This is a genomic window from Pseudomonas sp. Leaf15 (genome assembly GCF_001421425.1).
GTDB classification, from domain to species: domain Bacteria; phylum Pseudomonadota; class Gammaproteobacteria; order Pseudomonadales; family Pseudomonadaceae; genus Aquipseudomonas; species Aquipseudomonas salomonii.
Genome location: NZ_LMKI01000013.1, coordinates 1 through 115,343 on the forward strand (window position 1 = coordinate 1; position 115,343 = coordinate 115,343).

Sequence of the window (115,343 nt, forward strand, 5' to 3'; positions counted from 1 at the left end):
CTCGTGCTTCTAGCACCGCGGACTCACAGCTTGCCATCCACCCCTCTCACCACAGAGTTTATTCCCAGATCAAGACACAAGCGGGCTTGCTCGCGAAAGCCTCGTGCTTCTAGCACCGCGGACTCACAGCTTGCCATCCACCCCTCTCACCACAGAGTTTATTCCCAGATCAAGACACAAGCGGGCTTGCTCGCGAAAGCGGTAGATCAGTCAGCAACTATGTCGACTGATACTCCGCTTTCGCGAGCAAGCCCGCTCCCACATTGTGCTGTGTGTTCGGCTTAAGGTTTGGCTTCGTTGCTGAAGGCGTTCACGGTATTGACCAACCCCTTGGCCGCCAACGCTACCAACTCACCGCCTTTTTCCACCGTCGCCAGCGCCGGGTCCGAACCCATGCGCCCATCCGGGAAACGCGCGCGAAAATCCAGCGCTTCGCGGATCGGCCCGGTGTTGGCGATTTGCGGCGAATACTCAGCCGACTTGATCGACTCCGGATACGCCCACTGCGTCACCGCAATCTCCGACGGCGTGGCGTGGCTGCCGTGGCCCACCGGGAATTGGCGGTGAGCCAGCTCATTGACGCCTTCCAGGTCCCACCAGTTCACCAGCTTGAGCGCAAACCCGGCCGGGCGGCGAGCGTAGCTGGCTTCGGCGTACAGCTCGGAAAAGGCCGCTTCGATGGTGGCGATATTGCCGCCGTGACCATTCAAGAACAGGATTTTCTCGAAACCATGCCCGGCCAGCGAACGCACCCAGTCGCCAATCGCGGCGATAAAGGTGGAAGGGCGCAACGAAATGGTGCCGGGAAAGCCCAAGTGGTGCTGGGCCATGCCGATATTGAAGGTCGGGCCGATCAGAATGTCGGCGTTCTTCTGCGCCTCATGGGCGATGATTTCCGGGCACATCCAGTCAGTGCCCAGCAGGCCGGTGGGGCCGTGTTGTTCGTTGGAGCCGATGGGGATCACCACCGTGCGGCTGCGCTCCAGAAACTGCCCGATCTCGATCCAGGTGGATGTGTGTAGAAGCATGCGACGCTCTCTTTTATCTGTGGGGACAGGCTAACCACCACGGATTGTACGACTACTCGCCACTTGTTGGGGCTTGCAGTTCAAGTACGTCGAAGACTTCAGCCAGCGCTGGTCCGGGTACCAGGAGAACATGAACTGCCCATCCTTGAGTTTGTCTACCACCTGGCGCGCCACTTGCGGGCGCACGGCCGGGCAGCCCTGGCTGCGGCCGATACGGCCTTCACGCCTGCTCCAGGCCGGGTTGACGTAGTCGGCCGCATGAATCACCAGCGCGCGGTCGCGGGCCTGGTCATTGAAGCCCGGCTCCAGGCCGTCCATGCGCAACGAGTAGCCGTGGGTGCCCAGGTAACTCTCCTGGGTGCGGAACAAACCCAGGCTGGATTGGTGGCTGCCTTCTCGATTGGAAAATTGCGTGGCGAAGTTTTCCCCGGATTTGGCACCATGGGCCACCAGGTCGCGCAGTACCAGGGTCTTTTTGCGCAGGTCGAAGATCCACAGCCGACGGGCGGTCGAGGGCTGGGAGTAGTCAATGACGGCCAGGCGATCCGAGCGCTCTTCGCCGTTATTGACCGCGCATTGCACCGCGCTCAGGGCGCTTTTCAGTACAGTGGGATTGAGTTCTGGAGCCGAGCGCGCCAGGCTGCTATACAAAGTAGGAGGGTTGGCAGTGGCGGCGAGCGTAACATTGCTCAGCGAAGCCAGGGCCACGGCGATCAGGCCGGCGCGGCATATTAAAGTCAGCATGTACAGTACATCCCCCCCGCTGTGGATTGGAGTTGAGTCAATTGTTCAAAAAACACGCATGTTACTTGAGCATTTGCCTGCTCGTTGCACCATTGGTCGCGACAGCTGATGAGCTGCCGGTGGACGCCGTACCGGTGGTTTCGACCAGCCCGGTGCAGCTGGCCCTTTCTCAACTGCCCAGCGTCTGCCCCGACCTTGCCGCGCAGATAGACGCCACGGCCCAAGCGCGCTTGCAGGCGCTCTACCAGCAACAGGGCAATGTGACGCTGTGGTCCGATGAGCGCCGCCACGCACTGCAATCTCAGTTGTTGATGCTGGCCGATGATGGCCTGGAGCCCTCCCACTATAGCCTGCCTATCGTGGAGGCCACGGGTAACATGCTGTGCAGCGATATCGGCAGCAGCCGGCAGTACCTGCAAGCCCTGCAGGATTTGCATTACGGGCGCCTGCAACAATCGCGTTTCGAGCCGCTGTGGCATTCCCAGCCACCCACCCTCGACCCCAATATTCAAGTGCTGGCCTTCGCCGCCATCGGCCTGCAAGACATGGCCCAAGCCTTTGACCAGGCGCGCCCCAGCGCCGATCTGTACCGCAGTTTGCGCAATACCTATGCCACTGTGCGCCTGCAGCCGTTGCCCCATTGGGACCCGGTCGCCACCGGGCCGCTGCTCAAGCCAGGCATGGAGGACCCGCGCGTGCCCGAACTGGCGCGGCGCTTGTACAGCGGTGGTTACCTGGCCCAGGCACCGACGGGCAACAGCCGACAGTACCGCGATGACTTGGTCAAGGCGGTCAAGGCCTTCCAGCTCGGCCACTCGTTGCAGGCTGACGGTGTGATAGGCACGGGCACCGTGGCCGAACTCAATATCAGCCCGGCGATGCGCCGCGACCAGTTGCGCATCAACCTCGAACGCTTCCGCTGGCTGGCCCAGGACCTGGAGCCCGAAGGCGTGGTGGTCAATGTCGCGGGCGCGCAACTGAGCGTCTACCAGAGCGGCATCCCGGTGTGGCAAACCCGCCTGCAAGTCGGGCGTGCCGAGCGCCAGACGCCACTGCTCAAGTCGCGCATTACCCGGCTGACCCTCAACCCCACGTGGACCATTCCGCCGACCATCATGCGTGAGGACAAACTCCCGGCCATCCGCCTCAACCCCGAATACCTGCGCCAGCAGAACCTGCAAGTGCTCGACGCCCAGGGCCGCCCATTGACGGCCGACCAGGTGGATTGGTCGCACCCCGGCAACATTCTGCTGCGCCAGGAAGCCGGCCCGCGCAACCCCCTGGGCCGTATCGTGATGCGTTTTCCCAACCCCTATTCCGTTTACCTGCACGACACGCCGAGCCAGCCGCTGTTTACCAAGGGCCCACGGGCCTTCAGTTCAGGCTGTGTGCGGGTTGAGCAACCGATGATGCTGCGCGACCTGCTGGTAACCCCGGCCGAACGCACACGCACCGAAGAATTGCTCGCCACCGGCACAACCCATGAATTCAGGCTGGCCACGCCGGTGCCAGTGCTGTTGGGCTACTGGACAGTGGAAGTCGATCGCCAGGGCGGGTTGGTGTACTCGCCGGATATTTATGGGCGTGACCCGGTGTTGGTGAAGGCGATGGGGGCGGTGCTCTAAAAACTCACTGTGGCAGACGGGCTTGTTGTGGCGAGCAGGCTTGCCCTGCGCTGGGCTGCGAAGCAGCCCCAAAACCAGACGCTTATGTGTATCTGAGAAAGCGCGGTGACTGTGTCAGGGCCGCTTCGCAGCCCAGCGCAGGGCAAGCCTGCTCGCCACATCAAGCTTGCTCGCCACAGGGTTGATGTGCGCCAGGATCACGTCGACGGCCTCGGCAGCTGTCGCACCTGCAGTGTCGACAGTCAGTGGCGTTTCAGCCCACGCTTCATATTCATGGACTGAAACGGATTGCCAGGAAGGCGGCACCAACCCGGCAACATCACCGGTGCGGCTTTCCACACGGCGCCGATGTTCCCGCAGGTCAGAGCAAACCACTTCAATATCAAGCAGCTCGAAACCCGCTGTCGCCGCCACGGCCTGCCACGCCTCCCGGCTCTCCTTCACCGGGTTTACACAGTCGGCAATCACCGTCTGCCCCAGGCGCAGGTTACTCAACGCCAGCGCATTCGCCACGCCATAACCGCTGGCGCCCACATCACCCGTCAGTACGTTTGCATCCCGAAGCGCCTGCTCAATCACATCAATGCGCAGGTAAACCGCGTTTATCCGACGTGCCAGTTCGCTGGCAATCGTGGTCTTGCCGGTGCCGGGCAGGCCGCTGAATACAATAAGCATGGTCAATCCTTTGAGTAGGGCGCCTGGCCAGTCTAGCGTTGCTTACTTCAAATAGCAGGCGCTGATCCAGTCGGCGGGGCGGGCGGCCAATTGCGTGGCTACGGGCAGGTAGCGTTTATCCAGTTGCGCCGCCAGCCAGAACAACGTCGCGCTGCTTTTGGCATCCCAGGTGCCGCTGTAGCCGGCTTCGCCCACCCTGGCGCGGTCTTTGTCGAACTGAACGTGGGTGTGCACGAACTCCTGATGGCTGCGTTGCCCGTTGGCATAGGGCACCAGCCAATCCAGGGCGGCGCCCAGCGACGCGCCATTGCTCTTGAGGTTGAGCCAGTCGCCGCCGTAGGGCTTGGCCGCCAGTGCGGCTTGCACCAGCGGTTCAAGGTCGTAGACCACGTAATGCAGGGCGTCACGGTCCTGGAAGTCGGTGACCGAGCCGTCGGGCAGGATGTTATCGGCGACTTGCTGTTTAAACAGCTGATGAGCCTGCTCAAGCATGGCTCGGTCGTCGAGTGCGGCGGCGGCCAGGGTCACCAACTTGACGCGGTGACTCTGCCAGTTATTGGTCTGGGTGCCTTTTTTCTGCCCGTGGAATTGCTCGATATGCGCGATGTAGCCGTCGCCCAGGCTGCTGATCAAACGGCGGCTGGCGGCGCGGGTTTCCAGGCGCAAATGGTCGGCGGTCAGCGCATAGGCCGTGATCAGCATATCGAGGTTGGTTTCGTCGATGGGGTTGAAGTTCGGCTGGTAGACATCCGCCCACGCTGCGAGGTAGTCATCGACTTGCTTGAGGTAACGCGGGTCACCGCTGATGCGCCAGGCCAGCGCCGCCTGGCGCATCAGCGGCCAGTCCTTTTCGGCAACTATGCTTTGCTCGCGAATGCCGTGGTTTGGCATGGTGCCTTCAGTGTGCACATGCGGCAACGGCGCTGGCCGGTCTGCCAAATGCCGTTGGGCGGCGGCCAACAAGGCGTTGGCTGCAGGGTTTGCAGCCGCAGGCTGGCAGAGGCTTGCAGCCATCGTCACCGCGGGCGACGCGGCCAGCAGCAAGGTAAAGGCAAAAGTCGTTTTGTTCATGAGCGGTTCTGTTGGGCAAGGATGCGCCAACGCTAGCACGCGGCTGAAACGGCCTGGATGAAACTCCCGTATGCTTGCAGGCTGATCTCGACCGAGGACCGCCCATGACCTTGCCCTTTGTGAAGATGCATGCCCATGGCGACGATTTCATCATCATCGACCGCCGTGGCCAGGATGACCCGATCACTGCGCAGGTCGCTCGGCGCCTGGGCAACCGCCACACCGGTATTGGCTTCAACCAACTGGCCGTGGTGCTCGACTGCGAAGATGCCCTGGCCCGCATCAAGTTCTGGAACCCCAACGGTACGCCGCTGCAAACCTGCGGCAGCGCCACCCGCGGCGTGGCCGACCGCTTGATGCATGAAACCGGCCGCGACACCCTCGTACTGCGCACCGATCGAGGCTTGCTGACCTGTGTGCGGGCCGCCGGGCAGCAAGTGTCGGTGGACATGGGCGCGCCCTCGTTGGACTGGTCTGCGGTGCCGCTGGCCGAAGCGCTGGACACCCGCACCTTGCCCATCGATGGCGCGCCTGCCGCCTGCAGCATGGGCAACCCGCATTGCACCTATTTTGTCGACGACATCAGCACCATAGACGTGGCGGCCGTGGGCCCGGCGCTGGAAACCCATGCGCTGTTCCCGGCCAACACCAATGTGCATTTTGTGCAGGTGCTGGACCGCTCCCACATCCGCCTGCGGATCTGGGAGCGCGGCGGGGGCGTGCCGCTCGGTTCCGGCTCCTGCTGCTGCGGCGCGGTGGTCAATGGGATTCGGCGCGGGTTGCTGGACGCCACGGTTGAGGTGCAGTGCGACGGTGGCACGGTCACTGTGCAGTGGGACGGGCAGGGCGGTGTGGTGTTGACCGGCCGTGTCGAGCCGGTCATGCAGGGCACGGCGTACCTGGTCTAAAGCGTCACGGTAAAGGTCGTGCCCCTGGTGGCGCAGGAACTCACCACCACGTCGCCACCGTGGGCCTTGGCCAGCTCACGCACGATATACAGGCCCAGCCCCACACTGCGCACCTCGCTGCCCTGGTCGGTGCCGCGGGTCATGGGCTCGAACAGCCCGGCCAGCAGTGTTTGCTGGATTGCGGCACCGTGGTTATGCACGGCCACTTGGCAGCCACCTTCGCCCAGGCGTGAAGTGATGGTGATGGGCATCAACAAGTCGCCGTAGGCCACGCTGTTGGCCACCAGATTACCAATGATCTGCTGCACCCGGTCGGCATCCAGGCACGCCTCGCCCATACCTTCGGCCTGGTGCTTTAACGTGGCCTTGGGGAAGGCCACGCGCAGTTCATCCACGGCGTGCAGGATCACGCTGTGCAAGTCCAGGGGCGTGGTTTTGATGCTGATCCCGTGGCCGACCCGGGCCTGGGTGAAATCCAGCAGGTCGGCAATCATTCGCTGGGCGCGCTCCGAGGACTGGCCGATATGCCCCAGTAACTGGCGCTCCTTGGGCGTGCGCTCGCTGCGCGCGAGCATGTCCGTGGCCATGCGGATGGCGGTCAGTGGGTTTTTCAAGTCATGGCTGACGATCGCCACCATCTGCTCGGAAAACAACGCGCGGCGCTGGGCAATGGCGTAGGCTTCGCTCAGTTCGGCCTGGGCCTGTTTCAGCGCCAATTCGGTGCTGGTACGTTCCTGCAACAGGGCTTCGGCAAGCTTGCGTGCATTGAGCAGCTCGCGCTCGTACTTGTCGCGGTCGGTAGTGCCGAACAGTGCCAGGTCGTGTACCAACGCGCCGTCCTGTTCACGGGCGTTGGCGTTGAGCAGTACGGTCACTTTGTGCCCGTCGTGGTGCACCAGGTCGAGTTTGACTTCGCTCACGCTGCCGCGCATGCGCAGCATCGGCGCCAGGTGGGTCTGGTGGAATATTCGCCCGCCCATGGTCAGCAAGTCCTGGAAGCGTCGCCCGCACAGCTCGGCGCTGCGCAGCCCCAGCCATTCGCCGAACAGCGTGTTGGCGCGCAGGATCGTGCCGTCCTCAGTGGTGACGGCCAGCGCACAGGCGGCGCTGTCGAACAGGTCAGCCGACATTGGCCACGGCCCACGGCGCCAGGAAGTCGTCCATCGCCGCCGTGCAGGCCAGGGGCGCGCTCATATGTGGGCAATGGCCGACGTTATCGACCAGGCAATAGGTGCTGTTGGGCAGCACGCTGTGCAGGTATTCGCCCACTGCGACTGGCGCAATCACGTCGTCCCGTGATTGCAGGATCAGCACGGGCGTGGTCAGGCCGATCACGTCCTTACGGTTGTCCGACATAAAGGTCAGTCGCGCAAATTGCTTGGCGATGTCCGGTTCTGTGCGGCAGAAGCTGTCGCTCAGATCGGCACTCAACGCCGGTTGCTCGGGAGCGCCCATGATCACGGGGGCCATGGTGCTGGACCAGCCCAGGTAGTTGCTGTCGAGGGTGTCGAGCAGGTCATCGATATCGCTGCGCTTGAAACCGCCGACGTAACCCACGTCGTCGATATAACGCGGGGAAGGGCCGATCATCACATGGGCGGCGATACGGTCTGGTGCCAGGCGGTCAGCAAGGGTGGCGATCATCGCGCTGACCGAATGGCTGACCAGGATCACAGGGCCGCTGGTGAACGCGTCGATAATCTCGTTCAAGTCACGGGCGTAGCCCTCCAGCGCAGCATATTTGGTCTTGTCGAAGGCGCTGAGGTCCGACAGGCCGGCGCCCACCAGGTCATACATCACGACGCGAAAACGCTCGGTAAAGTGCGGCGCAAGATAATTCCACATGGCCTGGTTGCAGCCGAAACCGTGGGAGAACACCAAGGTCGCCGTGCCGTTGCCCATCACACTGACGTTGTTGCGGTGCTTTAGGTTCATGGGGTTCTCTGCTATGGCGCATTGCTATATTTGTGGGCAGTTTAGATAGTCGCGGGCGTGGGGTCACGCGTTATACGTCTATAAGGTAAAGTCGACGCCTCCTCGAAGAAACTTCAGGTAACAAAGCATGCGGCTGTATTTGCGCCAATCCGTCTTGAGCCTGCTGTCCCTGCTGTTGATGGGGCTGTTGAGCATGGCCCAGGCGGATACTTCGCCGATCAAGGTCGCCCTCAACCAGCGGGTGATCGACCTCACCCATTCGCTGGATAACGGCACAATCGAGCGCTTGAAGGCTCAACTCGCCGCCCTCGAACAACGCAAGGGCGCCCAGGTTGCCGTGCTGTTGGTGCCCACTACCGGCGGCGCTACCATCGAGGACTTTGCCAACCAGCTGTTCCGTGCCTGGAAACTGGGGCGCAAGGACGTCAATGACGGCATCCTGCTGGTGGTGGCCAAGAACGACCACACAGTACGTATCGAAGTGGGGTACGGTTTGGAAGGCACGGTCACCGACCTGCTGGCCCACCGCATCATCGAAGAACACATCACCCCGGCGTTTCGCCAGGGCGACTATGCGGGAGGGATTCAACAGGCCGTCGATGACCTGGGCGTGCTGGTAGACGGCGGCGACCTGCCCGAACCAGTGGGGCCTGAGGTCAACCCGCAGGCTATCGCAGTGTTGTTGGCGTTTATCCTGGGAGGCGTCGGCGGCGTGCTGATCGCCGCCGGCAAGCTGCCCTGGCGCCGGGCGTTAATCGCTACCGTGGCCGTTACGGTGCTGTTGACGCTGTATGGGGGCGGCCGCGATTGGCCGATGTACCTGCTGGTACTGCCCCTGACCCTGCTGATTGGCGGCGCGACTTTCGGCGCGTTGTGGCTGGCGCGCACCGTATTTTATTGCGTGATTGGCGTGTTGGCCTACGTTGCCGGGCTGCTGGTGGTGGACCACTTCGTGGCCGTCAACTTTGTCCATTGGCTGGTGTGGCCGCTTGGCAGTGCGTTGGTGCTGGGGATGTACGTGGGGTTGTTTTTCGTTATCCATCAATCCTGGAAGAACAGCCCGCGCTTCTTCCTCCTGCGGGTGCTGGCGGTGGCTGCCGTTTATGTGGCCGTCGGGTTGCTGCTGGGGCACGGCTACCAAGGCTGGATCATCGCCATACCCGCCGCTTCGGTAGTGGCGTTTATTGTGTTTTTGCAGAGCATTTCCGATGGCGGCTCGGGTTCAGGGGGCGGCTCCGGCTCAAGCTCCGGCAGCTCGGGTTCAAGCTCCAGTTCAAGCAGCAGTTCGTCCGGGGGTGGGGGGTCCAGTGGTGGCGGTGGGGCATCCGGTAGTTGGTAAGCGCTAGTGCGGTTTGTAGCTTACCCATCTTGACTATGCAGGTCATCGAAGCCCTGCACCAGGCGCACAGGCCCTTCGGCAGAGGCAATTACTGTCGCCTGTATTCGTGGTAAAACGTTAATCCTTGCACCCCTGGGTATGGAGACTCAATGTCTGCTTTCAACGCACCACCCATGACTGTTCGGGAGGCCACTGCCGAGGACGCCTTATGCATTGGCGTGCTCGGTATGCAGGTGTTTCTCGATACCTACGCCACCCAAGGCATCCGCGCCTCGATTGCCAATGAGGCGTTGCAAGCCTTTGCGCCGCAGACCATCGCCCAACTGCTGGCACAACCCGGTCTCTCGCTGGTGGTGGCTGAGTCGAATGGCCATCTTGTTGGCTTCGCCCAGATCAAACTCCATGCCACTCATTCGATGATCACAGCACCGGATGCCGCCGAGTTGCAGCGCCTCTACATCCAGGAGCGATTTACCGGGCAGGGCATTGGCTATCGGTTGCTGCAGGCGGCGGAACAGCGCGCGGCATTGGGCGCCGCGTCTTTATTATGGGCGACCGTGTGGGACGGCAATGAACGCGCGTTGGGTTTTTACCCTCGACATGGTTACGGGGTGCTGGGCTCGCCGACCTATACCTTTCAGGGAGAAACCCACGGTAATCGTTTATTTGGCAAAACCTTGGAGCCCTGCACTTAAGGGCTCAGGGCAGGGTGATGTAGTCGTTCTGCTGGATGACCGGCAGGTGTGCGCCTTGCACCAGGTGAACATAGCGCCCGTCCACCAGATCGATAGGCAGGCAGTCGTCAATGTCCATCACGCCATCGGTATGGGCCTGCGACCAGTGCTGCAATAGCTGCTGCTGGCCCTTGCGCTTGGCTTCCTGCTTGTCGCGGGCCACCACCAGCAAGTAATGGTGGGCCTCGCCGAACACCTTGGCTTCATAACCACCCAGGTTGATGAAGTACAGGTGATGGGCACCGGCAGGCGGCGCCATTTGGCTGAGTTCGACCTTCCAGCCGTCTACGCCATCGACCGCCATCCAGGCGTCGATGTGCATACCCTTGGGGCTGCCGAACCAGCCATCGCGCAATTGCGAGTAGGTGGCTTGCAGCGTGTCCGCCACTGCGAACACCACATCGTGAACTTCGATTTTTGCCCTGGGGTGCTTGCCCCCGAGCATGACCACAAACAACATTACAGTTCCTGCCTGGCGATTGGGTAAAGGCTAACCTTACTTCGATTGAACCCTTTTGTCCGGTCAGTGCCACACTGTTAATTCGCCAACTCATCAGGAGGTTGTTATGCGCACCATTGATCTGTCCGGTGTTCCCGTGCCTGTCATCGGCCAAGGCACCTGGCGCATGGGTGAAAACCCGGACCTGCGCAAAGCCGAAGTCACCGCGTTGCAATTGGGTATCGACGAAGGCATGAGCCTGATCGACACCGCTGAAATGTACGGCGAAGGCGGCGCCGAAGAGGTGGTGGGCGAGGCCATTCGCGGCAAGCGCGAGCAGGTGTTCCTGGTGAGTAAAATCTACCCTCACAATGCCAGCCACACGGGCGTGTCGCGTGCCTGTGACGCCAGCCTCAAACGGCTGGGCACCGACTATATCGACCTGTACCTGCTGCACTGGCGCGGCCAGTACCCGCTTGAGGAAACCGTCGAAGCGTTTGAGCGTCTGCGCGAGGCAGGCAAGATCGGTCGCTGGGGTGTTTCCAACTTCGACGTCGCCGACCTGCAGGAACTCGCATCTCCCAACTGTGCGACCAACCAGGTGCTCTACAACATCGAAGAGCGGGGTATCGAGTTCGACCTGTTGCCCTGGTGGCAACAGCACCATTTGCCACTGATGGCGTACTGCCCAATTGCCCAGGGCGGCGAACTGCTGTCCAGCCCGACCCTCAAGCAAATTGCCCATCGACATGAGGCCACACCCGCACAGATCGCCCTGGCCTGGGTACTGCGTCAGGACGGTGTGATTGCCATCCCCAAGGCGGTGAGCCCCGAGCATGTAAGGCTTAACGCGAACGCCGCGAAACTGGTGCTCGACGAGCACGATCTGGATGCGATTGATCGCGTGTTTGGTGCACCCAAGCGCAAGCATCCACTGTCAATGGTCTAGCAGACCCGCAGAAACGGTGCCGTCCATGGCCGCCGTTTCTGCGTCATCCAGGGTTAGCCGGCGACCGGGCTACGCCAGTCGTCCGAACCGGAAGTACCCGCCACTTCGTGCGTCCAGATGATCTTGCGATAGGTGAAATGCACGTCTTCCAGATGCGTGAAGTGCGCGTTTTCCGGTGCCTGGCAGTTGGGCATGCGTGACTGGATGTCCACGATGGTCGCCCCCTCAAGCTCGATGGTGAAATAGTGCTCCTGGGTGCCGGCCGAGGAGGTACGGAACCATTGCAGTTGGCATTTGACTTCCTCGCCACTGGTCAGCGCGCTGAACAGCAGGGGCGATGATTTATCGAAGACCTTGCTGATCATCAGCGGTTTGTGAACCCGCTGGCCGGTCGGCTGACCGGATTGCGGGTCACGGGGAATGATCACCTGATGCGAAAAAGCCTGGACCAGGATCTGGTCTTCATGGCCCTCCTGGTAAATGTTGCCTACCGAGTCCTGGGTGAACGTGCCTGCCGTAATCAGTCCTTGTTTGACACCGGTGATCGAGAGGTATGCGGGTGTTGGCATGACGGGTTTCCTTGCCTGATGGTTGAAGTAGTGCCCAGCCGTAGTTGTGCCGGCTGGGCAAGTTCCTATAACAAGAAGCGTGCCTGAAATTAACAAGCCCAGTAAAAGCAGGGGGTTTGCTCGTTATTGAACTTGATTTCATTAAGGAGGCGGATGTTTTAATCAGATTTAAATGAAATTGGTTGCGCAGAAGTGTGCATTAATTTGCTCGGCTAGCTTTTTCGCGTGCTTATTGGAGGAGAGGGTTAATTGAGCGTGGCGTGCTGGTTTTGCTGCGCAAAATGGTGCGCACACCAATGATTTAGGGGTTTGTAGGAAAATCCTTAAGTGCCGATTTGATACTTGCTGGATGTTATTTGTCCGGCTAGTGTTTGCGAACTTCGTGGAGGGCGTGGCGAGGTTTTTATAGTCGTGTATTTTTGCACCTGAGTGTGCTTCAGGTGCACGGAATTTAATTGTTTTAAATGGTGTGCGGCCCAAAATGGATTATTCAGGCACTTTGTGTGGTTATTATATTGAACTTGCCTTAGTGCCCTGTTCGCCAGGTAACTTCGCAGGCGCAGACATGCGCTTTTCAAGTGAATATGAGGCTTTGGAGGCCGAGCTTGGCAAGCTGCAATCGATGCATGTCAGCACCCAGCCGGACTGGCAGGCGGTCATGCAGATCAGCGAAGGCCTGCTGCGTCAGCACACCAAGGATCTGCGAGTGGCGGCCTGGTTGACCTGGGCGCTGTACCAACGCGAATCTTTTCCAGGGCTGTTGGCGGGCCTGGGGTTGATGCGTCATTTGTGTGAGCACCATTGGGCGGTTGTCTATCCGCAAAAAATGCGCACCCGTGGCGCCGCACTGGGCTGGTTGGCGCTGCGCCTGGAGCAGGTGTTTGCACACAGCGTTTCGCTCAAGGATCAACAGCCGCTATTTCGCTGCATGCTTGAGCACCTGGCGCACCTCGATCGGCTCTGGTCTGCGCACTTGAGTGATGAGGCGCCGCTGTTGTTGCCGCTGCGCAGGCAGCTGACGCAACGGCTGGAGCAGGCCGCACAAGCAGCACTGCCAGAAGCCGTTTCGGCGGGTGTGGTTGCTCAGGTCAAACAGGCGGCGACGCGGTTGCTGAGCCCCGAGCCGGCAACAGGTCAGGAAAAAACAGGCAACCCTGCGATAGCCAGCGAAAAAGAGGCCCACAAGTCACTGCGCACGTTGCAGGAGCATGGACGGCACTTATGCAACTGGTGGCTGCGCCAGGATGCGACCGACCTGCGCGCCTTGCGCCTTAATCGGGCACTGACCTGGCTGGCGCTCAACAGCTACCCCGACGCTGACAGCGACCGGCTCACGGTGCTGCGTGGCCCGACGCCCGACAAGCTCAAGCGCTACCGGGAGCGTTTTGCCCAAGGGCATTACGGCGAACTGTTGCTTGAGCTTGAGGCCAGCCTGGCGGGTGCGTTGTTCTGGTTTGACGGCTTGCGCATGGTCTGGGAATGCCTTGAGGCCTTGCAGGCCGATCTGGCCATGACCGAACTCGAAGTCAGCTTCGCGTTGTTACTGCAACGGCTGCCGGACCTGCCCGAATTCAGGTTTCACGAGGGTGCGCCGTTTGCCGATACCGCCACCCGGGACTGGATCACGCTTCAGGTCGCTCGGCACTTGCAGCCGCCTGCGCCGTCCGGCGTGGTGGTGGATGCCAGCGCCGAACCCTGGGAGGCGGCCTTGCAAGAGGTCATGCCCAGGTTGCGCAAGGACGGGCTCAAGGAGGCAATACACGAGCTCAAGCAGGGCATGCACAGCGCACGCAGCGAGCGCGCGCGTTTTCATTGGCGGCTGGCACTGGCGCGGTTGTGCGTATCGGCAGGCAAGCATGAGCTGGCGAAGGTGCAGCTGGAAGGCCTGGACCACGAGCTTCAGCGCGCTGGTCTGGATCGTTGGGAGCCGGAACTGGCACTGCAGGTTGCACAGCTTTTGTATCGCTGTTGCGAGCTGTTGCCGCAAAACCAGGCCATACGCGAGCGCAAGGAAACGACCCACCGAAGGCTCTGCCACTTCGATGTTGAAGCGGTACTTGAATAGGCTTTTGAACCCCCTCGAAAAAAGGAGATTTACCGTGGCCAAAGAAGGTTCGGTAGCACCCAAGGAACGTATCAACATCACCTTCAAGCCCGCCGTCGGGGGCGCCCAGGAAGAGGTCGAGCTACCGCTGAAGTTGCTGGTGCTGGGCGACTTCGCCCAGCACGAAGACCCACGCAAGCTCGAAGACCGCAAGCCGATCGGTATCGACAAGCACACCTTTGATGACGTGCTGGCCAAACAGGCACTGGCGTTGACCCTGAGCGTGCCTAATCGCCTGCAGGAACAGCCCGATATCGAAGCGCTGTCGATCCAGGTGCGGGTCAACTCGATGAAGGATTTCACCCCGGCGAACCTGGTCGAGCAGATCCCGGAGCTGCAAAAACTCATGGCGCTGCGTGAAGCGCTGATGGCCCTCAAGGGGCCGTTGGGTAACACGCCGAGCTTTCGCAAGGCGATCGAACAGGCGCTGGCGGATGACGACTCCCGCGCCCGGGTATTGGCCGAATTGGGGTTGAGTGACCCCGCAGCCTGACATTTTCAGTAAAGGACACTGATGCCATGACCATCCCACAGCATGCGCTACCCACCCGAATGGCTGACGAGCACAGCATTCTCGATACCATCATTGCCCAGACACTGCTGAGCGCGGATGACGAGGCCTACAGCATTGCCAAGCGCGGTGTCTCGGCGTTTATCGAAGAGCTTGTCAAACCGCACAACAGCGGCGAGCCGGTCAAGAAGCGTCTGGTCGATCGAATGATCGCCGAGATCGACCTGAAGCTCAGCGAGCAAATGGATGAAATTCTTCATCACCCGGATTTCCAGGCGCTGGAAGCTGCCTGGAGAGGGTTGCAACTGCTCGTCGATCGCACCAATTTTCGCGAGAACATCAAGATCGAACTGCTGAACGTCTCACGACAGGACCTGCTGGACGATTTCGAAGACTCCCCGGAAACCACGCAGTCCGGGCTCTACAAGCATATCTACAGTGCCGAATATGGCCAGTTCGGCGGCCAGCCCGTGGGTGCCATCATTGCCAACTACTTCCTTGGGCCAAGCGCGCCGGATGTGAAGCTGATGCAATACGTTTCCAGTGTTGCCTGCATGGCCCATGCACCGTTTATTGCCGCCGCAGGGCCGAGCTTTTTCGGTTTGGAAAGCTTTACCGGTTTGCCTGACATGAAGGACCTCAAGGATCATTTCGAGGGGCCTCAATTTGCCAAATGGCAAAGCTTTCGTCAGAGCGAAGACGCCCGTTACATTGGCCTGACCGTGCCGCGGTTCCTGTTGCGTACCCCTTACGATCCCCTTGAGTGCCCGGTCAAGACATTTGCCTACCAGGAAAACGTGGTCAACAGCCACGAACACTATTTGTGGGGCAATACCGCGTTCGCCTTTGCCACCCGGCTGACGGACAGTTTTGCCCGCTTTCGCTGGTGCCCGAACATTATCGGCCCGCAAAGCGGTGGCGCAGTCGAAGACCTGCCCCTGCATCACTTCCAGAGCATGGGAGAAATTGAAACCAAGATCCCGACCGAAGTGCTGGTCTCTGACCGTCGCGAGTACGAGCTTGCGCAGGAAGGCTTTATTGCCCTGACCATGCGCAAAGGCAGTGATAACGCGGCGTTTTTTTCCGCCAGCTCGGTACAGAAACCCAAGTATTTCGGTAACAGCGCCGAGGGCAAGGACGCTGAGTTGAACTACCGCCTGGGAACGCAGCTGCCCTACATGATGGTGGTCAACCGGCTGGCGCATTATCTCAAGGTGTTGCAGCGCGAGCAGTTGGGTTCATGGAAGGAGCGTACCGACCTGGAACTGGAACTCAACAAATGGATCCGCCAATACGTTGCCGACCAGGAAAACCCCAGCGCTGAAGTGCGTGGGCGACGCCCATTGCGGGCTGCTCGCATCGTGGTCAGTGATGTCGACGGCGAACCGGGCTGGTACCGCGTCAACCTCAGTGTACGGCCGCACTTCAAGTACATGGGCGCGGACTTCACCCTGTCCCTCGTCGGCAAACTCGACAAAGAATGAGAAAGGGGCAGGGGATACCCGAATATCGCAGCCTGTTTGAGCGTCTCGAAGGCCTGGCACCCGCCAGGGCCGGCAGTGTAGCGTCGATTGCCGCGCACTTGGCGAACATGCTCGGCACACGTGCAGGCAGTGTCTTGACGCTGCCGGACTACGGGCTGCCCGACCTCAATGACATGCGCTTGAGCCTGCATGAGTCATTGAGCCAGTCGCGGCTGTCGATTGAACGGTTCATCCAGGTATACGAACCACGTCTGTCGAATGTGCGTGTCAGGGGCTTGCCCGATACCGGCAACCCTTTGGTCCTGGCGTTTGTAATTGAGGCAACACTGCTCATCGACGGCGTTGTGCAACCGGTGGTTTTTAACGCGCAGTTGGCCGGTGGTGGCCAGGTTGAGGTGCAGCCTGATGTCCTTTAACCACTTTTACCAAAGTGAGCTCAGTGCCTTGCGCCAACTTGGGCGGCGTTTTGCTGAGCGTAATCCTGCCTTGGCACCTTTTCTCGCGGATTCAGGCCAGGACCCGGATGTAGAACGTCTGTTGGAAGGCTTTGCGTTCCTGACCGGGCGCTTGCGCCAGAAGCTTGCCGACGAGCTTCCAGAGCTGACTCATTCATTAATGCATCTGCTGTGGCCCAACTATATGCGGCCATTGCCGGCCTTCAGCATCTTGCAGTTTGACCCGTTGAAACATGCGTGCACCACGGTCAGCGTAGAACGGGACACGCCGGTTGAGAGCGTGCTGGTCAATGGGGAGCGCTGCCGCTTTCGTACCTGCTACGCCACCCAGGTGCTGGCGTTGCAACTGAGCCGCCTGGAATATGTGGCCCAGGGCGCACAAACGCTCCTCAACCTGCGCATGGAGATGAGCGTGGAGGGCAATTTGAGTCAGTTGCCATTCGATCAATTGCGCTTGCACCTGGCGGGTGATCGACAGGTGAGCCAAGGCTTGTACCTGAGCCTGCTGCGTCATCTGGAAGGCATCGAATTACGGCTCTTTGACCATGAAGGGCTGGTGATCAGTGATCGCGAGGGCCAGCCGTTGTCGCTTCGGCTTGCTGCAAACCAGGTAAAACCGGTGGGGTTCGATGAGGAACATGCACTGATTCCCTATCCGGCGAACACTTTTTGCGGTTATCGCCACCTGCAGGAATATTTTGCGTTTGCGGACAAGTATCTGTTTGTCGATGTACAGGGGCTGGATGCATTACAGGCGTTGCCCCATGAACTGCTCAAGCGCGCCAGGTGTGTAGAGCTGCGTTTCAAGTTAAGCCACCACGCGCATGCGACGTACCGTCCCACTCTGGACAACGTAAAGCTGTATTGCACGCCCATTGCCAACCTGTTCAAGCATGACGCAGTGCCCATTCGCCTGGATGGCAAGCAGGATGAGTACCTGCTGCTGCCGGGTGGTATAGCGCGGGGCAATGCCGCGGTCTTTTCCGTGGACCAGGTGACCGGATGGCGCCCGGGTGGGCTGGGCTACCAGGCGTATGTGCCGTTCGAATCCTTCGAGCATGGCAGTGGCAATGCCACTTCAACGCGCACGCCCAGCTACAGCATTCGTCAGCGCTCGTCGGTGCAAAGTGCCGAACTGGATACCTGGTTGAGTTTTGGCACTGGCCCAGGCCAGGAGCAGGAAACCCTCTCGATTGAGTTGACCTGTACCAACCACAACTTGCCAAAGCTGCTGCAAGTGGGAGAGATCAACCAGCCCTGCGAACAGACACCGGAATTCCTGACGTTTCGCAATATCTGCGCGCCGACGGCGAGCCTTGCTCCACCTCTGGACCAGGACTTCCTTTGGAAGCTGATCAGCAACATGTCGCTCAACTACCTCTCATTGACCGATACCCGTGCCTTGAAAGTCATCCTCCAGACCTACGACTTGCCGCGCTATCACGATCGACAGGCACACAACGTCAGCCAGCGAAGACTGGATGCGTTGAAGGCCATCCATCATCACGCCGTCGACCGAATGCACCGTGGGCTGCCCATACGCGGCCTGCAGGTCGACCTGAGTATTGACGCCAATGGCTTTGCCGGCCAGGGCGACCTGTTTGTCTTCGCCTCGGCACTCAATGAGTTTTTTGCCCTCTACGCCGGCCTCAATTCGTATCACGAACTGCGGGTCACCAGCACACAAGGAGACGTGTATCTATGGCCACCCCGGATGGGTCGGCAGGCCCTGCTTTGACCGCTCTAACACGCACAATTCGCGAATATTCGTTGTTCCAGGCGGTGCTGCAGGTGATCGAACGCCTGCGCGACAGCCATCCATCGCTGGATGACGACGCGCTCTATGACCTGCTCGAGTTCCAGGCCAACCCTAGCCTGGGGTTCCCTGGGCACGACATTGACCGAGTGGCTTTTTTTGTCGAACACGGACAGTTACGCGCTCGCCTGCGGCTTAACGTGCTCGGCCTGTTTGGCGCTGGTTCGCCATTGCCCGGGTTTTATCAAGAGCAGGCGAGTGGCAGCGTGAGCCGTGGCTTTCTTGACGTATTTCACCATCGCCTGCAGAGGTTGATGCTGCCGATCTGGCGCAAATATCGCTACCGAGCGAGTTTTCGCACCGACGCCAGTGATGCTTTTTCCGCGCAGATGTTCGCGCTGGTCGGGCTGGGTAGCCACCAGATTCGCGACGCGGCGCAATTGGACTGCAAGCGATTGTTGCCGTACCTGGGGCTGCTGAGCCTGCGAGTGCACTCGGCCACCTTGATCGAAACGGTGCTGCGTCATTACTTCAAGCACAGCCGTTTGTTCATAGAGCAATGGGTTGAACGCACGGTGGTTATCGCGCAACAGCAACGCAATCAACTCGGGGCGGCCAACAACGTGCTTGGCGAAGACCTGCTGCTCGGGCACCAGGTTGCCGATCGCAGCGGCAAGTTCCGGGTGCATGTCGAGGGCTTGAGCTGGCCGCGCTTTCACGCGTTTCTACCCGCTGGCAGCGCCTGCAAACCGTTGTGCTCGCTGGTTCGCCTGATGCTGCGCACGCCACTGGAGTATGACGTGCGCCTGGTACTGGCCGAGGGTGAAGTGCGGCCGCTGCATATTGGCGAGCGCAACGTGTGTCGTCTCGGTTGGACCAGTTGGTTGGGGTACGAGAGTGCCGACGGTGTGGTCACTCTGGCCAGCCACTCTGATTAGGGACTGATGATTATGATGAATGTAGACCTGCAACAACTGATCCGGACCTTGACGCCTCAGACGCGCGTTGACCTGGCGCGGTCCGCCGAGCGTTGTGTAACGCGTGGCGGCAAGGAAGTGTTGGTTGAGGACCTGCTGCTGACGCTGCTGGAACATGCCGAGGGGCTTTTGGTAAAGGCGCTGGCGGATGCCGAAATTGCTCCAGGTGAGCTTCAGGCCCTGTTACTGCTTAAAGGCGAACAAAGTGCATCGCGCAGCCCGGTGTTTGCCCCGGCACTCGTGCAATGGTTGCAACAAGCGTTAATGGTTGCCCACCTGGAGTTGGGGCAGGTTGAGGTCGGCGCCGGTGCTTTATTGCTGGCACTTCTGCGTCATCCGCTGCAACACGCGGGCAGTGCTTATCAGCAGCTCTTGAGCCGCTTGGACGCGCAACGCGTGCGTGATTTTTTGTTGAGCCGGGGCTGCGAAACCGCGCCGCTGCGACAAGGCGAATCACTGCTGGAGCGCTATACCCATGACCTCACGCATCAGGCTCGTGAAGGGCGGATCGACCCGGTCCTGTGTCGTGACCCGGAGATCCGTCAATTGATCGATATCCTTGTGCGGCGGCGCAAGAACAACCCGATTCTGGTGGGAGACGCGGGCGTGGGCAAGACCGCCATCGTTGAAGGGCTCGCATTGCGAGTAGTTGCCTCACAGGTGCCCGAGCCACTCAAGGGCGTACGCATACTGACCTTGGACATGGGTTTGTTGCAGGCTGGCGCCAGTATCAAGGGCGAGTTCGAACGGCGGCTCAAAGGTGTGATCGACGAGGTTAACGCCTCACCAGAGGCCGTGATCCTGTTTATTGACGAGGCGCATACCCTGGTGGGGTCCGGCGGGCAGGTGGGTGGAGGCGATGCCGCCAACTTGCTCAAGCCCGCCCTGGCGCGTGGTCAATTGCGCACCATCGCCGCCACGACCTGGTCCGAGTACAAAAAATACATCGAAAAAGACCCGGCGTTGGCACGGCGCTTCCAGCCGGTAAAAGTCGGCGAGCCGAGTGTGGCGGCGGCGGTCTCCATTTTACGCGGGTTGGTGCCGGTGTATGAAGCCAGCCATGGCGTCTATATACGTGACGATGCGGTGGTGGCGGCAGCGCAGCTGAGCGCTCGTTACCTGGCAGGGCGACAGTTGCCGGACAAAGCCGTCGACGTACTCGATACCGCCTGTGCGCAAGTGCGTATACGCCTGACGGCGGCGCCTGAGGCGTTGCAACAGCTGTGCGCTGAATGGGCTGAGGGCAATCGCCAGCGTGTGGCGCTTGAGCGCGATGTTGAAGCCGGCTTGCTCGTTGACCAACCGGCATTGCAGGCACTGGCCCGGCGGCTGGATGCTCTGGAGCTTGAGCGCCAGCAAACCGAGCAGCACTGGATGCAGCGTGAACAGCAGCAAGCCAGCCATGAAGTATGCCCACGGGTAGTCGCCCAGGTAATCAGCGGCTGGACCGGCATCCCGGTTGAGCAACTGGCCTTGGAGCACAGTGAGCGCGTCCTGGGTTTTGCCGACGCCCTGCGCGAGCGCATTATTGGGCAGGAACCGGCGGTGCAGGCGTTGGATCGTAACCTGCGAGCGGTGGCTGCGGGCCTCAATAATCCTGAGGCGCCGGTGGGCGTATTTTTGCTCGCCGGCCCAAGCGGGGTCGGCAAGACCGAGACGGCGCTGGCGCTGGCGGACTTGCTGTACGGCGGTGAGCGGTTTGTGATCACACTGAATATGTCGGAGTACCAGGAGCAACACTCGCTGTCCCGATTGATCGGAGCACCTCCCGGTTACATTGGGTACGGCGAGGGCGGGGTGCTGACGGAGGCCGTACGCCAGCGACCTTATTCGGTGGTGTTGCTCGATGAAATCGAGAAGGCCGACCCTGAGGTGCTGAACCTGTTCTACCAGGTCTTTGACAAGGGCCTGGCCAATGACGGTGAAGGCCGCGAAATTGACTTTCGTAATACGTTGATCCTGATGACGTCCAACCTGGGCAGCGACTGCATCAGCGCACTGTGCGCCGATGGTAGGCGCCCCGACGCAGCGGCCCTGGAGGAAGTGATTCGCCCGGTATTGCGCGCTCACTTCAAGCCGGCTCTGCTGGCCCGCATGCGTGTCGTGCCGTATTACCCGCTCGCAGGCGAACGCTTGCAGGACGTGGCAAGGCTCAAGCTGGCGCGCCTTGGCCAAAGGTTGCACGCGCGCGAACTGCTGTTCAGCTACAGCACCGAACTGGTCACGCACATGGTCGAGCGTTGTATGCACCAGGACAGTGGCGCGCGTTATATCGACCAGTGGATCGAGTCCCACCTGCTGCCGCCGATCGTTGATCGTCTGCTCGGTGCGATGGCCGTTGGCGAATCCCTCTTGGCCACCCACGCGACGCTGGATGGCAGCGGTGTGCCAGTGTGTGAGTTCAGCCTATGACGCACAGCCCATTCAAGCCATTGCCTGATTCGCTGGCCTACGCCGACCAACTGCTGGGCTGGTTTACCCGCCTGGGCTTCGAGCGCGAGGAATCGAAGTTGGCGGACCTTTGCGTCACGGCCGCTGCGCAGTTGAGCCAGTGCGACCTGTGCCAACTGTATGCGCGGGATGAAACCACCACCCAGCTGGGGCTGATCGCTCAGTATTTTCCCGACGGGGAACTCGCAGGCCAGCGGGCCGCAAGCATAGATGTTCAGCACCAGCAGTTATTGCACTACGTCCTTGATCAGGGGCGGGAACTGACCATTGATGAACTGTGCAACAGCGCCTATGACAGCGGTTTTCTGCCCTTGGCGGCGCTGCCTTGGCACTCGCTGACATGCCTGCCCTTGTTTAATCGGAGCAAGGCGGTGTGCGGCGTTCTGCTTTGCGCCAGCCTGCGCCCTGCGCAATTGCATGGCTACGCCGCTTCGTTGGGCCAATTGGGCAGCTTTGCCCTGGGCCAATCAAGCCTGTTGCGGCTTGCCCAGCCCAGGCAAGTCATGCTTGTTCCCCCGTGCAATACACCCGTGGCCAGTGCCTATGGCTTGATCGGCAACAGCACCGCGATGGAGGCCACTTGCCGCCTGATCGGCAAGGTTGTACAGGCCCCGTTTACCGTGCTGTTGCACGGTGAAACCGGCACGGGCAAGGAGGTGGTGGCGCGTGCGATTCACGCCGCCGGCCCGCGTAGCACGCGAGCGTTTGTGGTGCAAAACTGCGCAGCCTTCCCTGAGGGCTTGCTGGAGAGTGAGCTGTTCGGCTACCGCAAGGGCGCGTTCACCGGTGCGGAGCGTAACTATGCCGGGCTGTTTGACGCAGCCGATGGCGGCACACTGCTGCTGGATGAGATTGGTGATATGCCACTCTCCCTGCAGGCAAAGCTGCTGAGGGTGCTACAAGAAGGTGAAGTGCGCCCGCTGGGCGCCAATACCGCTCACAAGGTCGATGTGCGAATCATCGCCGCCACCCATCGCGACCTGCTGGCAATGGTCGGCCAGGGGACGTTTCGCGAAGACCTCTATTACCGATTGGCGCAGTTCCCTATCCAGTTACCGGCATTGCGTGAGCGCGACGGCGATGTGCTGCTGCTTGCCCGGCACTTTGCCGAAAAGGTCTGCGCGGCACTCGAAAAACCGCTGGTCAGCTGGTCCAGCGCAGCGCTTGATCAGCTCTCCGGCCGCGCCTTCCCAGGCAATGTGCGTGAGCTCAAATGCCTGGTCGAACGGGCGGTGCTGCTGTGTGATGACGGGGTGATTTTACCTGCGCACCTGTCGCTGTCAGCGGCGCCCGCAGGTGCGGCCGTCGAGGCAACCCTGCGTCAGCGCCTGGAGCGGGTGGAGCGGGTCTTTCTGATCGATTGCCTGCACAAGAACCGTGGCAATCGAACACGCACGGCGCGTGAGCTTGGGGTCGCGCGTCGCACGCTGTTGTACCGGCTTGCGCGGTTGAATATCCCCATGGGCGCGTCTCGAGGGGAATGTTGAATGGCATATTCACGCTGGCGTGCTCATGGGCGCTGCGCTCACCTGTTTGTCTTGTCTACCTGGGAGAACCCCGATGCCTGATCGTCCATGGCGAGCCGTGATGCTTGTGTTGTGTTTGCTGAGCGGCTGCAGCGCCAATTACGTGTTTGATGACGCTGACTATCGTCCTTTGGGTGACCCCCAAGCGACCCGTCGCGGCCAATGAAATGGAGCCTTTCATGCAATTAGTGCTTGAGGTGTGTGAGGGTGGGGGCGGTGAGCCGCCGCCGCGCAAGGTGTTCGATGGAATGGGCGGCGTGGTCGGTCGTGGAGCCGGTTGCGACTGGATTATTCCTGACCCCAGTCGCTTGCTTTCCAGTCACCACGGGTTGATCGCTTACCGTGACGCGCGTTACTTCCTGACGGATATCAGCAGTAACGGTATCCGTGAGGTGGGCAGTGGCAAGTCGCTGCAAAAGGGCCAGGCGCGGCTGATCGTGGAGGGTGATGTTTTCCAGTTGGGGCCATTTGCTGTCCGTGCGCGGTTGATTGAGCGCGTGGCATCGCATCGCCAGCCATTATCCACCGCGGGCGGGGTGATACCCGAGGATGCTTATCTGGGCCTGGACCCCGTGCATGAATGGGATCGCCAGTCGATGCACGAGGCGCCGCCGTGCGAGCTGGACGCCTTGAACGATGTACAAGAGGCACCGAGTGCCTGGATGTCGGGTGACTGTGTTGAGCGCGATTACCTGGCCTTACCTGTACAGGCAGACGCTCCGGGAGACAGGGTCGAGCCAGTATTGCCTGACTTGCAGGCGCCCGTGGCCGACGAAGGGTTCTGGGCCCAGTTCGCCACGGCGTTGGGGGTTAGTGTGCAGGCGCTCGATTGCGCTGGCCGCGAGGCGTTGGCGATTAAGGCTGCGGGTTTACTCAGGCACGCAATTGATGGGTTGCAACAGAACCTGCGCACTCACGACGAACTGCACAACGAATTGAGCCTGGACGCGAGCACCTTGATCAAACGTCCGAACGCGTTGAAAGACAACCTGGGCATGGATTCTGTGTTGGCGTCGCTGCTGGGCATGGGGGAGTTGGCGCAACCCAGCGCCGAAGCGGCCATTACGCAGGTGTACCGGCAAATGCAAGTGCATCAGGTCGCGCTGCTCGTTGCGTGCCGCACGGCGCTGCGCAACTCGCTGGCGACGTTTGCCCCCGGCCATTTGCAGGCCGGTTTTGCGCGCGATGACAAGGTGCCAAGGTTCTTTGCCGACAGGGCGCATTGGCGGGCCTACCAGCGCCACTATCACCGCTTGGTCGAAGCAGATGCATTGAACACGGGCCCGTTGCGCGGCGATTTTGCCAAGGCCTATGAGGAGCAGGTACGCCTGGCTTCAGCGCTGTTTGCCACACCGCCAGGAGGATGCCCATGACCCGTGTTGCCCTACCTCTTTTGGTCGTATTGATGCTGCTGGGCGGGTGCAGCAGCCTGTCACCCTTTTCCACAGTGACCAAGCTCGACCTGACGCTGGCCGCCAGTGACGAAGTGAACCCCGACCTGCATGGGCGCCCCTCTCCGGTGGTGGTGCAGCTGTTCGAGCTCAAGCATCCAGTGGCATTCGAAAACGCGGATTTTTTCACGCTGTATGGACATGCCGAGCAGGCACTGCCCAAAGACTGGGTGAGCAGCGAGGAACTGGAGTTGCGCCCCGGCGAGCAGGTGGCTCTCAAGCTCAGGAGTGAACCGCAAAGCCGCTACGTGGGCATCATCGCGGCGTACCGTGATTTGCCCCATGTGCAATGGCGTTGGGTGCTGCCGCTGGCACCACAGCAAGTGACGCGAGCGCACCTGGTGCTTGACCAGGCGGGCATCCGTGCTGGCGACCCGCTCGTCAGCGCCTTGGAGAATTGAGATGCAGGTTCATAAAGTCATCTGGCAGGAAGGGATGTTGCTGCGCCCCCAGCACTTGCAACACAACGACCGTTATTACCAGCAGCAGCTCAACCGAACCCGTTTGCTGGGCAGTGATGCCTGGGGTTTCCTGAACCTGGACATCGACCTGCAGTACCTGGGCCTGGGCAAGTTGGTGGTCAATCAAGCCAGTGGCGTATTGCCGGACGGCAGTCTGTTCGAGTTGACCACCGCCATGGCGCCACTGGTACTGGAGGTGCCGGCCAACGCGGGCAGGCAATCGGTGTACCTGGCGTTGCCGATGGCGACCGGCAATCAGGTTGAAACCCGCACGCAGGAGTCGCCGGATGTGTTGGCGCGCTACATCGCCTGTGACGTTGAAGTGGCGGACTCCAATGCGGGCCGGGACGCGCGTTGCCAGATCAGTTGCGCACGCCCGGATTTGCGCCTGTTGCTGGGTGAGCAGCCGGGTGATGAGGCCTACGTGAAGCTGAAGATTGCCCAGGTGCTGGAATGCTCTGCGCAAGAGGGGCTGCGGATGGAGCCTGATTTTGCCCCGACGTTTATTTATGTGCAGGGCTCGGGGTTTGTTTCGTCCTGCCTCAAAGAAGTGATCAGCCTGCTGGCCAGCCGGGGAGATGCGATTGCTGAGCGGATTGGCGGCAGTGGCGCCACGGCGGGGGCGCAGATTGCCGACTTTCTGATGCTGCAACTGATCAATCGGGCCGAGCCGGTGTTGCGTCATTACCTGGCTCAGCCGCAAGTGCGTTCTGAGGCGTTGTTCCGCGAGATGCTGTCGATACTGGGCGAACTGGCGACGTTTGCCAGCGACAGCAAACGTGCCACCCAGCAGGTGCGCTACCTCCATGGCGACCAGGGCGCGAGTTTTCGTGGGTTGATGGCGGGGTTGCGCACGCTGCTGTCGATGGTCTTTGAGCAGCATGCCCTGGAGCTGGTGCTGCAACAGCGCCAGTATGGGGTGATGGTTTGCCCGGTAGCCGATCTCAAGCTGCTGGGCAGCGCGACATTCATCCTGGCGGTCGCAGCTCAATGCGATTCGGAAGAACTGCGCCATCGTTTGCCGGCCCATCTCAAGGTCGGCCCCGTAGAGCGCATCCGTGAACTGGTCAACCTGCACCTGGCGGGCATCAAGGTCAAACCGCTGCCGGTAGCGCCACGCCAGATCCCGTTTCATGCCGGTAAAACCTATTTCATGCTCGAGCTCAGTGGCCGTGATATCGCGCAACTGGAGCAATCGGGTGGTTTTGCGTTCCATGTCGGCGGCGAGTTCAGCGAGTTGGAACTGACCTTCTGGGCTATCAGGAATTGAACAGCATGAACATGGACAGTGAATACCCGCTGGATGAGAAAACCGTCTTGCTGGACCGTAACGGCCACGGCCCGGCACAGGGGCCGGTGACGGACTTCGTCTCACCACCGCGTTTTGAGCAGTTGGAAGACCGCATGGTCTACGCCGCCGCTGTACAGGGCGCGCAACGTTTCAACGTGGGCCTTAACCCGCTGGTGACAGCGGCCTGGGAACTGATGTCCGAGGTGCTTGAACTCAAACTCAGCAGCGGCCGGGAGAACCTGCAGACGCTCAACGACCGCCTGGCCGCGAGCCTCACACGCTTTGAGGTCCGCGCCCAGCATGACGGCATGGAAAGCGCTCAGGTGATTGCTGCTCGCTATGTGCTGTGCAGCGTCGTTGATGAAGCGGTAGTGACCACCGCGTGGGGGAGCCGCAGCGACTGGTCGAAGATCAGTCTGCTCAGCCGTTTTCACAACGAAACCTTTGGCGGAGAAAAGTTTTTCCAGCTGTTGGAGCGACTGTCTCGCGACCCGGTAAAACACTTGGCCATGCTGGAGCTGATGTACCTGTGCCTGTCGATGGGGTTTGAAGGCAAATACAGGGTCATGGAGCGCGGTGTGACCGAGCTTGAGGGCGTACGTGACGCGCTGTATCGCCAGATAAGGCATGTGCGTGGCGCCCCGGTTTCTGTGTCTGCCTGTGCCTCCCGACCGCAGCAGGCACGCCGCAAGCGGCTGCGCACGCTTTCCGCAACCTGGTATGTGGCGTTGGGCTTGATCGCTTTGCTGGCGATGTATTCGGCAACTGCCTGGGTATTGGGGCAGGAGCGAGCCCATGCACTGCAACCCTTTCAATCTTCGGCGCCGGAACTGACTCCGACGCCCTTGTAACGCTGGGAACATTGAATGAACGCTTTCTTCAAGGGCGCGTGCACCCTGCTGCGCATCGTTTGGGTATGGAGCTTGTTGCTGGTGCTTTGCAGCGCCTGCCTGGTGTGGTTTTTCGGCCCTCTGCTGGCGGTGGATGACCATCGGTTCTGGCAGGGCGCTACGGCTCGCCTTGTGACCATCAGCACGCTGTTTCTGCTATGGGGCCTGGCGATGGCTGTTATGGGAACACGCCGCAGCGTGCGGTCCCGGATCGAGGAAGCCCAGGCCGGCCGTCAGCACCCTGGGCTGGTAGAGGATGAGCGCAAACAGGTGCGCGGACGTTTCAAGGAGGCGCTGCATACCTTGAAAACAACTCGCCAATATGTCGGGCGCAGCCTGCGCTCACGCAATGAGCTGCCCTGGTACTTGTTGATCGGACAGCGAGGCAGCGGCAAGAGCGCTTTACTGGCGGCCAACGGCTTGCAGCGCCCGCCGGATCACGTTCAAACCGCATCATCCGGGGCCAGCGCCTACTGTGACTGGTACTTCGCCGATCAGGGCGTCCTGATGGAGAGTGCCGGGCGCTACCTGGACCAACCCGACCGCGCGGTCGATGCCGCAGGTTGGTCGACGTTACTCGGGCTGCTCAAGTCCAGGCGCCGGGTCCGCCCGCTCAATGGCGTGGTGGTGACGTTGTCGATGGACACCTTGTTGGGCAGCAATGAGCATGATCTGGAGCGCCATGCACGGCATGTGCATTCCCGGTTACAAGATATCCAGCAAACGCTGCATATCGATATTCCGGTTTATCTGGTGCTGACCCACGCTGACCACATCCCGGGTTTTAGCGCGTTTTTTGATACACCGCACGACAGCGCCGCAGAGGGCGTACTCGGTGAGCTGATCACTGGCGGCCCCACGGGCGTGCCCATGGCGCAGGTACGCCAGGCGTTCGAGGCGTTGCTGCAGCGCGTGAGTGGTGAACTGGTGCAGCGCCTGCACCAGGAGCGCAATGTCGAGCGCCGTGGCCGGATGCTGGATTTCGTGCCCCAGGTGGCACGCATCGGTGAGCGTTTGTGCCTGTTTATCGAAGTGGCGTTCTGCGCCCATCGCAACCAGCGCATCCAGGGGTTGCGAGGTTTCTATCTGACCAGTGCGGGTGAGCGGCACGAACGCTTTGTGCAAGGTCTTTTCAACCAGGTGATTTTCGCCGAGGCCGATCTTGCGGGGTTGCACACCGAGGAGCATCGACGCATCCGTTGGCAGCAGGCGGGATGGGCGAGCGCCGTCGCGTTGGTCATCGGAGCGGCGGGCATGCTCTGGATGCACAGCTATGGGATCAACCACCAACGCCTGGAGCAGTTGGCGCAGTTAGGTCAGGTGGAGACGTCGGCCCCGGCCGATGCGGACCAGACTTTGGCGTTACTGACGTTGCTGGACAATCGCCTGGCGGCGACGCGGGTGTTTCCGCCGGTGTCAGAGGCCGGCGTGCTGGAGAGAGCCGGACTGTTTCAGGGCGAAGTGAGCCGACCGCCGTTAGTCAGTGCTTATAACGACGCCCTGCAGCAAATGGTTGCGCAAGTCGCTTCGCTGCTCGAAGAACAGGTGCGGTCGAGCCTTGGGGATCGCGAACGGTTACTGGATAACCTGCGCGCCTACCTGATGCTCAATCTGCGCGAGCGACGTGACGCCGGGTGGCTGGCGGAGCGCGTGGCCAACCGGTGGTCCGAGCGCTTTGCCGGTGAGGCTGCGACGCAGGCGCGCCTGAGTGAGCACTTTGCCCGGCTGCTTGAACAACCCTTTGCCGCGCCACTCAATGATGAGCTGGTCGCCCAGGCTCGCCAGGTGTTGCGCGGAGAGTCGCTGGCAGACGTGGTGTATCGCGTACTGCGCGAGCAATCGCACACGCTGGAACCCAGCCGCCTCACGGACGGCACTGTGTTCACGGCGCTGGATCAACCGATTGCGGGGTTTTACAGCAAGCGCTACGTGCAGTATTTCGACCAGCAAGGCCCGCGACTGGTTAACGCGATTGTCCTGGACAATTGGGTGCTGGGGCAGGCGACTGACCTCAGTGCGATGGAATTGCGCCGGTTGATCGTCGAGCTGCAACAGCGCTACTTCAGTGAGTACGCCGATGCGTGGAGCCAGGCCCTGGGCCAGGTCCGATTACGCGAAACCGACAACCTGCGTGAGGACGCCGAACAACTGGCGCGCCTGACCTCGGCGCAGTCACCGCTGGTGTTGCTGTTACAGCAGGTGCGTGAAAATACCCGTTTGCTATCCACCGATGACCCGATGGCAGCGGTGCCCCACGAGGCCGGCGACGTGGCGGCTATCGCTCAGTCGATGGCTGCCCGTGTACGCGCAGGTGTTTTGCCCAAGCCCACAGGCGATGATGCTGCAAGACGCGCCTTGCAACGCCGTTTCGAGCCTTTGCATCAACTGCTTGATGAGCAGCAAAACCCGGGCGAACAACTGACCCAGGCATTGCGCCAGCTTGATGCTGTGCACCTGCAACTGGCGGCGCTGAACCGCGAAGGGGCGCCGGAGCAGGCGGCTTTCCAGATGGTGAAACGGCGTATGGAAGGGCAACAACCCGGGTTGGGACAGTTACGTGACAGTGCCGCACGTTTGCCGCTGCCGCTCAAAGGCTGGGTCGAGGGCCTTGCCGACGACAGTTGGCGGCATTTGTTCGATGAGGCCTATACGCATGTGAACCAACGCTATCAGAGCGAGGTGTATAGCCTGTATGCCAGGGCTATCCGCCAGCGTTACCCGTTCAATGCCCATGCCGGCAGCGACGTGGCTTTGGGCGATTTCGAGGAGTTCTTCAAACCCCAGGGCGTGCTGGCAAGGTTCCATGACAATTACCTGCGCCCGTTTATCAGCGCCGACGGCGGGCGATATCGCTTGCGCGGCCTGGAAGGCCAGAGCCTGCCAATGTCGCGCGCGTTGCTGGAGCAGCTCGGCAAAGCGCAGACCATCCGCCGTGGTTTTTTCGGGGGCGACCCCGGCGAGTTGGCGGTTCGATTTACGTTGGCGCCTTATAGCCTGGACCAGGCGGTCAGCCGCGCGGTGTTGAGCTTTGGCGGTCAGCAACTGGAGTACCGCCATGGGCCGATCGTGCCTGTGACGTTCCAGTGGCCCAGCGAAGTGGAAAATGGTCGCAGCAGCCTGGTCTTGGAGCGCGGCGCACAGCGGCCATTGGGCATCGAGAAGAACAGCGGGGCCTGGTCGTTGTTTCGCTTTTTTGACCTGCTGCACAACGAGCCTGCCAGTGGGCGCGATGCGCAGCTACTCAAGGCCGATCTTGCCGGTTTGCGTGCCAATTACCTGTTGGTCAGCCAGCGCACACCCAGCCCGTTTCAGATGGACACGTGGCGCACGTTCCGTTTGCCGGAGCGACTGTGACCGCGCCGCAAGCCGCCGCAAACAGCGCGGCACGCAGCCAACGTGGCAAGGCCCGGCCGCGCAACGAAGATGCGTTCCTCGACTGCCCCCAACAAGGTTGCTGGGCGGTCGCCGATGGCATGGGCGGCCACCGCGCCGGACACAGGGCCAGCCAAGGGGTGGTCGACAGCCTTGCCGCGTTGCCGGCCCAGGGTACGTTCGATCAGCGCATCGATGCGGTGCGGCGATGCCTGCAACGGCTCAATCAAAGTTGGGGGGATAACGCCTCACCGCCGGCCAAAGGTCGCGACGACAGAATGGGCAGTACCGTGGTGGTCCTGCTGCTGGAGGGCCGGCGGGCAGCGTGTATCTGGGCGGGCGACAGTCGTTGTTACCTGTGGCGAGGCGGGCGGTTGTATCAGCTGTCGCGCGATCACTCACTGCTGCGCCAATTGATGGATGAGCAGCGATTGAGCCTGGCACAGGCCCAGGCGCATCCCGACGCCAGGGCGTTGACCCGCGCCGTAGGCGCGCGGCACCCGCTCAAACTCGAGGTGCTGGAGTTGGGCGCGCAGCCAGGCGATGTGTTTGTGCTGTGCAGTGACGGTGTGTACCAGGCGATGACACACGCCGAGCTGGGCAACGCCATGGACAGCGGTACACCGCAACAGGTGGTGGCACGGCTGTTCACGGCGGCGCTACGCGGCCCGGCGCGGGATGACCTGACGGCCGTGGCGGTGCGCGCATGACCACGGCACCTGGCATGCCCACCTTGCTGGCGGGGCGTTATCACCTTGAGCGCGTGTTGGGTTCGGGCGGCATGGGCGTGGTCTACCGGGCGCGCGACCTGCTGCATGAGCAGTTTGGCGAGCCCTGCTCGAGTGTGGCAATCAAGGTGCTTGGCGAGAATCTCCGCCTGGCGCCCGATGCACATGTGCTGCTCTACAGCGAGTTTGCCCTGACCCGCAGCCTGCAGCATGAGCGTGTGGTGCGCATGTTTGCGTTTGAGGTGGATATCAGCAGCCAGATAGCTTTTTTCACCATGGAGTTGATGCACGGCATGACCCTGGACCGGCTGCTGCTGGAGTGTCCCGATGGCTTGCCCTGGCGTGAGCTGCAGCCACTGGCCGTGCAGCTGCTGGATGCTGTGGCGCATGTGCATCGCCAGGGTGTACTGCATGGTGATGTAAAACCGGTGAACATCATGCTGGGTGACGACGGTATTCGTTTGTTCGATTTCGGCCTGGGGCAGGCGACGGCAGAGGCGATGGCGGGGCTGGCGAGTGTGAGTCGTGACCGGTTCAGCGCCTGGACACCGGCGTATGCGGCGCCGGAGTTGTTGGCGGGCGGTGTGCTGACGGCGAGTGCTGACCTGTATGCGGTGGCGTGTGTGATCTATGAGTTGGCCCATGGCAGGCGCTTGGGTGAGCGTGGCACCACTGACCGACTGCAGCGTCCCCGGCAGTTGCCGGCAGCGTGCTGGCCGGCGCTGCGCTTGGCGTTGGCGATGGATCCTGAGCGCCGAACGATCAGCGTGGAGGCGTTGGGCGAGGTGATGGCGCGTTGTCGATGGCGCTGGTTCAGGTAGCTAAGGTGCCTGCCAGGGTGTCGATTTGGCCGACGCAGGGTATCTGCCTTTCTGTGGGAGCTGGCGGCCTGAAAGCCGACCTGAGTGGTTGAAGCAAGAGCCAGATCAAGTGCAAAGCAAAAGCTTATCTACCTGATGCAACGCGGTCTAAATGTGGGAGCGGGCTTGCTCGCGAATGCGGTGGGTCAGTCAATTCATCTGTCACTGTTACACCGCATTCGCGAGCAAGCCCGCTCCCACAGTTGACCGCATGCAGTTTTGAATATGAGATCGGCTGCGGATTTGCATGCACTGAAGAGCTGCTTTTCTGTGGGAGCTGGCTACCCAGCCAAGTCATGCAGCCGGCAGTACTCTTCCCACCCCAACCCGGCCATCTGCGCGACTTCCTTGTGCACTTCCAGGCGCTGAGCCTCAAAGGCTTCGGCCGACTCGGCCGTCAACTTGAGCGTCAGCTCCCAGGCAAACAGATTCTGGCGCTCAGCCTCGGCCTCGAAAGCCTCATGCAAGCGCTCGGCGCGATACTGCGCGAGGGTTTCGCCTTTGGCTTGGGCGGCCAGAGGGTTGAGGGTGTCCAGTTGCGTCGCCACCTGGGGGTGTTCACTCAAGAAACGGTCCAGGGCGCGCTGGTGGTTATCACCGGGTTCTGACAAGGGCTTACTCCTGATTGGATGAAGTCAATAGATGGGGGCACGCACAAGGCTTTGCAATCAGCCAGCGGGCAATCGCCATGCAGGCGGGCAGGGTCGCTGGCCTGGCTTCGGCAAAACCGTTTTGAAGGCTAGCCCGACGGCCCCGACAAATCGCGCAAACTGACATTAATTCTGAATAATTAATCGTAGTGCGGCAAAAGCCTTTCGCTACCGGTAGGTGGCCGTGTAGCGTTACATGGGATTTATGGGCACTGCCAAGCATGGGCAGCGAGCGATACGGGCAGAGGGACGGGCATGGCGCAAACGCTGTTCAAACTTTTCCTCACCCAGCGCCTGGCGGCCTTGGCCAGCACCGAGTCATTACGCGCTATTCGCGAGGGCTTGTTGTGGATCCTGCCGTGCCTGCTGGTGTCCGCCGGTTTCCTGATCTTGTCCGAATGCGCCAACGCGCTGGGCTTCGATCCGCAGGTGGTGGCTTTTCTGTCGGGGTTGCATAACCAGATCAGCTCGGTGATTCCGCTGCTGGTGGCGGCCTCGATTGGCTACATGCTCGCCATCCAGCACCGCCTGCCACAATTGCCGGTGGCATTTTTGTGCCTGGCCCATGTGGTGGTCGCCACCTTTGTACTGCGTGACTACCCGCGCGCATCGGCGACGTTTGTGTTGTTTATCGCCATCGCATCGCCCCTGTTGAATGTGCCGGCAATCGCCTGGCTGCACCGCTTTCGCTGGACGCGCCTGGTCAACGAAGACCTGGTGGGCCACAACCTGCGCGGCACCATCAATATGGTGGTGCCGGGCGCCATTACGGCGTTGTTGCTGGTGCTGGTGTTGTCGTTGCTGGTGCAGATTCCCTCTGTGGCGCAGCTGCAGGGGCCGCAGGTACTGGATGCGCTGCAATCGCCGTATGGCAGCGGGTTGTTTGTCACCCTGATGAACTCATTGCTGTGGTTTTTCGGCATTCACGGTGTGTACGCCATGCAGCCGCTGTTCGACGTACTGGACCAGGCCGTGGTGCTCAATGGCGCCGCGCTGGCGGCGGGTGAGCCGATCAAGTACCTGCTCAACAGTGGCCTGCTCGGCTCTTTCGCGTTTATCGGCGGGTCGGGCGGGGCGTTGTGTTTGCTGTTGGCGATCCTGCTGTTTTCCAAAAGCCAGTCCATGCGTTTGCTGGCGATGGCCAGCCTGCCGCTGTCGTTGTTCAATGTCAGCGAAGTGCTGTTGTTCGGCTTGCCGATCATCCTTAACCCGCGTTTGTTTATCCCGTTTTTGCTGGTGCCGGCGTTCAATACCCTGCTGGCCTTGACGGTGGTGCAGTTGGGCTGGGTGTCGCCGGCAGTGGCCAGCGTGCCATTTACCGCGCCCGTGCTGCTCAATGCTTACCTCAGTACCCACGGCGACATCGCGGCAGTGGTGCTGCAAGTACTGCTATTGGGCCTGGGCACCCTGGTGTATGCGCCCTATGTGCGCGCGATTCATCGCCAGTCCAGTGATGGCAGCACGGTGTACCTCAAGTCGCTGGACATGACCTTCCGCGGCCTCGAAGAGAAAGGCCGCCTGCTGGAACTGGACCCGGTGTTGGCGTCCCACAAGGCTGCCGCCCGTCAGGCCGTCGAATTGAGCCGTATCCAGCAGATCAGCGATTACGAGTTCTACCTGGAATTTCAGCCCCAAGTCTCGACCCGCACCGGCCTGTGCACCGGCTGTGAGGCGCTGATGCGTGCGCGGGATAACCAGGGCACGGTGCATTCGCCCTGGGAATTCCTGCAATGGCTGGCCCAGGCGCGGTTGATGCCGGACGTGGATGTGTGGGTGGCCTCCCAGGCCGTGCGCCAGTATCAAAAGTGGCAAAAGATCGGCTTTGACTTGCCCATGACCATCAATATTTCCAGCGCCACGCTGACCCAGGCCGGCTATGGCGAGCGCCTGGTGGAGATCCTCGCCCAGGCCCATGGCCAGGTCTCGGTGGAAATCACCGAAGACGCATTGGTCGGTGATATCCAGGCCACCCGCCAGACCATCCAGAGGCTCCAGGCGATCGGCGCCAAGGTGTATATCGATGACTTCGGTACCGGGTTCTCGGCCTTGAGCTATCTGCACCAGTTCCCGGTGGACTTTATCAAGATCGACCGCAGTTTCGTGGTAGCTCAGCGCGACCCCAAAGGCGCCCAGGTATTGACCGGCATGCTGCGCTTTTGTGAGGCGCTGAACCTGGGCGTGGTGGTCGAAGGCGTGGAGACCGCCGAGCAGTTGGCCTTTTTGAACACTGGCACCGAGCTGTTTATCCAGGGCTGGTATTTCAGTAAGGCGCTGCCCGGCGACCTGCTGCCGGGCTTTGTCCGCAGGCGGGCGGCGGCTCAGCTGTAAGCGTGGGCGGACGCGTATTCACGCTGGGTCTGTTCGATCTCTTCGACCAGGGCGTCGATACCCGCCAGGCGTGCGCGGTTGTCATGGTCCCAGGGGTGAAAGCCCGGTTTGAAGTAGTGCAACCACGGCCGCAGCATGCGTGGGAACACGCCCTTGGGCCCGTATAGAAACTTGAGCATGCGCCAGAATCCTTTCAGGTGCCCACCGGCTTTGCGGTCGGCCAACAGCAGGCGCACGTGGAAATCAAACACCACCAGCCAGAACAGCAGCGTGGTGGTCAACATGGTGCCGGTGCGCAACAGATAGCGCATCGGCCCAGGCTTGATCACGGTGTTCCACACATCGAACGCCACGGCCTTGTGCTCGGTTTCTTCGAGGGCGTGCCAGTACCACATCTGCTGGTAGCCCTTGAGTGACTTGCCAAAACGCGACGGGTCGCTGAGCAGGATTTCCGCGAGCATCGCGGTGTAGTGTTCCAGGGCGATAGTCACCGCCAGGTTGAACGACGGTGGCAGGTGTTTCTTTTGCAGGTCGAGGAAGAACTTCAGGCGCTTGTCCAGGGTGTGCGCCGGTAGGCCGGCCGCTTGCAGGTGATCGTTGTAGGCCACGTGTTCGCGGCTGTGCATGGCCTCCTGGCCGATAAACCCCTGGATTTCTTTCTTCAGCGCCGGGTCGTCGATGCGCTGACGGTAGTGGCGCACGCTGTCCATGAAAAACAGCTCGCCCTGGGGAAACAGCAGCGACAAGGCGTTGAAAAAGTGCGTGATGAACGGGCCTTGTTCGTGCCAGTCCTTGATGCGCTCGGCAGGTAAGGCAAAACGGATATCGCGACGGATCGGCAACATGGTGCGTCCTCCTGTTCAGAGACGGGTTTCGTCGTTGGTTTCGAACACCGGCGTGCGCGGTTTGGGCGCCATACGCTTGCTGGCGAACACCACAAGGGCTTGATAGGCCGCCGGCAGGCACCGGGCGAGCAGGTCGAGAAAATACGCGTCGCGACCGATCAGCACGCGGCGCTTGTTCTTGCGCACGGCGTGCAGAATCACCCTGGCGGCCTGGTCGGCGTCGGTGATGAAGAGTTTTTCGAAGTCGGCGCGGGCCTGTTCCTCGCTGTGGATCAGAAAGCCGGTCATGTTCGCGTCGATGCGGCTGCTGCGGCAGATATCAGTGCGAATGCCGCCGGGGTGCACGCAGGTGGCGGACACACCGCAGCCTTGCAGGTCGAGCTCCTGGCGCAGGGATTCGGTAAAGCCGCGCACGGCAAACTTGGTCGCGTTGTAGCCGCTCATGCCCGGCTGGGCAAACAGGCCGAACACGCTGGAAGTATTGACCACATGCCCTTCGCCGCTGGCTTTGAGGTGTGGCAGAAACGCCTTGGTGCCATGCACCACGCCCCAGAAGTTGATGCCGACGATCCACTCAAGGTCGGCATAGTCCACGCCCTCGACTGTACTCGACAGCGCCACGCCGGCATTGTTGAAAATCAGGTTGACCTGGCCATGCTCCGCCGCGCAGCGTGCGGCCCAGTCTTGCATGGCCTGGCGGTCGGCCACATCGACGACGTGGGTGGTGATCATGACCGGCGACAAGGTTGATGACTTGATCAGCGCCAGGGTGTGCTCCAGGCCTTGGCTGTTCTTGTCCGAAAGCGCCAGGTGGCAGCCTTCGCGCGCCAATGCGAGTGCCAGGGCGCGGCCCATGCCGGAGGCTGCGCCGGTGATTGCCGCCACGCGGCCCTTGAATGACTTCATGACAGGCTGCCTTCTGCAGTGGGTTGCGGGGCCGCAACAACCGCGCGCGACGCAGAGGCCGGCAACGGGTTGGCGAGGTAGTCCTTGAGCGCGAAGTGGCGGGTGAGCTGTTTGAAACGCCAGGTCGAGCCGGGCCACAAGGTGGTGTTCTTGCCGGTGCGCGGGTCCAGGTACCAGCTCTGGCAACCGCCGGTGTTCCAGATGGTGCGCTTGAGCTTGTCCTGCAACTGTTGGTTGTAGGCCTGCTCGACGGCGGGTTTGACCTCGACCGTGGCAATGCGCTGGTGCTGCATGTGTTTGAGGGCATCGAGGATGTAGGTGACCTGGGCTTCGATCATCAGAATCATCGAGTTATGCCCCAGGCCCGTGTTGGGCCCGACAATCAGGAACAGGTTGGGATAACCCGGTACCGTCGTGCCTTTATAGGCGTGGGCGCCATCGCGCCAGGCGTCCATCAGGTCGACACCGTCGCGGCCGATGATGCAGTCGCGGGGCAGCGGGTCGGTGGCCTGGAAACCGGTGCCGAAAATCAGGCAGTCGGCCGGGTGCTTGATGCCGTCGCTGGTAATCACGCCGTCGGCTTCGATGCGCAGCACCGTGTCGGTGACCACCTCGACATTGCTGCGTGACAGCGCCGGGTAATAGTCGTTGGAGATCAACACGCGCTTGCAGCCGATGGTGTAGTCCGGCGTCAGGGTTTTGCGCAGGGAAGGGCGCGCCACCTGTTTGCGCAAGTGACGCAGGGCGATCTTCTGCACCATCTTCATCAGCCGCGGGTGCAGGGCAAAGCCCACCACGCGGCCTTCCAGCGCCCAGTAAAAGGCGCCGCGCACCAGGCGTTGGGTAAACGGCAGGTGTTTGAAGGCCCAGCGTTCGAGCCTTGAAATCTCGCGATCCGGCTTGGGCATGATCCACGGTGGCGTGCGCTGGAACAGGTCCAGGTGTGCCACCTGCGGGGCAATCTGCGGCACGAACTGGATCGCACTGGCGCCGGTGCCGATCACCGCCACGCGCTTGCCTTTCAACGAATAGTCGTGATCCCAGTGCTGGGAGTGGAAGCGCTTGCCCTTGAAGCTGTCCAGCCCTGGAATATCCGGCAGCGCCGGACGCGACAGCCCGCCCATGCCCGACACCAGCACCCGCGCACTCATCTTGCGGCCGTCGCTGAAGCTCAGGTGCCAGCGTTGCTGCTGCTCATCAAACACCGCACGTTGCAGGCCCATGCCGAAGCGCAAATAAGGCGCCAGCCCGAACCGCTGCGCGCACTGCTCAAGGTAAGCGCGGATCTCTGCCTGTGGCGCGAATTGCCGCGTCCAGTTGGGGTTGGGTGCAAACGAAAACGAGTACACATGGGACTGCACGTCACAGGCGCAGCCCGGGTAATGGTTGTCACGCCAGGTGCCGCCGAGGGTGTCGGCCTGCTCGGCGACAAAGAAGTCGGTAAACCCGGCTGCCTTGAGTTTGATTGCCATGCACAGGCCGGCAAAGCCTGAGCCGATGATGGCGATGTCGATGGAATCACTGTGGGCATTCATAGGCTGTCCCTCATGGGCATCAGATGTGCTCCTGTTTTTGTTTTGTCTTTTAGATAGAACACCATTGCAAAGAAAAAGTGAATTAATTATTTTAAAAAAGATTTTAAATAATCTACCTGAAAATATCGCCTACGCTAGGACCTTGTTCCCAATGTGCGCCTTGTCCGACGGACGAGCACACTGGGCAGCAAGTCCGGGTCCAGGGTGTGGACGGTGGCTGAGGCCTTGACCAATACCGGTCAGGGAGCAGCAGCAGGGAAGCAGAGGACCGAGCTATGGCGGTTGAATGGGTTGTCGCTGCGGGTGTGGTGGTGGGTGCCAGTGTGCTGTTATGGGCCTTGAGTGCCTGGATGACGCGGCGCATAGAAGCCACCGTTCCGATCAACGGGCGTTTCGTCGAGGTCGATGGCGAGCGCTTTCATTATGTAGACGAAGGTAAAGGCCCACCGCTGGTGATGATTCACGGGCTGATGGGCAGCAGTCGCAACCTCACTTATGCATTGTCCGGGCAATTACGTGAACGCTTTCGGGTGATTACGATGGACCGTCCGGGCTCCGGCTACTCCAGCCGGGGTGCACACACGGCGGCAGACCTGCCGGCCCAGGCCCGGCAAATAGCCGCGTTTATCAAGACCCTCGACCTGGATAAACCGCTGGTGCTGGGGCATTCCCTTGGCGGTGCGATTGCCCTGGCGTTGGCGCTTGATCATCCGCATGCGGTGTCCGGCCTGGTCCTGGTTGCGCCGTTGACCCACCCGCAGCGCCTGCTGCCGCTGGTGTTTTTGTCATTGGCGGTGCGTCCGGCGTGGTTGCGTCGCTGGCTGTCGCACACCCTGACCATGCCCGTGGGGCTGCTGACCAAAGGTTCGGTGGTCAAGGGCGTGTTTGCTCCGGACGCCGCGCCACCGGACTTCGCCACCCGTGGCGGCGGCCTGTTGGGGATGCGCCCGGACAACTTTTACGCCGCCTCCACCGAGATCAACACGGTCAACGATCACTTGCCGGACATGGTCAAGCGCTACCCGCAACTGACCCTGCCGATCGGCTTGATCTATGGCGCGCGCGACAAGGTGCTGGACTTTCAGAAGCACGGCCAGGCCCTGGCGAGCAAGGTGCCGGGCTTGAAGCTGCAAGTGGTGGAGGGCAGGGGCCATATGCTGCCGATCACCGCCACAGAGCGCGTGGTGGCGGTGGTGGAGCAGATTGCCAAGCGCGTCAAGCCTGCCGAAAGCGTTGCGCTGCAGCCTCCGCCGTTGGCGTTGGTGAGCAAATAGTTGCGTTACCCGACTCGCGGTTCAAGGGCGTCAAGGCTTGCTTTAGACACCTGACCAAACGGCAAAAAAACAGACTGCCCGGTCACGCTAAAAAGCCTTCGAGAAACTAGTTGACGACCTAACGATTCCGCGCTATTAATTTTAAAAAATTATTTCAATGTGTAATTTGAAACAATTTTTGAAATGCCTAAGAGCGAATAAAATAATGAAAAAAACGCCTTTTATCGCATGTCCAATCTGCCTCGTTCGGAGGCTGCCATGAATCAGACTCTGGCAACCCCAGCTGTCTGGACCGACGGCAAACGTCACCTGTGGTGGCTCGGCATCATGCCGCTGGCAACCCCGCTGCTGTCCGGCGCCCTGGCGATGACCACCGGCGTACAGCAACTGTGGTGGGTCGGTGTGCTGGTGATCTTCGGCCTTATCCCGCTGATCGACGGCCTGCTCGGTGAAGACGTCAGCAACCCACCCGAATCCGCCGTCAACCACCTCGAATCCCAAAGCTACTACCGCTGGATCGTCTACACCGGTGTGCTGTTCGTCATCTCGTCGGTGGTGATCACCGGCTGGCTCGCCGCCGGCGGCATCGACTGGATCATCAGCGGCGGTCTGCTGAACGCCACCGCCCACATGGACCCGTCGAGCTGGCTGGCCAAGGCCGCTGCCTTCATTACCGCGCGCACCGAGTTGCACGGCGCCGTCAGCTGGTTTACTTACCTGGGCATGGCGATGTCCACCGGCGCCGCCACCGGCATTGCCATCAACACCGCCCATGAGTTGGGACACAAGCCCAAGCCGCTGGAAGTGTTCCTGGCCAAGGTCACCCTGGCGCCGACCTTCTACGGGCACTTTTACACCGAGCACAACCGTGGCCACCATGTACGCGTCGCCACCCCGGAAGACCCGGCCAGCTCGCGCCTGGGTGAGAGTTTCTGGGCGTTCCTGCCGCGCTCGGTGTGGTTCAGCGCCGTGTCGGCCTGGAACCTGGAGCGCGAACGCCTGCGCAAACTCGGCCTGCCGGCCCTGCACTGGAAGAACGCGGTGCTCAGCGCCTGGATGTACAGCCTGGTGTTGTGGGGCGCGATGATTGCCTGGCTGGGCGCGGCGGTGATTCCGTTCCTGATCATCCAGGGCATCTACGGGTTTTCGTTGCTGGAAGTGGTCAACTATGTCGAGCACTACGGGCTTAAACGTCAGAAGTTGCCCAACGGTCGTTATGAACGTTGTTCACCTCGGCATTCGTGGAACAGTAATCGGATTGTCACCAATATCTTTCTGTTCCAACTTCAGCGCCACTCCGATCACCATGCCAACCCGACCCGTAGTTACCAGTCGTTGCGCCACTTTGATGAATCGCCGCAACTGCCTTACGGCTACGCCAGCATGATTGTGTGGGCCTATGTGCCGTACTTGTGGCGACGTCGCATGGACCATCGTGTATTGAATCACTATGCCGGGGATATCACCCTGACCAACCTTCAACCCTCACAGCGGTTGAAGTACCTGGAGAAGTACAGCAACAGCGCGACGCCGTTTTAATCTGAACTAACGCGAGTGTGGGTGAACTCGGGGTCTGTGTACCACGCAGGCCTTCTTCGCCCGGGATTCATCGGTTTTATTGCAAGTTAGTGGTTTGACCCTACAACAATAATTTCAAGGGAAGGACGTACACCATGCAAAGCCCTGCCACCTTTACTGCCCATGTCATCCTGGCCGCACTCGGCCTGATGGTTTACCAACAGGCCCAGGCTGCGCGGATCGAGCCAGCCGGCAGCGCCTTTACGGCCCAAGGCCCGATCAGCTTTTCCAAGGGCGCGCTGATCAGCGCCGACTGCACCATCAAAGTGGCCGGCAAGGTCGCGGCCGATGGTACGTCGGTGAACGTCGACAAAGTTGAATTCGACGGCGGCCTTAAATGCAGCCGTGTCGAGGCCATCAACTTACCCTGGGTATTAATTGCCAAAGACACTAAAAGCGGCTCGATGTCGAACATCAGCGTGGATGTGCATGCCTTCGGTTTAGGCGGCAAGTGCGGCCCGTCCACTGCCAACGGCACCTGGGATAACGCCACCGGCAAGTTGGAAGCCGCCAATGTGCCGATTGGCGAAGACTGCAAGATCAAGACGGTGTCAATCAAGATGCCGCCGACCTTCAAAGTGGTCGAATAAACGAATTCTAAAACTGTAGGTGTACATGCATTGAAATTTGGCTGGAAAGGGAAGTTCTGCAGTTTCACCGTGACCTCTCGATCATGGCCATTACCCCTGGCGAACTGACTCGCCATAACATGTGAGGAAAAACAATGAAAAGCTTGAAAACCCTCGTTTGTGCAACTTCTTTTGCTCTGTGCTTTGGCGCGGCTTCGATGGCCAGTGCGGCTTCCATCACTCCCGATGGCCCGTTCTCGACCAACCCTGGCACCATCGTGGTGAAGTCGCCTTCGTCCTTCGGTGCTGCGGTGACCTGCGGCATCACCTTTACCGGCAACGTTAGCGGTGGCGTGGCTTCTATCAATGGTGCGACCTTGACCGGCGGCGGCCTGTGCGGTTTGCCTACCCTGACCAACCTGCCTTGGGTGCTCACTGCTGCAACGGGCACTACCGGTACCGTGACCAATGTCGGCTACAAGATCACTTCGCTCCCATCCACCAACTGCGGCCCAACCCCTATCGCAGTGGCATGGACTCCAGGCTCCAAGACCCTGTCGGCTGCCAACCAATCGCTGAGCGGCAACTGCACCGTGGTGTCCCTGAATGTTGTGGCCCCGACGCTGACGGTCAACCCGTAAGCGGGTAACTCCGCAAAGGGCTGATCACCCGTTCAAAGGTCGGCGCCTCGCAAGAGGTGCCGGCTGTGGGAAACCACCGGCGGAGCCGGTTGGATACGGTACTTATTGTCTGGGGAACATGACAATGCAAAGCCTTAAAAAAGCGGCCCTCTTGGGCTCGATGTTACTCACCTTGAGCGGTGCATCGTCTATGGCGAGCGCGGCAACCTTTGCCCAGGCAGGCGCTGCATTTACCGCCTCGGGCACCATCGCTACCGCAGTAAAGCTCCTCGCATGGACGCCGGTGCCTTGCACCATGACCCTCAGCGGCCAAGTCGCGGCGGATGGCTCAAGCGCAACCATCAACAGCGCCACGTTCACCGGTAATGCGCTGTGTGGTATTTCCGGCCCGCTGAACTTGCCGTGGACACTTGCGCCGACAAATGCCAATACCGCCACGCTTTCGGGCTTTACCGAGAAGTTTCCTTATGAAAGCTGCCTGACGCCAAGTGTGCTGACCACCCAGTGGAGTGCCGCCGACGGCACGTTCAGCATCGTCAGCCCTCACACCGTGAATGCGACCTGCAGGGTCACCACTTTCACCTTCAAACCCTCACCTGCTCTCACGATTAACCCTTGAACCTGGGCAGGGAACGATGTGAAACGTAATGGCTGATCTGACGAACAGAAAGACGGGACGGCCAGGGCCGGCTCAGTGTGATAACAATAAGGAGTGCCTCATGAATAATAAAAAACAACAGGTGCAAGCTTTAATGGGTTTGGCTTTGATGGGCGGGCTGATGGTGGCCGCGCCCGTGCAGGCCGGTGGTTTTTCTACGCCAACCTATGGCGCACCGGGCTGGGGCCGGGCATTCGGCGGCGGCTCCTTGTTCAAGAATGACCCGAGTTCCGCATTCAACAACCCCGCTGCAATGGCTTTTGTTGACCACAATGTGGCGCAGATGACCGTCGATTACGCGCGCATCAAGATCAAGTACAAAGGCCAGGCGAATGACTACCAGGGTAACCCGGTATCCAATACACCGTTCAACCCGGACGGTACGTTCGATCCCGATGCTGCGGTGCTTAACAACAATGACGGGGGCCAAGGTGGGTTCACTGCCTGGCTGCCAACAGGGTTCATGGTAATGCCGCTAGGTGACCGGTTTGCGTTCGGTTTGGCGCAGGTAGTACCGCAAGGAATGCGCACCACCTGGAACGAAAACTCCAAGCTGCGTGACTTTGCAGTCGACACCAAGATTGAAACTGTAGGGTTGACCGGCTCCCTGTCCTTCAAGGTGCGAGATGATCTTTCCGTCGGTGCCGGGATGATCGTTCAGCACAGTAAAGGCTTCGTCAGCCAGAACATTGATTTGCTTGCGGCCGCGGCCAACTCTCAGTCTGAACTGGGTGGTATTCCATTCCCGGCAGGCTTGGGTACGTCGCTGATCAGGGTCAAGGTCGATAACACCTCTGTAGGCTGGTTCACGGGGGTGGTCTGGAAGCCCACTGAGCAAGACAGCCTCGGCCTCAACTATCACGCAAAAATCAAGAACAAGATGACCGGCAAGTACAATATTCGCGCCGATGCATTTTCAAATCAGTTGTTAACTGCCCCGAGCCCGTTTGGCGGAAACGGCACCATTACCGAAGTGGCGTATCCGGGCCTCAAGCTGATCCCGGACGGCGCCAATGCCAGTACTCAACTGGACATCCCGGCCACTGCAGGCCTGGATTGGGTACACCAGTTCAATGATCGCTTCACAATGGGCATGAGTGCGGTGTGGACGCAATGGTCATCTTTCAAGAACCTGACCCTCAAGTCCGACGGCAACACCATCGTGGCAATTCCCTACAACTACCGGGACTCCTGGATGTATTCCGTGGGTGGCGATTTTAAAGCCACCGATGAGCTGACACTGCGTGCAGGCCTTGCTTTCGACCAGACACCGACCCGTAACTCCACACGCGACCCACGCATACCTGACGGTGACCGTACGTTTCTGTCTCTGGGGGCGGGTTACGACGTTAGGGCTATTCCGGGGTTGAGTCTGGACGTGGCGTATTCCCATCAGTTCGTGCAGGAGGTCAATCTCAAGACCAAGAACGTGGACCGGCTGGGTGGTGCAAGGCTGGACGGCAAGGCCGAATCTTCGGGTGACGTAGTGGCTGTCTCGGCAACCTATGCATTCTAAGCTTGTGTCTTGCGGGTAAGTCACGCAGAGCCTTGGATAAGGGCGGCAAGCGCATCTTGGCGCTCTTGTTCAGCGCTCGTGTCGCGGGACTTTTACGCGAGCGGGTGAAGTTCCTCTGATGTTGATCCAGTAGGCTGACGTGTTCAGCCTTGATTGTTTGGTCAAGAGATTAAATAAAAATTTCAAAACAAAATTTGAATATTCCGTATCGAGTTTGTAGTGTGGCTTTTACGCCGCAGATCATTTCGATCTGCCTGCGTTTGGCCGTGCCCTGATCAAGTAGAGGTATCCCCATGGTTATTTGGTTATTGATGGGTGTCGCCGCCGCGATTGCCCTGGCCTATCGACAAGCCACTGCAGCCCTGTGGCTGGGCGTCGGCCTGGTCTGGCTGGCGCTTGGTTATCTGTTCAATGTGGTCGCAGGCGTTGGCGTCAGCGTCGCAGCCATCCTGGTGGTACTGCCCGCCGTGCTGATGACGATCAAACCGCTGCGCCGCACACTGCTCACCAGCAAGGCCCTGGGCCTGTTTCGCACGATCATGCCGGCGATGTCCGACACCGAGCGCGCCGCCATCGAGTCCGGCACCGTGTGGTGGGACGCCGAGCTGTTCAGCGGCAAGCCCAACTGGCAGCGTCTGCTGCAAGCCGCACCGGCCAGCCTCAGCGCTGAAGAACAGGCGTTCCTCGACAACGAAGTGGAAACCCTCTGCGACATCGCCAACGACTGGGAAACCACCCAGGTCTGGCAGGACATGTCCCCCGAAGGCTGGCAGTACACTAAAGACGCCGGGTTCCTGGGCATGATCATTCCCAAGCAGTACGGCGGCAAAGGCTTCTCTCACTATGCGCATTCGCAGGTGGTGATGAAGCTGTCGACGCGTTGCTCGGCGGCGGCGATTTCGGTGATGGTGCCCAACTCCCTCGGCCCGGCTGAGCTGCTGCTGCATTACGGCACCGATGCGCAGCGCAATTACTATTTGCCACGCCTGGCACGCGGCGAAGACATCCCGTGCTTTGCCCTGACCAGCCCATATGCCGGCTCCGATGCCGGGGCGATTCCGGACCTGGGCATCGTCTGCAAAGGTGTGCACGAAGGCGAGGAAGTGCTGGGTTTCAAAGTGACTTGGGACAAGCGCTATATCACCCTCGGCCCGATTGCCACGGTGCTGGGCCTGGCCTTTCGCGCCGAAGACCCGGACGGATTGCTGGGCAAGGCTGGCTCTTTGGGGATTACCTGCGCGTTGATCCCCACCTCCCATCCGGGCGTGAACAGCGGTCGTCGGCATTGGCCGCTGAACGCGGTGTTCCAGAACGGGCCGACCACCGGCAAGGATGTGTTTATTCCGCTGGAATGGGTGATCGGCGGCCGTGAACAGGTCGGCAATGGCTGGCGCATGCTGATGGAGTGCCTGGCGGCCGGGCGCGCGATTTCGCTGCCGTCGGCCAACGTCGGCCTGGGCAAGGTGGCGGTACGTGGCACCACGGCTTATGCGGCGATGCGCAAACAGTTCGGCCTGCCCATCGGCAAGTTCGAAGGCGTGCAGGCGCCCCTGGCGCGCATGGCCGGGCATCTGTATGCCTGCGATGCGGTGCGCAAGGTCTCGGTGGCGTCGTTGGATGCGGGTGAAAAGCCTTCGGTGATCTCGGCGATTGCCAAGTACCACGTCACCGAGCGCGCGCGGATGATCGTTAATGACGGCATGGACATCGTGGCCGGCAAAGGCATCTGCATGGGCCCCAACAACTTCCTGGCCCGCGCCTACCAGCAAAGCCCGATTGCGATCACGGTAGAGGGCGCGAACATCATGACTCGCTGCCTGATTATCTTTGGCCAGGGGCTGATCCGTTGCCACCCGTATGTGTTCCGCGAGATGGAAGCGGCGCACAACCCGGATCGGCGCAAGGCCCTGGAAGCGTTTGACAGTGCGATGTTTGGCCATCTGAGTTTTGTGTTGGCCAATACCGTGCGCGCCGCGGTGCATTCGCTGACCGGCGGGCGCTTGATTGCCGCACCGGCCAAGACCGACCCGGCGCTGGCGTCCTACTACCGCCAGGCCAATCGGCTGTCGGTGGTGCTGGCATTGATCTCGGATGTGTCCATGGGCGTGCTCGGCGGTGCGCTCAAGCGCAAGGAAAGTATCACCGGGCGCCTGGGCGATATTCTGTCGCAGCTGTACATCTTGTCCTGCGTTCTCAAGCGTTTTGAGGACGACGGGCGGCCTCAGGCCGACTTGCCGCTGGTGCACTGGTCGGCCCAGGACGCGTTGCTGCGCGCCCATGAAGCCCTGGCCGAAGTGCTCGACAACTACCCGTCGAAACCGGCGGCAGCCGTGGTGCGCACCTTGAGTTTTCCATTCGGTATTCCCCTGCACAAGCCTTCGGACCGCCTGCTGGCCCAGGTGGCCGATGTGGTGCAAACGCCTGGCGAAACCCGCGACCGCTTGCTGGCCAACTCCTACATCCCGCGCCCGGAAATCGACAAGCTGGCCTACGGCGAGCTGGGCTTCCGTTTGTTGCCGCAAGTGGAGTTGATCGAAGCGCGGCTCAAGCCTGCGATCAAGCAGGGCCTGATCGAACCGATGCCGATTTCCGCCACTGCCTTCACCGCCTGGCGCGTCAAGGCGCGGGTGCTGGACTTGATCAGTGATGAGGAAGACAGCTTGCTCGGGCGTTACGTGGAGTACGCCGACCATGGCATTCAGGTTGACGATTTCCCGCAGGATTTTGGTTTGCTGGAGGCTTTGCAGCAGCGCAAGCAAGCCTTGGAGCCGACGACCAAACGCCGCAGCAGCCAAAGCGAAAACGCCTCAGTTAGTTAACACGGTCAGTGTGGGAGCTGGCTTGCCTGCGATAGCGGTTTACCTGGCACACCGCTATCGCAGGCAAGCCAGCTCCCACACTGGATCGGGTTTACAGGGAAAGAATGTTTTATGAGTGACAACTACCTATCCTTCGTCAATTCCCCCTGGGGCCGGCGCCTGGCCCAGGCCATCGGCCTGCCGCAACCCTTGCCATTGCAACGCCACCGCAGCGGCCAGCAGGGCCTGGCCAACCCGGTGATCGTCGCCGGAGCAGGGCGCCTGGGTGCGCAGGTGCAACAGCTCTTCAAAGACACCGATACCGTCGTCGCCACCCCGGCAACCCTCAAGGCACCGTCCACGGTCAAGGTGCAGGGCGCGGTGTTCGACGCCACGGCCGTGCTCGACCTGCAACAACTCGACGAGCTCTACCTGTTCTTCCACGCCAATGCCAAGCGCCTCGGCCAGCATGGCCGCGTGGTAGTGCTCGGCACGGCGCCGGAACATTGCCAGGACTTGCCCCAGGCCATCGCCCAGCGTGCCCTTGAAGGGCTGGTGCGCTCGCTGGCCAAGGAATTGCGCCGGGCGATCACGGTGCAATTGATCTACGTGGCGCCGGGCGCCGAAGACGCGCTGGACAGCAGCCTGCGGTTCTTTTTGTCACGCCGCTCGGCCTATGTGTCGGGCCAGGTGGTGCGCCTGGAAAAACCCGTGGACGCTCAGGTGGCGGTGAACTGGGACAAACCCTTCGCCGGTCGCCGTGCCCTGGTCACTGGTGCCTCACGTGGCATCGGCCTGGCGATTGCCCAGGTGCTGGCCCGCGACGGTGCCCATGTGGTGTGCGTGGACGTGCCCCAGGCCCAGGCGGCGCTGCTTCAAGCCGCCGACAGTGTGAACGGCTCGGCCTTGCCGCTGGACATCACCGCAGCCGATGCGGCCGCGCTGTTGCAGGCGCATGTCAGCCAATACGGCGCATTCGACGTGGTGGTGCACAACGCCGGGATCACCCGCGACAAAACCATCGCCAAAATGACCGAAGCCGCCTGGCGCAGTGTGCTGGCGGTCAACCTCGAAGCGCCGTTGCAGCTCAGCAGCGCATTGTTGGAGGGGCAGGGCTTGAACCCCGGCGGGCGGATTGTGTGCGTGTCGTCGATTTCCGGTATCGCCGGCAACCTTGGGCAAAGCAACTACGCCACCTCCAAGGCGGGCGTGATTGGCCTGGTGCAGGGCCTGGCACCCCAGGCGGCCGCGCTGCAAGTCACGGTGAATGCGGTGGCGCCGGGGTTTATCGAGACCCAGATGACCGCGAAAATTCCGCTGATGATCCGTGAGGCCGGGCGGCGCATGAACTCGTTGTCCCAGGGCGGGCAGCCGATCGATGTGGCCGAGACCATCGCCTGGTTGGCGCACCCGGCGTCCGGCGGGGTCAATGGCCAGGTGGTGCGCGTGTGCGGCCAAAGCCTGCTGGGAGCCTGAACCATGGACTATGTGACGCAGATCATCGACCCGCCACCGTCGCGCACCCAGTTGTTGCTGGACGGCGTGCGTGCACTGCGCAAACCCAAGCTCGACGGGCCGCCGCCGCTGCCCACCGCGCGCCTGGTGCGCTCGGCGGTGGAGCTGAGCGCACCAGGCATTGCAGCCTATGGCCGCGCCTGCGGGTTTCGCCGTGAGCAGGGCGTGCCGCTGTCTTATCCGCACGTGCTGGCGTTCCCCTTGCACCTGATGCTGCTGACCCGGCCGAGCTTTCCGTACCCGGCCAGTGGCATGGTGCACCTGGCCAATCGCATTCGTCAGCACCAGCGTTTGCACGAAGGCCAGGCCCTGCGCCTGGAAGTGTATTGCGAACGCTGGGTGGCGCACCCCAAGGGCCAGGCGCTGAGCATCGCCACCCGCGCCTTTGCGGCGGATACGCTGGCGTGGGAAAGCGACAGCCTGTACCTGCGCCGCGACATCAAAGACCCGGTTGGTGAGCCTTGGGAAGACGTGTTGCCCCTGCAGGAAGACGGCCTGTTGCGCACCCAGCGCTGGGTGCTGCCCGCCGACCTGGGGCGCCGGTTTGCCAAGGTCTCGGGGGATTTCAACCCGATTCATACCTCGGTGATCGGCGCCAGGATCTTCGGCTTTCGCCGCGCCATCGCCCATGGCATGTGGACCCTCGGCCGCGCACTGGCGGCGCAGCAACCGCCGGGCGGGCTGGATCAGGCCCAGGCGCATTGTGACTTCAAGCTGCCGATCTTTTTGCCCGGCCAGGTTGCGCTGTGGAACCGCCCGGTGACCGGCCCGCGCCGTGAGTTCGAAGTGCGCAATGGTGCCGGTGATAAACCGCATATGCGCGGGCTATTTATCTGGAACGAGAGCCATCAATGAGTGACTACAGTTTCAACCCGGCCCCGACCCGCCGTGTGGCGATTATCGGCGGCAACCGTATCCCGTTTGCCCGCTCCAACACCGTGTATGCCCACGACAGCAATCAGGACCTGCTGGTGGCGGCCCTGCAAGGCCTGGTCGAGCGCTATAACCTGCACGGCCAGCGCCTGGGCGAGTTTGCTGCGGGCGCGGTGATCAAGCATTCGCGCGACTTCAACCTGGCGCGTGAGGCGTTGCTGTCCACCACATTGTCGCCTGACACGCCTGCCTACGACGTGCAACAGGCCTGCGGTACCGGGCTGGAAGCGGCCTTGCTGGTCGCCAACAAAATTGCGCTTGGCCAGATCGAAGTGGGTATCGCCGGTGGCGCCGACACCACCTCGGATGCGCCCATCGGCATTAACGAATCGCTGCGCCACACCTTGCTGGCGGCCAATCGCGCCAAGGGCATGGGCGCCAAGGTGAAGACCTTGCTGAAGGTGCGCCCGTCGATGTTTTTCAAACCGCTGCTGCCGCGCAATGGCGAGCCGCGCACCGGGTTGTCCATGGGCGAGCACTGCGAAGCAATGGCCAAGCGCTGGCAGATCAAACGGCTGGCCCAGGATGAACTGACCCTCACCAGCCACCAGAGTCTGGATGCGGCCTACAAACGCGGTTTTTTCGATGACCTGATCAGCCCTTATCGCGGGCTGGCGCGCGACAACAACCTGCGTGCCGACACCAGCCTTGCGAAGCTCGCCGGCCTTTCGCCCGCCTATGATCGCCAGAGCGGCACGCTGACGGCGGGTAACTCCACGCCGCTGACCGATGGCGCCTCGGTGGTCTTGCTGGCCAGCGAAGCCTGGGCGGCCGAACAGGGTTTGCCGGTGTTGGCCTACCTGCGTACCGGCGAGACGGCCGCAGTGAACTTTGTCGACGGAACCGAAGGCTTGTTGATGGCGCCTGCGTATGCCGTGCCGCGCATGCTCAAGCGTGAGGGGCTGGAGTTTGCCGACTTCGATTTCTTTGAAATTCACGAAGCCTTTGCCGCCCAAGTGCTGTGCACGCTCAAGGCGTGGGAAGACCCCGAGTATTGCCGCGAGCGTCTAGGCTTGGATGCGCCACTGGGCGCCATCGACCGCAGCAAGATGAACGTCAATGGCGGCTCCCTGGGCTGTGGCCATCCGTTTGCCGCCACCGGTGGCCGGCAACTGGCGGCGCTGGCCAAAACCATCCATGAGAACGGGGGTGGGCGCGGCCTGATTTCGATTTGTGCAGCCGGCGGGCTGGGCATTACCGCCATCGTCGAAAAATAGCCTGATCAACAACAACAATAAGGAGACTGCCATGAACGCTGTAAGCCAGGAACACACCGAACGGGTCTGGTTGAACGCCTACTTGCCGGGCGTGCCGGCGGACATCGAGGCCGGTATCGAGGCCTACCCGTCGCTGCGCGAGGTGTTCCTGGAGCACCTGGAAAAATTCCGCGAGCGGGTCGCCTACGTCAGCATCGGCACCGAAATGACCTACGCCGACTGGCAGGTACAAGGCCAGGCGTTTGCCGCGTGGTTACAGGGCCAGGGTGTGAAAAAGGGCGACCGGGTGGCACTGATGATGCCCAACTGCTTGCAGTACCCGATCTGCCTGCTGGGCACGATCCTGGCCGGCGCGGTGGTGGTCAACGTCAACCCGTTGTACACCTCCCATGAACTCAAGCATTTGCTCAAGGACAGCGAAGCGGAAACCCTGGTGATCTTTGAAAACTTCGCCCACACCTTTGAAAAAGTCGCGCAGGGCAGCCGTGTCAAACGCGTGGTGGTGGCGGCGATTGGCGATCTGCTCGGTACCTTCAAGGGCGCGGCGATGAACTTCATCCTGCGTCGAGTGCAAAAGCAGGTACCAAAATTTCATCTGCCTGGCGCAGTGCGGTTCAACAACGTGTTGAAACAGGGGCGGGCGCTGAACCACTTTCCGGTGGAGATGCACCTCGATGAACTGGCGTTTCTGCAATACACCGGTGGCACCACAGGCGATGCCAAGGGCGTGATGCTCAGCCACCGCAATATCATCGCCAACCTGCTGCAAGCCAAGGCGTGGGTCGGTGACCAATTGGACCAGGACAAGCAGGAAACCAACGTGACCTTGCTGCCGCTCTATCACATCTTTTCGCTGACGGTGAACTGCCTGATGTTCATGTGCCTGGGCGGGCGCAACATCCTGATTGCCAACCCCCGGGATGTGAAACGGGTGCAGATGATTTTGCGCAAGGAGCGCTTCAATGGCATCGCCGGGGTCAACACCTTGTTTAACGGCTTGCTTGAAAACAAGGAGTTCTGTGCGCGGGATTTCTCTGACTTGCGCATGGTGATTGCTGGCGGCATGGCCACGCACACGGCGGTGGCCAAGCGCTGGAAGGAGGTGACTGGGTTGCCGATCATTGAAGGTTATGGGCTCACCGAGTGCTCGCCGGTGGTGAGCATCAGCCCGATCAACATTGCGCGCATGCGCGAGATGGAATTCACCGGCAGCATTGGCGTGCCGCTGCCGTCGACCTGGGTGCGGTTTATGCGCGAGGATGGCGAGCTGGCGGAGATTGGCGAGCAGGGTGAACTGCAAGTGCGTGGCCCGCAGGTGATGCAGGGGTACTGGAAGCGGCCCAAGGAAACGGCTGAAGTGCTGGATGCCGAGGGCTGGCTTGCCACCGGGGACATCGGGGTGATGGATGAGCGTGGGTATATTCGTCTGGTGGACCGCAAGAAGGACATGATCCTGGTGTCGGGGTTTAACGTGTATCCCAATGAGATTGAAGACGTGGTGGCCTTGCATCCGGGTGTGGGGGAGGTGGCGGCTATTGGTGTGGAGGACCCGGTGACGGGGGAGAAGGTCAAGATCATTGTGGTACGCAAGGACCCGAGCTTGACCCAGGAGCAGATCCTGGCCCATTGCCGGGAGTATCTTACGGGGTACAAGGTGCCCAAGTATGTGGAGTTTCGCAGTATCGAATTGCCCAAGACTACGGTGGGTAAAGTACTGCGGCGGGCGTTGCGTTGATGTGAGGGGTTAGGTGCTTTAAGTGTGGGAGCGGGCTTGCTCGCGATGGCGGTTTGTCGGTGTACATATCCGTTATTTGGGTAACGGCGGCCTATGGTTCCGCCCTGACGGCGGGTCACTTTTGGCAAACGCCCCAAAAGTAACCAAAAGGTCTGTGCCCCACCACTCGGTGCCTCGCCTAGGCTCGGCATGCCCGCACTCCGGCTTGAATCCGTGGGCCGCCGCGATGGGCCATCCTTGGCCCAGCGCGGCTAATGACGGGGCGCCTCAGATCAAAAGCAGATCAAGATCAAAAGCAGAGCACGGCGGCCTGAAAGCCGACCTGAGTGGTTGAAGCAAGAGCCAGATCAAGTGCGAAGCAAAAGCTTATCTACCGGTTGCAACGCGGTCTAAATGTGGGAGCGGGCTTGCTCGCGAAAGCGGTGGGTCAGTCAATTCATCTGTCACTGACCCACCGCATTCGCGTTCAAGCCCGCTCCCACAGTTGACCGCATGCGGTTTTGAATATGAGGTCTGCTGCGGATTTGCATGCACTGAAGAGCTGTTTTTCTGTGGGAGCTGGCTTGCCTGCGATGCAGACACCTCGGTGTATCAGGTACACCGAGTTGATGCCATCGCAGGCAAGCCAGCTCCCACATTAGACCGAGTATGGCTCTGCTGTTGCTGTTGCTGTTGCTGTTGCTGTTGCTGTTGCTGTTGCTGTTGCTCTGGCCCCTACATCCTTTTCGATGACGAAGTCAGCGGTCTTTTGATCTGCGCTTGTGATCGTGATCTTGATCTGAAATCGCCCCGTCAAACACGATGGCCGGAATCTGACAGGGATTTGGGGGGTAAACCGGCAGGGATGCCGGTTTAGCCGCCCCGCGCCATGGATGGCGCGTGGCGGCGGCCCCCCAAATCAGTGTCGGATTGCGGGCATAGCGAGGCACCGAGTGTTGGGGCGAGGACCTTTTGGTTACTTTTGACTGGGCCGGCATTCCGGTCCTTGCAAAAGTGACCCGCCGTCAGGGCGGAACCCTAAGTGGCCGTTACCGCAACAACGGATATGTACACAACAGCATCTAAGTCACCGAACACACCGACTGACCCACCGCAAGCTCAAGCATACACACTCGGATTAACCAGATTGTTCGGCCGCTCCCCACCCAGCGCCATCAGCAAATTTTCCACCGCGCAAGCGGCCATCGCCTCCCGCGTCTCGTGGGTCGCCGAACCGATATGCGGTGTGGCCACCACATTGTTCAAGCGCAACAACGGCGAGTCATGATTCAACGGCTCGCGCTCAAACACATCCAACCCCGCCGCCCGAATCGTGCGTTGTTGCAGCGCCTCAACCAGCGCCGCTTCATCCACCACCTTGCCGCGTGAAATGTTGATAAAAATCGTCTCCGGCCCCATCAACGCAAACTCTGGCGCGCCGATCAGCTTTTCGGTTTCAGCCGTGAGCGGCAACGTCAGGCACACAAAATCAGCCTGCTGCAACAACTCCGGCAAGCTACGAAACTGCGCCCCAAAGCGCTCCTCTACCTGCGGCTTGGGCGAGTGACTGTGGTAGATCACCGGCATGCCAAAACCAAAATGCCCACGCTGAGCCAGCGCTTCGCCGATGCGGCCCATGCCGATAATGCCCAGGGTCTTGCCGTGCACATCGGTGCCGAAATGCGCCGGGCCGATGTTTTTGTTCCACTGGCCGGCGCGCACCATATCGGTCAGCTCGACTACTCGGCGAGCGGTGGCCAGGATCAACGCAAAGCCGGTATCCGCGGTGGTTTCGGTCAGCACGTCCGGGGTATTGCTGAGCAGGATGCCGCGTTGGGTCAGGTAGTCGATATCGTAGTTGTCGACGCCCACCGACACACTGGCCACCGCTTCAAGCTTGGGCGCCAGGTCGAGCAGCTTGGCATCCAGGCGCAGGCTCGCGCCCAGCAGGCCGTGGGCATTGGGCAGGGCGTCACGCAGCCGCGCCAGGCCGGGTTCGTCGAGGGCGTCAATCAGGGTCACGTCGACCTGTTCGTGCAAGCGAGCCATCAATGGCGCGGAAAGTTTTTTGTACAAAACGACAGACTTTTTCATGAGGTTTTTACCTTCAACTCCAGGGTTGGCACCGGCACGCGATCACTGGCGCCGGGCTTGAGGAAAATCGTCAGCACCACGGCAAACATCAGCGCGCCGCTCATCAGCAGGTACGAGGCGCCGGGTGAGCCGGTGCTGCTATTGAGGTAACCGACCAGGTACGAACCGCCGAACGAGCCCAGCGCGCCCATGCTGTTGATCAGCGCCATGGCGCCGCCGGCGACGTTGGCCGGGAGGATTTCCGGGACGATGGCGAAAAACGGACCGTAAGGCGCATACATGCACGCCCCGGCAATGACCAGCAGGGTGTAGGACCACCAGAAGTGTTCAGCGCCCAGTGCGTAGGACGCGTAGAAGGCGATAGACGCAATCAGCAGCGGCGGCCACACAAAACGTTTACGTTTTTGCAGCTTGTCCGAGCCCCACGACACCGCCAGCATGCCGATCACCGCTGCCAGGTAGGGAAGCGCCGAGAGCCAACCGGCTTCGACCATGTCCATCTGCAAGCCGGCCTTGAGGATCGACGGCAGCCACAACACGAAGCCATACACGCCGATGCTCCAGCAAAAAAACTGCAGCGCCAGGATGATCACCTTGGGCGAACGAAAGGCTTCGGCGTAGTTCTTCACCGCCTTGATCCCAACCTGTTCGGCGGCCAGGGCGCTTTGCAGGTCTTGTTTATGTTGTTCGCTCAGCCACTTGGCGTCGGCGGGTTTTTCATCCGCCAGCTTCCACCAGATAAACGCCCAGATCACCGCCGGCAGGCCTTCGATGATAAACATCCAGCGCCAGCTGAAGTGCTGCACCAGGTAGCCCGACACCACCGACATCCACATCATGGTCACCGGGTTGCCGAGGATCAGAAAGGTGTTGGCCCGTGAGCGTTCGGCCCGGGTAAACCAGTGGCACAGGTACACCAGCATCGCCGGCATCACCGCCGCTTCGACCACGCCGAGCATGAAGCGAATGGCGATCAGCATATAGGCGTTGGACACCACGCCGGTCAGTGTGGCCAGGCTGCCCCACAGAATCAGGCTGACGAAAATCAGCTTTTTAACGCTGCGTTTTTGCGCGTAGATCGCTCCCGGCACCTGGAAGAAAAAGTAGCCGAGAAAAAACAGCGCGCCCAGTAACGACGACATGCCGGGGGTGATCATCAGGTCTTCGGCCATGCCGGAGGCCGCGGCGAAACCGTAGTTGGCGCGATCCAGGTACGCCAGGCTGTAGGTGATGAACACGATAGGCATGATGTACCACCAGCGACGGGTGGCGAGTTTCACAGTTTCCATGGGGTTGCTCCTGAGCTTGTTGTAGTTGTGGCAACAGGGAGTGGGTCATGCAACAGATCGGCTGGGTAATTCAGAGCGGGTGGGCAAACCCTCCATATCACCCCGGCTTTGCACGGCGCGACTGCCGATCCAGTTGCCGCGCTGTACCGCCTCGGGGAAGCTCAGGTTTTCAAGCAGGGCGCTGATCATGCCGACGGCAAAACCGTCACCGGCGCCCACGGTATCCACCACGGTTTCCACCGGCACGGCGGCAATAAACCCCTGGTCCATGTGGGTGCGGTAGTAAGCGCCGTCCGCGCCCAGCTTGATCGCCACGGCTTCGGCGCCCTGGTCGAGGTAGAACGCGGCAATGTCGGCCGGGTCGTCGAAACCGGTGAGCAAGCGGCCTTCGCCCAGGCCCGGCAAGACCCAATCGGCGAGGGCAGCGAGGGCGTTGATTTCGCGGATCATCTGCGCTTGGCTGGCCCACAACGACGGGCGCAGGTTCGGGTCGAACGACACGCTGCGCCCGGCCTTGCGCATCTGCGTCATCAGTTCCACGGACAACTCGCGGGTGGCCTCGGACAAGGCGGGCGGAATGCCGGTGGCGTGCAGGTGGCGCGCTTGCAGCACAGCGGGGCTGATCGCGGCAATCGACAAATGGCTGGCCGCCGAACCTTTACGGAAGTACTCCACCTGCGGGTCGGCGCCGGCTTCTTCGCGGGACTTGAATTGAAAGCCGGTCGGGTGCAGCGGGTCGACCGCCACGTGCCGGCAATCCAGACCTTCGTTCTTCAGCGTGTCGACCACAAAGCGCCCCAGGGAATCGTCGCCGACACGGCTCAACCATGTCACGTTGAAACCCAGGCGCGACAGGCCGATCGCGACATTGCTGTCGGCCCCGGCAATGCGCTTGTGAAACTGCGCCACCTGGGCCAGGTCGCCGGTCTGTTCGGCGACAAACATCGCCATGGTTTCACCAAACGAGAGGATATCGATCTCAGACATGGGCGTTCTCCGCACGGGGCTGGCCAAGGAGGGCGAGGGCGGCGACCTGCTGCGCGGTGACGGCAACCAGGTCGTCGCCTTGCAACGGGAATTCCACGGCCCGGGTAATACCTTGAGTCATATGTTTGAGCAGTTGTTCCCACAGATGCAGGTCGGTGGCGCCGGGCGGCAGGGCCACCAGTTTGCTGTCCTGGCGCCGCGCCACGGCCTTGCAGTGCAGGTAATCCACATGCCGGCCCAGCAGGCGTGCGGCAGTCAGCGCAGATTGGTCCTGCCACTGCCAGTTGCCGATGTCGAAGGTCATTTTCACCGGCAAGCCCAGGCGCTCCACCTCAGTGAAGAAGCGTTGCATTGGCTCGATGCGCCCACCGTGCAGGGTCTGGTCGTTCTCTACCAGCAGCTTGACCGGGTGGCGGTTGAGCAGGGCCTGCAGGCTTTGCAGGTCGTTGGTGTCGGTGAAATAACCGAGGGAAACCTTCAGCCAGCGCGAGCCGAAGGCTTGGGCGCGGTCCAGGGTTGCACTGAGTTCAGCGTTGGGCTGGGCGCGCCCGGCGACCCAAAGCTCCAGAGGCGACGAGAACACCGATTCCAGGCCGTGCTCGGCAGCGGCCTGGGCGAGGATGGCGGGTTGTTCGGTGGTCAGCAGTTCTTCGCGCCACTCGATGCGCTGGGCGCCGGCGGCACTGAGCAGTTCGACAAAACTCAATTGGCCAAGCGTACGTACCAGGTCGGCACCGTAGCTGGAGAGGCTGATGGAAACGGGGTATTTATGCATTGTTATGTACCTCTGAAACCGGTTTCATTTTTATCCGAAAATAATGTGGGAGCTGGCTTGCCTGCGATAGCGGTGGGTCAGTCGACTACGGCTTCGCCGGACAGACCGCCATCGCAGGCAAGCCAGCTCCCACAAGGGGTTGGGTGGAGCCACGGACGATCAGTTCGGGCGAAAAATCCAGGGTGCGCGGTGGCGCGTCATCGCCGCGCAAGCGTTTGAGCAGGCAGTCGAAGGCGCTGGCGCCAATCGCGTCGGTGGGCTGGGCGAGGGCGGTGATGCCGTTGCCCACCAGCGGGTACCAGTCGAGGTCATCCAGGGCAATCAGGCCGATGTCATCAAAGAGGTTGCAGCCCAGCGCTTTGAGCGCGTGGGTGCAGGCCAGCGCAGCCACGCCATTGGCGCAGAACAACGCCTTGGGGCCTGGCTTGGTCAGGAAGCTTTTCAGGTGGTTTGCCAGCCTGTCATCGAGTTCCAGCACCGCGCTGGTCAACGCCGGCCGGGCCGCGATTTCCGCCGTGAAACTCGCCTGGCGCTCCAGGCGTGAACTGGTGCCATCGGCCTTTTCGCTCACCAGCAACAGGTCGCGATAACCCTGCTGTGCGAGGTGCTGCACGGCAACACGCACCGCCGCAGGGTTATCCAGGCCGACCATATCGCTGTGCAGCGGCTCGACCTTGCGGTCCACCAGCACCAGGGGCATTTCCCGCTGCAACTCCAGCAGTTGGTCGAGGTGATGGCCGAGGGTATTCACGATCAGCCCTTCGATGTTGTACGAACGCAACGCCGCCAGGTGCTGGCGCTCTTGCTCGTCATCGCGGTCGGTGTTGCACACCACCAGGCTGTAGCCATGCTGCCGGCAGGCGGTTTCGACGCCGTGCATCACGGCAATGGAGTAGGGGTTGCGGATATCGGCTACCAGCATGCCGATCAGGCGCGTGCGGCCGCGTTTCAAACCGCGCGCCATCTGGTTGGGGCGGTAACCGAGTTCGCTGATCGCCTGCTCGATGCGCAAGGCAATCGCGTCGGAGAGCAGGGCGCGGTCCTCGCCGATAAAGCGCGACACGCTGGCTTTGGACACGCCGGCGCGTTCGGCGACGTCGAGCATGGTCACGCGGCTGCGCTGGGCGGCGGAAAATGGGGTCACGGTGGCAGGCCTTTCTTATTGGATGTTGTGATGCTGTGAAACCGGTTTCAGGAAACCTCAACAATGAAAGCCCGTCAAGTGTATTTCGCTTTAAGCACGTCCGCTCGGCGTGGCCAAACCCGACGAACGGAAGTGTTACCTGTGAAATCTGACAGTATCGGCTCGGTGCAATTGGGTATTGAATCCTGCTTAACGTAATGCGCAATAGTTAATCGCCGATGTAGCGGAGAACACCATGGAAAAAACGTTAGTGGATAATGACGGTAATAATGCCGGGGGGTTAACCGGTACCGTGCCTGTCGGTATATCCGCTACGCCGACATTGGCGCCGATTAAGCTCGTTGGCGTTCTGCCCGATGGGCTGGTTCCCCTGGCGTTATCATTCAAAGATATTCCGGTGATTATTGAAACGCCGTGGATGTTTCGGGCTCAGGAGAACGAAACCGATTGGTTATATATTGATTGGGACGTGGAGGGTAGTCAGCCTTACTCAATCGGACCTATAGCATTACCCGGCCCTCTGACTGAAGCTGACTTCCCTTATGATAAGGTGAGCATTCCGGCGGAGTATTTTCAGAACAGCAACGTGGTAAAGGTATCCTATCGCGTTCACCCGCTTGAGTCGGATAACCCGTCATTTGAATACTCACCGGCCTTCACGATTACTATTGATCGAAACGCTCCGGGAGGCGGTCAAGAATTGGCGGCCGCGACATTTGTTAATGACCCCATTACCGAGTTTGATCTTAGTAATAACCAGACGCTGGATATAATCATACCCGGCAATTACCTTGACCGGAAGACATTGGATACGGCGATCGGTCTTTTAAATGAGACTGAGTCACTGGTGTTACGTCCGGCCAATCATCGGCAAACTTTTGCGGCCATCAGCGGACCAATGATTGTACAGATGCCCGTGGCGGAAATTCGTAAGTTTGCCGCGTTTTCAGTTCTTTATTTCAGTTATCGGTTACAAGACCGATTCGGTAATCTATCGAACCATTCATTGGTCGCCAGCACTCGGCTTCGTCTGAATGCGCTGCCTGCCAATCTGTCACCGCCTGAAGTACCGGCGTATGAATCCGACCTGCTGATTAATCGAGAGGACGCCCGCCGTATTGTTTCGGTGCGAGTGCGTCAGTATGACAACCTGTTGCCGGGTGATCAGTGTGTTGTCGAGTGGGATGGCATCAAGCTCCCTGCGACAACTGTCAGCCGGTTACCCCATTCGGTCGTCGTGGACTGGAGCGTACTGATCGCCAAGGGCGCGAACCTGCACCGAATTATTGATCTGCCGGTGCGTTACTTCATTCTTCGTGCAGGAGATACCGTCGGCTCGGGCGTACGCTCGCCGCTGAAACTCGTCACCGTGGACGGGACTATCGCGGGCCAGGAAAACCCTCAGGCGCCTGCGCTGCTGAACCGTCAGTTAGCCTTGGTTAATATCTATGGCGAGGTCTCCAAGACCCCCAATCATTTGGATAGCCGCGATGCCAACAAGCCGGTGAGAGCTTCCTTTGTCTTGTTCGACAACCCCTTACCGGGCGAGCGTGCCTTACTTTACTGGCCGGGGCAAACGGCGCCGGTTGCGACTTATCTGGTCAAAGCAGGTGATGTCGGCGGGCGTGTGGTCGACTTCGACAACCTGATTCCCTGGTCGGTGGTCCAGGCCGGCGGCAGTAATGCGACGACCCTTGTGCACTATCACACGGACAATGGCGTAAACCAGCAGTTGTCCCCTGATCAAACTGTTTTTGTCAGTCTTGCCCCGCCCATCAACTATCCACGGCCGAGTTTTCCTCAGTCGTTACAACACCCTAAACGGTTCCTTAATTGCGATACCAAACCGCCGATTTGGCAGGGTGTTGAAGTGTTGATTGATCCGAGTCCACAGGTACTGCAGCCGGACCATGACATCGTGTTGTCATGGCAGGGCTTCAGGAATTATCCCGACCTTAACCCGATTCCGGCCACTGCAGAAACGTTTAAATTCAAGTGGGGTACCGGCCCTGATGGCAAGCCAAATACAGTCTATCGCTTCCGGATGACGGAGGCAGAGTATGAAGCGTTGATCAGGCCGTTGAGTGATTTCGCCGGCGGTTCGGCGCTTTACAGCGTATTCCAAAATAATATTCTGATCGGCACGTCAGAGATTGCCTATGTGCAAATTGATCGAAAATTTAGCACCGGTAAATACTGTGGACCGAACGGCATAGGGCCCGGTGAAAAATAACCAGGTTGTTTTAGTCGCCCGCGCGTCAATGGAGTAATAGGTGATTAACGTGTTGTCGAGGTGTTTTACCAGTTTGTACATATCAAGCAATTAAGGAGACTATGAAATGGTTGATAAAATATCAGCGAGAGATGCTGCGGCTATTCTCGCCATTATGCCCACTCTGCCTGCACCGATATTGGTAGAACAACTGGACGCCACGGGCCTTGTTTCATCGGCGACGGCAGATGTTGGAATTACCCTTCGCTGTTACACGGGTCAGTTTTCGGCGCCTGAGTATTGGATTGAAATCCAGTTCAGAAACCTCGATCTATTGAATTCCGATTGGGGCATACTGAAATCCAAAGCTCAATTGAATGTGGCTGAAGATATTGTTACTCCTATTACTGTCACAGCCGCCAGGGGCGGTTTTTTGCACAGTAATCTTGAACTGCGATACGTCATTTATGAGGACTTGGGGGGCGTTGCAGGAGACCTCTCTGAATATTCGGATCCGGCGCCCTTTATTGTTGACAGGTATGGTCCGTATCGGGCTGTCAATGATCAAAATAGCCGGCCTCCACTGAAAGTAGTACTGCCGGCTACGCTGCCATCGCCCATTACCCTTACCTACATTGCCAATAATCCAACCATCCCTGGCAATGTACTGCCCAATAATTTTACCGAGGCGGTCGGCCAGTTTGCGGACGGTGATATGGTTCAGTTGTTCCTCGGGCCCGACATGTTTAACAAGGACGACAAATATAAGGTGGGTGCCCCGTTCCCGATGGTGGGCGCTGCCAACACTCCGTTTGTATTTCCGACATCAGCGTTTACCACCGACGCTATCCAGTACTTGTACTACATCCTGACAGACAAATCCGGTAACGATAGTTTGCCCTCCATTGCTGAACCGCTGAGGGTGTCGGTGTTGGATCCACCGGGCCAAGGACAAATTTTCATACCGCTGGCGCCGAGCCCAGAATTGGGAAGTACCGATGATTTACTGGATAACGATGACTTCCAAAAAGTAATTGAGGCGCGGGTAAGGGCTTACACAAACCCGCAACCGACATTGGATCAAATTGAGATTAAGTGGGGCTCGCAGCCTTATAGCCTTCTGACGCCTGCTACCGCGTTCGATGTGGTGTTCAGGGGGGCCGCCCTCAACGCATTGATTCGGGCTGAATATGGTGTTCGGTTCGGGCCGCAACTGGTCACTGTGCTCTACCGAATCCTGCGTGGCAGCGAAATATTTCCCTCGAACGAGAAAGTGATCAATGTTGATTTGAGTGTCCCAGGGCCGGAAAATCCCGGAGATCCAGGAACGCCCAATATAAATCTGCCTCCAGCGCGCTTTTTTGGTCGAGGCACCCCACCGAGCGGGCAGGACATACTAAGAGACGTCGATGCCAATCTGCTCGTCGATGTAGAGATCAGTATATGGACCGTGGGTGCGCCCCCTCAAGCGGGCTATAACATCAATCTTGTGCGGCCTGACGGCACAATCATCCAGCCTCCACAACCTATCGGTACGTTGATCCAGGGCGACATTCTCAAGTTTACAATTCCATGGAGCGATATAGAACCTGGCGGTAATGTCACCCAGCTCTTTCATTACATCGTGACAGGGCCGGGCACGACCAACCCGAACATATCACCCTCCACACCGGTTCAAGTTATAGACGCGGTCACTCAAGCCCTGCCTCCGCCGGTTTTCCAGCGACTCACCTCCGGTGAGGTGAGATGCACTTCATTGGTAGACATTCCAGGGACGACGCCTCCTGACCATTACGCTGAGGTCTTCGTAGCGGGTGACACACGGATGGTGGTTGGGCGAAAACTGACGCTGAACGCCAGGGTATTCAGACCCCGGACCGGCACACCGTTAGTCACGCAGCCCTTTAGTACCGACGTTGATATAACGGACGCTATCCGCCTGAGCGGTTTCACATTCAGGCTACCGTATCGCGCGCTCCTTATTTATCTGCGCATAGGCACGCTGGAAGTCACCGCCACCACGACTTTTTCCGACGGGGTGGTAGGGCGTGGTTTTGCGTCGGTCGGTGGGCGTTCAGTCGGGGTCAATGCGTATTGTGATAAGGAACTGGTAACCCTCACCACGCCTTGAGAAAAAAAGAGCTATCCGCAGTGCCTCCCCTTTTGTAGGAAGGGGGAGGCGTAGTCAATTTTTTGTTTAATTGATTACAGAACTATGGGTATTTTTTGTGTTTAAGCAGGGAAAAGTCCTACAGAGTTTGGGCGGTTGGCTCCGTACTCTGTGTGCCTCACAGGTGAGGTCACATTCTTCGGAAGCGAGCCAAACCGTTTTCCAACACGCTATCAGAGAGTGATTGCCCATGTCGGCACTGAATACGTTCGAACTCAAACCATTGAGTGCGATGATGAAAGTTCCAACCCTTACCTTCTGCCTGTTTGTTGCGGTTCAGGGGCAAGCGCAGGCTGTTCAGTTAATTGGTCAACAACAGACTATTGGCGCCACTTCACCCGTGACCGACTGGCAACTGTCCAGTCAGTCTACCTTGAATATGAACCGTGCATCGGCGACAGCCATTGACCTTTCAAACTCCAATTTGAATGTCAATACAGGCAGTTCGGTCAACGATATTCGCGCTAATTCAGGCTCCACGGTAAATATCGAATCGGCCCGTGTTTCTTCCAGTAACGCGACGGGCGGTGCGGTACGCCTGGAAAACAGTAAGGCGACTATCAATAACAGCACGATCACCAATACGCGGGGCGTAGGCTTGCAAGCTCTGGTGGGCGCCGGTGGTGGTTCTTCCGCAGAGATTAGTTCAAGTAATATCAGTGGCCTGTTGGGCGGCGCGCAAGCCACCAGCGGCAGCGAATTGCACTTCAAAGATAATACGGTGGTGCAAGGTACCGGGGCGAACTCCATCGGTCTGAGCCTGCAGGGCGGAACGGCGACGGCCAGCCAAAGTATAATCAAAGGGCGCGCCAATGGCGTGGTGTTTACGCGAGGGCGCGGCGACACCACTGAAGGCAAGCTGGTATTGGACCAATCCACCGTAGAAGGCGTCAGCGGCGCAGCCATTTCGGTGCGGGGCGCGGCCGGTAGAACGCCAGCAGTCACCATCGATGTGTTGAATAATTCCCAGTTGAGGGGCGGCGACGGCAATCTGTTGAGCGTCACAGGCGGTGGTTCGGCGACGATGAATGTGGATAGCAGCCGCTTGACCGGTAACGTAGTTGCGGACGCCGGCAGCACTGTCAATCTGAGCCTGCAGAACAACGCAGAGTTGAAGGGCCAACTGCAAGGTGTCGACACGGTAAAGGTGGGCAACAACTCCAATTTGTTCCTCACCGGCGACAGCCAGGCACGCTCACTGAATATGGACCGTGGTACGGTGACCCTCGGTGCCCCGGGCGAGTTCTATCGGTTGAAACTGGACTCGCTGTCCGGCGAGGGCCGGTTTGTCGGGAGCGTCAATTTTGATGAGGGCAAGGCGAGTTTTATCGACGTCGCCAATGAGGCCACGGGCAACCACACGCTGGCGCTCTCCGCCAGTGGCAGCGAGCCGGTTAAAACCCAGGTGGTGCATACCGGCGGCGGTGATGCCGTGTTTGCCCTGGAAGGTGGCCCGGTCGAACTGGGTGCCTATGGCTACAACGTGAAACGGATAGGCGATGACTGGTTTCTGGACACGGAAAACCGTGTAGTCAGCCGCAGTGCTCGCGTCGTGACGGCTCTGTTCAACACGCCGGTGACCATCATGACCGCCGAAGAGGGCGCGTTGCGCGCCCGTATGGGTGAGTTGCGCTATGCCCCGCACGGCACCGGCCTGTGGGTCCGTGGTTTCGGCAGTCAATATGACATTTCCCAGAGTTCGGGTACCGGCTACTCGCAGAACCTGAAGGGGTTTTCCATCGGGCTTGACACCGCGCTGGGCGAAAGCTCATGGAAGATGGGTGGGTTCGGCGGCTACAGCAGATCTGACTTGAACCCGGTTCGCGGCGCTGCCGGTACGGTCGATAGCTACTTCCTGGGTACCTACCTCACCTATCTCGACGAGGACGGTGTTTATTTTGATGTAGTCGCCAAAGCCAACCGGTTCCAGAACCAGGCCAAGGCAACACTCAGCGATAACACGTCTACCAAGGGTGGCTACAACAACGTAGGCGGTGGTGTATCGGCTGAGCTCGGCCGTCATATCAAGTTTGGTGAGAGTTTTGTTGAACCTTACGGCCGACTGTCGACGATGGTGGTGCAGGGTGGCACGTACAGCCTGAAAAACGGTTTGCAAGTGGACGGTGAGCGTACCTATTCAAGGACCGCCGAGGCCGGTGCGAAGCTTGGTCACGAGTTCCAGTCCGTTGATGGCACGCTGATCAAGCCTTACCTGAGTGCGGCAATGGTCCACGAGTTTGCCAACAACAATAAGGTCACGGTCAACAACCAGACCTTCAACAATGATTTGTCGGGCTCGCGCACCAAGTACGGTGCCGGTGTGGCGGTTTCGTTTACCCAGGACCTGCAGGCGCATATCGACGTGGAGACCAGCACCAGTGCCAAAATCAAGCAGAAAGCGGCTGTTAACGTTGGCCTGCGTTACGCCTTCTAAATAGAAAGAGAAACGCTGATAAAAAAGCCCTGATTGCAAGATCAGGGCTTTTTTTGTCTTCCACGGAGCAGGTTGGTTCAAACGGTTACTTCAAATTTAACGTCCAGCTTAAGCTTTGGATCTTGAGTGACGGCATACACAGAGCCGCTGACGGCGTAGGGGTGATCACTGGTTTTTTGCAGAGTCAGGCTTCCTTCCACATATTGATGAGCTCGGGGGTTTTCCACTGTTTTGAATTGAACCCACACTGATTCAGTTTTGGAACCAAACAACCGCAGTATTTTTTCGTCAGTGGTGATTGTTTTAGGGAACTTGATATAAATCTCCTCGGAGTCCTCCCCGTCGTCTCGATGAATCGCGGTAAATGCGATGGAATCATCTAACTGCTCTACTTTAACCTCCGTGGTGTTAAATGGGTGTTCACCAATTGTACCGCTGAACTGCGCGTTTTTGGCACTCGGCGGTGGGGGGGTTATTGCTGACATAATCGCCTCTCCATTAATGATGATCATACGAAAATCAGAAGCGCCATCGCTTCTGTCGACGCTTATAAGGCCGCAAAAATAAGCGTTAGGTAACTGTCAGAAGTCACAGTTTACAAAAGTTTATTTTTGACTTCCTGTTGGGGCCCTGATGACAAGGGCTTCTGCGCAGAGCGGCACACTCTGTTTTGAATGCCTGACGCTATTAAAAGCTTTTTTCGGGTGATGTCTACTGTCAAAGTTGACAGTCTAAAAAAGATTTTTTTATAGCCTTTTTAAAGCACCGGTGTTTAAGGCTCAGCTAAACAGGCCAGCTGCAATATTGATCGAGAAGCCCAGAATCGCCGTATTGAACAGAAAACCGATCAAAGACTGTCCCAGCACCACCTTGCGCATACCCCGTGTGGCCACGCCGACATCCGCCGTTTGCACTGCCACGCCAATGGTGAACGAGAAATACAGGAAGTCCCAGTAATTGGGGTTACGCAACCCTTCGGCAAAACGCAGTGCGGGCTCATCACCGTCCCAGGTGTAGAACAGCCGGGCGTAATGCACGCTGAAAATCACCCCGGTCAGCAACCACGAACCAATCACCGTCATGCCGGTAAAACCGTAGTGCAGCAGGCGCGCCGTGCTGTCCAGGTCCTTGCTGCCCACCAGGTTCACCGTGATGGTCGCAAGGCTGGCAATCGCGGCGATGCACACCATGAACAGCACCAGCCCGGCGTTTTCATCCTCGATCTCGGCGATGCGTTTTACGTCATCGGCATGTGAACGGCTGGTGAGCCACAGCATCAGCGCCAGGTAGGTCCAGACCCCGGCGTTCCAGCCAATCAGGATTTTGCTGATCAGCGTATCGGCCGGCACCAGAATGCCCATGGCAAGGCCAAGCACGGCGGCGGATGAGAGGCGAGGGTGGGTGCGGGCGAGGAAGGCCATAGGTGCTCACAACAAGGGGGAGGTTGTGAGCACCATAGCGCATTCAGGGGGGCTTGATCATGAACAGCACGATGCCCCCCCTGTGGGAGCGGCGGTTCGACGCTTCGACTTGCCCGCGATTGCAGTGTGTCAGTCATAACATCTGATCCTGATATACCGCTTTCGCGAGCAAGCCCGCTCCCACATTTTGACCGAGTTCGGTCGGGTTAATCCGTCTTGCTGCGCCTGCGCACCAGCTTCATCACCACCACAAAAAACACCGGCACAAACACCACCGCCAGCGTCGCGGTGATCATCCCGCCGATCACGCCTGTACCAATCGCCTGCTGGCTGGCCGAGCTGGCGCCGGTGGCAATCGCCAATGGCACCACGCCGAGAATAAACGCCAGCGAGGTCATGATGATCGGCCGCAACCTCAGCCGCGCGGCCTTCAGGGTGGCGTCGATCAAGTCTTCACCCTGGTCAACCAGGTCCTTGGCAAACTCGATAATCAGAATCGCGTTCTTCGCCGACAAACCGATGATGGTGATCAGGCCGACCTTGAAGAACACATCATTGGGCATGCCACGCAAGCCCACCGCCAATACGGCGCCAAGCACACCCAGCGGCACCACCAGCAACACCGAAGTCGGTATCGACCAGCTTTCATACAGCGCCGCCAGGCACAGGAACACGATCAGCAACGACAGGCCCAACAGCAGCGGCGCCTGGGAGCCGGACAAGCGTTCCTGCAACGACAACCCGGTCCATTCCTGGCCCAGGCCGGCCGGCAGTTGGCTGACCAGGCGCTGGATTTCTTCCATGGCCTCACCGGTGCTGTGCCCCGGCGCCGCTTCGCCGCTGATGGAAATCGCCGGGTAGCCGTTGTAACGCGTCAACTGCGCCGGGCCTTGGGTCCAGCTGGCCTCAACAAAGGATGACAAGGGCACCATCTTGCCGGCGTTATTGCGCACGTTGATCTTCATCAAGTCGGCCACCTGGCTGCGCTGGTCGCCTTCAGCCTGCACCACCACCCGCTGCATGCGGCCCTGGTTGGGGAAGTCGTTGACATAGGCCGAGCCGATGGCCGAGGACAGCACATTGCCCACATCGGCAAACGACACGCCCAAGGCGTTGGCTTGCTTGCGGTCCACTTGCAACTGCACTTGCGGTGCTTCGGCCAAGGCACTTTCGCGCACGTTGGCCAGGATCGGGCTTTTTTCGGCGGCGGCCAACAACTCGGTGCGCGCCTGCATCAGCGCGGCATGGCCGACACCGCCACGGTCCTGCAAGCGGAACTCGAAGCCGCTGGAAGTCCCCAGGCCGTCCACCGGTGGCGGCAGGATCGCGTAGGCAATCGCGTCCTTAAGCTCGCTGAACGCTTCGTTGGCACGCTCGGCAATTGCCGAGGCCGAATCGTCGCTGCTGCGCTGCGACCAATCCTTGAGCGTGGTAAAAGCCAGCGCCGCGTTCTGCCCGGAGCCGGAGAAACTGAAGCCCATGATCATGGTGGTATCGCCCACCCCAGGCTCGCCGGCGTTGTGCGCCTCGATCTGCTCGGCCACCTGCACCGTGCGGTTCTTGCTCGCGCCCGGTGGCAGCTGGATATCGGTGATGGTGTAACCCTGGTCCTCTACCGGCAGGAACGAGGAGGGCAGGCGACTGAACATCCACCCCAGGCCCACCAGCAGCACCAGATAAATCAGCAGGTAGCGGCCGCTGCGCTTGAGGGCATAGGCCACCCAGCCTTCATAGCGGTCGGTGAGGCGCTCAAAACGCGTGTTGAACCAGCCGAAGAAACCGCCCTTGGCGTGGTGCTCGCCCTTGGCAATCGGCTTGAACAAGGTGGCGCACAGCGCCGGCGTCAAGGTCAGGGCCAGGAACGCCGAGAACAGGATCGAGGTGGCCATCGACAGCGAGAACTGCTGGTAGATCACACCCACCGACCCCGGCATGAACGCCATCGGCAGGAACACCGCCACCAGCACCAACGTGATACCGACGATGGCGCCGGTGATCTGGCCCATGGCTTTTTTCGTTGCGTCCTTGGGCGACAGGCCCTCGGTGGCCATGATGCGCTCGACGTTTTCCACCACCACAATCGCATCGTCCACCAGGATGCCGATCGCCAGCACCATGCCGAACATGGTCAGCACGTTGATCGAGAAACCCAGCAACAGCATGGTGGCGAAAGTGCCCATCAGTGCAATCGGCACCACCAGCGTGGGGATCAAGGTGTAGCGCACGTTCTGCAGGAACAGGAACATCACCGCAAACACCAGCGCCATCGCCTCCAGCAAGGTGTAGACCACCTTGGTGATCGAGACTTTGACGAACGGCGACGTGTCGTAAGGGATCTTGTACTCGACGTTGGCCGGGAAGTAGCGCGACAGCTCGTCCATCTTCGCCCGCACCAGGGTGGCAGTGTTCAGGGCGTTGGCGCCGGGCGACAGTTGCACACTGACGGCGGTCGACGGCTTGCCGTTCAGGCGCGTGGAGAACTGGTATTCCTGGCTGCCGACTTCCACCCGCGCCACATCGCCGATGCGCACGGTGGAGCCGTCGGGGTTGGCCTTGAGCACGATGTCGGCAAATTCTGCGGGGGTCGACAACTGGCCCTTGACCAGGATTGCGGCGGTGATTTCCTGGGTCTTGGTGCCCGGCAAATCGCCAATGCTGCCGGCCGAAACCTGGGCGTTTTGCGCGCTGATCGCGGCATTCACGTCAGCCGGCGTCAGGTTGAAACCGATCAGCTTCTGCGGGTCGATCCAGATGCGCATGGCACGTTCGGCGCCGTACAGCTGGGCCTTGCCCACGCCGTCCAGGCGCTTGAGCTCGTTCATCACGTTGCGCGCCAGGTAATCGCTGAGCGCCACGTCGTCGAGCTTGCCGTCGTTGGAGGTCAGGGTCACCAGCAGCAGGAAGCCGGCGGAGACTTTTTCCACCTGCAAACCTTGCTGGGTCACGGCTTGTGGCAAGCGCGGTTCTACCGCTTTAAGGCGGTTTTGCACGTCCACCTGGGCCATTTCCGGGTTGGTGCCCGGCTGGAAGGTCGCGGTGATGGTGGCCGAGCCCAGGCTGCTTTGGGATTCGAAGTACAGCAAGTGATCGGCGCCGTTAAGCTCCTGCTCGATCAGGCTGACCACGCTTTCATCCAGAGTCTGGGCCGAGGCGCCGGGGTACACCGCGTAGATCTCCACCTTGGGCGGCGCGACGTTGGGGTACTGGGCCACCGGCAACTGCGGGATGGCGAGCGCGCCGGCCAGCAGGATAAACAGGGCCACCACCCAGGCAAAAACCGGGCGGTCGATAAAGAACTGCGGCATGGCGGGTTATTCCTTGACTGGCTGGCCGGAGGCGGGGCTGTCGTCCACTTCGACTTTTTCACCGGGGCGCGCGTGTTGCAGGCCTTCGACGACGATGCGGTCACCGGGCTTGAGGCCGCTGCTGACGATCCAGCGGTCCTCAATCACCGCGCCCAGTTCCACCGGCTGCTGGCTGACGGTTTGCTCGGCGTCCAACAGCAGCACCATCGGGATGCCGGCGCTGTCACGCGTAATGGCGCGTTGCGGCACGCTGAGACCTTGCTTGTCCACGGCCTGTTCGAGGCGCACACGCACAAAGCTGCCCGGCAACAGGTCGAGGTCCGGGTTGGGGAATTCGCTGCGCAGGATGATCTGCCCGGTGCCCGGGTCGACGCTGATTTCGGCAAACAGCAGCTTGCCCGGCAACGGGTACAGGCTGCCGTCGTCCTGGATCAACGTGGCCTTGGCCTGCTCCTGGCCGACCTGCTTCAAGCTGCCGGCGCGAAAGGCGCGGCGCAGGTCATTGAGCTCGCGGGTCGACTGGGTGAGGTCGGCGTGGATCGGGTCCAGTTGCTGGATAATTGCCAGCGGCGTGGCCTCGTTCTGGCCGACCAGCGCACCTTCGGTCACCAGCGCACGCCCGATACGCCCGGAAATCGGCGCGGTGACGGTGGCGTAGCCCAGGTTCAACCGGGCACGTTCGACCGCGGCCTTGTTGGCGGCGACTTCGGCGTTGGTCTGGCGCAGGTTGGCGCGGGCATTGTCGTAGTCCTGGCCGCTGATGGCGTTGCCTTCGACCAACTGGCTGTAACGCTGCTCTTGCAGGCGGGCCTGGAACGCGTTGGCCTCGGCCTTGCTCAGGTTGGCCTGGGCGCTGTCCAGGTCGGCCTTGAACGGCGCGGGGTCGATGCGAAACAGCACATCGCCCTGTTTGACGTCGTGGCCTTCCTTGAACACCCGCTGCATCACCACGCCGGCGACCCGTGCGCGCACTTCGGCAATGCGCGGTGCGGCGATGCGCCCGCTCAATTCGCTGGTGATGGAAAGAGGCTTGCTCTGCAGGGTTTCGATGCGCACTTTGGCCAGTGGCGTCTCCGGCGCTTCCTCGGCCGACTGGCCACAGCCGCTCAGGGCCAGCGTCAGGGCCAGCAGGCAAAACGGCGCAAACAGATTCTTCGACATGCTCATATCCCAATATTGACTGGCGCATCCTAAAGACACCTGCGCCTTGGTGCTGTGAAGCTGTGTAGGCCGTGTGTGAAGAAGTGTAAGGTGCGGCGCGCTGCGCGACGGGGGCGTATATCCTTGCACAATCCTGCAACACACCAACAAACAGTATTATTTGGAAACACCATGCCCAACATCCTCCTGGTGGAAGACGACGCCGCACTCTCCGAGCTGATTGCCAGCTATCTGGAACGCAATGGCTACCACGTCAACGTGCTCAGCCGTGGCGACCATGTGCGCGAACGGGCCCGCCTTAACCCGCCGGACCTGGTGATCCTCGACCTGATGCTGCCGGGGCTCGATGGCTTGCAGGTGTGCCGCCTGCTGCGTGCCGACTCGGCGGGCCTGCCGATTCTGATGCTCACCGCCCGCGATGACAGCCACGATCAGGTGCTGGGCCTGGAAATGGGCGCCGACGACTATGTGACCAAGCCCTGCGAGCCACGTGTGCTGCTCGCCCGTGTACGTACCTTGCTGCGCCGCAGCAGTTTGTCCGAACCGCAGGTGGCCAATGACCAGATCGTCATGGGCAACCTGTGCATTGACCTGTCGGAACGCACCGTGACCTGGCGCGAGCAGGCGGTGGAGTTGTCCAGCGGTGAGTACAACCTGCTGGTGGTACTGGCTCGGCATGCCGGTGAAGTGCTCAGCCGCGACCAGATCCTGCAACGCCTGCGCGGTATCGAGTTCAACGGCACCGACCGCTCGGTGGACGTGGCCATTTCCAAGCTGCGGCGCAAGTTCGACGACCACGCAGGCGAAGCGCGCAAGATCAAGACCGTGTGGGGCAAGGGCTACCTGTTCAGCCGTTCCGAGTGGGAATGCTGATCCATGTTTCGTGTACTGCTGCGCCTCTACCTGGTCACCATCATTACCTTCAGTGCCGCGATCTTCCTGATACCCAAGTTGGTGATTCAGCTGTTTGAACACCGCTACATGGACTACAACGTCGAACAGACCCGTGGCCTGCAAAAGCTTATCGTCAAGCAGTATCTGCGCGCGCCGGTGGAGCGTTGGTCCCATGTGACCGAGCAACTGAACCGGGATTTCGCACCGCTGCAAGTCAAGTTGCTGCTGCGCCAGGACGCCAGCTATACGCCCGAGGAGGAGCAACTGCTTGAGCACGGCAAGCCGGTGATCCGCCTGGGCGAGTGGGGCTGGATGGAAGACATCAGCTCGCCGATCAACCAGCAGTTTGCGGTAAAACTGAGCATCCCGCCGGACCCGTTGGACATGAACCTGCTGTACTGGTCGATGAACGTACTGATCGGCGCGGCCTTGCTCGCCTGCCTGCTGTTCTGGCTGCGCCCGCACTGGCGTGACCTGGAGCGCCTGAAAAGCACCGCCGCGCAATTGGGCCGGGGCAACCTCAGTGAGCGCACGCAGATCCCCGCCAGCTCCAATATCGGCAGCCTGGCGTCGGTGTTCGACACCATGGCCGACGACATCGAACGCCTGCTCAACCAGCAGCGCGACTTGCTCAACGCCGTGTCCCATGAACTGCGCACGCCGCTGACGCGCCTGGACTTCGGCCTGGCCCTGGCACTGTCCGAAGACTTGCCCCAGGCCAGCCGCGAGCGCCTGCAAAGCCTGGTGGCGCATATTCGCGAGCTGGACGAGCTGGTGCTGGAATTGCTTTCCTACAGCCGCCTGCAAAACCCGGCGCAGTTGCCGGAGCGGGTCGACGTGGTGCTCGATGAGTTTATCGACAGCGTGCTGGGCAGCGTCGATGACGAACTGGAAAACCCCGAGATCGTCATCGACGTCGCGCTCGACTGCACCGTGGAGCGTTTCAGCCTCGACCCACGCCTCACTGCCCGGGCGTTGCAGAACCTGTTGCGCAATGCCACGCGCTATTGCGACAGGCGCATCCAGGTCGGGGTCAAGGTCTGCGCCGACGGCTGTGAAATCTGCGTGGACGACGACGGCATCGGTATTCCGGTGGAGCAGCGTGAGCGCATCTTCGAACCTTTTTACCGCCTGGACCGCAGCCGCGATCGCGCCACCGGCGGCTTCGGCCTCGGCCTGGCGATCAGCCGGCGCGCCATGGAAGCCCAGGGCGGCACCTTGACGGCCCTGGCCTCGCCCCTGGGCGGGGCGCGGTTCAGGGTGTGGTTGCCCAGCGCAGGCTGATCAGAGCACTTTGACCGCGCGGCCAATGGCCTGGATCGGCCCGGTCGGCTTGCCGGTCGGTGAGCCGCGAGGGTCTTCCAGGGTCAGCTCGAACAGTTGGTTGGGCGTGAGTGGCGGCAGCTTGTCCAGCGGCACCGAGAGCGTTTGCCCTGGCTTGACCAGCCCCAATGACACCGGAGCCTGCCAGCCATCGCCCTTGGTCCAGAATTGCAGGGCTTTGTCGCTCGGCACCTCCATCACCCCCAACGGAATCAGTTGGATCTGCTGGTCATGGCTGGCCTGGATCACCCAGCCGGGTGCCTGGTTCTGTGGCGCAACCAACACCACCACAAATGTCGGGTCGGCTACGGGCGGGCGGGTCAGCAGCAGCGCGGCCAACACCAGTGTGGTCACCAAGCCTGCGCCGGCCAACCCACGCCAGAGCGCCAGCAGGTTCCACCACGGCACGCCGGCTGGCTGATCTGCCGTGCTGCGTTCGATGCGCCGCCACAGCTGGGCGGACGGCGGCACGGGTTCGGCCAAGGCGGTCAGCGGCAGCAGGCGCTGCTCCCAGGCATCCACCGCTGCACGCAGTTCGCTGTCATGTTTCAAGCGTTGCTCGACCTCGGCGCGTTGCTCGGCGGGCAGGGTGCCCAGCACGTATTCGCTGGCGAGTTCATCCAGTGGGTTGCTCATGCCATGCACTCGCGCAGCGCGACGAGGCTCCGTTTGATCCAGGCTTTGACGGTGCCCAGGGGCGTGTCCAGTTTCCGGGCGATTTCGCTGTGGGAAAAGCCGTCGACATAGGCGTGAAGAATGCACGTGCGACGGGTTGGGTCGAGTTGTTCCAGGCAGCGGTACACCTGACCTTCTCGGGCGCTGAATTCGAAGCTGTCATGGGCGGCGGCGAGCTGCTCGTGTTCGTCGCCCAATGCCACCTCCCGGGCGTGATTGCGCACGGCATTGAGTGCCAGGTGCCGGGTGATGCTGAACACCCAGCCCCGCGCCGAGCCACGGCTTGGGTCGAAACTGCCGGCGCCGCGCCAGACCTTGATAAACGCGTCGTGCACCACATCTTCGGCCAGGGCTTTGTCGCGCACAATGCGCAAGGCCACGCCGAGCAAACGGCTGCTGTCCTCGGCATAGAGTTGGCGCAAGGCGCGCTGGTCGCCACGGGCACATGCCGCCAGGCAGGCTTGATAATCAAACAAACACGACATCCTTAAAATGGCTGAGTCCTGTGGCGAGCGCACTCGCCACAGGCAGCGTAGTCGAGTTTGCTCAGTTGGCCGCCCAGAAGATGTAGTCGGCCTGGTACTTCACCACGGCCTGCTGGCCTTTGTTCGCCGCCGTGCATTCGCTGCTTGGCGCCACGCCGCCTTTGAGCGCGACCCGCTGGATGTAACTGACGCCACTCATGGCCCCTTTACCTTCGGCCGGGTTGGCCTTGACCAGTTGATAGGGCAGGTTGCCTGCACTCGAAGGCGCCACGGCCAGCTGGGTGCCGGTGATTTTCGAGCCGTCCTGGGCTTGCCAGGTGGCAGGCGGGCCGAAGTAGCTGCCCACTGGCTTGCCGCTGCGGTCATTCAACACGGCTTTGGGGCCGACAAAGAACCATTCGGTCTGGCCGACGGCGTTGGCTTTGTCGCGGCATTCGTAGGTGATTTCGCCGACCCCGGTGGTTTCCATCGCAATCTTGTGCCCGTCCGGCACCTTGATGCTGTCCGGCAAACCGGTCTGGGCGAAAACCGCAGGCGCGACGGTGAGTGCGGCCGCGAGGCAGAACAGGGTTTTAGCGTTCATGGGTAGTGCTCCATTTGAGTAAAACAGCGGGGTGACTGCAAGGACTACACGCCACACGCACGATTGGATGCACGGGTTAGAAAATAAACCTCAGAGGGCGCACACTGTGCGCCCGCCCCCGAGGAGAACGTCGCAATGACTGGTGTTCACACGTCTGCTCAACAAGGTTTTTCGACCCAGGCCGCCACCTACGCCCAAGGTCGTCCGGATTATCCTCGCCAACTCACCGGCTGGTTGACCAACACGCTGCTGATCAATGCACAGTCGACCGTGATCGACCTGGGCGCCGGCACCGGCAAGTTCACCCGTTTGCTCAGCACCCTGGCGCCCAGCCTGATTGCAGTCGAGCCGGTCAAGGCCATGGGCGCGCAACTGAGCAAACTGTTGCCGGATGTGCGCCTGCTCAGCGGCACCGCTGAAGCTATGCCGTTGCCGGATGCCAGCGCCGATGCGCTGGTGTGTGCGCAAGCTTTCCACTGGTTTTCCACCGAGGCCGCACTGGCCGAGATCCACCGCGTGCTCAAGCCCGATGGGCGCCTGGGGCTGGTGTGGAATGTGCGCGATGAGTCGGTGGATTGGGTTGCGGCCATCACCGAAATCATTACGCCCTATGAAGGCGACACGCCGCGTTTTCATACAGGGCGTTGGCGCGAAGCCTTCACCGGTGAGTATTTTTCCGCGCCGCAAATGAGCTGTTTTGCCTATCAGCATGTGGGCAGCCCTCGGGAAGTGATCATGGATCGCTTCCTGTCGGTAAGCTTCATCGCGGCGCTGCCCGCCGCGCAAAAGGCCACGGTGACCGAGCAATTGCGCCAGCTGATCGACACTCATCCGGCGCTGCGTGGGCGTGACACTGTGGCGTTTCCGTATCAGACCCAGGCGTATGTCTGCCATCGTCTGACAGAAAAAGCATAAAGTCAGATCATATTGATATAAGTCGTTATAAGAAAAATCGCTATCCTGCGGCCAGAATTTTATAAGGCCGCGGGTAGTTGTAATGGATGTAGGCAATATTGGTTTTGTAGTCGCTGGCCTGATCGTTGGATTTATCGTCGGCATGACCGGGGTCGGCGGGGGCTCTTTGATGACGCCGATCCTGTTGTGGTTCGGCATCAACCCGGCCACCGCCGTGGGCACTGACTTGTTGTACGCCGCTATCACCAAATCCGGTGGCGTGCTGGTGCACAGCAAAAACCGGAACATCGACTGGACCATCACCGGCTGGCTGACCTTGGGCAGCGTGCCGGCAGTGCTCTTGACGCTGTGGTTTTTGGCCAGCCTGCACACCGACCCCAGTGCGATGAATGCGGTGATCAAGCAGGCGCTGGGTTTTGTGCTGCTGCTGACGGCGCTGGCGATCCTGTTCAAGAAAAGCCTGCTGGCTTTCGCCCAGCGGCATGCGGGTGATGATTATCACATGAGCCTGCGTAATCTTAACGCGCTCACGGTGCTCACCGGTGCGATCCTGGGCACCATGGTGGCGTTGACCTCTATCGGCGCGGGTGCCCTCGGGACTGTGGCGTTGTTTATCTTGTATCCGTTCCTGGCCACGCGGCGTCTGGTCGGCACCGAGATCGCCCACGCCGTGCCGCTGACCCTGGTGGCGGGCCTGGGGCATGCCAGCATGGGCAATATGGACTGGCACCTGTTGGGCTTTTTGCTGATGGGGTCGTTGCCGGGGATTTACCTGGGCAGCCACATGACCGGCAAAGTCCCGGACGGCGTGTTGCGACCATGTCTGGCGGTTATGTTGATGACCATTGGGTATAAGCTCGCGTTCTAAGCGGCACACAGGATCGTTCCCACGCTCTGCGTGGGAATGCCACCCCGGACGCTCTGCGTCCCGCTCTTGAAGCCGTGACGCGGAGCGTCACAGGATGCATGCCCACGCAGAGCGTGGGAACGATCTATTACGCTTTGCCAGGCCCATTCCCGATCTGCCACACAAACGGCGGCTCGGTTCCATTGATCACCCAATCCCCGACAATCCGCGCCTTGTAGATCACCGGATTATGCGACGACACGGTCCGCGCGTTGCGCCAATGGCGATCCAGCGCTTTACCCTGGCGTACATCCGACGCCCCCAGCGCATTGAACAGCTCACTGGTAGCCCGCTGAATCAGCTCCGACACCACCACCTGCGCCGTCGCCGATTCAATTTCGGCAGCCACGTTCGCCTCACGCTCAGCCACCGCATCCCCGGCAAATCGTGCCAGGTAAGCCCGCTGCGCCGGCACCGCAGCTTTCAACGCACTGGCCTCGGCGGCATACACCAGGGCGGCCACTTCACCCACCACTTGCTGAACCTGCGCATCCTGGCTGACATGCGCCGCATTGCCATGGCTGTAGATGCGTTTACGATTGCGCACCTGCTGCGCCACGTCGTTGAGCGCCGCACGGCCGATGCCGGCCAGGCTCGCCAGGAGCACCAATTGGTAAAACGCAGTCTGGTATTTGAAGCGGGTAGCAAAGTCGATCACGTTGTCGGCCTCAACCTCCGCATCGGTAAACCGCGTGGTGCCGCTGCCCGTGGTGCGCTGGCCGAACCCGTCCCAGTCATCACGTTGCACCACGCCAGGCTGGCGCGTGCGGGTGGCGGCGATCACGTCGGCGCCGGTGTCGCTGCGCTGGGCGTACACGTCGATCCAGTCGGAGAAAATGCTTCCGGTGCTGTAGAACTTTTCGCCGTTGAGCTTCCAGTTGTCGCCATCCGGGCTGACCTGAGTGACCACATCGCCGATCGCCACGTTACCGATTTCGGTCCAGGCGCAACCGACGATGTCGCCGTCGACAAACCGCTTGAACCACAGGTCGCGACCCGCGCCGGGTGGTGCGTTCAGGCGGTCCTCGGCAAAGGCGAAGTGCCCGCGCAGCGCCTGGGGCACATTGGAGTCGGCCGCCGCCAGTTCGATCAGCAGCTCAAACAATTGCGGCAGGGACGCGCCGCCGCCGCCGTATTCCACCGGCACCCGCACTGCGCCGAACCCTGCGTGTTTGAGCCACTCAATCGGCTCATAGGGCAGGGCGCGCGCCTGTTCACGCGCCACGGCACCTTCGGCGATGCGCTGGAAGATCGGCCGAAAGCGCGCGGCAAGTGTGGGGTAATCGACGCCGGTGGACAGCGGGTTGATGACATGTTGCTCGGTCATGGGGTACGGCTCCTGGGCAGTGATCAATGCTTAGCGGATTGCACAGTCCGTGCCGGGCGGCGCAGCCCGTATTTGCTGGGGCTGGCGCCAAACTACTGTTGCTCCAGCAACAGTAAATCGACAAATCAAGGCCCTGCGCGACATTCGCCAGCCTGGCAACCACTACTGTGATATGCGCCACAACGCCCATGGGGTGGTGCTTTGATGCTGTCTGGCACGCTTGCTGCTCAAGCCTGGTTACATCCTTTCCTGCGAGGTACTGCCAGATGAGTCAGCAAGCCGTGAAATTTGCCTATTGGGTACCCAACGTCAGCGGTGGGCTGGTGGTCAGCAAGATCGAACAGCGCACGCACTGGGGCATCGACTACAACCGCAAGCTTGCGCAGTTGGCCGAGGCGGCCGGCTTCGAATATGGCCTGACGCAAATTCGCTTTACCGCAGGTTACGGCGCCGACAACCAGCATGAGTCCGTCGCGTTCAGCCATGCGTTGCTGGCGGCGACCACCACGCTCAAGGTGATCGCGGCGATCCTGCCTGGCCCTTGGCAGCCGGCGTTGGCAGCCAAACAACTGGCGACCATCCACCAGCTCACCAACGGGCGCATTGCGGTGAATATCGTCAGTGGCTGGTTCAAGGGCGAATTCCAGGCCATCGGCGAACCCTGGCTGGAACACGACGAGCGTTATCGCCGCTCCGAGGAGTTTATCCGCGCCCTCAAAGGCATCTGGAGCCAGGACGATTTCACTTTCAAGGGCGACTTCTACCGCTTCAACAATTACAGCCTCAAACCCAAGCCACTCGGCCAGCCGGAAGTGTTCCAGGGCGGCAGTTCACGGGCGGCGCGGGACATGGCGGCACGCGTGTCGGACTGGTACTTCACCAACGGCAACACGCCCGAAGGCATCAAGGCCCAGGTTGACGACATTCGCATAAAGGCCGCGGCTAATCACCATTCGGTGAAAGTCGGTGTAAACGCCTTTGTGATCGCCCGCGACACCGAAGAGGAAGCCCGCGCCGTGCTCGCCGAAATCATCGACAAGGCCGACCCCGAGGCGGTGAATGCGTTTGGCGATGCGGCCAAACAGGCGGGCAAGGCCTCACCGGAAGGCGAGGGCAACTGGGCCAAGTCCAGCTTTGAAGACCTGGTGCAATACAACGACGGCTTCAAGACCAACCTGATTGGCACGCCGCAGCAGATCGCCGAGCGCATTGTTGCGCTCAAGGCTGTGGGCGTGGACCTGATACTGGCCGGCTTCCTGCATTTTCAGGAAGAAGTCGAATACTTCGGAAAGCGCGTTCTGCCGCTGGTGCGCGAGCTGGAAGCCAAGGCCGGGGTCAAGCAGGTGGCTTGAACAGCACCACCGCGGCGCGCAATTGTTTGCTGCCAAAACGACACATGCGCTCGAACTCCCCATGGCTGACCGGCAGATGCTGGCAGTCCAGGGGTTGGCGATGCTGGCTGTGATCCACGTCGGGGTCGTGCAGGTAGACGAACTCTGCGTCGCAGTCGGTGACCATCACCCAGTGCGGCGATTTGGAACGGGTGAGGCGGTAGCTGCTGATCAGCACCAGCGGCTGCCCGCCGGCCTGCAATACCTGGGGTAAATCCAGGGCGCCGCCGAGTATCTGTTCGACGTCGCTGCCGGCCAATTCCTCTTCAAACGCTTCGTGCACCAAGCGCATCACGTCCTTTTTGTGCGGGTCGCGCACGCCATCGAGAAACAACGGCCCGCGCACATTCACCTGCATACGCACCCGAAACCCCCGGCGCCAGGCCGCCAACGCCAAGCCTTGCGGGCTGCAGCCGCCGTGGCCTGCGGTCATGAACACGGTGGTGGCTTCACGCCAGATCTGCAGTTCTTCGCGCCGCCCGGCCACGCGCCCAGGCCGCAACGCGCCCATGGCCATCAGCAGGCACGCGGCGCCACAGGTGAAGTCGGTGGTCTGCTGGTAATACGGCACGCTCTGGGGGCGTGCGACCTGGTGCTGGAGGATGCGTTTTTCCAGGCGAATAGCGGCGGTGTGATCTTCGTAATAGTCATTGATCAGCGCAAAGCGGCGATAGCCATTGCGCTCGTACAGCGCCAGGGCACCGGGGTTGTCGGTGCGCACTTCCAGGCGCAGGTAGGCGCAATCATGTTCCAGGGCGCAGGCCTCGATGCGCGTCAGCAATTGCTTGCCCACACCCATGCCGCGCGCGTGTTCGGCGATGGCAATGGAGTACAGGCGCGCCAGCGAGGTGCCGCGATGGAACAACACCAGTGCATAACCGAGCAATTGCGCGTCGTTTTCCGCCACCAGTAACTGGCCATGGGCACGGCTGATCATCCACTGGAAACTGCGCGGCGAGAGCCGGTCGGTGGTGAAACAGTGCTGTTCCAGCGCGACCAATTCGGGCACATCAGCGGGTATTGCAACGCGAAAGGAAAGAGCCATATGACCGCCGTAAAAGTTGCGTAACGAAACGGGACTTCTCTAAAAGATCGTGCTTAATAGAAAAGGTCGAGTTCTCTAAAGCGGATCAAATATTATGTCAGCGGTACAAGGTCATTGGCGTGAAGTATCCGAGCAAAACGTCGCGGCGACAATAACTTCCAGCGGTTATTTATCGGCCGCGAGCAAAGGGGCCAGTCAAGTGGTGATCATTGTCGAGCGCAAGGAAGATTGGGCCTCCTACTTTCCCAGCGAAGACATCGTGACGGCCCAGGAATACCTTGAGCAAACCCGTGAAAGCGAGACGGGCAAGCGTGTGCAGGTCATCAACCTGTGCCGCAGCTACAAGTACCTGGGGCACGGTTACTACTGCTCGTTGCTGGCCGAAGCGCGTGGGCACAAGGTGATTCCGTCGGTGCGCACCATCAGTGAGCTGACTAAAAAGTCGCTGTATGGCTTGTCACTGGACGACCTGGATAAAACCCTCGATAAAGCCCTGAGTCATCACCTTTACAGCAATACCGAAGGTTTTACCCTGACACTTTATTTTGGTCGAACCAATATAGAGCCACTGCAAGAGTTGGCCCGCCAGTTATTTGAAACCTTTCCGTGCCCGATCTTGTTAGTTGAGTTTCGCAAACACAATGGCTGGCACATCGACGGGGTCAAGTCCGGGGTGTTGCACAAGTTGCGCGATGACCAGGAAGACCAGTTCGCCCACGCCCTCGACAACTTCAGCCGCAAGATCTGGCGCCAGCCGCGCTCACGCCGCTTGGCGCGGTATGACCTGGCGATTCTTCACGACCCGCAGGAACAACTGCCGCCTTCCAATGCCCGCGCTCTGGACAACTTTGTGCGGGTCGGCAAGGGCCTGGGCATCGATGTGGAGCTGATCGAACGCAAGGATTATTCACGCCTGGCCGAGTACGACGCCTTGCTGATCCGCGAGACCACCAGTGTCGACAACCACACCTACCGCTTCGCCAAAAAAGCCGAAAGCGAAGGCCTGGTGGTCATGGACGACCCGGCATCGATCCTGCGCTGTACCAACAAGGTCTACCTCACTGACCTGCTCAACAGCCATCAACTGGGCATGCCCGCCACCGAGATTCTCTACAAGGAGCGACCGGAGGACTTCGAACGGGTGGGCGAGCGCCTGGGCTTCCCGTTGGTGTTGAAGATCCCCGACGGCTGCTTCTCGCGCGGCGTGATCAAGGTGGAAAGCCAGGAAGCCCTGCTCAAGGCCACCGCCGAGTTGTTCGAACATTCGGTGCTGTTGCTGGCCCAGGAGTTTTTCTACACCGAGTACGACTGGCGCATTGGCGTGCTAAACCGCAAGCCGATCTTTGCCTGTCAGTACTTCATGTCCAAGGGCCATTGGCAGATTTATAACCACAAGGCCATCGGCCAGGACATCAACGGCGAATGCCGCACCCTGGCGGTCCACGAAGCGCCCAAGGCGGTGGTGGAGCTGGCGGTGAAAACCGCCAACCTGATCGGCGACGGCCTTTATGGCGTCGACCTCAAACAGTCCGGCGACAAAGTGGTGGTGATCGAGGTCAACGACAACCCGAACATGGACGCCGGTATCGAAGATGCCTATCTGCAAGACGACCTGTATGCGCTGGTGCTGGAGGAGTTTGTACGGCGCCTGGAGTTGAAACGCCAGGGCCAGGGCTGGTGACGCGCGATGATCCAGCGTTTTGAACTGGCCGACGGAAAACTGTGCAAGGCGGGCAAGGACGACGCTGCAATCATGCTGTTCAACAACCCGGACGCGGCCGAACGCGAGTGGCTGCGCGAGCAGCACAAGCTCGACGAGCACGCCCTGGCCTCGGCGCTGGACCCGGATGAAGTCTCACGCATCGAGTTTCACCCCGATAACCTGTTCCTTATCTGGAAACGCCCGGAGAATTACTCGGGCGGCGGCAGCCTGATGTTCGAAGTGGCCTCCTGCGGGTTGTTGTTTTCGCCTGGCTGCCTGCTGGTGATCGCCACGGATGACACCCCGTTGTCCGGGCTCGGCGCACGCCGGCCGTTGCATACGCCACTGGATGTGTTGCTTGATCTGCTGCTTAACAACATTCACCACTACCTGGGCCACCTCAAGGTCATCAAGCTGGTGGCGCGCGAGTTGCAGCAACAGTTCAACGCGTCGATGAGCAACCAGCACCTGATGCAGATGTTCAACCTCAGTGAGAGTTTGATCTATTACATCAACGCGCTGCACAGCAATGGCGCGGTGTTGTCGCGGTTGCGCAACCACGCGGAAAAGGAGCATTTCAGCGCCGAAGTGCTGGGCTTGATCGATGACCTGATCATTGAGAACCACCAGTGCTACAAGCAGGCGGAGATCTACTCCAACGTGTTTTCCGGGCTGATCGATGCTCGCGGCAACCTGATGAATAACAGCATGAACAACCTGTTGCGCAAGCTGACGTTGATCAACGTGGTGTTTCTGCCGCTCAACCTGATTGCCAGCGTGGGCGGGATGTCGGAGTTCAGCATGATGACGGCGGGCACGCCGTGGTGGGTGTCGTACCCGTTGTTGATGGTGGCAATGGGGGTGGGGGCGGGGTTGATGGTGTTCGGGCTCAAGCGCATCGCAGGCGGCGCCAGTCGCGCGTGAACCCACTGTAGCTTGTGGGAGCTGACAGGTAAGGTGGCCAAATTCCTCCGTGGCGAGCGGGCTTGCCCCGCGTTGGGCTGCGAAGCAGCCCCAGTAAAGGCACAGGGATTTTTCCTGAAAGAACTCAGCGCCTGTTTTGGGGCTGCTGCGCAGCCCAACGCGGGGCAAGCCCGCTCGCCACAACAGCGCTCCTGTGCAAGCGGTGTGTCAGTGACACACAGTCGATGCTATCGCAGGCAAGCCAGCGCCCACAGGTTATGCGTCGGTGTGCGGTTGCAGTGTCAGCACTTCAAAGCCGTCCGCCGTCACCGCCACGGTGTGTTCCCACTGCGCCGACAGGCTGTTGTCCCTGGTCACCACCGTCCAGCCGTCCTTGAGGTCGCGCACCTTGGCGCTGCCCTGGTTGAGCATCGGCTCAATGGTAAACACCATGCCTTCGCGCAGTTCCAGCCCGGTGCCGGGGCGGCCGAAGTGCAGCACTTGGGGTTCCTCGTGCATCTGCCGGCCGATGCCGTGGCCGCAATACTCACGCACGACGCTGTAGCCGTTGGCTTGCGCATGGCTCTGGATCGCATGGCCGATATCGCCCAGGCGGGCGCCGGGGCGAACCTGGCGAATGCCGGCCCACATGGCTTCGAAGGTCTGTTCTACCAGGCGCCGGGCCTTGGGCGCCACGTTGCCGATCATGTACATCTTGCTGGAGTCAGCGATAAAACCGCCTTTTTCCAGGGTGATGTCAATGTTGATGATGTCGCCGTCTTTCAACACCTCCTTGGCGCTGGGCATGCCATGGCACACCACTTCGTTGATCGAGGTGTTGATGCAAAAGGGGTAGTCGTACTGCCCAAGGCTCGCCGGGCGGGCTTTGAGGTCGTTGCGGATGAAGGCCTCGACGGCGCTGTCCAGCTCCAGGGTCGAGCGCCCGGCAGCGACAAAACCGTCGAGCATGCTGAATACCTGGGCCAGCAGGCGCCCGGATTCGCGCATCACCGCCAGTTGTGCGGGAGTCTTGATCATTAGCCGCGCCCTCGGATCAGGTCGGGTTTGTCCAGCAACAGCTTGTTGATCAGCTCGTTGTAGGGCAGGTGCGGGTTGAGTTCGGCCAGCAGGCCGATCTTGATCCAGAACTCGGCCTGGGCATTGATGGAGCGGTCCATGGCGGCGCTGGCCAGGCGTAGCTGTTCGTGCAATTGGTCGGTGATCTTGACGATGCCCATGGGGTTCACTGTGTTGGATGGATATACAAAGCGTATACGTTTCGTATATCGCTCGTAAACCCCAACCGGCTAAATGGCGACGGGCCATTGACTTGCCCAACCACCGGCGGTTAATTTCGTTGCATGACATTTCCAGCCTTGCGCCGCCAGCCGAGCATTATTATTACCGCCATTCCTCATTTGGCGGGATAGCACACGGCTGCACCCAAACCCGCCCTGGAGGCGGGTTTTGTTTTTCCGACTCCTGGGCAGCACACCCACACCAGGAGACGCCCATGAGTACCCACCGCGCCGCGCAAACCGCCAATACCGGGCTGCTTGAGCACTACGTGAAAAAGATCCTCGCCGCCCCGGTTTACGACGTGGCAGTGCGCACGCCCTTGCAGCCGGCGCCTGCGCTGTCGGCGCTGCTGGGCAACCAGGTGCTGCTCAAGCGGGAAGATTTGCAGCCGACGTTTTCCTTCAAGATCCGTGGCGCCTACAACAAACTGGTGCAACTCGGCGATAAGCAGAAAGCCTGTGGCGTGGTGACCGCCTCGGCGGGTAACCATGCGCAGGGCGTGGCGCTGGCGGCGCGGGAGCTGGGGATCAAGGCCAGCATCGTCATGCCGTGCAGCACGCCGGAATTGAAGGTGCTGGGCGTGCGTTCCCGGGGCGCCGAGGCGGTGCTGCATGGCGAGAGCTTTCCGTTTGCCCTGGCCCACGCGCTGCAATTGGCCGAGGCAACGGGTTGCACCTTTGTTTCGCCGTTCGATGACCCCGATGTGATCGCCGGCCAGGGCACGGTGGCCATGGAAATACTGCGTCAGCAGCAAGGCCCGCTGCACGCGATCTTCGTACCGGTGGGCGGCGGCGGCCTGATCGCCGGAATTGCCGCCTATGTCAAATACCTGCGGCCCGAGGTGCGCATCGTCGGGGTCGAACCCGAGGGCTCGAGTTGCCTGCTGGCGGCCCTGCGCGCCGGTGAAAGAGTGGTGCTGCCCAGTGTCGACGGGTTTGCCGATGGCACTGCCGTGGCGCAGATCGGCGCCTATGGCTTTGAGATCTGCCGCGATTGGGTCGATGAAGTGATCACCGTCAGCAATGACGAATTGTGCAGCGCCATAAAGCTGATCTACGACGATACACGCTCCATCACCGAGCCTTCCGGCGCACTGGCGGTGGCGGGCATTCGCTAGTACGTCAGCCAAAACGGCGTGCGCGGGCAGACCCTGGTGGCGGTGAATTCAGGGGCCAATATCAACTTTGATAGTTTGCGACATGTTGCAGAGAGAGTCGCGGCCCAAGGTGTCATTTAGTGCATAAACGTTTAATCGGCGCGGTTCGACGACGATGCTGGTTACACAAACCGGCTTATATAACGGGTCGCTGCGCTTATGAGGAAAAGTTACAACAAGACCGGATTTTGCCGAGTAGGCTTATTGACTGTAAGCGTCTGCCAAGGTCGGCAAGACGTGGCGGGCCTGCGCCTGCCGGACACACAAAAAAATCTGTTGGCAGTCTCAAGAAAGGAGAGGTTGGCCATGCTTTCGGAACTGGAACTACGCAGCATTATTGAAGGAAGTTTCCTGCCCAAGCGGTGTGAATGCACCAAAGCCGAAGACGCCTCGTTGACGATCAAGGTCTATGACGACCGCGACCGTGACCGGGTAGATTTGGAAGTCAAAGGTATCAACGCGGAAAAACTCGACAGCAGTCGAGCCATTTGCAACCTGATCAGCGGGTTGCGCGAAGACCTCAAGCACACCCAGGCGCCTGCTCAGCAAAGAGTGGCGGGGCGCGTCTACTAGACAGCAAGGTGTTTGGGAGTGATTCACCGACGACCTGTGGGCCTGGTAATCGCCAGGCCCAATACGGTGTGCATCAGTTCTGGAAATCACAGGCTTCGGACATTTTCCGATAGCCCACGTCTTCGATTTTGCCGGCTTTGTCCACGAATTTGATATCGGCATTGATCACCTTGCACGCGTCGGTGTCTTCCTCGTGCATGGCGATCACTTTGTCGATGTTCAAGGGCGTGCCGTATTGATAAGGCACGGGCTTGGCGGCGGTGTCGGCCTGAGCCATGCCCGATACGGCTGCAAGGGCCAGGGTGGCGGTGAATAACAAGGTACGCAGTTTCATGAAGGTGCTCCGCAAGTGAGTTCAATTTCACTCTCGGCTTGCGGGATTAACCATCGATTAATTTTGCCTTGGCTGACAAAACCTTCATGAAACCCAGGCTTCAGCCCACCTGCTGGCGATACGGCAGGTCCGGCCCGGTTTTGCTGCAGGTCAGCGCGGCGGCGCGGATGGCGAAGCCGAGCATGCTGTCGATCTGCGCGCGCGTCAGCTGTTGCAGGCCGTCAATCGAGTCCAGCTGCTGCTCGGTCAGCCAGGCAATCAACGCGGCCTGGAAGGTGTCGCCGGCGCCCACCGTATCGGCCATCACCACCTTGACCGCAGGTTGCGACCAGTTGCCGTGCTGGCGGCTGAATACGGTCGCGCCATCACCGCCACGGGTGAGGAATACCAACTGGCAACGGTGTTGCAACCAGCCTTGCAGCACGCTCTCGGGCGACTGGTCGGGGTAGAGCAGGTGCAGGTCTTCGTCGCTGACCTTGATCAGGTCGGCATGTTTGACCAGTTCGGCCACGCGCTCACGCCACAGCTGGATATCCGGCTGCGGGTTGAGCCGCACATTGGGGTCCAGGCTGATCAGGCGTTTGCCGCTTTCGCGCTTGACCAGGCTCAGCAGGGTGTCGCCAATCGGCTGTACCACCAGCGAAAACGAGCCGATATGCAGGCCACGAATCTCATCGCCCAAGGTCGGCAGATGCTCAAGGGTCAATTGCCGATCAGCGCAGCCTTCGCCGCGAAAGCTGTACTGCGGTGAGCCGTTGGCGCCCACGGCAACCATTGCCAGGGTGGTGGGCGCGGCAAACTCAAGCAGAAACTGCTGGCTGACGCCTTCGTCTTTGAGCACTTGCAGCAAGCGCTGGCCAAGGAAGTCGTTGGACACGCCACCCAACAGCGCGGACTCAATGCCCAGGCGGCGCAAACCCACGGCCACGTTGAACGGCGAACCACCGGCAATGGCCTTGTAATTGACCCTGGAAGCCTGTCCGCTGGCCTCTTCCTCGCTGAAAAAATCAAACAGCGCTTCGCCACACACCAGATACATAGTCGTTCGCTCTTAAAGGGTTGCCACGAGCTGCTGGTAGCGCTCGTAAGCCTGTTGATAGGCACTGACATTGGTCGCCACCGGCAGCGTGCGGCTGCTCGGGTCGACACTGACACATTTGTCGCACAGGCTGGCCAGGGTGTCGCCGGACTGGCTCCAGGCCGCCTGGATCGCCGCGCCCAGGGCGGCGGCTTCGCTTTGTTCGGTACACACCACTTCGGTGTTCATGATATCGGCAACCATCTGCCGCCACACCGGGCTTTTCGAGCCGCCGCCGATCAGGCGGATGCTGTGGCTTTGCAGGCCGGTCTGGCGCAGCAGGTCGAGGCCGTAGCGCAGGCCGAAGGTGGTGCCCTCGACCACCGCGCGACACAGGTTGGCGCGGGTCAGGTTGGTCATGCTCAGCCCGTGCACGCTGCCGGTGGCGTGGGGCAGGGCGGGCACGCGTTCGCCGTTGAGGAACGGCAGCATGCTCACGCCGTCGGCACCAATCGGCGCTTGCTCAACCAGGCTGTTGAAGGCCGCAAGGTCAAGCTCGAACAGCTCGCGAATCACCCCGGTGGCGTTGGTCAGGTTCATGGTGCAGATCAATGGCAACCAACCGCCGCTGGATGAGCAGAAGGTCGCGACCGACGCTTGCGGGCTCACATTCGGCTGATCGGCAAAGGCGTAAACGGTGCCCGACGAACCCAGGCTCATGGTAATCACGCCGGGGGCGATATTGCCGGTGCCGATGGCACCCATCATGTTGTCGCCGCCGCCGCTGGACACCTTGGCATTCGGGTTGATGCCTAAGCGTTCGGCGATTGCCGGCAGGATCGTGCCGACCGTTTGATCTGCAGTAATCAACGCGGGCAGGGCTTTTTCCAGGCGCCCGCTCGGGTCGATGTGTTTCAGTAGCTCTACGTCCCAATCGCGGCTGCGCACGTTGAAGTAGCCGGTGCCCGACGCATCGCCGTATTCCGCCACGGCGCGGCCGGTGAGCCAGTAGTTGAGGTAATCGTGGGGCAGCAGGATATGGGCGGTGCGCGCGAACACGTCCGGGTGTTGTTCGCGGGTCCACAGCAGTTTCGACACGGTATAGCCCGGCGCAATGGCCACGCCAAGACGTTCCAGCGAGCCGCTTTCGCCGCCCAGGTAGGCCAGCAAGCGGTCGTTCTCCGGCGCCGTTTCGGTGTCGCACCAGAGTTTGGCCGGGCGCAGCACTTCACCGTGCTCGTCCAGCAGCACCAGGCCGTGCTGCTGGCCGGAGACGCCGATGCCGAGGATGTCCTGGCCATCGACACCGGCCTGTTGCAGGGCGCGGTGGGTGGCTTCGGTAAAGGCGTCCAGCCATTCCTGAGTGTGCTGTTCGCGGCGGCCATTGGCGCCGCTGATCAACGTATGCGCGGCGGCGCCCAGGCCCAGGACCTTGCCGCTGGACGCGTCAAGGACGATGGCTTTGGTGCCCTGGGTGCCGCAATCGATGCCGAGGTACAGGTTTTGCTGGGTCATGGTGGATTGCTCAGCAGTATTATTCTTGGATTGATAACCCGGTCAAATGTGGGAACTGGTCTGTGTGGGAGCCAGTTCCCACATGTTTAATCGAGTTTCTTCAGCAGTTGCTGCAGGGTTGCGGTGACACCGTGGTCGCGCAAGCTGACAAAGCAACGCTCAAACGCTGCCACAAACTCAGCCGAGTTGGGAATAGCCTTGCCAAAAATCTCTTCCACACCCAGCAGGCGCTGGCTGATCAGCGCATCGTCACTCACCAGTCCCTGGCAGAACTCGGCACGCGGGTCAGGGATCTTGTAACTCACGCCGTTTTCATCAACGCCTTTGAGGTACAGCGCCCAGGCGGCGACTACCAACGCCGCGCGCTCGGTTTCACGCCCATCGGCAATCAAGCGATTGATGGTCGGTACGGTGAACTTGGGAAACTTCGACGAACCATCGGAACACACACGCTCCAACTGGTCAGCAATCGCCTGGTTGGAAAAACGATCCACCAGCGTCTGCTTGTAGTGGGTCAAATCAATGCCCGGCACCGGCGCCAGGTTTGGCGTCACATCCAGGTCCATGTAGGCGCGCATGTAGGCGACGAACACCGGGTCATTCATGGTGTCGTGCACAAACCGATAACCCTTGAGAAAACCCAGGTAGGTGAGGGCCAGGTGGCTGCCGTTGAGCAGGCCGATCTTCATCTCTTCATAAGGCGTGACGTCATCGGTGAACTGCACCCCGACGGTTTCCCATGCCGGGCGGCCGTTAACGAATTTGTCTTCCAGCACCCATTGCACAAATGGCTCGCACACCACTGGCCAGGCGTCGTCGATGCCGTGTTCGTCGTGCAGTTGCAGGCGGTGGGCAGTGCTGGTCATCGGCGTGATGCGGTCGACCATGGCATTCGGGAAGCTCACGTTGGCCTTGATCCAGTCATGCAGCTCGGCGTTGTGCAGGGCGGCAAACGCCAGCAAGGCTTTGCGCGTGACGGCGCCGTTGTGTGGCAGGTTATCGCAGGACATCACGGTAAACGCCGGGGTGCCGGCGGCGCGGCGTTGGGTCAGTGCGGCGCAGATAAACCCGAACACGGTTTTCGGTGCATTGGGATGCGCCAGGTCGTGCTGGATCTGTGGCAGGTGCGCCATGAACTCGCCGTTACTGTCATCGATGCAGTAGCCGCCTTCGGTGATAGTCAGCGAGACAATCCGAATCTCAGGGCTGGCCAGCTTGTCGATCAGCGCCTGGGCGCCGTCTTCGGCCAGCAGCATGTCGCTGATGGCGCCGATTACGCGCACTTCGGTGTCGTCGGTGTCGCCCAGTTCATACAGAGTGAACAGGTAATCCTGGCCGGCCAGGTCGTCGCGTGCCTTGCGGTCCTCGCTGCGCAGGCCGACGCCGCAGATGCTCCAGTCCAGGCCAGTGCCGGTATTCATCAGCGCATCGGTGTAATACGCCTGGTGCGCGCGGTGGAAACCGCCGACGCCGATATGCGCGATGCCCTGGGTGGTGCTCGCAATCGGGTAGGCCGGGATTTTCACCTGCGGCGCCAATTGGGTGAGGTTCTGTTTATTCAGTTTCATCACAAGTCTCGCGAAATCAGGCGGCAGCGCGCAGTGGACGAGCCACGGCCACGCCATCGGTGTCGAACAGATGGCAGTGCGCCGGGTCCAGGTGCAGCTGCAGTGTTTCGCCGTATTGGCTGGCCATGTCGCCACGAATCCGCATGGTCAGCGGCTCGCCGCTGGCGGTGATGACGTGGCAGAAAGTGTCGCTGCCCAGGCGCTCGCCGACGTCGGCGGTGACGGTCAGGGTGGTTTGGCCGGGCGAGGCAATTTCCAGGTGCTCGGGGCGAATGCCCAGGGTCACGGCGCTGCCCACACTCAGGCTGGCGCCGCTCATTGGCAGGCTGATCAGCAGGCCGGCGTCCAGTTGCACGTCGCAGCTTTGACCCTCGACACGGGTCACCTTGCCCTTGAGGAAACCCATTTTTGGCGTCCCCAGAAAGCCCGCCACAAACAGGTTGGCCGGCTGGTGGTACAGCTCCAGCGGCGAGCCGACCTGCTCAACGCGGCCACTGTTGAGGACCACCACCTTGTCGGCCAGGGTCATGGCCTCGACCTGGTCGTGGGTCACGTAAATCATGGTGGCTTGCAGTTCTTTATGCAGGCGCGAGAGTTCCAGACGCATCTGCACGCGCAGGGCGGCGTCGAGGTTGGACAGCGGTTCGTCGAACAGGAAAATCTTCGGGTTACGCACGATTGCACGGCCGATTGCCACGCGCTGACGCTGGCCGCCAGACAGCTGCTTGGGCTTGCGCTCCAGCAACGGGCCGAGTTCGAGAATGCGCGCCGCCTCGCTGACTTTGCTCTCCACCAGCTTCTTGTCGACGCCGGCCAGGTCCAGGGCAAACGACATGTTCTTGCGCACGCTCATGTGCGGGTACAGCGCGTAGGTCTGGAACACCATGGCCAAATCGCGTTTGGCCGGGGTGACTTCGGTGATATCGCGGCCATCCAGCTCGATGGTGCCTTCGGTGACTTCCTCAAGGCCTGCGATCAAACGCAGCAGGGTGGATTTACCGCAGCCCGATGGGCCGACGAACACCACGAACTCCTTGTCGTTCACTTCCAGGTCAATGCCCTTGATGATCGAGAAACCTTCGAAGCCTTTTTGCAAATTCTTGATTTTCAGGTTGGCCATGATGGGCCTCCGCTTGGAATTATTATTTAACTGCGCCGAAGGACAGGCCACGCACCAGCTGTTTCTGGCTGATCCAGCCAAAGATCAGGATCGGCGCACAGGCGAGGGTCGAAACGGCGGACAATTTGGCCCAGAACAAGCCTTCGGGGCTGGAGTAAGAGGCGATCAGCGCGGTCAGCGGCGCGGCATTCGAGGAGGTCAGGTTCAGCGACCAGAACGCCTCGTTCCAGCACAGGATCAGCGACAGCAGCACGGTGGAGGCCAGGCCGCCCTTGGCGATCGGCAGCAGCACACGGACCATTTCCTGCCACAGGGTGGCGCCGTCCAGGCGTGCGGCTTCGAGGATGTCCTTGGGGATGTCCTTGAAGTAGGTGTACACCATCCACACCACAATCGGCAGGTTGATCAGGGTGTAGATGATGATCAGCGCAATGCGCGTATCCAGCAGGCCAAGGCTCTTGGCCAACAGGTAGATCGGCATCAGCACGCCCACGGGCGGCAGCATTTTGGTCGACAGCATCCACAGCAAGGTGCCCTTGGTGCGTTTGGTTTCATAGAACGCCATGGAGTAGGCGGCCGGCACCGAGATCAGCAGGCACAGGGCGGTGGCGCTGAACGAGATCACCACCGAGTTCCAGGCGTAGGCGAAGTAGTTGCTGCGCTCGTTGATGTGCAGGTAGTTCTCCAGCGTCGGCGTGAAGATGAACTGCGGCGGTGTGGCGAACGCGTCGATTTCGGTCTTGAAGCTGGTCAGCACCATCCAGAAGATCGGGAAGAAAATCAGGATCGCGATGGCCCAGGCCAACGTGCCGAGCAACAGGCTTTGCAGGCGGCGGGATTGTTGAAGCGTCATGGCGCGGCCCTCAAGGCTTGTCAGTCAGGTTTTTGCCGATCATCCGCACCAGGATGATCGCCGCGATATTGGCGATGACCACGGCAATCAAGCCGCCGGCCGAGGCCATGCCCACGTCGAACTGCACCAGCGCCTGGTTGTAGATCAGGTAGGCGAGGTTGGTCGAGGCGTAGCCGGGGCCACCGTTGGTGGTGGTGAAGATTTCGGCGAATACCGAGAGCAAAAAGATCGTTTCGATCATCACCACCACGGCAATCGGGCGCGCCAGGTGCGGCAGGGTCAGGTGCCAGAAGATCGCGATGGCGCCGGCACCGTCCAGGCGTGCGGCTTCTTTTTGTTCCTGGTCGAGGGACTGCATGGCGGTCATCAGCAGCAGGATGGCGAAGGGCAGCCACTGCCACGACACAATGATGATGATCGACAGCAACGGGTAGTGCGCCAGCCAGTCCACCGGCTCGGCGCCGAACAGCTTCCACACGGCGGCGAGAATCCCCGATACCGGGTGGAAAATCAGGTTCTTCCAGATCAGCGCACCGACGGTGGGCATGATGAAGAACGGCGAAATCAGCATCACCCGCACAATGCCGCGGCCAAAGAACTCACTGGCCTCCAGCAACGCGCTGATCAACACGCCGAACACCACGCTGATCAGCAGCACGCTGCCGACCAGTAACAGGGTGTTGGTGGCGCCGGGCAGGAAGCCCGAGTCGGTGATGAAGTAGGTGAAGTTCTCCAGCCCCACGAATTGGTTTTCGCCAGGGTAGAGCAGGTTGTAGCGGATCAGCGAAAAGTACAGGGTCATGCCCAGCGGCACGATCATCCACAGCAGCAGCATGGCCACCGAGGGGCTGACGAGGAACCAGCCGGGGTTGGCCAGGCGGTTTTTGGGTGTTGTATTCATTAGGATCAAGACCAGTCGGGTGCATGCAAAACCAGAATCGGAGCGCGCTCAATGTGGGAGCTGGCTTGCCTGCGATGGCATCACATCGGTCTGGCTGACAGACCGAGTCGCCCGCATCGCAGGCAAGCCAGCTCCCACACAAAGCATTTATCGCGGTGATGCTGAGTTATTTGGGATAACCGGCCCGCTTCATCTCACGCTCGGTGGTGGTCTGCGCTGCGGTCAAGGCTTGGTCCACCGTTTGCTGACCGGTCAACGCACCCGAGAAGAACTTGCCGACCTGGGTACCAATCGCCTGGAATTCAGGAATGGTCACCAACTGGATACCGATATACGGCACCGGCTTGAGGGTCGGTTTGGTCGGGTCGGCGACTTTCAGCGATTCGAGGGTCACCTTGGCAAACGGCGCGGCTTTGAGGTACTCGTCGCTGTAGGTCGATTTGCGCGTGCCAGGCGGCACATTGGCAATGCCATCGGTCTTGGCAACCAGCTCGCCGTATTCCTTGGACGTTGCCCAGGTGGTGAACAGCTTGGCGGCGTCCTTGGCTTTGGAACTGGTCGGGATCGCCAGGCTCCAGGAGTACAGCCACGAGGTGCCCTTGTCGGTCTTCTCGTGCGGCGCGAAGGTGAAACCGACGTTGTCAGCGACCTTGCTCTGAGACTTGTCGGTGACGAACGAACCGGCCACGCTGGCGTCGACCCAGATGGCGCACTTGCCGCTGTTGAACAGCGCCAGGTTTTCGTTGAAACCGTTGCTGGAAGCACCCGGCGGGCCGGATTTTTTCATGTTGTCGACGTAGAAGTTCAACGCGTCCTTCCATTCCGGGCCGTTGAATTCAGGCTGCCACTTCTCATCGAACCAGCGCGCGCCGTAGCCGTTGGCCAGGGTGGTGATCAGCGCCATGTTTTCGCCCCAACCGGCTTTGCCACGCAGGCACAGGCCGTACTGCTCTTTGCTCTTGTCGGTGAGTTTGGCGGCGAATTCGCCGATCTGGCTCCAGGTCGGGTGCTCGGGCATGCTCAGCCCGGCGTTCTTGAACAGGTCGGTGCGGTAGTAGGTGATCGAGCTTTCGGCGTAGAACGGCAGGGCGTACAACGAGCCTTTGACCGACAAGCCGTCACGCACCGAGGGGAACACGTCGTCGAGGTCGTAGGACGCCGGCAGGTCTTTCATCGGCTCCAGCCAACCCTTGGCGCCCCACAGTGCAGCTTCGTACATGCCGATGGTCAACACGTCGAACTGGCCGCCCTGGGTGGCGATGTCGGTGGTCAGGCGTTGGCGCAGCACGTTTTCTTCAAGCACCACCCAGTTCAGCTTGATGTCCGGGTGCTCGGTCTCGAAGGTTTTCGAGAGCTTTTGCATGCGGATCATGTCGCTGTTGTTGACGGTGGCAATGGTCAGGGTTTGCGCGCCAAAGCTGACGGCGCTGAGGGTCATGCAGGTAGTCATGCAGGTGGAGACAAGCAGTGCTTTTGCTGTGAACTTCATCGCGCACTCCATTTCCGCGCCCAGGGGCTACAGAAGGACAGTTATTGTTGTTGTGTCTTCCTACAAGGTCTCAGGAAGAGTGTGCGTTGATTACAGCCTTGAAATGGGCGTGTGACAAATCCTTGGGCGCACTGGGACTGATACTTTTTTGCACTGTAAAAAGCCCGCAGTGGTGATACCCGCAGCAGCCGGCGCTGTGGCTACTGCGAATATTCGTGTTGCCTGATCAAACGGCGAAGGGGAATACGTCCTGACTGCTTAGCGACAAAGGTGTTAAGGGGCCGCTTTGCGGTTATACCCGTGAGAGTAGGGCGTCTTGGGTTTTGAGACGAGCGCGTCCAGCCAGTTTTGGTCGCGTGGGCTTATGAACTGGTTTTGGCCCGTTCTAATCTTGACTTTGTCACGCGCCCATTGGGTCATCACCTCGTCGATCTTGCGTGTGTATTCGCGGGCGGGACAGGCGATATCGGCCCAAGGATCGACAATCCAGGCATCCTTCCAGGCCGCATCCGAGAAATCGACTGTTCCCGCAGGAAGCTCGGTGGGGCCACCGATTACCGTGAACACATGTTCCTGGGACGCATGCCACTCGTAAGCACGACCACCGCTTTTGGTAATGATGTCTTTTGACACCAATGCCATTTCTCCACAGTTGCCGGCGCCCGCCTTCAAAATAAGGTTCGAATAACCCTGTGCAGGGTTCTGTGCGGTTTTGCGCAACCAGGTGAGTGTCATGTTTGCCGCTTCCGAACGTTTGAGATCCGCCTTGGAGAACACTTTATTACCGGGCCCCAAGCCTGTGGCCTTCATGCTGCGGTTCACACTGCTTTTGGCCTGCTGTGCATAGAACTTGTTTTGCTGCTCGGCCGGCCAGGTTGCGAAATCAGCCGGTTTGGTCAAGGGGGTAACCTGGGTCGGATTCAGCGCGATATTCGGCTTGTTGATCGCTTCGGTGCGCTGCAATTGGTAGAGCACTTCCCGTTGTTGTTCCGGGGTCAGGTCTTTACACCAGCCCTTTAATTCATCCACCTCTGCTTTTGAGTAGTTCGATCGCTCCAACTGCGAGAAGGCGTCGTTCAATGTCGGCAGGGCGATGAAGTGAGCGTCAAACGGTGCGGCGGATGCACCTTTGAGGGCGCTGTATTTATTTCGGTAGCCTTGCACTAATGGCAACTCGCTAGGCGAGCATTTGATGAAGGTGAGCTGACCCTGCGACGCGTTGTTCAGTTTCGCGTAGTAAAACTCGGCGGTATCCGCTTCGATGACCAGGTATTTATCCGCGCTCCCGGCCACCGGGCTGTTAACAATGACCCCGCGCACTTCACGTTTGTCGTCGCACTCAGTGCTGATACTTTTGAGTTCGACCACGCGAGTGTCTTGCGCCAATGCATCACTGGCTTGTGCGCCGTAATAACCGAACTGCGGGTCATGTTTGAAACTGCCACTGATTTGGGTTTTGTAGGTGATGGGTTTGTTTTCAAGTGTGGGTACCAGCCTGGGTCCCATTTCGCTGTCCACCATTTTGAGACGTCGTCTTTCGAAAATGACGAATTGGTCTTTCTTGAACAATTTCGGCGGCGAAGGAAACAGGCGAACGTGTTCGAGTGCTTGCAGGTCCTGCCTCAATGGGTCGGTCACATTTGCGATGACCTTGGAAAAACAGTTGTCATTAGCCTCGCGTTTAACCCTGCCACTGCCGATTGAAGGGGCTGGACAGAGAGCTTCAAACCCCTCCAGCGGCTTGAAATGATCAGCCGACTGCAGGTCGGTCAGCACGCCGGGCTTGCGCGAGTCGTAACGGTAAACCTTGCCTTCATTGACCAGATCGAAGCCGTTGGCGCGAGGGATCGTAAAAGCGTCGGCGGCCAGGGGCTTGTCCGCCACCAGGGCTTGAGTGCCGTCCGAGAAGGTCTCTTGGCGCAAGGGCGACGATGTGTCCGAAACAAAACCTTGCAGAGGCGGCCCGTAAGCCTCTTCGGTTCGGGCGTCGTAGGCGTACCATTCACCGTCTTGCTGTACGGCGGTTAGCCTGACTTGCTCTTGAGTGCCGGAACGCACGAGCTTGCCATTGGCCATGTCAGCCGTTTGTTCAACAAGCTGGGTGCTCTGCATGCGACTCAAGGCGTTTTGCGATTGCCGGGTGCTGGTCGCGGTCAGGTCCCTGGCTGCGATGTTTTCGACCGCTTGGGTGCCGAACTTCTCGATGAACTTGGTAGAGACCTTGGCCGCCGCCCAGGCAGCTCCGGTTTTCGCCAACCGCCATAACTTGCCTGCACCTTCGGTGGCCACGTAGATAATGATATCCACGGCCAGATCACCCACGGCCTTCACATATTCACCGTGATAGATGTCTTCAAGGCTGGAGCCGCCCGGCAGAGCGCGTAGCAGGCCTTTGAAGAAATCGCTGGGCTCTACGCCATTTTCAACTGCATTGTGCAAACCACGCTGGGTCGCGACGAAGGTACTTTTGCGCAGGTAGGCCGTGTCCACCAGCACTTTGGCCAAGTTATCCGTTCTTTCGTGGACGAAGGAGGATGACACGTCTTTCTCGTTATGCTCACCGAACTGCTGTTCACGCAGCAACGGCCTCTTGTCGTCGTCGTCAGTCTCTACGAGTATGAATTGCTCATGTGTCCTTAATACGACGTCGGACATGACGCCCGTTCTCGGTTCGGTACCGTTTTTAAAGGCTTGCGTGTCGATAGCGAGGCTGACGTTTTGGCCCAGGGGTGTAGAGGGGGCGATATCGGGGATTCTGACGATTTGCCCGACTGCCGGATAAACCGCAAAGTCCCTTCTTACGCCCTTATGGACGGACGTCATGACTATGCCGCTACCGGCACCTTCCACCTGCAAAAACTCCACGGCGCCAAAGTTGAGGCTATTGCGCTCCTCCAACGGTAACTTGCTGAGCATGTCCTTAAACAACGTAATCGTATTGGCCCTGCGCAGGGTGAAGTCTTGTTCAATGGCCTTGTCGAACGCCTTGTTGATGTCAGGCAATTGGTCGGCCTGCGCACGCAGGTCTTCGAAGTTCAGCCCCGCTATTTCCGAGCTCCAGCTTTCACCCAGACGGCCGGCCTCATACACCTCGCAGATGCTCGCTTTGATACCGGAAAAAAGTCCGCCCGCGACTTTTTCCCATAGGTGCCGGCTTTCGTAGTCGATGTCGGTGCCGAATTGTTCGCGTAAGGCTTCAAGGGCCATTTCTCTTCGGCTCGGGGCCTTGGTGTTACGCAGAAAGTCCCTGGCGTCGGCTATTTCCTTGATCTGCTTGTTGAGGGTTTCCTGGCAGCTTGTCATCTGTTCCAGGGTGTATTCATCTTTGTCATTCTTAGCCAGGTGCTTATTGACGATGGCCCAATCGATCACGGGGTTCATCTGTGCAATGGCTTGCAATCGGGTTTCAGCCCAAGACACCGGAGTGATCCTGTGAAGCGCCATGACGTGTTCAAAGGTCATGCCCGCGCTGGCACCGACGGCCGTCAGCTCGATTCGGTTTACGGCGGTGACAAAGCTGACCCACTCTGGAGTGCCGAGGCGGACAGTGGCCGGTACATCCTTAACCAGCAGGTGCGGTGCCGCACCGGCCATTAACAACTGCGCAATGGCCGGCGCGAGATTTGCCGGAATGTGCTGGTGGTCCGTCAAGTGTTGGATGAAACGCTTACGAAGCGCGCTGCAATCGAGCCCCTGGTGAGTGGGATGCATGAAATCAAACCCTGCAACCGCGTTGCGCCGCTCGCCTGCCGCTGGATCAAGCTCCAGCACCAAGGCCGTCGACAACCATTGCAGAAGGCTGTTTGTGGTGGGCGCGCCCTTCATTTCGGTTTGCAGGTGGCTCGCGAACTCAAGTGCCTTATCGGTAGCGAGCAGTTGCTCCAGTGCTTGCGCCGGGTCTTGGCTGAGCGGGGCAACCTCAGTACTCAGGTAGGCAAGAAGGCTGTTCTGTGGGGCGATGAATTTCTTTACATGGTCCATCACCGTGCTGCGCTGTTCGGTGCTCAGCGGTAGATTCGATGATAGGAAACCCCAGTGGTTGCCAAGCGGTGGCGAGTTGGGCGCCTGCGTGCGCAAGGCTTTGATGAGGTTGTCGGATTCGGCCTTCGACTTGGGGATGTAGCCGTTATTCTCCGCAAGAAACTCCCTGGTCTTTTTGACGCCTTTGGGGTGATGCGAGGAGTCCGGGTCCACCACAAAGCGCATGGCGTCGGCCTGAGTGTCATCGCTTATGTCGGCGCTTTCCAGCTGCTTGATTAATGCATACCGATCATTGCTGTCGCCCAGCGCAGTCCGTTGTTTTTGCAGGCGCGCCACGGTGCTCTGCGCAGGCTCCGAGCGCTCCGGCAATTGTTGGGTGCGGCCTATCAGTTCCAGCTGCCGGGCAAATTCAGCGCTGCCGGGGTCGGTGCTGATGCCATAGAAATTGCACAGCCATTGGAACGGGACGCTGCTCTGCGTGCCATGTTTGAGTTCGACCGGCTTGCCTGCGGCTGCGAAGGGCGCTGCGGCGGCATCCAGGTGAGTCATCACGTCGAAATGCTCAGGGTACTGTTTGGCAAAGTCGGCTTGTTTGTTACGCAGGTCGGCAGCGTCTTTAGGGGCATACCAGGCACTGCCAGTCAGCGATGCATTGTACTGCTGGCACCAATCGGTAATGCCCCGCGCGGTCAGCGCCTTGTTCAAGTACGCCTGAGCCTGGCCGAACAGGCTGTTGGCGGGGACCTGGTCGATCATTTTTGCGGCGGCTTTGGACGGGTCGGCTTTGAGTTCAAGCATCACGCGATGCACGGCGATGGCCAGTTCGCTGTCAGCTTTGGCCTGCAGGTCGGGCGCCGCTGCTGGGTTTTCCGCCGGCACGGGGGTGTCGGCGGCGACGGCAGCGGCGAGCGTTTGCAGCGCTGAAGGTGCAATGGGCGTACCTTCCAATTGCTGTATGACCGCCTGCTGGCGTTGCCGTACGGCACTGGCTACCGGATTGTCAGCGTCTGCATCGAGCAACGCCTGGAACCCATTGTTCTGGTTTATTTCGACGATCCTGTTAAGCATGGCTACAAGCTGGCGTTGCTCCAGGTTCGGCTTTTGCGTGTTTTGTTGATGCGGCGTGGCTTCGTAATAAAAGTCCATCACCTGATACAGCGGCGCCGACGTGCCGGAAGGGTAGGTCACGTCCGAACGAGACCCCGCCGCCATCTGTTCGACGGCATCGCGTATGTCGGTCCAGGCATCGGCCCAGCCCGATACGTCGTTCAATGTAAACGTGGTGTTCACCCCTCTGACGTTGCCCGTCAACTCACCACTTGTGGGGTTGATGCGCACGCTGGTGGGGTCGAGATCGTTGTCTTGCGCAAAGGTTGTAAACGCTTTGCCGTTCAGTGCGGCAAGAAGGTTTTTGCGCACCAGGTTGAAGGTCGAATACTCAGGGATGTTCTCCAGCGTGACCGACGCCTGGTATTGGCCGGCTTGCGGAACCAGTTCCATCAACCCCCGGCTGACCTGTTGCGCGAGCGCCTGATCGGCTTCGCGTACCGTTTGTTGCGCTGTCGACGGGGCGAACGGTTCAAGTGTCGCCCTCAGCGCTTGCGCAGGCAACTCCACGATTTTCTGGCGGGCTTCATGCTGTCGCTGCTTGATCGAGGCATCGAGCGGGTCGCTGCTGCTCAATGCGGGGAAGCCTTTGGTGCTGAGCAACTGCGCGGCGATGGACAGTGTCTCGTTGCTGTTGGTGCGGCCCAGGTGCACAGCGTAAAACGCGGCGACGTTATTGGCCGATGCGTGCTCTCGACCATAAAACGCGATGTCTGAATGACGCGCCCCCGCGAGTTTTTTCGCGGCCGCCAATACAGCGGCCGAGGCGGCTGACCATTCAGGGTTATCACGGGAGAAGTAACTGACAAGGCTGCCATCGGTTTTTTCGGTCAGATCGCCGTTGGCGCCAATGATCAGGTTTGAAGTCACAATCAAATGGGCTTCGGCAAACGACTTGAACGGCTCCGACTCCAGTGCGTCAGCCAGTTCAGACCAGGCCTGGCCGAAGGTGGAATACGCAGGCACGCTGACCTTGTCCTGCCCTTCGCTTGAGCGGCGGGTCTCGCTGGCCAGTCGCTGGCGGATTAGGCTGTTGGCAACACCGATGGCCAGTTGTTGGTCGCCGTGTTCAATCAAGGCGTCGGCGAACTGGCGGACTGACGCTTTGCGTGAATCGGCTGGGGTGCCTGGGTTTTGCAAGTCTCGGCGCACGCGCGAGGCGATGGTGCGAATGTTCGATGGGCTGGGTGGCGTGCTGCCGAGCGGGGCCTTGGCCGGTTGGGGGTTGTGGGGGAGCGGCTGGATGGGCTCGACAGGTCGTAGCAAGGTGCTCTGAGTAGGGGACGGCTGCGTATTGATCATAGAGTTACCCTTTGCCTGTGTGTCAGAAAAGCACCACCCAACGCCTGAAATAGGCGGTGATGCCTTCGCTGAGTGACAGCGGGCCCTACGCGGTTCCGTTTGTGTGCAGCGGTTTGAACCGTGTTTTTTTGTTCCGGATGTGTCGCAGCCAACAGGTTCAGGCCAGGTTCTGTTCCGTGAGCCGTTGCACTGCCAGGCGTCGGTAGTGAGAAGGGGTCATACCCTTGAGCTGCTGAAAGCGCCGGTTGAAGTTGGAGATATTGTTGAAACCCGACTCAAAGCACACATCGGTGACGGCCTTGTCACCGTCCGCGAGCAATTCGCAGGACTTGCTGATGCGCAGCCGGTTGACGAATTCGATGAAGGTGCGCCCGGTGGCCTGCTTGAACACGCGGGAAAAGTACGTCGGCTTCATCCCCAGGTGTTCCGCCACTTCCTCCAAAGGCAACTCACGCGCGTAGTGGGCAAAGATATAGTCCACCGCGCGGTTGGTGCGGTCGATGCTGTGCTCGTCGGCCAGTTGCGGCGTGGTCACGCCGGAGAGCAACTGGTAGTCCTCGCAGGCGCTCAATACGTCCAGCAAGATGAAGAAATGCCCAAGGCGCGCCATGCCCCGGCTGTCTTCGATACGCTGCATCAGTTCCATGGCCTGGGCGATGGTTTTTTTGCAGCGAAACTCGACGCCGTACTGTGCCCGTTCAAGTAACGGCGTCAGGCTCTTGAGTTCGGCGAACAAGTGGTTGCCCTGCTCAAACAACTCATCGGTGAAATTCACCAGCATGTCGCGCTTGGGGACCACCTCGTCCTCTTCCACCTGGCTGATCCAGTTGTGGGGCAGGTTGGGGCCGGTGAGGAACAGGCTTTCCGGATAGAAATTGCCGATGTAGTCGCCGATAAACACCTTGCCGGCGCTGGCCACGATCAGGTGCAGCTCGTATTCCTTGTGGAAGTGCCAGCGCACCAGCGGGCAGGGGAAACCGTGCTGGCGATAGATGATGGACAGACCGTTGTGATCGTCCATCAACTCGTAGGAGGGGTCGGTAATGCGCATTGCTCGGGTCATGCTGCCGTCGCTTTATTGTGGTTGCTGCACAGGATAATGCCCCCTTGCGCGCAACCTCGCCAGCGCCAACCTTTATAGGCTGCGGTTTTTTGCCTCGATCCACTGCGACATGTACTGGGTACTTTTATGCGCATGGTGGCGCAACATGCTGCCGGTGAAGTTATCCCGGCGATGGGCAGCGAGTTGGCTGCGGCAGCGTTGCAGGCAGTCTACAAGGGCCGGGCCGTGGAAGGTCTGGTCGTAGCGTCGGGCGAGCAACTGGCGGCCGGCCTCCTGGGCCTGTGTCCAGCGTTCGTGGTCTTGATACAGCGCCACGGCCGCCGCCGCCAGTGCCGGCGCACTCTGTTCGATCATGCCCGGCCACGGCTGTTCGTCGCCCATGGCCTCGGCGCCAATCGGCGTGGTGATATTCGGCGTGCCGCAGAGCATGGCGTCCATCAGTTTGCCCTTGATCCCGGCGCCGAAGCGTATGGGCGCCAGGCAGATACGTGCGGCCGTCATCACTTGCAGGGCATCTTCGGCCCAGTTCATCACATGAAAACCCTGCGCAGGGTTGTGCAGTGCGGTGGCCTTGGGCGGCGTGTAGGCGCCGTAGATATGCAGCTGTGCACCCGGCAGTTGCTGGCGTATCAACGGCCACAGGCTGTTCTTCATCCACAGCACCGCGTCCCAATTGGGCGCGTGGCGGAAATTGCCGATGCTGAGAAAGTGCGCGCGGTCTTCAAACGGCGCAAAGGCTTCGGTCGGCGGCTCCAGCATTAATGGGCACCAGTGGAGCAGGGCGGCCGGCACCTTGAATTGCTCGGTGAGCAGGCGGATTTCCACATCGGAAATCATCAGGCTGATATCACAGCGGTAAATGGCGGCGATCTCGCGCTTGGCGAGGTCGGTGTCGGCCATCCACTGGAACGCTTCCTGCAGGGCCGGCTGGAACAGTGCGCTGAAATCGTCGCTGTCAGGGTGAGCCTTGAGGTGGGCCTTGAAACGCTGATGGCGCGCATCGCGCAGGCTTTGCAAATCGGAGGTTTCCAGCACGCGCAAGGCATCGGGGCAGCATTGCTCCACGCGCCAGCCGAACTGCTCTTCCATCATGAAACGGTCGAACAGCACGATGTCCGGGGCTAACGCGCGGATAAAATCGTCGAAACTGCTGTTGTTGAGCTCGATGGCGCACTCGGTGATGCCCAAGGCAGGCAAGTCGGCCTTGTGTTCGCCAATGGTCGCCGGGCTGCTGAAGGTAATGTCCCAACCCTGGTCCAGAAAGCTTTGCAGAATCTGCATCATATGCCCGCCAGCGGCGGAGGAGCGGGGTTCCGGCCAGACATAACCAATGACCAGGACTTTGGTGGCGGGCTGATTCATCGGCAACGGGTTCCTTGAAGGACGGGCGAAAAGCGCGCAATTAAAGCACACCATGACGACATGAGAATTTGTGTCTGGCGGTAGGTAGCCACCTCAGTTTGTGGTTAACTTCGGCCTCTCGAATTCGTTTAACCAAAACCCAGCATAAGGATTCCGTTCATGGCCCAAGTCACCCTTCGTGGTAACCCTGTCCAGGTTGAAGGCGAATTGCCGAAAACCGGTGCCACCGCTCCTGAGTTCAGCCTTGTCGCTGTAGACCTGTCAGAAGCATCCCTGGAAACGTTCGCCGGCAAGCGCAAAGTGCTGAACATCTTCCCAAGCGTCGACACCCCGACCTGCGCCACTTCGGTACGCAAGTTCAACGCCCAGGCCAACGATTTGAGCAACACCGTTGTACTGTGCATCTCCTCTGACCTGCCGTTTGCCCAGAAGCGCTTCTGCGGCACCGAAGGCCTGGACAACGTGCTGAGCCTGTCGGACTTTCGCAACGCCGACTTCGCCGTAGACTACGGCGTGTCCCTGGCCGACGGCCCGCTGCAAGGCCTGACCGCCCGTGCCGTGGTGGTACTGGACGAAAACAACAACGTGCTGCACAGCGAACTGGTGCCTGAAATCGGCCAAGAGCCAAACTACGAAGCAGCCCTGGCTGTTTTGAAGTAACAGTTTCGGCGCATTACTGTCATTTTGCAGTAGCACGCTTGCGGCAAGATTGCGGCCTGGCCTAGTCCAGGCCGTTTTTATTTGCGCTTCAGACGTTTAGCGAAATAGCCCGCGGACTAAGGTCAACCGTTAAAAGTTGTAATCCAAGGTAAATAGCCGGTAAAGGCGCTTTTCTTAATGCGCCCCAGTGCTTATCTTTCAGCCTCCCAAAGAAGAAGCTCTCGCGCCCAATGGTTGATCACTCCATGCAATCCTCCCCCCGCAATTCCCGCCGCTGGCTGTTCGGCCTGCTCGTGCTGTTGGTCATCGCCGGCCTGTGCTGGAAATTCTGGCCCGCCGGCCATAAAGACGACACCGCGCAGAAACCGGCCGGGCATACCGGCAAGACGGGGATGGCGCGGCCCGGTTTCGGTGGTTCCACCGGCCCGATCCCCGTGCGCGTGGCGCCGGCGGTGCTGGGCGAGTTCCCGGTGTACTACAAGGCCCTGGGCACGGTGACCGCACTCAATACCATTAATGTGCGCAGCCGGGTGGGCGGTGAGCTGGTCAAGATCGCCTTTGAAGAAGGTCAGATGGTCAAGGCGGGCGACCTGCTCGCGGAGATCGACCCGCGCAGCTACCAGAACGCCTTGCTCCAGGCCCAGGGCACGCTCCTGCAGAACCAGGCCCAACTGAAAAACGCCCAGGTGGACGTGCAGCGTTACCGCGACCTGTATGCCCAGGACAGCATTGCCAAACAGACCCTGGACACCGCCGAAGCCCTGGTCATGCAATACCAGGGCACGGTCAAGACCAACCAGGGCGCGGTCGACGACGCCAAGCTCAACCTCGAATTCACCAAGATCCGCGCGCCGATCAGTGGCCGGGTCGGCCTGCGTCAGGTCGACGTCGGCAACCTGGTGGCGGCCAATGACACCACCTTCCTGGCGGTGATCACCCAGACCCAGCCGATCAGCGTGGTCTTCACCCTGCCGGAAAACACCCTCGACACCGTGCTCACCCGTTACCACGCCGGCAACAAGCTGCCCGTGGAAGCCTGGGACCGCGGCGATGTGAAGCAGCAGGCGCTCGGCGTGCTGCAGAGCCTGGACAACCAGATCGACGTGACCACCGGCACGCTCAAATTCAAGGGCCGTTTCGATAACAAGGACCAGGCGCTGTTCCCCAACCAGTTCGTCAATGTGCACCTGCTGGCCGACACCTTGCACAACGTGGTGCTGGCACCGTCCGCCGCGATCCAGTTCGGCAACAGCGGCACCTTCGTCTACAAGCTCGACGGCGACAAGAAGGTCAAGATGCAACCCTTGGTGGTCGGCGATACCGACGGCGACAACACCGTCATCAAGGAAGGCCTGGTGGCCGGTGACCGCGTGGTGCTGGAAGGCACCGACCGCCTCAAGGACGGCAGCGACATTGAAGTGGTCAACGCCAGCAGCGAAGTGCCGACCACGCCGACCAAACACCTGCAAGGCAAGCCTGCGGCAAAAGGGGAGACCGGCGCTAACGCCGGCAAGGCGCAAAAGGTCGGTTCATGAACCTGTCGCGACTGTTTATCCTTCGCCCGGTTGCCACCACGCTGAGCATGCTGGCCATTGTCCTGGCCGGCATCATTTCTTACCGTTTGTTGCCTGTCTCGGCCTTGCCCCAGGTGGATTACCCGACGATCCGGGTGATGACCCTTTACCCAGGCGCCAGCCCGGACGTGATGACCAGCGCGGTCACTGCGCCGCTGGAGCGTCAGTTCGGGCAAATGCCCGGCCTCACACAGATGGCGTCCACCAGTTCGGGTGGCGCCTCGGTGCTGACCCTGCGTTTTAACCTCGACATCAATATGGATGTCGCCGAGCAACAGGTGCAGGCCGCGATCAACGCCGCGACCAACCTGCTGCCCAAGGATTTGCCGGCGCCGCCGGTGTACAACAAGGTCAACCCGGCGGACACCCCGGTGCTGACCCTGGCGATTACCTCCAAGACCATGCTGCTGCCCAAGCTCAACGACTTGGTTGACACGCGCATGGCGCAAAAAATTGCGCAAATCAGCGGCGTCGGTATGGTGAGCATCGCCGGTGGCCAGCGCCAGGCCGTGCGCATCAAGGTCAACCCTGAGGCCCTGGCGGCCAATGGCTTGAACCTGTCCGACGTGCGCACCCTGATCGCCGCCTCCAACGTCAACCAGCCCAAGGGCAACTTTGACGGCCCTACGCGCGTCTCCATGCTCGATGCCAACGACCAGTTGGTTTCGCCTGCGCAATACGCCGAGTTGATCCTGGCCTACAACAACGGCGCGCCGCTGCGCCTTAAAGACGTGGCGCAGATCGTCGACGGCGCCGAAAACGAGCGCCTCGCTGCCTGGGCCAATGAAAACCAGGCGGTGCTGCTCAATATCCAGCGCCAGCCCGGCGCCAACGTGATCGAAGTGGTGGACCGTATCAAGGCGCTGCTGCCGAGCATCACCGACAACCTGCCGGCTGGCCTGGATGTGACGGTGCTTACCGACCGTACCCAGACCATCCGCGCCTCGGTGAAGGACGTACAGCACGAATTGCTGATCGCCATTGCCCTGGTGGTGATGGTCACGTTCCTGTTCCTGCGCCGGGTCAGCGCCACGATCATTCCGTCGATCGCCGTGCCGCTGTCGCTGGTGGGCACCTTTGGCGTGATGTACCTGGCGGGCTTCTCCATCAACAACCTGACGCTGATGGCACTGACCATCGCCACCGGGTTTGTGGTGGACGATGCCATCGTGATGCTGGAAAACATCTCGCGCTACATCGAGGAAGGCGAGACGCCCATGGCGGCTGCGCTCAAGGGCGCCAAGCAAATCGGGTTCACCCTGATTTCCCTGACCCTGTCGCTGATCGCGGTACTGATTCCGCTGCTGTTCATGGCCGATGTGGTCGGGCGGCTGTTCCGCGAATTTGCCATCACCCTGGCGGTGGCGATCCTGATTTCCCTGGTGGTGTCACTGACCCTGACGCCGATGATGTGCGCGCGCCTGCTCAAGCGCGAACCCAAGGAAGAAGAACAAGGCCGTTTCTACAAGGCCAGCGGCGCCTGGATCGATTGGTTGATCGAAGCCTACGGGCGCAAATTGCAGTGGGTGCTCAAGCACCAGCCGTTGACCCTGCTGGTGGCCATCGCCACCCTGGGCCTTACCGTGGTGCTGTACCTGGTGGTGCCCAAGGGCTTTTTCCCGGTGCAGGACACCGGGGTGATCCAGGGCATATCGGAAGCACCGCAGTCGATTTCGTTTGCCGCCATGAGCCAGCGCCAGCAGGAGTTGGCCAAGGTGATCCTGGCCGACCCATCGGTTGAAAGCCTGTCGTCCTACATTGGTGTGGATGGCGATAACGCTACCCTCAACAGCGGCCGTTTGCTGATCAACCTCAAGGCCCACGGCCAGCGCGACGTGAGCGCGGCCCAGGTCATCACGCGCCTGCAACCGCAGATCGACAAGCTGGTGGGCATTCGCCTGTTCATGCAGCCGGTGCAGGACTTGACCATTGAAGACCGCGTGAGCCGCACCCAGTACCAGTTCAGCATGTCCTCGCCGGACGCCGACCTGTTGGCGCTGTGGAGCGACAAACTGGTGCACGCCTTGCGCCAGTTGCCGGAACTCACCGATGTGGCCAGCGACCTGCAGGACAAGGGCCTGCAAGTGTTCCTGGTGATCGACCGCGACGCCGCCTCGCGCCTGGGCGTGAGTGTGTCGACCATCACCGATGCGCTGTACGACGCCTTCGGCCAGCGGCAGATTTCCACCATCTACACCCAGGCCAGCCAGTACCGCGTGGTATTACAGGCGCAATCGGGTGAAACCCTGGGGCCGGCGGCGCTCAACCAGATCCACGTGAAAACCACCGACGGCGGCCAGGTGCGGCTGTCGAGCCTGGCGCATGTGGAGCAGCGTCAGGCACAACTGGCAATTGCGCATATCGGCCAGTTCCCGGCGGTGATGATGTCGTTCAACCTGGCGCCTGGCGTCGCGCTGGGCAAAGGCGTGGAGCTGATCAACCAGACCCAGAAGGACATCGGCATGCCGGTGGGCGTGCAGACCCAGTTCCAGGGCGCAGCCCAGGCCTTCGAAGCCTCGCTGTCGAGCACCTTGCTGCTGATCCTGGCGGCGGTGGTAACCATGTACATCGTGCTCGGCGTGCTGTACGAGAGTTACATTCACCCGATCACGATTCTTTCCACGCTGCCATCCGCCGCAGTCGGCGCTTTGCTGGCGTTGCTGCTCAGTGGCAATGACCTGGGCATGATCGCGATCATCGGCATCATCCTGCTGATTGGTATCGTCAAAAAGAACGCGATCATGATGATCGACTTCGCCCTCGACGCCGAACGCAACCAGGGCCTGGACCCGCAGACCGCGATTTATCAGGCGGCATTGCTGCGCTTTCGGCCGATTTTGATGACCACCCTGGCGGCCTTGTTTGGTGCGGTGCCATTGATGCTGGCCACAGGTTCCGGCGCGGAGTTGCGCCAACCGCTGGGCCTGGTGATGGTCGGCGGCTTGCTGGTGAGCCAGGTGTTGACGCTGTTCACCACGCCGGTGATCTACCTGTATTTCGACCGCCTTGGCCGTCGCTGGCGCAAAGAGCCGCAAAACCTGGAGCCGGTTGAGTCATGAACCTGTCCGGACCTTTCATTCGCCGGCCGGTAGCCACCATGCTGCTGAGCCTGGCGATCATGTTGCTCGGTGGCGTCAGCTTCAACTTGCTGCCGGTGTCGCCGTTGCCGCAGATCGACTTCCCGGTGATCGTGGTGTCGGCCAGTTTGCCCGGCGCCAGCCCCGAGGTCATGGCGTCTACCGTGGCGACGCCGCTGGAACGCTCATTCGGCGCGATTGCCGGCATCACCACCATGAGCAGTTCGTCGAGCCAGGGCTCTACGCGGGTGATTCTGGCATTCGACTCCGACCGTGATATCAACGGCGCGGCGCGTGAAGTGCAGGCGGCCATCAATGCCTCGCGCAACCTGCTGCCCAGTGGCATGCGCAGCATGCCGACCTACAAGAAGATCAACCCGTCCCAGGCACCGATCATGGTGCTCTCGCTGACCTCCGACGTATTGCAAAAGGGCGAGTTGTACGACCTGGCCTCGACCATCCTCTCGCAAAGCCTGTCCCAGGTGCCGGGCGTGGGCGAGGTGCAGATCGGCGGCAGTTCCTTGCCGGCGGTGCGCATCGAGTTGGAACCCAAGGCCCTGGACCAGTACGGCGTGGCCCTGGACGATGTGCGCAACACCATCGCCAATGCCAACCAGCGGCGGCCCAAGGGTTCCCTGGAAGACAGCGAGCGTAACTGGCAGATCCAGGCCAATGACCAGCTGGAAAAGGCCAAGGACTACGAGCCACTGCTGATCCGCTACCAGAACGGCGCAGCCTTGCGCCTGGGTGATGTGGCGAAGATCAGCGACGGCGTGGAAGACCGCTACAACAGCGGCTTCTTCAACAATGATTCGGCGGTGCTGCTGGTGATCAACCGCCAGTCCGGCGCCAACATCATCGAGACCGTCCGGCAGATCAAGGCCCAGTTGCCCGCGTTGCAGGCGGTGCTGCCATCCAGCGTCAAGCTCAACCTGGCCATGGACCGCTCGCCGGTGATCACCGCGACCCTGCATGAAGCCGAGATGACCCTGCTGATTGCCGTGGCCCTGGTGGTGCTGGTGGTGTACCTGTTCCTGGGTAACTTCCGCGCCTCGTTGATCCCGACCCTGGCAGTGCCGGTGTCGCTGGTCGGCACCTTTGCGGTGATGTACCTGTTTGGGTTTTCGCTGAACAATTTTTCGCTGATGGCGTTGATCCTGGCCACCGGCCTGGTGGTGGACGACGCCATCGTGGTGCTGGAAAACATTTCCCGGCATATCGACGAGGGCGTGCCGCCGATGAAGGCGGCGTACCTGGGCGCCGAGGAAGTCGGCTTTACCTTGCTGTCGATGAACGTGTCGCTGGTGGCGGTGTTCCTGTCCATCCTGTTTATGGGCGGCATTGTCACCAATCTGTTCCGTGAGTTTTCCATCACCTTGTCGGCGGCGATCATTGTGTCGCTGATCGTCTCGCTGACCTTGACCCCGATGCTCTGCGCGCGCTGGCTCAAACCGCACATCAAAGGGCACATGACCGGTTTGCAGCGCTGGAGCCAGAAGGTCAACGACCGCATGGTCGCGGCCTACGCCACCAGCCTGGACTGGGTGCTGCGCCATCGCCGCCTGACCCTGCTGAGCCTGTTGATCACCGTGGGCGTGAACATCGCGCTGTACGTGGTGGTACCGAAAACCTTCATGCCGCAGCAGGACACCGGCCAGTTGATCGGGTTTGTGCGCGGCGATGACGGGCTGTCGTTCAATGTGATGCAGCCGAAGATGGAAACCTTCCGCAAGGCGGTGCTCAAGGACCCGGCAGTGCTCAGCGTGGCGGGCTTTATCGGCGGCAACAACGGCACCAACAACGCGGTGATGCTGGTGCGCCTCAAGCCTATTGCCGAGCGCAAGCTCTCGGCCCAGGCGGTGATCGAGCGTCTGCGCAAGGAAGTGCCGCTGGTGCCGGGCGGACGTCTGTTCCTGATGGCCGACCAGGACCTGCAATTTGGCGGCAGCCGGGACCAGACCAGCGCCCAATACTCCTACATCCTGCAAAGCGGCGACCTGGCTGCGTTGCGCCTGTGGTACCCGAAAGTGGTCGCTGCCTTGCGCGAACTGCCGGAGCTGACCGCCATCGACGCCCGCGAAGGGCGCGGTGCGGCGCAGGTGACGCTGGTGGTCGACCGCGACCAGGCCAAACGCCTGGGCATCGACATGAGCATGGTCACCTCGGTGTTGAACAACGCCTACAGCCAACGGCAGATTTCCACTATCTACGACAGCCTCAACCAGTACCAGGTGGTGATGGAGGTCAACCCGAAATACGCCCAGGACCCGATCACCCTGAACCAGATGCAGGTGATCACTTCCACGGGCGCGCGGGTGCCGTTGTCAACCATTGCCCATTACGAAAACAGCCTGGCCGACGACCGCGTCAGCCATGAAGGCCAGTTTGCTTCGGAAGACATTGCCTTTGACATGTCGCCCGGGGTAACGGTGGAGCAGGGCACGGCCGCCATCGAGCGGGCGATTGCCAAGGTCGGTTTGCCGGAAGACGTGATCGCCAAAATGGCCGGCACCGCCGATGCCTTTGCGGCGACGCAGAAGGGCCAGCCGTTCATGATTCTGGGCGCGCTGGTGGCGGTGTACCTGGTGTTGGGCATTCTGTATGAAAGCTATATTCACCCACTGACCATTCTGTCGACCTTGCCGTCGGCCGGTGTCGGCGCGCTGCTGTCGATTTACCTGCTGGGCGGTGAATTCAGCCTGATATCCCTGCTGGGTCTGTTCCTGTTGATCGGCGTGGTGAAGAAGAATGCGATCTTGATGATCGACCTGGCGCTGCAATTGGAGCGCCACGACGGCATGAGCCCGTTGGAATCGATCCGTAGCGCCTGCCTGCTGCGCCTGCGGCCAATTTTGATGACCACGCTCGCGGCGATTCTGGGCGCCTTGCCGTTGCTGCTCGGTTCCGGCGATGGCGCCGAAATGCGCCAGCCTCTGGGCCTGACCATTATCGGTGGGCTGGTGTTCAGCCAGATCCTGACCCTTTACACCACCCCGGTGGTCTACCTCTATCTTGACCGCGCGCGCCACCGTTTCAACGCCTGGCGCGGCGTGCGTACCGATGCTGCCTTGGATACTGCGCTATGACCGATTCAACCTTGACTAAATTGGCCATGAGCATGCCCCGTGGTTCCCGCATCGCCAGCCTGCTGCTGTGCGGCGCATTGCTCAGCGCCTGCGCCATCGGCCCGGATTACAAACGCCCGGAGGTGGTCGAGCCCGCGCAGTTCAAGCAAGCCCAGGGCTGGCGCCAGGCCAACCCCAGCGATTCCCTGGCCCGTGGTGCCTGGTGGGAGTTGTACGGTGACCGTCAACTCAACGAGCTGGTCACGCGCCTGAATAACTCCAACCAGACCGTGGCTCAGGCTGAAGCGCGCTTCCGCCAGGCCCAGGCCCAGGTGCGCAGTGCACGCGGGGCGTTTTTCCCCACGGTGGACTTCAGTGCCGGTAAAACCCGTGCCAGCCAGGGCACCGGCAGCAGTAACGCCAGCCTCAGCAGTTCCAGCAGTGGTATCCGCGACACGCTCAATACGCAGTTGGGCGTGAGTTGGGAAGCGGATGTGTGGGGCAAGTTGCGCCGTGGTCTTGAAGCGAATGAAGCCACGGCTGAAGCCAGTTCTGCGGATCTGGCGGCGATGCGTTTGAGCCAGCAATCGGAGTTGGTGCAGGACTATCTGCAACTGCGCGTGATGGACGAGCAGACACGTTTGCTGCAGGCCACGCTGGAGACTTATCAGCGCTCCCTGAAGATGACTGAAAACCAGTACCGCGCGGGGGTTTCCGATAAAGCCGCGATTGCCCAGGCACAGACTCAACTGAAGACGACCCAGGCCAGCTTGATCGACTTGATCTGGCAGCGTGCGCAGTTGGAAAACGCCATTGCGGTGTTGATCGGCGAAGCGCCGGCCAACTTCAATCTGGCAGTGAGCAAGGACATTCCAGCCTTGCCGCAGATTCCGGTAAGTGTGCCATCGCAATTGCTTGAGCGGCGCCCGGATATCGCGTCGGCGGAGCGCTCGGTGATTGCGGCCAACGCGAATATCGGCGTGGCCAAGGCGGCGTATTACCCGGACCTGACCTTGAGCCTGGCGGGTGGCTATTCCAGTAGCACCTATGCGGACTGGATCAGTTTGCCCAACCGGTTCTGGTCGGTGGGGCCCAAGCTTGCGATGACCTTGTTTGACGGTGGGCAGCGTTCGGCTGAGGTTGATCGTAGTGTGGCTTCTTACGACGAGACGGTGGCCAAGTACCGCCAGACAGTGCTGGATGGTTTCCGCGAAGTGGAAAACTATATGGTCCAGTTGAAGGTGCTGGAAGATGAGGCGGTGGTCAGCAATGAAGCCCTGGAGGCCGCGCGCGAGTCCCTGCGCTTGACACAGAATCAGTACAAGGCCGGGCTGATCGCCTACCTGGATGTGGTGACGGTGCAGGCCACGGCGTTGAGTAATGAACGCACGGTCTTGACCTTGTTGCAGACGCGCCTGGTTGCGAGTGTGCAGTTGATTGCAGCGATGGGTGGCGGCTGGGATGGGCAGACGTCATTGGCTGAGAAAAAGTGACTGAGAAGAAGTGACTGAGCAAATTTCAACAAACGACTCAATCGTCTCCCGGATTTTAAAGTGGCCGATCCTGTCGCACCGGGCCTGATATTCAAGCAGATGACTCGGCTCAGTTGGTTGAAGCAGGTGGCATTTTAAGGTCAGTAGATTGGCGTCAAAATGCCACTAATGGCCCCTTGATAATTAATCAAACCGGCAATAATTATTCTCGCTACAATCGCCCGCTTTGTCATTTGGCACGGGCGTTTCAGGCCCGTCAGTCTTGAGAAATCCCATGCTGATCGGTAGCTATTCCCCCTCTCTGGTCGTGATCTCCCTGTGCGTTGCGATCCTGGCGTCCTACACCGCGCTAGACCTGGCCGGCCGTATTGCGACCGCCAGGGGGCGCGCAGCGTACCTGTGGATGACCGGCGGGGCATTGGCCATGGGCGTGGGCATCTGGTCCATGCACTTTATCGGCATGTTGGCGTTGCGCCTGCCCTTTGCCCTCGGGTTTGACCTGGGCATCACCGCGCTGTCGTTATTGATCGCGGTGTTATCCAGTGGCTTTGCGCTGTGGCTGGTCAGCCAGCCACGTCTGCCGGCCTGGCAGTTGGGGTTTGGCGCGCTGGTGATGGGCGCAGGGATTGCCTGCATGCACTACACCGGCATGGCCGCGATGCGCATGACCCCGGGCATCGA

At 60.5% G+C, this 115,343-nt stretch carries 89 protein-coding genes and 1 pseudogene (1 of these 90 running past the window's edge); 51 read left to right on the top strand and 39 right to left on the bottom strand.

Annotation, left to right across the window (positions count from 1 at the left end):
* Positions 1 to 281: 281 nt before the first annotated feature.
* Both ASE80_RS12710 and ASE80_RS12715 read right to left on the bottom strand, forming a co-directional pair.
* Positions 282 to 1,028, bottom strand: a complete 747-nt coding sequence (locus ASE80_RS12710) for a creatininase family protein (RefSeq protein ID WP_056859211.1) — start codon at positions 1,026 to 1,028, stop codon at positions 282 to 284.
* Positions 1,029 to 1,058: 30 nt separating this feature from the next.
* Positions 1,059 to 1,772 carry a murein L,D-transpeptidase catalytic domain family protein gene (locus tag ASE80_RS12715; protein WP_056859212.1) on the bottom strand — a complete coding sequence of 238 codons (714 nt, stop codon included), beginning with the start codon at positions 1,770 to 1,772 and terminating at the stop codon, positions 1,059 to 1,061.
* Positions 1,773 to 1,813: 41 nt separating this feature from the next.
* Between ASE80_RS12715 and ASE80_RS12720 the strand changes: the two genes are divergently transcribed.
* On the top strand, positions 1,814 to 3,397 hold the full coding sequence (locus tag ASE80_RS12720; RefSeq protein ID WP_056859213.1) for a L,D-transpeptidase family protein: 1,584 nt from the start codon (positions 1,814 to 1,816) through the stop codon (positions 3,395 to 3,397).
* A gap of 114 nt (positions 3,398 to 3,511) precedes the next feature.
* Here the strand turns inward: ASE80_RS12720 and ASE80_RS12725 are convergent, their stop codons facing one another.
* Entirely contained in the window at positions 3,512 to 4,072 is a 561-nt protein-coding gene (locus ASE80_RS12725; protein WP_056859214.1) for an AAA family ATPase, read from the bottom strand.
* A 42-nt stretch (positions 4,073 to 4,114) separates the two neighbouring features.
* Positions 4,115 to 5,143, bottom strand: coding sequence for an alginate lyase family protein (locus ASE80_RS12730; protein ID WP_056859215.1), 1,029 nt, complete (start codon positions 5,141 to 5,143; stop codon positions 4,115 to 4,117).
* 104 nt (positions 5,144 to 5,247) lie between these two features.
* Here ASE80_RS12730 and dapF point away from each other — a divergent pair, with 104 nt between their 5' ends.
* A complete protein-coding gene (gene dapF / locus ASE80_RS12735) occupies positions 5,248 to 6,051 on the top strand; it encodes a diaminopimelate epimerase (RefSeq protein WP_056859216.1) in 804 nt (267 codons plus the stop codon).
* On the opposite strand, the gene ASE80_RS12740 is transcribed toward dapF, so the two are convergent.
* Both ASE80_RS12740 and ASE80_RS12745 read right to left on the bottom strand, forming a co-directional pair.
* Complete coding sequence (locus ASE80_RS12740) at positions 6,048 to 7,181, bottom strand: PAS domain-containing sensor histidine kinase (RefSeq protein ID WP_056859217.1); 1,134 nt, start codon at positions 7,179 to 7,181, stop codon at positions 6,048 to 6,050. The two genes, dapF and ASE80_RS12740, sit on opposite strands and share 4 nt — an antisense overlap.
* Positions 7,171 to 7,986, bottom strand: a complete 816-nt coding sequence (locus ASE80_RS12745; protein WP_056859218.1) for an alpha/beta fold hydrolase — start codon at positions 7,984 to 7,986, stop codon at positions 7,171 to 7,173. The genes ASE80_RS12740 and ASE80_RS12745 overlap by 11 nt, the downstream gene beginning before the upstream one ends.
* A gap of 127 nt (positions 7,987 to 8,113) precedes the next feature.
* On the opposite strand from ASE80_RS12745, the gene ASE80_RS12750 reads away from it, so the two are divergent.
* Together ASE80_RS12750 and ASE80_RS12755 are read left to right on the top strand one after the other, a co-directional pair.
* On the top strand, positions 8,114 to 9,325 hold the full coding sequence (locus ASE80_RS12750; RefSeq protein ID WP_056859219.1) for a TPM domain-containing protein: 1,212 nt from the start codon (positions 8,114 to 8,116) through the stop codon (positions 9,323 to 9,325).
* A gap of 149 nt (positions 9,326 to 9,474) precedes the next feature.
* Positions 9,475 to 10,020 carry a GNAT family N-acetyltransferase gene (locus tag ASE80_RS12755; protein WP_056859220.1) on the top strand — a complete coding sequence of 182 codons (546 nt, stop codon included), beginning with the start codon at positions 9,475 to 9,477 and terminating at the stop codon, positions 10,018 to 10,020.
* 4 nt (positions 10,021 to 10,024) lie between these two features.
* On the opposite strand, the gene ASE80_RS12760 is transcribed toward ASE80_RS12755, so the two are convergent.
* Positions 10,025 to 10,519 (bottom strand): DUF1543 domain-containing protein, encoded by a 495-nt coding sequence (locus ASE80_RS12760; protein WP_056859221.1) that lies wholly within the window; start codon positions 10,517 to 10,519, stop codon positions 10,025 to 10,027.
* Positions 10,520 to 10,625: 106 nt separating this feature from the next.
* Here ASE80_RS12760 and ASE80_RS12765 point away from each other — a divergent pair, with 106 nt between their 5' ends.
* Positions 10,626 to 11,447, top strand: a complete 822-nt coding sequence (locus ASE80_RS12765; RefSeq protein ID WP_056859222.1) for an aldo/keto reductase — start codon at positions 10,626 to 10,628, stop codon at positions 11,445 to 11,447.
* Positions 11,448 to 11,500: 53 nt separating this feature from the next.
* On the opposite strand, the gene ASE80_RS12770 is transcribed toward ASE80_RS12765, so the two are convergent.
* A complete protein-coding gene (locus ASE80_RS12770; RefSeq protein ID WP_017136833.1) occupies positions 11,501 to 12,016 on the bottom strand; it encodes an Hcp family type VI secretion system effector in 516 nt (171 codons plus the stop codon).
* Between the two features lie 481 nt (positions 12,017 to 12,497).
* On the opposite strand from ASE80_RS12770, the gene tssA reads away from it, so the two are divergent.
* From tssA to ASE80_RS12850, 16 genes are all read left to right on the top strand, one after another.
* Positions 12,498 to 14,081, top strand: coding sequence for a type VI secretion system protein TssA (gene tssA / locus ASE80_RS12775; RefSeq protein ID WP_082463607.1), 1,584 nt, complete (start codon positions 12,498 to 12,500; stop codon positions 14,079 to 14,081).
* A gap of 34 nt (positions 14,082 to 14,115) precedes the next feature.
* Positions 14,116 to 14,613 carry a type VI secretion system contractile sheath small subunit gene (tssB, locus tag ASE80_RS12780; protein WP_056859224.1) on the top strand — a complete coding sequence of 166 codons (498 nt, stop codon included), beginning with the start codon at positions 14,116 to 14,118 and terminating at the stop codon, positions 14,611 to 14,613.
* A gap of 26 nt (positions 14,614 to 14,639) precedes the next feature.
* Positions 14,640 to 16,115, top strand: coding sequence for a type VI secretion system contractile sheath large subunit (tssC, locus tag ASE80_RS12785; protein ID WP_056859225.1), 1,476 nt, complete (start codon positions 14,640 to 14,642; stop codon positions 16,113 to 16,115).
* 14 nt (positions 16,116 to 16,129) lie between these two features.
* On the top strand, positions 16,130 to 16,531 hold the full coding sequence (gene tssE / locus ASE80_RS12790; RefSeq protein WP_111452867.1) for a type VI secretion system baseplate subunit TssE: 402 nt from the start codon (positions 16,130 to 16,132) through the stop codon (positions 16,529 to 16,531).
* On the top strand, positions 16,521 to 18,308 hold the full coding sequence (tssF, locus tag ASE80_RS12795) for a type VI secretion system baseplate subunit TssF (protein WP_056859227.1): 1,788 nt from the start codon (positions 16,521 to 16,523) through the stop codon (positions 18,306 to 18,308). The genes tssE and tssF overlap by 11 nt, the downstream gene beginning before the upstream one ends.
* Positions 18,272 to 19,264 (top strand): type VI secretion system baseplate subunit TssG, encoded by a 993-nt coding sequence (gene tssG / locus ASE80_RS12800; protein ID WP_056859228.1) that lies wholly within the window; start codon positions 18,272 to 18,274, stop codon positions 19,262 to 19,264. The genes tssF and tssG overlap by 37 nt, the downstream gene beginning before the upstream one ends.
* Before the next feature lie 12 nt (positions 19,265 to 19,276).
* On the top strand, positions 19,277 to 21,715 hold the full coding sequence (locus ASE80_RS12805) for an AAA family ATPase (RefSeq protein WP_056859310.1): 2,439 nt from the start codon (positions 19,277 to 19,279) through the stop codon (positions 21,713 to 21,715).
* A complete protein-coding gene (locus ASE80_RS12810) occupies positions 21,712 to 23,241 on the top strand; it encodes a sigma-54 interaction domain-containing protein (protein ID WP_056859229.1) in 1,530 nt (509 codons plus the stop codon). Before ASE80_RS12805 ends, ASE80_RS12810 begins: the two co-directional genes overlap by 4 nt.
* Positions 23,242 to 23,314: 73 nt before the next feature.
* Positions 23,315 to 23,446 carry a hypothetical protein gene (locus ASE80_RS31405; protein WP_056859230.1) on the top strand — a complete coding sequence of 44 codons (132 nt, stop codon included), beginning with the start codon at positions 23,315 to 23,317 and terminating at the stop codon, positions 23,444 to 23,446.
* Between the two features lie 13 nt (positions 23,447 to 23,459).
* Positions 23,460 to 24,653, top strand: coding sequence for a type VI secretion system-associated FHA domain protein TagH (tagH, locus tag ASE80_RS12820; RefSeq protein ID WP_056859231.1), 1,194 nt, complete (start codon positions 23,460 to 23,462; stop codon positions 24,651 to 24,653).
* A complete protein-coding gene (gene tssJ, locus ASE80_RS12825) occupies positions 24,650 to 25,132 on the top strand; it encodes a type VI secretion system lipoprotein TssJ (protein WP_056859232.1) in 483 nt (160 codons plus the stop codon). Before tagH ends, tssJ begins: the two co-directional genes overlap by 4 nt.
* 1 nt (position 25,133) lies before the next feature.
* Positions 25,134 to 26,462 carry a type VI secretion system baseplate subunit TssK gene (tssK, locus tag ASE80_RS12830; protein ID WP_056859233.1) on the top strand — a complete coding sequence of 443 codons (1,329 nt, stop codon included), beginning with the start codon at positions 25,134 to 25,136 and terminating at the stop codon, positions 26,460 to 26,462.
* A 5-nt stretch (positions 26,463 to 26,467) separates the two neighbouring features.
* On the top strand, positions 26,468 to 27,334 hold the full coding sequence (icmH, locus tag ASE80_RS12835; protein WP_177336518.1) for a type IVB secretion system protein IcmH/DotU: 867 nt from the start codon (positions 26,468 to 26,470) through the stop codon (positions 27,332 to 27,334).
* Between the two features lie 15 nt (positions 27,335 to 27,349).
* A complete protein-coding gene (gene tssM, locus ASE80_RS12840; RefSeq protein ID WP_056859234.1) occupies positions 27,350 to 30,727 on the top strand; it encodes a type VI secretion system membrane subunit TssM in 3,378 nt (1,125 codons plus the stop codon).
* Positions 30,724 to 31,455, top strand: a complete 732-nt coding sequence (locus tag ASE80_RS12845) for a PP2C family protein-serine/threonine phosphatase (protein WP_056859235.1) — start codon at positions 30,724 to 30,726, stop codon at positions 31,453 to 31,455. Before tssM ends, ASE80_RS12845 begins: the two co-directional genes overlap by 4 nt.
* Complete coding sequence (locus ASE80_RS12850) at positions 31,452 to 32,294, top strand: serine/threonine-protein kinase (RefSeq protein ID WP_056859236.1); 843 nt, start codon at positions 31,452 to 31,454, stop codon at positions 32,292 to 32,294. The genes ASE80_RS12845 and ASE80_RS12850 overlap by 4 nt, the downstream gene beginning before the upstream one ends.
* A 320-nt stretch (positions 32,295 to 32,614) precedes the next feature.
* On the opposite strand, the gene ASE80_RS12855 is transcribed toward ASE80_RS12850, so the two are convergent.
* Positions 32,615 to 32,944: a DUF6388 family protein gene (locus ASE80_RS12855; protein ID WP_056859237.1), complete on the bottom strand. Its 330-nt coding sequence runs from the start codon at positions 32,942 to 32,944 to the stop codon at positions 32,615 to 32,617.
* A 294-nt stretch (positions 32,945 to 33,238) separates the two neighbouring features.
* Between ASE80_RS12855 and ASE80_RS12860 the strand changes: the two genes are divergently transcribed.
* Positions 33,239 to 35,311, top strand: coding sequence for an EAL domain-containing protein (locus ASE80_RS12860; RefSeq protein ID WP_056859238.1), 2,073 nt, complete (start codon positions 33,239 to 33,241; stop codon positions 35,309 to 35,311).
* Here ASE80_RS12860 and ASE80_RS12865 read toward each other — a convergent pair.
* From ASE80_RS12865 to ASE80_RS12875, 3 genes are read right to left on the bottom strand one after another with little or no spacing between them, the layout of a single operon-like run.
* Complete coding sequence (locus ASE80_RS12865; protein WP_056859239.1) at positions 35,302 to 36,156, bottom strand: metal-dependent hydrolase; 855 nt, start codon at positions 36,154 to 36,156, stop codon at positions 35,302 to 35,304. The two genes, ASE80_RS12860 and ASE80_RS12865, sit on opposite strands and share 10 nt — an antisense overlap.
* 15 nt (positions 36,157 to 36,171) lie before the next feature.
* Positions 36,172 to 37,062, bottom strand: coding sequence for an SDR family NAD(P)-dependent oxidoreductase (locus ASE80_RS12870; protein ID WP_056859240.1), 891 nt, complete (start codon positions 37,060 to 37,062; stop codon positions 36,172 to 36,174).
* Complete coding sequence (locus ASE80_RS12875; protein WP_056859241.1) at positions 37,059 to 38,597, bottom strand: flavin-containing monooxygenase; 1,539 nt, start codon at positions 38,595 to 38,597, stop codon at positions 37,059 to 37,061. Before ASE80_RS12875 ends, ASE80_RS12870 begins: the two co-directional genes overlap by 4 nt.
* Before the next feature lie 275 nt (positions 38,598 to 38,872).
* Between ASE80_RS12875 and ASE80_RS12880 the strand changes: the two genes are divergently transcribed.
* The 11 genes from ASE80_RS12880 (at position 38,873) to ASE80_RS12935 (ending at position 53,031) form a co-directional block, all read left to right on the top strand.
* Positions 38,873 to 39,871 carry an alpha/beta fold hydrolase gene (locus ASE80_RS12880; protein WP_056859242.1) on the top strand — a complete coding sequence of 333 codons (999 nt, stop codon included), beginning with the start codon at positions 38,873 to 38,875 and terminating at the stop codon, positions 39,869 to 39,871.
* 258 nt (positions 39,872 to 40,129) lie between these two features.
* On the top strand, positions 40,130 to 41,410 hold the full coding sequence (locus tag ASE80_RS12885; protein ID WP_056859243.1) for an alkane 1-monooxygenase: 1,281 nt from the start codon (positions 40,130 to 40,132) through the stop codon (positions 41,408 to 41,410).
* 134 nt (positions 41,411 to 41,544) lie between these two features.
* Positions 41,545 to 42,039, top strand: coding sequence for an alkane oxidation protein activator PraA (gene praA / locus ASE80_RS12890; RefSeq protein WP_056859244.1), 495 nt, complete (start codon positions 41,545 to 41,547; stop codon positions 42,037 to 42,039).
* A 134-nt stretch (positions 42,040 to 42,173) separates the two neighbouring features.
* Positions 42,174 to 42,659, top strand: a complete 486-nt coding sequence (gene praB / locus ASE80_RS12895) for an alkane oxidation protein activator PraB (RefSeq protein WP_056859245.1) — start codon at positions 42,174 to 42,176, stop codon at positions 42,657 to 42,659.
* Between the two features lie 124 nt (positions 42,660 to 42,783).
* The gene (locus ASE80_RS12905; protein ID WP_133257350.1) at positions 42,784 to 43,278 is read left to right on the top strand and encodes a protein activator; all 495 of its coding nucleotides are present in this window, start codon (positions 42,784 to 42,786) and stop codon (positions 43,276 to 43,278) included.
* 100 nt (positions 43,279 to 43,378) lie between these two features.
* Complete coding sequence (locus ASE80_RS12910) at positions 43,379 to 44,833, top strand: outer membrane protein transport protein (protein ID WP_056859248.1); 1,455 nt, start codon at positions 43,379 to 43,381, stop codon at positions 44,831 to 44,833.
* A gap of 293 nt (positions 44,834 to 45,126) precedes the next feature.
* Complete coding sequence (locus tag ASE80_RS12915; RefSeq protein WP_056859249.1) at positions 45,127 to 47,652, top strand: acyl-CoA dehydrogenase; 2,526 nt, start codon at positions 45,127 to 45,129, stop codon at positions 47,650 to 47,652.
* A 111-nt stretch (positions 47,653 to 47,763) separates the two neighbouring features.
* Positions 47,764 to 49,107, top strand: coding sequence for a 3-oxoacyl-ACP reductase (locus ASE80_RS12920; RefSeq protein ID WP_056859250.1), 1,344 nt, complete (start codon positions 47,764 to 47,766; stop codon positions 49,105 to 49,107).
* A gap of 3 nt (positions 49,108 to 49,110) precedes the next feature.
* Positions 49,111 to 50,001 (top strand): MaoC/PaaZ C-terminal domain-containing protein, encoded by an 891-nt coding sequence (locus ASE80_RS12925; protein ID WP_056859251.1) that lies wholly within the window; start codon positions 49,111 to 49,113, stop codon positions 49,999 to 50,001.
* Entirely contained in the window at positions 49,998 to 51,296 is a 1,299-nt protein-coding gene (locus ASE80_RS12930; protein ID WP_056859252.1) for an acetyl-CoA C-acetyltransferase, read from the top strand. The genes ASE80_RS12925 and ASE80_RS12930 overlap by 4 nt, the downstream gene beginning before the upstream one ends.
* 31 nt (positions 51,297 to 51,327) lie before the next feature.
* Positions 51,328 to 53,031, top strand: a complete 1,704-nt coding sequence (locus ASE80_RS12935) for an AMP-binding protein (RefSeq protein WP_056859253.1) — start codon at positions 51,328 to 51,330, stop codon at positions 53,029 to 53,031.
* A 1,098-nt stretch (positions 53,032 to 54,129) separates the two neighbouring features.
* Here the strand turns inward: ASE80_RS12935 and ASE80_RS12940 are convergent.
* The 5 genes from ASE80_RS12940 to ASE80_RS12960 all read right to left on the bottom strand — a co-directional run bounded on the left by ASE80_RS12940 (position 54,130) and on the right by ASE80_RS12960 (position 59,299).
* Entirely contained in the window at positions 54,130 to 55,104 is a 975-nt protein-coding gene (locus ASE80_RS12940; protein ID WP_056859254.1) for a 2-hydroxyacid dehydrogenase, read from the bottom strand.
* On the bottom strand, positions 55,101 to 56,393 hold the full coding sequence (locus ASE80_RS12945; RefSeq protein ID WP_056859255.1) for an MFS transporter: 1,293 nt from the start codon (positions 56,391 to 56,393) through the stop codon (positions 55,101 to 55,103). The genes ASE80_RS12940 and ASE80_RS12945 overlap by 4 nt, the downstream gene beginning before the upstream one ends.
* A gap of 45 nt (positions 56,394 to 56,438) precedes the next feature.
* Entirely contained in the window at positions 56,439 to 57,380 is a 942-nt protein-coding gene (locus ASE80_RS12950) for a sugar kinase (RefSeq protein ID WP_056859256.1), read from the bottom strand.
* Entirely contained in the window at positions 57,373 to 58,155 is a 783-nt protein-coding gene (locus ASE80_RS12955; protein ID WP_056859257.1) for a sugar phosphate isomerase/epimerase family protein, read from the bottom strand. The genes ASE80_RS12950 and ASE80_RS12955 overlap by 8 nt, the downstream gene beginning before the upstream one ends.
* Before the next feature lie 85 nt (positions 58,156 to 58,240).
* On the bottom strand, positions 58,241 to 59,299 hold the full coding sequence (locus tag ASE80_RS12960; protein WP_056859258.1) for a LacI family DNA-binding transcriptional regulator: 1,059 nt from the start codon (positions 59,297 to 59,299) through the stop codon (positions 58,241 to 58,243).
* Between the two features lie 235 nt (positions 59,300 to 59,534).
* On the opposite strand from ASE80_RS12960, the gene ASE80_RS12965 reads away from it, so the two are divergent.
* The 3 genes from ASE80_RS12965 (at position 59,535) to ASE80_RS12975 (ending at position 66,115) form a co-directional block, all read left to right on the top strand.
* On the top strand, positions 59,535 to 61,532 hold the full coding sequence (locus tag ASE80_RS12965) for a hypothetical protein (protein ID WP_056859259.1): 1,998 nt from the start codon (positions 59,535 to 59,537) through the stop codon (positions 61,530 to 61,532).
* A 106-nt stretch (positions 61,533 to 61,638) separates the two neighbouring features.
* Positions 61,639 to 63,642, top strand: a complete 2,004-nt coding sequence (locus tag ASE80_RS12970) for a hypothetical protein (protein WP_056859260.1) — start codon at positions 61,639 to 61,641, stop codon at positions 63,640 to 63,642.
* A gap of 229 nt (positions 63,643 to 63,871) precedes the next feature.
* Positions 63,872 to 66,115, top strand: coding sequence for an autotransporter outer membrane beta-barrel domain-containing protein (locus tag ASE80_RS12975; protein WP_056859261.1), 2,244 nt, complete (start codon positions 63,872 to 63,874; stop codon positions 66,113 to 66,115).
* 77 nt (positions 66,116 to 66,192) lie between these two features.
* On the opposite strand, the gene ASE80_RS12980 is transcribed toward ASE80_RS12975, so the two are convergent.
* The 4 genes from ASE80_RS12980 to ASE80_RS12995 form a co-directional block, all read right to left on the bottom strand.
* Entirely contained in the window at positions 66,193 to 66,627 is a 435-nt protein-coding gene (locus ASE80_RS12980; RefSeq protein WP_111452860.1) for a hypothetical protein, read from the bottom strand.
* A 267-nt stretch (positions 66,628 to 66,894) separates the two neighbouring features.
* Positions 66,895 to 67,536: a DUF1345 domain-containing protein gene (locus tag ASE80_RS12985; RefSeq protein ID WP_056859263.1), complete on the bottom strand. Its 642-nt coding sequence runs from the start codon at positions 67,534 to 67,536 to the stop codon at positions 66,895 to 66,897.
* Positions 67,537 to 67,742: 206 nt separating this feature from the next.
* Positions 67,743 to 70,841, bottom strand: a complete 3,099-nt coding sequence (locus tag ASE80_RS12990; RefSeq protein WP_056859264.1) for an efflux RND transporter permease subunit — start codon at positions 70,839 to 70,841, stop codon at positions 67,743 to 67,745.
* Positions 70,842 to 70,847: 6 nt separating this feature from the next.
* Positions 70,848 to 72,002, bottom strand: coding sequence for an efflux RND transporter periplasmic adaptor subunit (locus ASE80_RS12995; RefSeq protein ID WP_056859312.1), 1,155 nt, complete (start codon positions 72,000 to 72,002; stop codon positions 70,848 to 70,850).
* Positions 72,003 to 72,173: 171 nt separating this feature from the next.
* Here ASE80_RS12995 and ASE80_RS13000 point away from each other — a divergent pair, with 171 nt between their 5' ends.
* Both ASE80_RS13000 and ASE80_RS13005 read left to right on the top strand, forming a co-directional pair.
* The gene (locus ASE80_RS13000; protein ID WP_017135033.1) at positions 72,174 to 72,875 is read left to right on the top strand and encodes a response regulator transcription factor; all 702 of its coding nucleotides are present in this window, start codon (positions 72,174 to 72,176) and stop codon (positions 72,873 to 72,875) included.
* 3 nt (positions 72,876 to 72,878) lie between these two features.
* Positions 72,879 to 74,180: an ATP-binding protein gene (locus ASE80_RS13005; RefSeq protein ID WP_056859265.1), complete on the top strand. Its 1,302-nt coding sequence runs from the start codon at positions 72,879 to 72,881 to the stop codon at positions 74,178 to 74,180.
* On the opposite strand, the gene ASE80_RS13010 is transcribed toward ASE80_RS13005, so the two are convergent.
* From ASE80_RS13010 to ASE80_RS13020, 3 genes are all read right to left on the bottom strand, one after another.
* Positions 74,181 to 74,855: an anti-sigma factor gene (locus tag ASE80_RS13010; RefSeq protein ID WP_056859266.1), complete on the bottom strand. Its 675-nt coding sequence runs from the start codon at positions 74,853 to 74,855 to the stop codon at positions 74,181 to 74,183.
* On the bottom strand, positions 74,852 to 75,379 hold the full coding sequence (locus tag ASE80_RS13015) for a sigma-70 family RNA polymerase sigma factor (protein ID WP_056859267.1): 528 nt from the start codon (positions 75,377 to 75,379) through the stop codon (positions 74,852 to 74,854). Before ASE80_RS13015 ends, ASE80_RS13010 begins: the two co-directional genes overlap by 4 nt.
* A 61-nt stretch (positions 75,380 to 75,440) precedes the next feature.
* Positions 75,441 to 75,962, bottom strand: a complete 522-nt coding sequence (locus tag ASE80_RS13020; RefSeq protein WP_056859268.1) for a DUF3455 domain-containing protein — start codon at positions 75,960 to 75,962, stop codon at positions 75,441 to 75,443.
* A gap of 135 nt (positions 75,963 to 76,097) precedes the next feature.
* Between ASE80_RS13020 and ASE80_RS13025 the strand changes: the two genes are divergently transcribed.
* Both ASE80_RS13025 and ASE80_RS13030 read left to right on the top strand, forming a co-directional pair.
* Positions 76,098 to 76,877, top strand: coding sequence for a class I SAM-dependent methyltransferase (locus tag ASE80_RS13025; RefSeq protein WP_056859269.1), 780 nt, complete (start codon positions 76,098 to 76,100; stop codon positions 76,875 to 76,877).
* 82 nt (positions 76,878 to 76,959) lie between these two features.
* Positions 76,960 to 77,745, top strand: a complete 786-nt coding sequence (locus ASE80_RS13030; RefSeq protein ID WP_056859270.1) for a sulfite exporter TauE/SafE family protein — start codon at positions 76,960 to 76,962, stop codon at positions 77,743 to 77,745.
* Between the two features lie 127 nt (positions 77,746 to 77,872).
* Here ASE80_RS13030 and ASE80_RS13035 read toward each other — a convergent pair whose 3' ends face one another.
* Positions 77,873 to 79,111 (bottom strand): acyl-CoA dehydrogenase family protein, encoded by a 1,239-nt coding sequence (locus tag ASE80_RS13035; RefSeq protein ID WP_056859271.1) that lies wholly within the window; start codon positions 79,109 to 79,111, stop codon positions 77,873 to 77,875.
* Positions 79,112 to 79,377: 266 nt separating this feature from the next.
* Here ASE80_RS13035 and sfnG point away from each other — a divergent pair, with 266 nt between their 5' ends.
* Positions 79,378 to 80,463 carry a dimethylsulfone monooxygenase SfnG gene (sfnG, locus tag ASE80_RS13040; protein ID WP_056859272.1) on the top strand — a complete coding sequence of 362 codons (1,086 nt, stop codon included), beginning with the start codon at positions 79,378 to 79,380 and terminating at the stop codon, positions 80,461 to 80,463.
* Here the strand turns inward: sfnG and ASE80_RS13045 are convergent.
* Positions 80,447 to 81,547, bottom strand: a complete 1,101-nt coding sequence (locus tag ASE80_RS13045) for a GNAT family N-acetyltransferase/peptidase C39 family protein (protein WP_056859273.1) — start codon at positions 81,545 to 81,547, stop codon at positions 80,447 to 80,449. The genes sfnG and ASE80_RS13045 overlap by 17 nt on opposite strands.
* A 94-nt stretch (positions 81,548 to 81,641) precedes the next feature.
* Between ASE80_RS13045 and ASE80_RS13050 the strand changes: the two genes are divergently transcribed.
* Both ASE80_RS13050 and ASE80_RS13055 read left to right on the top strand, forming a co-directional pair.
* Positions 81,642 to 83,228 (top strand): RimK family protein, encoded by a 1,587-nt coding sequence (locus ASE80_RS13050; RefSeq protein ID WP_056859274.1) that lies wholly within the window; start codon positions 81,642 to 81,644, stop codon positions 83,226 to 83,228.
* A 6-nt stretch (positions 83,229 to 83,234) separates the two neighbouring features.
* The gene (locus ASE80_RS13055) at positions 83,235 to 84,173 is read left to right on the top strand and encodes a magnesium transporter CorA family protein (RefSeq protein WP_056859275.1); all 939 of its coding nucleotides are present in this window, start codon (positions 83,235 to 83,237) and stop codon (positions 84,171 to 84,173) included.
* A gap of 255 nt (positions 84,174 to 84,428) precedes the next feature.
* On the opposite strand, the gene map is transcribed toward ASE80_RS13055, so the two are convergent.
* A complete protein-coding gene (gene map, locus ASE80_RS13060) occupies positions 84,429 to 85,190 on the bottom strand; it encodes a type I methionyl aminopeptidase (RefSeq protein WP_056859276.1) in 762 nt (253 codons plus the stop codon).
* The gene (locus ASE80_RS13065; protein WP_017135045.1) at positions 85,190 to 85,390 is read right to left on the bottom strand and encodes a ParD-like family protein; all 201 of its coding nucleotides are present in this window, start codon (positions 85,388 to 85,390) and stop codon (positions 85,190 to 85,192) included. The genes map and ASE80_RS13065 overlap by 1 nt, the downstream gene beginning before the upstream one ends.
* A gap of 275 nt (positions 85,391 to 85,665) precedes the next feature.
* Between ASE80_RS13065 and ilvA the strand changes: the two are divergent.
* Positions 85,666 to 86,688: pseudogene (gene ilvA / locus ASE80_RS13070) on the top strand (threonine ammonia-lyase, biosynthetic).
* A 225-nt stretch (positions 86,689 to 86,913) separates the two neighbouring features.
* Entirely contained in the window at positions 86,914 to 87,180 is a 267-nt protein-coding gene (locus ASE80_RS13075; protein ID WP_056859277.1) for a DUF1652 domain-containing protein, read from the top strand.
* 73 nt (positions 87,181 to 87,253) lie between these two features.
* On the opposite strand, the gene ASE80_RS13080 is transcribed toward ASE80_RS13075, so the two are convergent.
* The 11 genes from ASE80_RS13080 to ASE80_RS13130 form a co-directional block, all read right to left on the bottom strand.
* Entirely contained in the window at positions 87,254 to 87,514 is a 261-nt protein-coding gene (locus ASE80_RS13080; protein ID WP_056859278.1) for a DUF2790 domain-containing protein, read from the bottom strand.
* A gap of 100 nt (positions 87,515 to 87,614) precedes the next feature.
* Positions 87,615 to 88,553, bottom strand: coding sequence for a carbohydrate kinase family protein (locus tag ASE80_RS13085; protein WP_056859279.1), 939 nt, complete (start codon positions 88,551 to 88,553; stop codon positions 87,615 to 87,617).
* 12 nt (positions 88,554 to 88,565) lie between these two features.
* Complete coding sequence (xylB, locus tag ASE80_RS13090) at positions 88,566 to 90,047, bottom strand: xylulokinase (RefSeq protein ID WP_056859280.1); 1,482 nt, start codon at positions 90,045 to 90,047, stop codon at positions 88,566 to 88,568.
* An 86-nt stretch (positions 90,048 to 90,133) separates the two neighbouring features.
* Positions 90,134 to 91,615, bottom strand: coding sequence for a mannitol dehydrogenase family protein (locus ASE80_RS13095; RefSeq protein ID WP_056859313.1), 1,482 nt, complete (start codon positions 91,613 to 91,615; stop codon positions 90,134 to 90,136).
* 16 nt (positions 91,616 to 91,631) lie between these two features.
* Positions 91,632 to 92,735: an ABC transporter ATP-binding protein gene (locus ASE80_RS13100; protein ID WP_056859281.1), complete on the bottom strand. Its 1,104-nt coding sequence runs from the start codon at positions 92,733 to 92,735 to the stop codon at positions 91,632 to 91,634.
* Positions 92,736 to 92,757: 22 nt separating this feature from the next.
* Positions 92,758 to 93,588, bottom strand: a complete 831-nt coding sequence (locus ASE80_RS13105; RefSeq protein ID WP_056859282.1) for a carbohydrate ABC transporter permease — start codon at positions 93,586 to 93,588, stop codon at positions 92,758 to 92,760.
* A 10-nt stretch (positions 93,589 to 93,598) separates the two neighbouring features.
* Entirely contained in the window at positions 93,599 to 94,489 is an 891-nt protein-coding gene (locus ASE80_RS13110; RefSeq protein ID WP_056859283.1) for a carbohydrate ABC transporter permease, read from the bottom strand.
* 166 nt (positions 94,490 to 94,655) lie between these two features.
* A complete protein-coding gene (locus ASE80_RS13115; protein WP_371920517.1) occupies positions 94,656 to 95,939 on the bottom strand; it encodes an ABC transporter substrate-binding protein in 1,284 nt (427 codons plus the stop codon).
* A gap of 312 nt (positions 95,940 to 96,251) precedes the next feature.
* Entirely contained in the window at positions 96,252 to 102,368 is a 6,117-nt protein-coding gene (locus ASE80_RS13120) for a hypothetical protein (RefSeq protein WP_056859285.1), read from the bottom strand.
* Positions 102,369 to 102,525: 157 nt separating this feature from the next.
* Entirely contained in the window at positions 102,526 to 103,431 is a 906-nt protein-coding gene (locus tag ASE80_RS13125; RefSeq protein ID WP_056859286.1) for an AraC family transcriptional regulator, read from the bottom strand.
* A 72-nt stretch (positions 103,432 to 103,503) separates the two neighbouring features.
* Positions 103,504 to 104,793, bottom strand: a complete 1,290-nt coding sequence (locus tag ASE80_RS13130; protein WP_056859287.1) for a glycosyltransferase — start codon at positions 104,791 to 104,793, stop codon at positions 103,504 to 103,506.
* Positions 104,794 to 104,952: 159 nt separating this feature from the next.
* Between ASE80_RS13130 and tpx the strand changes: the two genes are divergently transcribed.
* The 6 genes from tpx to ASE80_RS13160 all read left to right on the top strand — a co-directional run.
* The gene (tpx, locus tag ASE80_RS13135; RefSeq protein ID WP_056859288.1) at positions 104,953 to 105,453 is read left to right on the top strand and encodes a thiol peroxidase; all 501 of its coding nucleotides are present in this window, start codon (positions 104,953 to 104,955) and stop codon (positions 105,451 to 105,453) included.
* A gap of 230 nt (positions 105,454 to 105,683) precedes the next feature.
* Positions 105,684 to 106,988 carry an MdtA/MuxA family multidrug efflux RND transporter periplasmic adaptor subunit gene (locus ASE80_RS13140; protein ID WP_056859289.1) on the top strand — a complete coding sequence of 435 codons (1,305 nt, stop codon included), beginning with the start codon at positions 105,684 to 105,686 and terminating at the stop codon, positions 106,986 to 106,988.
* Positions 106,985 to 110,086: an MdtB/MuxB family multidrug efflux RND transporter permease subunit gene (locus tag ASE80_RS13145; RefSeq protein ID WP_056859290.1), complete on the top strand. Its 3,102-nt coding sequence runs from the start codon at positions 106,985 to 106,987 to the stop codon at positions 110,084 to 110,086. The genes ASE80_RS13140 and ASE80_RS13145 overlap by 4 nt, the downstream gene beginning before the upstream one ends.
* The gene (locus ASE80_RS13150) at positions 110,083 to 113,190 is read left to right on the top strand and encodes an efflux RND transporter permease subunit (protein WP_056859291.1); all 3,108 of its coding nucleotides are present in this window, start codon (positions 110,083 to 110,085) and stop codon (positions 113,188 to 113,190) included. The genes ASE80_RS13145 and ASE80_RS13150 overlap by 4 nt, the downstream gene beginning before the upstream one ends.
* Positions 113,187 to 114,662 (top strand): efflux transporter outer membrane subunit, encoded by a 1,476-nt coding sequence (locus tag ASE80_RS13155; protein WP_056859292.1) that lies wholly within the window; start codon positions 113,187 to 113,189, stop codon positions 114,660 to 114,662. The genes ASE80_RS13150 and ASE80_RS13155 overlap by 4 nt, the downstream gene beginning before the upstream one ends.
* 274 nt (positions 114,663 to 114,936) lie before the next feature.
* Positions 114,937 to 115,343 carry the beginning of a putative bifunctional diguanylate cyclase/phosphodiesterase gene (locus tag ASE80_RS13160; RefSeq protein ID WP_056859293.1) on the top strand. The gene runs 1,690 nt beyond the window's last position, so only the first 407 of its 2,097 coding nucleotides appear in the window; the start codon lies at positions 114,937 to 114,939; the stop codon falls past the right edge of the window.

Excerpts from the sequence above, each read along its gene's own strand:
- ASE80_RS12765 (WP_056859222.1), top strand. The coding sequence starts at position 10,626 with ATGCGCACCATTGATCTGTCCGGTGTTCCCGTGCCTGTCATCGGCCAA.
- tssK (WP_056859233.1), top strand. The coding sequence starts at position 25,134 with ATGCAGGTTCATAAAGTCATCTGGCAGGAAGGGATGTTGCTGCGCCCC.
- sfnG (WP_056859272.1), top strand. The coding sequence starts at position 79,378 with ATGAGTCAGCAAGCCGTGAAATTTGCCTATTGGGTACCCAACGTCAGC.
- tssC (WP_056859225.1), top strand. The coding sequence starts at position 14,640 with ATGACCATCCCACAGCATGCGCTACCCACCCGAATGGCTGACGAGCAC.
- ASE80_RS12710 (WP_056859211.1), bottom strand. The coding sequence starts at position 1,028 with ATGCTTCTACACACATCCACCTGGATCGAGATCGGGCAGTTTCTGGAG.
- ASE80_RS12880 (WP_056859242.1), top strand. The coding sequence starts at position 38,873 with ATGGCGGTTGAATGGGTTGTCGCTGCGGGTGTGGTGGTGGGTGCCAGT.
- ASE80_RS12930 (WP_056859252.1), top strand. The coding sequence starts at position 49,998 with ATGAGTGACTACAGTTTCAACCCGGCCCCGACCCGCCGTGTGGCGATT.
- ASE80_RS13000 (WP_017135033.1), top strand. The coding sequence starts at position 72,174 with ATGCCCAACATCCTCCTGGTGGAAGACGACGCCGCACTCTCCGAGCTG.
- ASE80_RS12805 (WP_056859310.1), top strand. The coding sequence starts at position 19,277 with ATGATGAATGTAGACCTGCAACAACTGATCCGGACCTTGACGCCTCAG.
- ASE80_RS12810 (WP_056859229.1), top strand. The coding sequence starts at position 21,712 with ATGACGCACAGCCCATTCAAGCCATTGCCTGATTCGCTGGCCTACGCC.
- map (WP_056859276.1), bottom strand. The coding sequence starts at position 85,190 with ATGATCAAGACTCCCGCACAACTGGCGGTGATGCGCGAATCCGGGCGC.
- ASE80_RS12950 (WP_056859256.1), bottom strand. The coding sequence starts at position 57,380 with ATGTCTGAGATCGATATCCTCTCGTTTGGTGAAACCATGGCGATGTTT.
- ASE80_RS13055 (WP_056859275.1), top strand. The coding sequence starts at position 83,235 with ATGATCCAGCGTTTTGAACTGGCCGACGGAAAACTGTGCAAGGCGGGC.
- ASE80_RS13100 (WP_056859281.1), bottom strand. The coding sequence starts at position 92,735 with ATGGCCAACCTGAAAATCAAGAATTTGCAAAAAGGCTTCGAAGGTTTC.
- ASE80_RS13105 (WP_056859282.1), bottom strand. The coding sequence starts at position 93,588 with ATGACGCTTCAACAATCCCGCCGCCTGCAAAGCCTGTTGCTCGGCACG.
- ASE80_RS13155 (WP_056859292.1), top strand. The coding sequence starts at position 113,187 with ATGACCGATTCAACCTTGACTAAATTGGCCATGAGCATGCCCCGTGGT.
- ASE80_RS13145 (WP_056859290.1), top strand. The coding sequence starts at position 106,985 with ATGAACCTGTCGCGACTGTTTATCCTTCGCCCGGTTGCCACCACGCTG.
- tagH (WP_056859231.1), top strand. The coding sequence starts at position 23,460 with ATGCAATTAGTGCTTGAGGTGTGTGAGGGTGGGGGCGGTGAGCCGCCG.
- ASE80_RS12715 (WP_056859212.1), bottom strand. The coding sequence starts at position 1,772 with ATGCTGACTTTAATATGCCGCGCCGGCCTGATCGCCGTGGCCCTGGCT.
- ASE80_RS13085 (WP_056859279.1), bottom strand. The coding sequence starts at position 88,553 with ATGTATCTGGTGTGTGGCGAAGCGCTGTTTGATTTTTTCAGCGAGGAA.
- ASE80_RS13110 (WP_056859283.1), bottom strand. The coding sequence starts at position 94,489 with ATGAATACAACACCCAAAAACCGCCTGGCCAACCCCGGCTGGTTCCTC.
- ASE80_RS12990 (WP_056859264.1), bottom strand. The coding sequence starts at position 70,841 with ATGCCGCAGTTCTTTATCGACCGCCCGGTTTTTGCCTGGGTGGTGGCC.
- tssJ (WP_056859232.1), top strand. The coding sequence starts at position 24,650 with ATGACCCGTGTTGCCCTACCTCTTTTGGTCGTATTGATGCTGCTGGGC.
- ASE80_RS12770 (WP_017136833.1), bottom strand. The coding sequence starts at position 12,016 with ATGCCAACACCCGCATACCTCTCGATCACCGGTGTCAAACAAGGACTG.
- ASE80_RS13065 (WP_017135045.1), bottom strand. The coding sequence starts at position 85,390 with ATGGGCATCGTCAAGATCACCGACCAATTGCACGAACAGCTACGCCTG.
- ASE80_RS12940 (WP_056859254.1), bottom strand. The coding sequence starts at position 55,104 with ATGAAAAAGTCTGTCGTTTTGTACAAAAAACTTTCCGCGCCATTGATG.
- praB (WP_056859245.1), top strand. The coding sequence starts at position 42,174 with ATGAAAAGCTTGAAAACCCTCGTTTGTGCAACTTCTTTTGCTCTGTGC.
- ASE80_RS12750 (WP_056859219.1), top strand. The coding sequence starts at position 8,114 with ATGCGGCTGTATTTGCGCCAATCCGTCTTGAGCCTGCTGTCCCTGCTG.
- ASE80_RS13130 (WP_056859287.1), bottom strand. The coding sequence starts at position 104,793 with ATGAATCAGCCCGCCACCAAAGTCCTGGTCATTGGTTATGTCTGGCCG.
- praA (WP_056859244.1), top strand. The coding sequence starts at position 41,545 with ATGCAAAGCCCTGCCACCTTTACTGCCCATGTCATCCTGGCCGCACTC.
- ASE80_RS12945 (WP_056859255.1), bottom strand. The coding sequence starts at position 56,393 with ATGGAAACTGTGAAACTCGCCACCCGTCGCTGGTGGTACATCATGCCT.
- ASE80_RS12995 (WP_056859312.1), bottom strand. The coding sequence starts at position 72,002 with ATGTCGAAGAATCTGTTTGCGCCGTTTTGCCTGCTGGCCCTGACGCTG.
- tssA (WP_082463607.1), top strand. The coding sequence starts at position 12,498 with ATGGATTATTCAGGCACTTTGTGTGGTTATTATATTGAACTTGCCTTA.
- ASE80_RS12745 (WP_056859218.1), bottom strand. The coding sequence starts at position 7,986 with ATGAACCTAAAGCACCGCAACAACGTCAGTGTGATGGGCAACGGCACG.
- tssG (WP_056859228.1), top strand. The coding sequence starts at position 18,272 with ATGGCCACCCCGGATGGGTCGGCAGGCCCTGCTTTGACCGCTCTAACA.
- tssM (WP_056859234.1), top strand. The coding sequence starts at position 27,350 with ATGAACGCTTTCTTCAAGGGCGCGTGCACCCTGCTGCGCATCGTTTGG.
- ASE80_RS13030 (WP_056859270.1), top strand. The coding sequence starts at position 76,960 with ATGGATGTAGGCAATATTGGTTTTGTAGTCGCTGGCCTGATCGTTGGA.
- ASE80_RS12985 (WP_056859263.1), bottom strand. The coding sequence starts at position 67,536 with ATGGCCTTCCTCGCCCGCACCCACCCTCGCCTCTCATCCGCCGCCGTG.
- ASE80_RS12730 (WP_056859215.1), bottom strand. The coding sequence starts at position 5,143 with ATGAACAAAACGACTTTTGCCTTTACCTTGCTGCTGGCCGCGTCGCCC.
- ASE80_RS12740 (WP_056859217.1), bottom strand. The coding sequence starts at position 7,181 with ATGTCGGCTGACCTGTTCGACAGCGCCGCCTGTGCGCTGGCCGTCACC.
- ASE80_RS13025 (WP_056859269.1), top strand. The coding sequence starts at position 76,098 with ATGACTGGTGTTCACACGTCTGCTCAACAAGGTTTTTCGACCCAGGCC.
- ASE80_RS12865 (WP_056859239.1), bottom strand. The coding sequence starts at position 36,156 with ATGTTGCCGATCCGTCGCGATATCCGTTTTGCCTTACCTGCCGAGCGC.
- ASE80_RS13010 (WP_056859266.1), bottom strand. The coding sequence starts at position 74,855 with ATGAGCAACCCACTGGATGAACTCGCCAGCGAATACGTGCTGGGCACC.
- ASE80_RS12970 (WP_056859260.1), top strand. The coding sequence starts at position 61,639 with ATGGTTGATAAAATATCAGCGAGAGATGCTGCGGCTATTCTCGCCATT.
- ASE80_RS12965 (WP_056859259.1), top strand. The coding sequence starts at position 59,535 with ATGGAAAAAACGTTAGTGGATAATGACGGTAATAATGCCGGGGGGTTA.
- ASE80_RS12850 (WP_056859236.1), top strand. The coding sequence starts at position 31,452 with ATGACCACGGCACCTGGCATGCCCACCTTGCTGGCGGGGCGTTATCAC.
- ASE80_RS12920 (WP_056859250.1), top strand. The coding sequence starts at position 47,764 with ATGAGTGACAACTACCTATCCTTCGTCAATTCCCCCTGGGGCCGGCGC.
- ASE80_RS12885 (WP_056859243.1), top strand. The coding sequence starts at position 40,130 with ATGAATCAGACTCTGGCAACCCCAGCTGTCTGGACCGACGGCAAACGT.
- ASE80_RS12755 (WP_056859220.1), top strand. The coding sequence starts at position 9,475 with ATGTCTGCTTTCAACGCACCACCCATGACTGTTCGGGAGGCCACTGCC.
- ASE80_RS13035 (WP_056859271.1), bottom strand. The coding sequence starts at position 79,111 with ATGACCGAGCAACATGTCATCAACCCGCTGTCCACCGGCGTCGATTAC.
- ASE80_RS12935 (WP_056859253.1), top strand. The coding sequence starts at position 51,328 with ATGAACGCTGTAAGCCAGGAACACACCGAACGGGTCTGGTTGAACGCC.
- dapF (WP_056859216.1), top strand. The coding sequence starts at position 5,248 with ATGACCTTGCCCTTTGTGAAGATGCATGCCCATGGCGACGATTTCATC.
- ASE80_RS12910 (WP_056859248.1), top strand. The coding sequence starts at position 43,379 with ATGAATAATAAAAAACAACAGGTGCAAGCTTTAATGGGTTTGGCTTTG.
- ASE80_RS12870 (WP_056859240.1), bottom strand. The coding sequence starts at position 37,062 with ATGAAGTCATTCAAGGGCCGCGTGGCGGCAATCACCGGCGCAGCCTCC.
- ASE80_RS13115 (WP_371920517.1), bottom strand. The coding sequence starts at position 95,939 with ATGACTACCTGCATGACCCTCAGCGCCGTCAGCTTTGGCGCGCAAACC.
- tpx (WP_056859288.1), top strand. The coding sequence starts at position 104,953 with ATGGCCCAAGTCACCCTTCGTGGTAACCCTGTCCAGGTTGAAGGCGAA.
- ASE80_RS13095 (WP_056859313.1), bottom strand. The coding sequence starts at position 91,615 with ATGAAACTGAATAAACAGAACCTCACCCAATTGGCGCCGCAGGTGAAA.
- ASE80_RS13140 (WP_056859289.1), top strand. The coding sequence starts at position 105,684 with ATGGTTGATCACTCCATGCAATCCTCCCCCCGCAATTCCCGCCGCTGG.
- ASE80_RS12975 (WP_056859261.1), top strand. The coding sequence starts at position 63,872 with ATGTCGGCACTGAATACGTTCGAACTCAAACCATTGAGTGCGATGATG.
- ASE80_RS12955 (WP_056859257.1), bottom strand. The coding sequence starts at position 58,155 with ATGCATAAATACCCCGTTTCCATCAGCCTCTCCAGCTACGGTGCCGAC.
- ASE80_RS13050 (WP_056859274.1), top strand. The coding sequence starts at position 81,642 with ATGTCAGCGGTACAAGGTCATTGGCGTGAAGTATCCGAGCAAAACGTC.
- ASE80_RS12980 (WP_111452860.1), bottom strand. The coding sequence starts at position 66,627 with ATGATCATCATTAATGGAGAGGCGATTATGTCAGCAATAACCCCCCCA.
- ASE80_RS12875 (WP_056859241.1), bottom strand. The coding sequence starts at position 38,597 with ATGAATGCCCACAGTGATTCCATCGACATCGCCATCATCGGCTCAGGC.
- ASE80_RS13150 (WP_056859291.1), top strand. The coding sequence starts at position 110,083 with ATGAACCTGTCCGGACCTTTCATTCGCCGGCCGGTAGCCACCATGCTG.
- ASE80_RS13020 (WP_056859268.1), bottom strand. The coding sequence starts at position 75,962 with ATGAACGCTAAAACCCTGTTCTGCCTCGCGGCCGCACTCACCGTCGCG.
- ASE80_RS13005 (WP_056859265.1), top strand. The coding sequence starts at position 72,879 with ATGTTTCGTGTACTGCTGCGCCTCTACCTGGTCACCATCATTACCTTC.
- ASE80_RS13120 (WP_056859285.1), bottom strand. The coding sequence starts at position 102,368 with ATGATCAATACGCAGCCGTCCCCTACTCAGAGCACCTTGCTACGACCT.
- ASE80_RS13015 (WP_056859267.1), bottom strand. The coding sequence starts at position 75,379 with ATGTCGTGTTTGTTTGATTATCAAGCCTGCCTGGCGGCATGTGCCCGT.
- tssF (WP_056859227.1), top strand. The coding sequence starts at position 16,521 with ATGTCCTTTAACCACTTTTACCAAAGTGAGCTCAGTGCCTTGCGCCAA.
- ASE80_RS12860 (WP_056859238.1), top strand. The coding sequence starts at position 33,239 with ATGGCGCAAACGCTGTTCAAACTTTTCCTCACCCAGCGCCTGGCGGCC.
- ASE80_RS13080 (WP_056859278.1), bottom strand. The coding sequence starts at position 87,514 with ATGAAACTGCGTACCTTGTTATTCACCGCCACCCTGGCCCTTGCAGCC.
- ASE80_RS13075 (WP_056859277.1), top strand. The coding sequence starts at position 86,914 with ATGCTTTCGGAACTGGAACTACGCAGCATTATTGAAGGAAGTTTCCTG.
- ASE80_RS12760 (WP_056859221.1), bottom strand. The coding sequence starts at position 10,519 with ATGTTGTTTGTGGTCATGCTCGGGGGCAAGCACCCCAGGGCAAAAATC.
- ASE80_RS13045 (WP_056859273.1), bottom strand. The coding sequence starts at position 81,547 with ATGGCTCTTTCCTTTCGCGTTGCAATACCCGCTGATGTGCCCGAATTG.
- ASE80_RS12915 (WP_056859249.1), top strand. The coding sequence starts at position 45,127 with ATGGTTATTTGGTTATTGATGGGTGTCGCCGCCGCGATTGCCCTGGCC.
- ASE80_RS12925 (WP_056859251.1), top strand. The coding sequence starts at position 49,111 with ATGGACTATGTGACGCAGATCATCGACCCGCCACCGTCGCGCACCCAG.
- icmH (WP_177336518.1), top strand. The coding sequence starts at position 26,468 with ATGAACATGGACAGTGAATACCCGCTGGATGAGAAAACCGTCTTGCTG.
- xylB (WP_056859280.1), bottom strand. The coding sequence starts at position 90,047 with ATGACCCAGCAAAACCTGTACCTCGGCATCGATTGCGGCACCCAGGGC.
- ASE80_RS13125 (WP_056859286.1), bottom strand. The coding sequence starts at position 103,431 with ATGACCCGAGCAATGCGCATTACCGACCCCTCCTACGAGTTGATGGAC.
- ASE80_RS31405 (WP_056859230.1), top strand. The coding sequence starts at position 23,315 with ATGCCTGATCGTCCATGGCGAGCCGTGATGCTTGTGTTGTGTTTGCTG.
- ASE80_RS12725 (WP_056859214.1), bottom strand. The coding sequence starts at position 4,072 with ATGCTTATTGTATTCAGCGGCCTGCCCGGCACCGGCAAGACCACGATT.
- ASE80_RS12905 (WP_133257350.1), top strand. The coding sequence starts at position 42,784 with ATGCAAAGCCTTAAAAAAGCGGCCCTCTTGGGCTCGATGTTACTCACC.